Genomic DNA, 94,915 nt, shown 5'->3' with positions numbered 1-94,915 from the left:
CTATGCCAGCAACAGACACATACGATAAGCAAGATGCTGCTTACCGTGAATCAGTATTACCGTCTGATGTGACTGCACGTATTGCAGTTGAAGCGGGTATTGCTGACTTCTGGTACAAGTTCGTTGGCTTAGATGGTCGCATCATCGGTATGACAACATTTGGTGAGTCAGCACCTGCAGGCGAGCTATTCAAGATGTTTGGCTTTACGGTTGAAAACGTTGTTGATACAGCAAAAGAGCTTCTTGCTTAATTGTTGATGATCCCTTGAGTGGTATTTCTCCATTTTAAGGTGATTTATTTCGCAGTGTAAAAAAAAGGCTTCCGATGGGAGCCTTTTTTATTGATAAATGTGAACTAAAACGACTGTTTTTCAGTATTTTCGTCTTTATTATTAGCCTTTATTGTACTTACCTAGTTGATTTTATTGTTTTATCTTCGTGTTGAGTGAGAGCTGTCACAATTATCGTGATTCCAAGCGGAGCTTGTTATACACTAGCGCTGTTGATTACTTTTGTAGCACGGATATGACACTAAAAGTCGCAATTAACGGATTTGGTCGCATCGGACGCAGTGTGCTTCGCGCATTGTATGAGAGCGGCAAACATCACCACATCAAAGTCGTGGCAGTCAATGAATTGGCTGAGCCTGAAGCTATGGCTCACTTATTACAATATGACTCTAGCCATGGACGTTTCTTTAAGCCTGTCTCACATGATCAGGAGCATTTGTTTGTTGCTCATGAAAATGGAGAACGGGATGATATTCGTATCTTGCATCAAAGCGATATAAACCTCCTTCCTTGGCATGATTTAGATGTCGATATAGTGCTTGATTGTACTGGAGTATATGGTTCTCGCGAAGATGGTCTTGCCCATATCAAAGCAGGTGCCAAGAAGGTTTTATTCTCTCACCCTGCCGCGAATGATATCGACAATACCATTATCTATGGTGTTAACCACAAAACACTCACATCAGAACACCGCATTGTTTCTAATGGTTCATGTACGACGAATTGTATAGTACCTGTCATTAAGATTATTGATGACGCTTTTGGCATTGAATCTGGCACCATCACAACCATTCACTCAGCGATGAATGATCAACAAGTAATTGATGGTTATCATTCAGATCTACGCCGAACGCGTGCCGCGAGTCAGTCTATTATTCCTGTTGATACAAAACTGCATCTTGGAATTGGACGTATATTTCCGAAATTTGCTGACAAATTTGAAGCGATTTCGGTCAGAGTTCCTACAATTAACGTCACCGCAATGGATTTAAGTGTCACAGTTAAGACAAATGTGAAAGTTAATGACGTAAATCAAGCATTGTCTGACGTGTCTCGTTGTACATTAGAAAGCATAGTGGATTACACCGAAGCACCTTTGGTCTCTATTGACTTTAATCACGATCCCCATAGCGCGATAGTCGATGGCACACAAACCCGTGTCAGTAATAAGCATTTAATCAAGTTGCTTGTGTGGTGTGATAACGAATGGGGATTCGCGAATCGTATGTTAGATACGGCGTTGGCAATGCATGCTTCTGATGCTGCACAACATAGCGAAGCAAAACCGCAATAAAGAATTATTAGGGCTTAGCACCAAGCGTGCTGGGTTCGTACAAACTTTAATTTTTATTTTTAACACTGTTGAGAGGACGAACAATGTCTGTAATCAAGATGACTGACCTGGAACTTGCTGGTAAGCGCGTATTTATTCGTGCAGATCTAAACGTACCAGTTAAAGAAGGTAAAGTAACTTCTGATGCACGTATCCTTGCATCTCTACCAACGATTAAGCTTTGCTTAGAAGCTGGCGCGAAAGTAATGGTTACTTCTCACCTTGGTCGTCCAACGGAAGGCGAATACAACGAAGAGTTCTCTCTAGCGCCTGTAGTTAACTACTTAAATGACGCACTAGATTGTGACGTTAAACTAGCGAAAGATTACCTAGATGGTCTTGAATTAAACGCTGGTGAGCTAGTTGTTCTTGAAAACGTTCGCTTTAACAAAGGCGAAAAGAAGAACGAAGAAGAGCTTTCTAAGAAATACGCTGCATTATGTGACATCTTCGTGATGGACGCATTCGGTACAGCTCACCGTGCACAAGCATCGACTCACGGTGTTGGCATGAACGCACCTATCGCGTGTGCTGGTCCTCTACTAGCTGCTGAACTTGAAGCACTTGGTAAAGCAATGGACAATCCTGCTCGTCCACTTGTTGCAATCGTTGGTGGTTCTAAAGTATCAACTAAGCTAACGGTTCTAGAGTCGCTATCTAAAATTGCTGACCAACTTGTTGTTGGTGGTGGTATCGCGAACACATTCATCGCAGCTGAAGGCCATAATGTAGGTAAGTCTCTATACGAAGCAGATTTAGTAGAAACGGCTAAAAAATTGATGGTTGAGTGTGCAATTCCTGTTGCGACTGATGTTGCGTGTGCAAAAGCATTTGACGAGAACGCAGAAGCGGTAATTAAGCACGTTTCTGAAGTTCAAGATGACGACATGATCTTCGATCTTGGTCCTGATTCAACAGCCGTTCTTGCTGAAATCATCAAGAATGCAAAAACAATTCTTTGGAATGGCCCTGTTGGCGTATTTGAATTCAAAAACTTTGAAGCGGGTACTGCTGGTATTTCTAAAGCAATCGCCGATTCTGAAGGTTTCTCTGTTGCTGGCGGCGGTGACACATTAGCGGCTATCGACAAGTTCGGTATCAAGGCTGACGTTTCTTACATCTCTACTGGCGGCGGCGCGTTCCTTGAGTTCGTTGAAGGTAAAGTATTACCTGCAGTAGCTATGCTAGAAGAACGTGCAAAAGCATAATTAAATAGGAAGGGAGTGAATGCTCCCTTCTTTTAATGTTTGTGAATCTGATCAACTTTTTATAGAATGCTGACCAGAAGCAAACGTTTGCAAAATTTCGTTTAATATTTAACACCGACTACGTAAGTTAATAGGACTAATTGTTATGTCTAAGATCTTCGATTTTGTAAAACCTGGCGTAATTTCTGGCGATGACGTTCAGAAAGTATTTGCAGTAGCAAAAGAAAACAAATTTGCTCTTCCAGCTGTTAACGTTGTTAACACTGACACTATCAATGGTGTTCTAGAAGCAGCTTCTAAAGTTAAAGCGCCTGTTGTTGTTCAGTTCTCTAACGGCGGTGCTGGTTTCTTCGCTGGTAAAGGCGTTAAACTTGAAGGTCAAGGTGCACAAATCCTTGGTGCTGTAGCGGGTGCAAAATACGTTCACGCTGTAGCGGCATCTTACGGTGTTCCAGTTATTCTTCATACTGACCACGCAGCTAAGAAACTTCTTCCATGGATCGACGGTCTACTAGACGCTGGTGAAGAGTTCTTCGCACAAACTGGTAAGCCTTTATTCTCTTCTCACATGATCGATCTTTCTGAAGAAACACTAGAAGAAAATATCGAAATCTGTGGTCAGTACCTAGAGCGTATGGCTAAGATGGGTATGACTCTAGAAATCGAACTAGGTTGTACTGGTGGCGAAGAAGACGGCGTTGATAACTCTGATATGGACGCTTCTGAGCTTTACACTTCACCTGAAGATGTAGCTTACGCATACGAGAAACTAAACGCTATTAGCCCACGTTTCACTATCGCTGCTTCTTTCGGTAACGTACACGGTGTATACCAAGCGGGTAACGTTGTTCTTACTCCAACTATCCTACGTGATTCTCAAGCATACTGTGCAGAGAAGTTCGGTATTGCGTCTGACGCACTAAACTTCGTATTCCACGGTGGTTCTGGTTCTTCTGAAGCAGAAATCCAAGAGTCTATCGGTTACGGTGTTATCAAAATGAACATCGATACTGATACACAGTGGGCATCATGGGATGGCGTTCGTGCATACGAAGCTGAAAACCGTGATTTCCTACAAGGTCAAATCGGTAACCCAACTGGCGAATCTGCGCCAAACAAGAAATACTATGATCCACGCGTTTGGTTACGCGCTGGTCAAGCGTCAATGGTTACGCGTCTAGAGAAAGCATTCTCTGACCTTAACGCAATCGACGTACTGTAATTTATTACAGAATAATCCACGCTTAGGCGTTGGACATTGAGATTATTAAAGCCCGCATTTAGCGGGCTTTTTTTGTTCTGTAACAAGGTATTAGATCTTTAGATATTCTTTATTCGGTTTTATTTATGATTATTTATTTTTGTTAGGTATTTTTTTATTACCCTAATAGCAATAAATTGCTTAATAATTCTGACTTTAGTTAATCTTTGGCAGTAAATTATAAAAACGCTGTTATATTAATAGGTAAGTTTAACCCTAGATTATGCCTCTTCTACGCATCTTGTATGATAATACATTGCGTAAAAATAATAGTTGGTGGTTACGGGACTAATAATTAGAGATACTTATAATGACAGAGAGCGTTACTGATAAAGTTGTTGATACAATTACAGATAATGAATTAACAGCGACAGTGTTAAGTGCTGGTAATTGGGTGGCAGATAACCAAGAATTATTACTGCAATATGCCGTGAATCTTGTTTCGGCAGTATTGATTTTATTTATTGGTAATATCATTGTAAAAACCATTGCCAATGGCGTTGCGAAAGTGCTGCGTAAAAAAGACATGGATGAAGCCGTTGTTGAGTTCTTACACTCGTTGGTTCGTTACTTGTTATTCGTCATTGTTCTTATTGCCGCTTTAGGTCGTTTAGGTATTCAAACGGCTTCTGTGGTTGCGGTAATTGGTGCCGCCGGTTTAGCGATTGGTTTAGCGCTGCAAGGCTCGTTATCTAACTTTGCTGCTGGCGTATTGATCGTTGCCTTCCGTCCATTTAAGTCTGGTGACTATGTAGAAATTGGTGGTGTGGCAGGTTCGGTTGAATCAATCCAGATTTTCCAAACTATCTTAACAACACCTGACAATAAAATGGTTGTTGTACCAAACGGTGCCGTTATTAGTAGTGCAATTACTAACTACTCTCGTCATGATACTCGTCGTATTGATTACGTGATTGGTGTTTCTTATAACGCTGATTTGAAGAAAACGAAAGAAGTGTTAACGCGTGTTGTTGAAGCAGATCCCCGTGTATTAAAAGATCCAGCTCCGACTATTGGTGTTGTCGCATTAGCTGATTCATCAGTGAACTTTGTGGTTCGCCCATGGGTTGAAACAGGTGATTACTGGGCGGTATATTTTGATCTTCTTCAAGCAATTAAAGAAGAGCTTGATAAAGAAGACATCGGTATTCCATTCCCACAAATGGATGTACATTTAAATAAGCTGGAGAGCTAATCTAGTTTAGAATAAAGAAAAATGGAGCCGAATGGCTCCATTTTTTATGTCTGTCTTCTCTTCATTGATAATTATTGCTGCACCGGTAAATGAATGATTTGATTGGTTAGCCGTGCTAATAAACTGTCCAGTTGATTGCTGGCAAAGGCAAAGGTCACTTCCGGTTTACCGGGTGTAAACATTAGCTCTGGGTAACTATAAATAACGGGATCAATTAATAAAGTTACATGGTTAGGTAATCCAAATGGACATACCGCACCGGGTTCACAGCCAATCGCGGCAATCATTTCTTCATTGCTACATATTGATACGCGCTTGCCCACTAATGATTTCACCAGTTTACTGTCAAGACGGTTGTCGCGATGGGTCAACAACAAACAATGACCACCGCCTTTTAGTTTCATGAATAAACTTTTTGTGGGGGCGGCGGTGATACCTAGTTCATCACTGATACGCTGATCGGTATCGAAGTCCAGAATCGGTTCGTGTTGCCATGCTTGATAGTGCACACCAGCTTGCGTGAACAAATCGATATTTATTTGATAAATTTGATCTATTTTATTTGGTGAACTAGCTTCTACTAGCTCATTACTTAATGACATAGTTACTCCATAATTCTGTAATCAAGTGCCCTGCGATGAAAAACATCATGGCTGCAACTGCAACATCAATACCTGCTTTTACCTTTGGTTTTGACAGTGTCGGGGCTAATTTTGCAGCACCCACGGATAAGCTATAAAACCATACGAAAGACGCTAATATAGTACCAACTGCAAACGCGATACGATCACTGCCTTCGAACTGCCCGCCAATAGAACCCAGAATAACAACAGTATCTAAATATAAATGTGGGTTTAATACCGTAACGGCTAATGCGCCAAGAATAACGGCACGGCGACCATGGGGAATTGTTTGCGTGTGTTGTTGTTCTGGTTGTGTATTTTGTCGTGCACTTTTTAAAGACATGCAGCCATAAAAGAGTAAAAACAAAATACCGCCAATGGTTACAGTAAAAAGTAATATTTCATTACTTGCTAACAGTGCACCACCGCCAAATATCCCTAAGCTAATAAATAGCACATCACACACACTGCAAATTGTCGCTGTTGTTAAATGATGATTACGCTTAATACCTTGATTTAGTACATAGGCATTCTGTGCGCCGATTGGAATGATCATGCTTGCGCCTAACCCAAAGCCTTGTAATAAAACCCAAATACTCATATTAGGTTGCCTTTAAATTGTATTGTTGAGCAATATTTGATGGTGAAAGTTTACTCTCTCGCTTTATGTTAAGTACAGCTAATAAAACTTATGGATTATTAGAATTTCTAATATAATAGTTTTGATGTGAGTTATGATATTAAAAAAGGAGCGATGGCTATGCGAGGAATCGATTATCGTTGGGTAGCTGCATTGGATGCCGTGATCGCCCAGCGTGGCTTTGAACGAGCAGCAGAGAAGTTATGTATTACCCAATCGGCAGTGTCTCAGCGGATTAAGCAACTTGAGAAGCTGATGGCACAACCTTTGTTAGTCAGAGAGCAACCACCAAGACCGACGGCGGCAGGGCAGAAGCTATTGGGATTATATCGTCGGGTTAGGTTATTAGAACAAGAAGTTTTGCCAGAAATCACGCCAGATGACATTAGCCAACCACTATCGGTCGCATTGGCGACAAATGCCGATAGTTTGGCAACATGGTTATTGCCGGCATTAAGCCCACTATTAAAATCGCGGTTTATCGAGCTGAACTTATTGGTCGAAGATGAAGCTCGCACCTTAGATAAATTGCGTAGTGGGGAGGTTGTAGGGGCGATCAGTATGGAGGCAGGGGTAATACCTGGATGTGTGGCTGATTATCTTGGACGAATGAATTACTTATGTGTCGCAAGCCCAGATTTTCAGCAAAAATATTTTTCGAATGGTGTTACCCAGACTAACTTAATATCAGCCCCAGGGGTTGTGTTTGATCATCATGATGATATGCATGAAGTGTTTGTGCAGCAATATTTTCATTTACCTATCGGTAGCGTGATGAAACACACGGTAAGATCCTCTGAAGCATTTGTGCGGATCGCCACTGAAGGGATCGCATATTGCTTGATCCCTGAAGTGCAGATCCAGAGAGAGCTTGATCGCGGAGATCTCGTTAATGTTACCCCTGAGCTTTCTTTGGTTCGTGACTTGTATTGGCATCATTGGGCATTAGAAAGCGGTGTGTTAACCGAGTTATCGGAACGTTTAATTCAGTATGCTCGACAAGTTTTACCGCAATAGTGGCTTATTAATCGAGAGGTATGGTGGGCTACTTAGCGATTAAAAGTCAGTCTATTAGTTATCTCTATTTTTAAGCGATTGTATTGACACTAATTTACAAATAAAACAATGTACATAAAATAGGATCTGTCGGGATTTTTTTAGCTATCTTGTTGTCGAATACACAAGAACAAATAATTGAAACGTAAATTAATCAATAGGAAATTAGAATGAAGAAGCATTTACTGGCAGTTGTTTTAGGCACGAGTTCATTGATTTCTGCAGGCGCGATGGCTGCTGATGTCAGTTTTCCACACCTTGAAACAACAGGCGTGGGCGAAGTGATTGCTCAACCTGATATGGCTGTGTTTTCTGTTGAAGTAACAGAAACTCGTCCAACCGCCAAAGAAGCTAAACAAGCGGTAGATAAAGCGGTAACAGCATTTAATGATCGCTTAAAGAAAGCGGGTGTAGAGCGTAGTGATATTGAAAGTGCTAACATTCGTCTTAACCCACAATATCATTACCCGAAAGATCAAAAGCCTGAATTAACGGGCTACCGTGCTAGCCGCCATGTAACTGTGACAGTGAAAAAGTTAGAAAGTCTTAATACTTATCTAGACGGTGCATTAGGTGATGGTATTAATGGGATCAATAATATTCAGCTTAAAGTGAGTAATGAAGCTGAATTTGCTGAACAAGCACGCCTTGCGGCAATTAAAGATGCGCAAGCAAAAGCAAAATCCTTAGCTGCGGGCTTTGGTGAAAAAATTGATGGGGTATGGAAAATTAGCTATCAGCCATCAATGGTACGCCCTGTGATGATGCGTGCAATGGCGATGGATTCTGGGGCGAATACTGAAGCATCTTATCAAGATTCTCAGATAACTATTCGAGATCGTGTTGAAGTGGTCTTTAGGCTAGAAGAGTAATATATAATACCAACCAAAATAAGTACCTGTTCATTCTTGCTAGTTAAAATCGATAATAACAGCGTAAGAAATTTTATAATTAGAACCACTAGTTACTGCAATTTCTGCCTTGTTCTTACCGATTTTTCTTGCGCAAATTTATGACCATTTACTTATCCAGATTGGTATAAATAAAAAGGAGAACTCGACGTTCTCCTTTTTAGTGTCTGATTATTCTGAAATTAGAATATCAGCAGATATCGATTTACTCAGAACCTAGTGCAAAATACGTGCACGAATAGTCCCTTCGATCGCTTTTAACTTTTCTAGTGCTTCTTCTGCTCGTTCAATTTCAACATCAATAACCACATAACCAACCTCAGCACCTGTTTGTAGGTATTGAGCTGCAATGTTGATTCCTTCAGATGCAAAAATAGTCGTTATTTGGTTCAAAATACCCGGACGGTTTTCGTGAATGTGTAATAAACGAGAACAATTACGGTGCTCAGGTAATGATACTTCAGGGAAGCCAACAGCAGACAAGGTAGAACCATTATCTGAGTACTTCACAATCTTACCTGCAACTTCAACACCAATATTTTCTTGTGCTTCTTGTGTTGAACCACCAATGTGCGGTGTAAGCAGAACATTATCGAATTGGGCTAGTGGCGAATAAAATGGATCGCTATTGGTTTTTGGCTCGGTCGGGAATACATCAATAGCCGCGCCTGCGAGGTGTTTACTTTCTAGTGCACCACATAAAGCATCAATATCAACAACCGTACCACGGGCAGCGTTAATGAAAATTGAACCTGGCTTCATACGTGCAAATTCTTCTGCGCCCATCATATCTTGTGTATCAGGTGTTTCAGGTACATGTAAGCTTATTACATCACACTTATTCAGTAGCTCAGACATGGTACCAATTTGGGTAGCATTTCCCAGTGATAGCTTGTTTTCAATATCGTAGTAGTACACCCGCATACCGAGGTTTTCAGCCAAAATACCCAACTGAGTACCAATATGACCATAACCCACGATACCTAGACGCTTGCCGCGTGCTTCGAAAGAGTTATCTGCTGATTTCTGCCATTCACCACGGTGTGCTTTGGCATTTTTCTCTGGAATACCACGCACAAGTAGAAGTATTTCACCAAGTACTAACTCAGCAACACTTCGTGTATTGGAGAAGGGGGCATTAAAGACAGGAATACCACGCTTACTGGCAGCAGTAAGGTCAACTTGGTTTGTACCAATACAGAAACAACCAACAGCAGTGAGTTTTTTGGCAGCGTTAAAGACTTCTTCAGTAAGCTGAGTACGGGAACGAATACCAACGAAATGTGCATCTTTGATTGCTTCAAGCAGTTCTTCACCTGCAAGTGAGCCTTTATGGTACTCAATATTGGTATAACCGGCTTGCTGTAAAATCTCTAAACTAGAAGGGTGTAGGCCTTCTAATAAAAGAACTTTAATCTTTTCTTTATCCAGTGAAACTTTAGCCATTGGTTCTCTTCCTTAAAAACATGAGTAAGGGATCAAAGCGTACTGATTAAGTGAAAGGGAGTTGTGGCTTATAGCGGTTGCGGATATCCCTTTCCTGCACACCAGTAGCTTGAGCTTACACTCAAAAAAGTGCTACATACTGTTTATTAAAGTATCAAAAAATAAGCAATAAGGGTAAGAATATTACGAAATAGATAATAAAAAACGGCATATATTATGCCGTTTTGTAAGGAAATAACGTTAGCGCTGAGTTATGCGCAATTATTTCTCGAATTTTCTTACACCTTCAGGTGCACCAACCAATAGAACGTCAGCGCCACGGGCAGCAAATAGCCCCACAGTTACAACGCCAGGTAGGGCATTGATTTTCTTTTCCATGTCTTTTGCATCAGTGATAGCCATGTTGTGCACATCAATGATGATATTGCCGTTATCAGTAACCACACCTTCACGGTATTCAGGATCACCGCCAAGCTTAACAAGTTCACGGCCGATGAAAGAACGTGCCATTGGGATGACTTCAATCGGTAATGGGAACTGACCTAAAACATCAACTTGTTTGGTGTCATCAACAATACAAATGAACTTGTCAGAAATAGCTGCTACGATTTTTTCACGCGTTAAAGCGGCACCGCCACCTTTGATCATGTCGTATTCAGCGTTGATTTCATCAGCGCCATCGACATAGATATCTAACCCAGCGACTTCGTTTGCTTCAAATACAGGAATGCCCAGTTTTTCTAGACGTTCAGTAGAAGCAACAGAACTTGAAACAGCACCTTTAATTTCTTCTTTACGTGTTTCTAGTGCATCGATGAAGTGATTAACAGTTGAGCCTGTACCCACACCCACAATGCTACCTTTAGTCACGTATTCCAGTGCAGCCCAGCCAGCAGCTTTCTTCATTTCATCTTGTGTCATGCCTTTCTCCTAGTAATGGCTAATACCAAACTGAACAGTTATCTGATCCAATCAGAGCGCTGATTATAGCGAAGAGTATATGGCTCGTCAGGAGATTTTTTTGACTGAGATCTTTGTTTTTAAAAACAAAAAGTATAAATCCATGAATAACAAATATTTAGAGCATCAGTTGTGGCACATAAAAAGCCAAACGTTTGCGTTGTGTTGGCTTTTTCCTCTGAGAGGAAAGGGGGGGAATTCTTGTTTGTGGTGATTTTTCCTACAGATTTGGAGGGAACGGTTACCAATTAAAATGACCCGATGGCGTAATGATGTCAGATAAGGGGACATCCCATGCTTCATGAGGCAGACTATTTACCTGTTGGCAATCGTGTGCCAAGCCTATAGGGCGAGGTCCCGTTTTGTGGCTATGCCAAGCAGAAAGTGTACGATCATAATATCCTCCGCCCATGCCAAGTCGTTGGCCTGTTTTATCGAATGCGACCAAAGGGGTAAAAATAATATCAAGTACAGGAACTGGCTTTACAAGGCGGACATCGAGCACGGGCTCTTTAATCTTGTATTTATTCGTCGTCATGCGGGTTTGAGCTGTGTAATGCAAAAACAATAAATGCCCTTGGCTGAAAGGGTGGAGTACCGGTAAGTAGACGGATTTTTGTTGTTGCCATAACCACTGTATTAACGGGAGCGTATCTATTTCGCCGTCGTTAGCTAGATATAAAGCGATGTGTTGTGCTGACGATACGTAAGGCAATTGTTTGAATTGCGACAAAAGCTGTTGGCTTGCAGTGTGCTGCTCATCTTTTGATAATGCACGGCGAGCTTGTCGAATTTGTTGGCGTATCTGCTGCCGGGGTGATGTTGGTTGCTGAACAAGTGAACTCATGGGTCATCCAATGACTGAGGTTGTTCGATGCTAGAGGGTAAATTCAGATAAGAGTGAAGACACTCAGATCGTAGCTCGTAGTAAAAGGCGGTATGCCCCAAGGTGCCGTTGCGCATCTAGGCCCTTGAACCAGATGTTCAAGGTGGTTCAGCAACATTAGCCGCAGGCTTCTCAGTCGAGCTGAGCTTGCACAATAGCTAATAAAAGCTGATCCGGGTTATTTGCTTATCGGCTCGGGGACGTTGACACACTGACGTACACCCTAGGGTCAATTTATTATCAACGCTTTGGTTGATTTTGCAAAGCTTTATCTAAAGTTTCTGTTAATAGGTTGATTCTATTTGAAAAATTAGAAGCATTGCCTTTATGTTCTTTTCGTTCTAAATGCATTTCATTGCACACATTTAACCCAGCAAACATTAAGAGTTGCTCGGGATTTGTCACTTTAGTGCGCTCAGACATATCTTTTAGACGTTGATCAAAATCCGTAGCTGCTTCACGCAATGCATCTTCCTGACCAGCTGGACAGTTAACCTTTAAGGTTCTGCCCAAAACTTCAATTTCAACTGCCTGAGTACTCATAAAATTCTAATCTGCTCCGTGCCAAAATGCTGTAACGTCAACATTTTGCTTGCGATAGGTGGTCAATATAAAAAAAGCCCTTTCAACATGCAAGCTTGTTAATCACGCTTTATGATGAATACTGGCCAACTATTCAGATATTAACCAGTTTGTTGCAAACTAATGCAATAACAAACATGTCGACGGTTTACAGAAAGGGTATTAGCCTGTTTTAAGGCTAAGTGGTAGCATACCATATTATAGATGACGCCAATGAACATAAGGTAAAAAGCCGCATGAACGAAGTGAAGTTACCCAGCTTTGAAGCGATTGAAAGTGAATTAAAAACGCACGGTTTTTCTGTGTCACCATCAGAACTTCATGGTTTGCTGACGGGAATGATTTCTGGCGGTCTAAACGTAGAAGACGATAACTGGTTAGGCCCTGTTGCGGATTATGCCAATGAAGGTAAGCCTTTACTTGATGGCGCTAAAGGCGTTGTACGCACTGTATTTAATGCTGCGACAGTTGAACTGAGCGGTATGGCACACACGGTATTTACCTCTACAGCATCTGAATTAACGAACAGCATTTTCAACTTCACTTTATTGATCCCTGATGAGAATTCTGATCTGGTTGATCGCGCTGAAGCCCTAACAGAATGGGTTAGCAGTTTTATTTCTGGTTTAGGTTTAATGGGGTTAGATAAAACGCAGTTCTCAGCTGAAGTGAATGAAGTACTGGCAGAGTTACAAGAAATTGCTTTGTTAGGCATTGATGAAGATGAAGAGTTAGCTGAGCAAGCCGAATTTTTCGAGCAAGTACTTGAACATGTACCTATGTGTGTTTTGACCTGTTTAGTTGAGTTAGGTGAACGCCCAAGCTCTGTTGAACTGCCAACGGTTGCTGGTACACCTGAAGATATCGCTCAAAAAGAACAAGATGACAAACCGACAGTACATTAATAGCTAGCTTCATAAATAATTAGGTTCATAAATAGTGAAGATTCATCAATAGCGAAGAGCCATAGCGTGAATTAAGGGAGTGAATGTGAAGCAGTATGATGTAGTGATTGCTGGTGGGGCAATGGCGGGGGCGACACTTGCTATTGCACTGAACAAGCTTAGTAGCGAACGAGACATTAAACGTCAATTACGTGTTGCTGTAGTCGAAGCTGTTACACCGAATATAGACCAACACCCAGGTTATGATGCGCGTAGTATTGCGGTGTCATTCGGCTCGAGCCGTTTACTGAGTAAAATTGGTGTATGGTCTACGCTATCGTCGGTTGCTACGTCTATCGCTCACATTCATGTTTCTGATCGTGGTCATGCTGGTATTGTACGATTAGATGCAGAAGAGCAAGCGATTGATGCGCTTGGCTATGTTATTGAATTAGCGGATGCTGGGGAGTTATTTCACCAGCAGTTAAATGATTTAGATAACATAGCGTTATATTGCCCTGATTCGATTGTTGATATTTCACGTACTCAGCAAAATGTTACGCTTTGTCTGGATTCCGGCGAGCAGATCCAAACGCAATTGTTAGTGACTGCTGACGGTGCACTCTCGAGTTGCTGTGATCTTTTAGGGATTGGGCGGCATGAGCATGACTTTGAACAAGTCGCAATTATTGCCAACATTACCACAGCACAAGCACACCAAGGTCGAGCTTTTGAGCGTTTTACGCCCTATGGCCCAGTGGCGTTATTGCCAATGTCGGAAGGGCGGAGCTCATTGGTGTGGTGCATTAAACCTGAATACCAATCAATGGTGATGAGCTGGGATGACGCTCGCTTTTTAGCAGAATTACAAAGTACGTTTGGTTGGCGTTTGGGTGAACTCGTTAAAACAGGTAAGCGTGCTGCATACCCGTTATTACTTCGCCAGTCTGAAGTGTTAACGTCTCACCGTGTGGCTGTGGTGGGTAATGCCGCACAGACATTACATCCGATTGCAGGGCAAGGCTTTAATTTAGGCTTGCGTGATGTTATGACATTAGCCGAAGAAGTGGTTAATAGTTTTGAGCAAGACGAAGATGTTGGTGATGCGGCGGTGTTGAGCCGTTATCGACAACGTCGACTACCTGATCGTCAAGCAACCGTGTTGATGACGGCAGGATTAGTGAGTGTATTTGCGAATGATAGTTTTCCTCTTGTTGCTGGTCGAAACACGGGGCTTATGGCTATGAATCTTTTTGATACGTTAAAAGCACCGCTGTTAAGGCGTGCAATGGGACAGGTAGAACGATAATCATGATGCAGAGTGTTGATGTTGCCATTATTGGTGGCGGTATGGTGGGTTTAACTCTGGCAGCTGCATTAGCTGAAACGGAATTGCGTGTTGCTGTTATTGAAGGACAATTACCTGATCCTGAATTGGCTTTATTGCCGGATGTACGTGTGTCAGCCTTAAGCCGCGCGAGTGAACGTATTTTACGTAGAGTAGGCGCTTGGCAAGGTATAGAGTCTCGCCGATTCAGCCCGTACAACCGAATGGAAGTATGGGAGCAAGATAGCTTTGCCAAGATTCAATTCGATGCAGAAAGGTTATCACAACCTGATTTAGGCCATATCGTTGAAAACCGCGTTATTCAGCTAGCATTACTCGATCGTATCAAACAGCTTAGTAACGTCACCTTAATGGCCCCAGAGCGATGCCAAAACATTGCTTTTGGTGAAAGCGAAGCATGGTTAACGATGGAGTCGGGTAAGAGCTTAACGGCAAAATTAGTGGTGGGTGCTGATGGCGCTAACTCATGGGTACGTCGTCAATTAGATATCCCATTAACGCATTGGGATTATGGGCACAGTGCCATTGTTGCCAATATTCGCTGTGCTGAAGCTCATGATAAAACAGCTCGCCAGGTTTTTCGTCCACAAGGACCGTTAGCTTTCTTGCCGCTGGCTGAAAGCGATTTGTGTTCTATCGTATGGTCGGTAGCACCAGAAGAAGCAGAACAGCTGTGTGGGTTGTCTGATAGCGAATTTAATAAATCACTGACAGCGGCATTTGATAACCGTTTAGGCTTATGTAAAGTTGAAGGGCAGCGTCAAGCATTTCCATTAAAGATGCGATATGCCCGTGATTTTGTGCGTGAACGTGTTGCATTAGTCGGCGATGCTGCTCATACGATCCATCCCTTAGCGGGTCAGGGCGTTAACCTCGGTTTGTTAGATGCCGCGAGCCTAGCGCAAGAGCTAAAAGCGTTATGGCAGAAAGAACAAGATATTGGTCAGAAGAGCAATCTGCGTCATTATGAGCGTTGGCGTAAAGCAGAAGCTGCGAAGATGATCACTACCATGCAGGGCTTCCGTGATTTATTCGATGGCAGTAATCCGGCTAAAAAACTGGTTCGTGACTTAGGCATGTTATTTGCCGATAAAGCACCGGGTGTGAAAGATGAATTTATGCGCCGTGCTTTAGGGTTATCGGGTGAATTACCGGATCTAGCTAAACGCTAAGTATTACTGTTTTTCGTCATACAGACCTGATGTGATTATAAAAAGGCTACCTTAATAGAGGTGGTCTTTTTTTGTTTTTGATAATTTAAAACATAAAGTGATCACAAAATTGTTTTTTTCTCCTACAGTAAATACAAGAAATCAATGTCGTGTGCGCTAGCGCTAAAACGGTAACCTGTATTTCATGCAAGCTATCTGATTTGGCATTGTTTTATGTGTTTTCATCATCTGCTTCAATCGAACCTAACACGAGTAAAGCAGCCATTTCATAAGGAAGTTACACCATGAGTTATGTTCCCTCTGAATTGAGATTCTCTAACACCCACGAATGGGTACGTTCTGAAGGTGACGGTATCTATACTGTCGGTATTACTGACCATGCACAGGCACTGTTAGGTGATATGGTTTTTATTGATGTTCCAGACGTTGATTCTGATACCGAAGTGGGTGAAGACTGTGCTGTTGCCGAATCGGTGAAAGCAGCATCTGATATTTATGCTCCGCTTACAGGGGTCGTGGTTGCTGTGAATGAAGAACTGAGTGATTCCCCAGAACTGGTAAACAGTGATCCATATGGTGATGGCTGGTTATTTCAAATTAAAGCGGAAGATGACGGCGAATTTGATGATTTGCTTGATCCTGAAGGTTATCAAAGCCTCATCGATGAGACTGAATAATTGAGTCGATAAGAGTCATAATGATTCTGCGCTAAAAAGTAAAAAAGCCCACCAAAGTACCTTATTACTCATAAGTACTCGGTGGGCTTTTTAGAATAAGATAATGAACAGTGTCATTAATAGACTTCTTTTAAGCGTTTAATCTCGAAATTAACCTCGTTCACGGTTTTATAATGTCGCTCTTGGGCTTTTACTGGCACAAGTAACATTCCTTTGTCGAACTGATAGCCTCCTCGGCCATCAATATATATTCTTCCACTAAATAAACGGCTTACATGCTTAGCGATAAGCTTAGGCAGGTAGCGTTTGAACATGCGCATATAAAATTCAACCTTGAATTCGTTTTTCAACGGTGCGTATTATAAAACTATTTGCATTACAAAGATGTGACTCTATCAGCATAATAATAATGTTAAATTAAAGTGAGCAGTCTAATTTTAGTGACTGATATTTACTCTTAGCATAATATGCTGTTTGTTGTTGTCAGATATGCCTTGTTGGATTGAATTTAAATACTCTTTAATCGAGTGTTGAAGTACTGTTTAGTGGTTGTATTGTATGGTTTTATGCGCTTTTCACTGCATATTATTACGTTAGCTTGATTTGTTCTATTTCCTCTGTATGTTTCTTTATTAGTCGATTCAACAGCCCATCCACCATGATTAATAGCATTTTCTTCTGAAACCCAATTTTTAAATAATCGTTGATTATTTTTAGTATTTAGCTGTGTTGGATCAATATATGGTTTCTGGCATACGCCAATAATGGGTGTCGGTATATTTCAAATTAAAGTGAGGGGCTTATGGGTAGACCAAAGATCCAGCGAAAAATTAATTGCCGCCCAGCATATTCATGTTTTAAGCCTAACGGCATTCCAATGACTGAACTGACCTCAATAGTTTTGGCAGATGATGAATTGGAAGCGCTGCGTTTGGTGGATATGAATGGGATGCAGCAATTGGCGGCAGCTCACGAGTTAGGGGTATCTCGCCAGACGTTGGGGAGTATTGTGTCTCGTGCTCGTCAAAAAGTGGCACAGGCTTTAGTGACGGGGCAGGCGCTCGATTTGCAAAGTACGCACTTACCTCACACGCAACGTCAGGCAAAAAAGGTTTTGTCATCATCTATTACTCAGCCTAAAAACGTAGAAATCGTTGAGACTGAAACAGAGGAACACTGATATGTGTATCGCAATAGCAATCACTCTTCGCTCTCAAGTTGCAGGGCACTTTGGTAAAGCAGCTGCCTTTATGGTTTATGACTCGAAAGGACAATTTATAGAGCGCATTGAAAATACAGGCAGTAAAGAGTTAGGTTGTAAGCATAAGAAAGTTATTCAACGTCAACTGAGTGAATTAGGCGTTAAAGAAATTGTGCTAGGCAATGTTGGTCAACGCTCTTTAGGACGCTTACTGAATGCGGGTTTTAGTGTCACAAAAGTGCCTCAGCGTAGCTCTATTGATGCAGTAATGACGGGGAATGTAGAAAAAGAAGCCCTGATAACCGCTGAACAAGGTCGCCCATGCAAGCGAGATAAAGGCGATTGTGGGTGTGGATGTGCTGGCAAGAAGAAACCCGTACCGATAAAAATTGGCACCACTATGAATAGAAAATCAACAATCCAAGGTCTAACTAAGATAGGAGGGTTTACGTTATGACATTTGTATTAACTATGGCTATTTTCTTGTTAGTGATTGCCGCGATGGCTATTGGCTGGGTTGTGAAAAAGAAAACGATCAGTGGAAGCTGTGGTGGTTTAGCAAACGTGGGTGTAGATAAAGAATGTGATTGTGATGAGCCTTGCGACACACATAAGCTTTATCAAATCCAAGAACCGAGTGTTAAATAGTAATTAGCATGTCTGCTTAAGTACATGTTGTTTCTTAAGCACATACAAGCAGAAGAGAGGCACTGTTGATATCGCCTCTCTGGCTGTTAAATTTATTCAATACTGAGTTTGTGCCAAGTTGCCCAATCTATATTGTATTTACCTCACCGCGTCATCTTGCTTCACTTTTTCCTCGCAGGGACGCGACGCGTTCAGTCACGGTTTCACTCACAATCTGGCGTAACCATTCCATTCTTTGATGGGTGCTATTTCGACGTAACCACAGCATGTTGATATGAAAATCAGGAATATCAACAGGGGGTTTGCATTGGGTTAGGTTGTCATTAAAAATATCAATTTTGGCCATTAATCGTGATACCACACACAGTAGGTTACGATCTTTTAAAAGGTGTCTAATCGTCAGAAAATTACTCGATCCTAATGCGATATGACGTTTAAAGCCTTGTTCTTGTAATTGGTTATCAATAGGGCTTGCGAGCTTTCCATCTGGTGATACCAATGCTTGGGGGGTAATGATGTAGCGTGCCAAGCTGACAGGCACTGTTAAGCCAGTAGCCGATTGATCGAATAAGCACACATGATCTTCGGTGTATAAGTATTGGCTTTCAAGTTCTTTGGGCAAATCAGTCATGGAGCCAATCACCACATCGAGGTTGTTATCGTTGAAGCTATTGATGTAGTTATGTCTATCGACATTGCAAAAGCTGAGTTGGCATTTAGGTGCCAGTCGTGAAATGGCGTCAAATAGTGCAGGAGCAAACAGTAATTCAGCGTAGTCGGTTAAGCCGATACGAAACGTGCCTTGATAATGCTGCGAATTAAAGTCATCCGGTCGTAAAACCTGTGTCATTACAAGATTGAGGATATTTTCAATGGTTGATGACAGCTCAATCGCGCGTTGAGTCGCGATCATTTGATGCCCTTGGCGTTCAAACAATGGGTCGTTCAACAATAAACGAAGCCGAGATAAGTTGTGACTCATTGCTGATTGACCTATCGATAATTTGGTCGCTGCTTTTGTCACGCTACGTGTTTCCATTAGCGCTGAAAAAGCAACAAGTAGATTGAGATCGACGCCTCGCCAGTTAATATCTTTGCTTTTATTTTCCATTGTTTATCTCGTATAGCCAGCTTCGTTAGTTGTTATACACTGCTGTTGGAGTAGGGGAAAGGGAAGTGATAAAGGAAAGGGAATTGGGTAACCAAAATGCCGAATTTTGGCTACGCCTTAGTATGTATTTATTCGTTTAATGATTTAATTTAATTCACCTTGTTGGCACTTTGGACATTGTTCACCACCGATCATTTGCACAATACTTTGAGACCAGCAGTGTGGGCAAGCATGGTTGTCTTTTTGAGGATTGAGCGAAAATTGGTTTGCACACTGTTGGCAGTTATGGCGATAGAGCTTTCCACTGAGCGTCAGTACCATTTGATGTAACGCTTTGGCATTATCATCTTCATTTTCCCCTGTCATTACGGCTTCAACAACCTGCTGATTAATACCATATAAAGCAGTCATACTTTGGCTAATAGAGTCAGTGCTAATTCGCTTACCATTTGGGTCAATAACATAAGTTTGAGGTTGTATATTCGTGACATGATAGTCACAGTGATTGCATGAGATCGCGTGGTGGGAATGTAATGACGCTATCTGTGTTTGGGCGTGTGGCATTGTAAAACTCTCTCTCAATAAACAATATTTATTGAAAAGCTATTCTACATTGATGAAAAACTATGCAAAAGCAGTTAACTAAAAATTTTTTAAACACGCCACATCTTTCATGTAACGAGATGTATATTTAAGGCTTATTAAGTCCATAAAATAAAAGCGACTTAATAAGCCGCTTTTATTGGTGATCTTTTATGATGAATATTAATTCTTGATAGTGGTTATATTTTTATTCCAGCATTAGCGACAAATGTCGGCAAACATAGGATCGCAAAGCAGTAAAAGATCATCGGTTTCTAATTCGATACCGGCCATTCGATCACCACTGCTAATATTGACTCTTTCATGCGCTTTGATGGAATGATCAAAGATCAGGGGCAATGGTTGCTTTAATCCAATAGGAGCAACTGTGCCAATGACTAATCCGGTGATCTTTTCGACATCGGCAGCGTTTGCACAGGTCATACGACGGCACCCAAACATAGCGCGTACCTTGGTGGGATCGACTTGTGCAGGCCCAGGAACACATGCTAAAACATGAAAGCCACTCATATCGCGTAGCAAGACCGATTTCACCATTTGTTCTGGTGCAACGCCTCGCTCTTTGGCGGCTTCTTCTATTGTTTTTGCTGGTTTTGAGTGAGGGAGCAGACGGTAATCGACCCCTTCATTATCCAGAAAATGTATAACAGAGGTTTGCATGTTATTCATCGTCTAACGAGTAAGGTAAATCAAGTTGTGTCCAGATCGCTTCCGGTTGTTCAGCTAGGCGGAACTCTGTGCCTTCATCAAGATTGTTAGGCAATACAACCAATGCAATAGCTTGATCATCGGCATACAGGTAGCTCGCTAATAAGGTGCCACCTTTACGCCAGTTATCACCCACGCTACGTTCTAATGCATCACCAGTAAGGGGGCATTGTGTCGCTTCACCAGTAACGATGTACATAGCACGCTTGTTGATACCACGGTACTTAGCACGTGCTACTGTTTCTTGTCCTGTATAACAGCCTTTTTTAAAGCTGATTCCGTCTACTGCTTGTAGATTGACAGCTTGAGGAATGAACTCTAGTGCGGTTACTGCATCTATGCGGGGAATGGCATGCAGTGCATCGTAGAGATCCCACAATGTGCTATCAGATAGCTGCACATTATTGTGTGTTTCTACAAGGGTATTAATGAGTTGTTCAGCTTGCTCTGGTGCAATGGCAAACAACCAACGATCATCGTCAACTTTAATGGCGGTGCCTGCAGTAATGGCACGTACATCACCGTCGCCCGGAAAGTATTGATCAACAACAGCTTGTGCTTGTTTACCAGAAAGGCCCAGTAAAACATCACTGCTTGCTTCGATATCGACTTTTGAAAATACTGCGTACTTTTTCAATTCAGGTAATTGTGTTTCCATCACACTTTTACGCTGTAAAAATCCATAGCCTTCATTGTGATTAAATAAGCGAAAAATGGTGCGCATTTTACCTTTGGCATCACAATGAGCACCTAAGGTCGATGAGTTGATTGGCAGCGATACCACATCACAGGTTACTTGACCTTGTAGGTAAGATTTCTTGTCGTCACCAATTAGAGTGATTAATCCCCAATCATCGAGGTTGATGAGTGCCAATTCAGGCAGTTTATCTTGTGCTGTTAATGCGACTTTTTTGAAATTCAGTGCGTTAAACTCGATGCTCATTGGATATTCCATAGTTAACATTGTAACCACGACTCAAAATACGATACTGCGATTGTTTAATGAACCGCGTTATGTGAGTCATTACAAATAAATGGTAAGTTTAGCCACTATGTTAAATTGCTTATTACCATTTGTCAGCTTTACGAGTTGATTATCGTGTTGCACTTATTGTTAGAATCCAGCCTTGAGTAAAACAGCAGGCTATTATTGATCATATGTCTCATCTTCAGTGTTTGCTTGTTTTTGCGCATGGTAGAGGTAATAAGTGGCTGTTAATATTGGTGGCAAATTTTAGGGTAGTACAATATTGCTTTGCTACCGCTAAGAATATTCAGATTAGATAACGAGGTTGTATATGTTGAGTTCAGATGAAAGAGCACGCCTAAAATGGGCATGTCGACGTGGTATGCTTGAACTGGATGTACTCATCATGCCTTTTTTTGAAGAGTGCTTAGACGACTTACCCGATCAAGAACAACGTGATTTCGTGTCGTTATTGACCAGCGATGATCCAGATTTGTTTACTTGGATGATGGGCCACGGTCGCAGTGAAAACCCTGCTCATGCTGCAATGGTAGACAAAATTGTTGCCCACAATAACAGCAAGCTTCGTTAATCTTCGTCTACACCCTTCGCAAAAAATCCTAGCTGCACTAAGTGCTTTATATCTTGGTGTAGCAATTGCTCTCTTCGTTTCACTTTTGACGTCATGGCTACCGCTTATCATTGTTACATTTCTTTTGGAATGTTTATGGATTGAGTGGCTTGAACGCTACCAACATTATTATCGTCAGCAAGGGAACCTTAGTATTACGGTTTCTGGTGCGGCTAATTGGCAACAGCAGAAGTGGCAAATTAATAAAATAAAAGTCGTTACCCGTTGGTTTATCTTATTTCGAATGCAACATGCACAAGAGGTAAGTTGGGTATGCGTTAGTCATGATGCCTGCAAGGATGAAGAGTACCGAGCATTGGCAATGCTGTGTCACATAGCGAGATTGTAGAGTGATGCAGGATAGCGATTAAAAAAATCCCAACCGACGTTGGGATTTTAAGAAAGACACTTAGATTAAAATAACATTGCTAACAACGTTGGAAGCTTAACAAGGCTGATCCGGCGTTTGAATGGTTGGTCCTGAGTTTTCTTTCAGCTCTGGATAGTCTAAGGTGAAGTGTAAACCTCGGCTTTCTTTTCGCTCTAGCGCACATCGAACAATTAGCTCTGCGACTTGGACTAAATTACGTAGTTCAAGCAGGTTGTTAGACACGCGGAAGTTACCGTAGTATTCATCAATTTCTTGTTTAAGCAGCTGAATTCGACGCATTGCGCGTTCTAAACGTTTGGTTGAACGTACAATTCCGACGTAATCCCACATAAACAGACGTAGTTCATGCCAGTTGTGTTGGATAACTACTTCTTCATCTGAACAGTTAACTTGGCTTTCATCCCAATGGGGAAGAGAGGCAGGCATGCTGACATTATCTAGCTTAGAACTGATGCTTTCAGCGGCTGAAGTAGCATATACGACACACTCTAATAATGAGTTAGAAGCCATACGGTTTGCACCGTGTAAGCCTGTGTAACTGACTTCGCCAATCGCATATAAACCGTCTAAATCTGTTCGACCTTCGGTATCGACCATTACACCACCACAGGTATAGTGTGCGGCCGGCACGATTGGGATTGGCTCTTGGGTGATATCAATGTTGAACGTTAATAGTTTTTCATAAATCGTTGGGAAATGTTTCGTAATAAAATCATCAGATTTATGGCTGATATCCAGAAACATACAATCAGCACCCAAGCGCTTCATCTCGAAGTCGATTGCGCGGGCGACGACATCGCGTGGTGCAAGCTCACCACGTTCATCGAAATCGCTCATGAAACGGCTACCGTCAGGGCGACGTAAATATGCCCCTTCACCACGTAGTGCTTCGGTTAATAAGTAGTTTCTTGCGTCAGGATGAAATAAGCAGGTTGGGTGAAACTGGTTAAATTCAAGATTCGCTACTCGACACCCTGCACGCCATGCCATGGCAATACCATCGCCAGAAGATACATCTGGGTTTGATGTGTACTGGTATACCTTTGAAGCGCCACCTGTTGCGAGTACAACAAATTTGGCATGTACTGTTTCAACCACTTCTTTATTACGGTTCCAGACATAAGCACCTAATACGCGGTTTGGCGTATCGTCGTTCCCTAGCTTCTGGTGAGTAATAAGATCAAGCGCATTATGACGCTCTAATACTTCGATATTGGGGTGGTTATGAACGTTATCTTGTAGTGAGTTTTGCATTGCCATGCCTGTGGCATCGGCGGCATGCAATATACGTCGGTGACTATGACCACCTTCACGCGTTAAATGATAACGAGGGGTTTCATCATCATTATCTTGTTCTTCACGATCAAAGGGTACACCGCCATCAATCAGCCATTGAACCGATTCTTTGGCATTTTCCGCAATGAAGCGCACCACATTATCATCACATAAATGCGCACCTGCAATTTGTGTGTCTTCTATATGTGATTCAATACTGTCTGATTCATCAAAAACAGCGGCAATACCACCTTGTGCGTAGTATGTTGCCCCTTCATTGCGTGTACCTTTACTGACGACAACGACTTTACTTAAAGGCGCTAAACGAAGTGCAAGTGTTAAACCGGCAGCACCGCTACCAATGACTAAAACATCGCAATGATGTTCACGATTCTTGTTCATATCAATATCATATCCCTGTGGCAATCCGCCATATATTACCAAAATCCATCCTGAATGGTCATTGTGACCATCAAATCCTTATTGCTCGTCATCGAGTATGTACATCAGCAAAAGTTAAATAATTACTTTAGCAAAGTGAAGTATCCACATTATTGTTTTATATCGTGTTCGTGTGGTTTACTTATTAAAGTTAAAAGCGAAGACCCCATCAAATAAATGCATTTTTTTGACATTGATTTGTCTCGCTAGCAAGCATAGTTGGTGTAACATATGAAGCACCTATCGTCGTATAATGCGCCATAGTGATAAAAAGATCGCGCACTATTACTAAGAAATTATTTCTTTCGGCTAGGAACTTTGCCGTTTTTCTCGAGTCATACATAGTGCTCACGCTCATAAATGTTTTCATACTACTGTGTTTTAGCTGAGTGTTTACAGACGTTTATTTAGCAATCTTAGTCTGCATAAAACACTTGAACAGGTAAGTGGTTAATACGACATAAATTAGTTATTAACGTAACATTGACCTGTAATAGTACGAATCCGAGTGCAAGACAGATATAGGAGTACACGCTCGAATGAGCGAGCAGCAAACTGATCAGGTATTAATAGAGCGAGTCCAACGAGGAGATAAGCAAGCGTTTAATCTTTTGGTAATAAAATATCAAAATAAAGTTTGTAATCTCGTTGCGCGGTATGTCAGTAACTCAGGCGATGTCCCTGATGTTGCACAAGAAGCCTTTATTAAGGCGTATAGAGCTTTGCCTACATTTCGTGGTGAAAGTGCTTTCTATACATGGCTATACCGTATTGCTGTTAATACTGCGAAGAATTATTTAGTGGCTCAGGGACGTCGTCCACCCGCCTCCGATGTTGATGCAGAAGATGCAGAATATTACGAAACTGGTGGTGCATTGAAAGAAATTTCGAACCCTGAGAACCAAATGTTGTCTGAAGAATTAAAGCGGGTTGTCTTTGGTACCATAGAATCATTGCCGGAAGATCTTAAAACTGCGATCTCATTGCGCGAACTAGATGGTTTAAGCTATGAAGATATTGCAGTAATAATGGATTGCCCTGTAGGTACTGTAAGATCACGCATATTCCGTGCTCGAGAGGCAGTTGAAAAACGTATACGTCCTCTTATGCAGCGATAATGTTAAGCCAAACGGTGAAGAGAAATGGCTGATAAAGAAAAGATTTCGGCGCTAGTTGATGGCGAAGAGCTCGATCAGAGTATTATTAATGCGCTGACCGTAGACAAAGAAAGCGAACAATCTTGGCATGACTTCAACCTTATTGGTGATGTTATCCGAGGTGACGCCCCGCAATGCAAAGAATGGAATATTGCTGGAAGCGTAGCGTTAGCATTGGATAATGAACCTGCTCATGTAGGGCTAACCGATTTTAGTGCAGAACCTGATGTAATTGTTCCTGTTGTTGATACCCCTGTTATTGACATCAGAACTGCACAAAAAACTGAATCTCAACCTACACCGCGTCAGGCTAAGCGTACTTTACCTGCTTGGTTGACTCAGTTTGGTCAAGTGGCGATTGCTGCGTCAGTATCATTAGCTGTTATTGTTGGTGTTCAACAATACAATGGCGGTGATGATGCATTAGTTGCAGATGCAACGAATTCACAATTACCAGTACTTCAAACTATTCCGTTTGGAGGAAAAGCTGAACCTGTCAGCTTAACGCGTGATTCTGTCCGTACTGGTGCGCACAATAGTGCACCAAGTGAAGCGCAATTAATGGAGCAGCGTCGCCGTATTAACGCGATGCTGCAAGATTATGAATTGCAACTTCGCTTTAATGCTGAAGATGGCAGTATCGATAGAACATTATTAGAAGCAAATTCATCTGTGGCGGATTAATGATTAAAATTCTGGTCGGTGCCGTGACACTGGTCAGCCTATTGATGCCAATACAAGCCTCTGCTGAAGAAGAACCTAAAGCTTCAGCTGAGGCTTTGTTGCATCAAATGGATGAGGCTAGTAGAGACCTCAGTTATGAGCTCTCTTACATACTAATTAAGAAAAATAGTATTGAACCGCTGCGTTATCGCCATGCTGTTGAAGATGGAAAAACGTACGCACATCTTATTTACCTTAGTGGCCCACCACGTGAGGTGATTCAGCGTGGCCGTGAAGTCAGTTATTTTGAACCGGGGTTAGATCCGTTCACAATCGACAGCAATAAAATGGTGGCACCGTTGCCTCCTGTCATGAAAACAAATATTCATGAATTGTCGGATTTCTATGATTTCATTTCGATGGGGCGTGCGCGTGAAGCCGGTGTGGCTTGTGATGTTATACGTGTTGCTCCCAAAGATGGGACGCGTTACTCCTACTTATTGTGGGTAGATACACGTAGCCATTTAGTGATGCGTGCTGATTTGCTGGATCGTGACGGTGAACCCTTAGAGCAGTATCGTGCTGTTTCTTATGTGGTTAATCCTAAAGTCGGTGAAGTACTTAAAAATTTAAGTACGGTTGATTTGCCGGCTGTTGTACAACTACCACCACAGCCTCAAGCAGATCTTGGTTGGTCGGTGAATTGGTTGCCTCAAGGTTTTGAGTCTGTTTCGCGTAATCGCCATCGCTTGGTGCTAACAGAGCGTCCTGTTGAAAGTAAAATGTACAGTGATGGGCTATTTAGCCTTTCTATCTACGTTTCTGATGCTGACAACTATACTGTACGTGAGCAGCTTGTAAGGCAAGGTCGTCGTACTTTGCATAGCAATGTAGTCGGAGATAAAGAAGTGACTGTCGTTGGTGATATTCCGCCAGCCACTGCACGACGTATTGCTGAGTCGATTACGTTCGCTAAAGCCCCAGTTGTAAGTCCGACTGCTGAGGGTACAAAACCATGATGCGTACGCTGGCAACGGTTATTGCCGTTGAACAAGGCAGTGTAACTGTCAGTTGTCAGCAACAAACCAGTTGTGGCCATTGTGCTTCACGTGATAGTTGTGGAACAGGTATTGTGACTAAAGCAATACCAGGGCGAGCACACCAAGTCACGTTAGCGACAGACAAGTCGCTAACGATTGGTGAAATTGTTGAAATTGGATTATCAGAAAAAAGTATGCTGAGTTCTGCATTGCTAGTGTACATTGTGCCGTTACTGTTCCTAGTGTTGGGTGCAGTTGTAGGGCAGTGGTGGTTTGTTGACTTAGCAGGCACCAGTGAACTCGGTGTTATCATTACATCTATGGTCAGTGCAGCTATTGGGCTGCTACTTGCGCGGCAATATGCTAAGCGTTTAGACGGCAATTCGGACTATGAGCCGAGCCTGATTCGGGTATTGGGGCAACCACTATCATCAGATAAGATGATAAATGCTGCATCGAAAGATAGCGAGTAGCCCTGAAATTCGGTAGAATCCGTCAACTTGATCAAAAGATCCCATTCATTTAAATCACGAGCTAGTCACGCCATTCATGAAGCACATTCGTAACTTTTCGATTATTGCACATATCGACCATGGTAAGTCGACCTTATCCGACCGTCTAATTCAAGTCTGTGGTGGCCTTTCCAATCGTGAAATGTCTGCGCAGGTTTTAGATTCCATGGATCTTGAACGCGAACGCGGTATCACTATCAAAGCCCAGAGTGTAACACTCGACTATACGGCTAAAGATGGTGAAACTTATCAGCTTAATTTCATCGATACACCAGGACACGTTGACTTCTCATACGAAGTATCGCGTTCATTAGCAGCCTGTGAAGGGGCTTTGCTGGTGGTTGATGCCGGTCAGGGCGTTGAAGCTCAGACATTAGCTAACTGTTATACAGCAATGGAAATGGACCTAGAAGTGGTGCCGATTTTGAATAAAATCGACTTACCAGCTGCTGATCCAGAGCGTGTAGCAGAAGAAATAGAAGACATCGTAGGTATCGATGCGATAGATGCAACGCGCTGTTCTGCGAAAACAGGCTTAGGCGTTGAAGATGTTCTTGAAAACATCGTTGCAGCTATTCCACCACCAGAAGGTGATCCTGAAGGTCCGTTACAAGCCTTGATCATTGACTCATGGTTCGATAATTATTTAGGCATTGTATCTTTGGTTCGAGTTAAAAACGGCTCACTAAAGAAAAATGCAAAAATTAAGATGATGAGTACTGGTCAGGTTTGGAATATTGACCGTCTGGGTATCTTTACACCAAAGCAAATCGACACGACAGAACTGAACACCGGTGAAGTTGGTTGGGTTGTTTGTGGTATTAAAGACATCTTAGGTGCACCAGTTGGTGATACGATCACTACAGCTAAAGATGGCTGTGAAAAACCATTACCTGGTTTTAAGAAAGTGAAACCTCAGGTTTATGCGGGTCTATTCCCTATATCTTCTGATGATTATGAGAATTTCCGTGATGCACTGGGTAAATTAAGCCTAAACGATGCATCTTTGTTCTATGAACCAGAAAGTTCTACTGCACTTGGTTTTGGTTTCCGTTGTGGTTTCCTTGGCATGTTGCACATGGAAATCATTCAAGAACGCCTAGAACGTGAATACGATCTTGATCTTATTACAACGGCACCAACGGTTGTTTATGAAGTAGAAACGACACGCAACGGCACCGTTTATGTTGATAGCCCATCAAAGCTACCAGCAGTCAATGATATTGAAGTCATTGGTGAGCCAATTGCACGTTGTAATATATTGGTACCATCAGAATACCTAGGTAATGTGATTACCTTGTGTATTGAAAAACGTGGTATGCAAGTCGATATGATTTATCATGGAAACCAAGTTGCGCTGACATACGATATTCCGATGTCAGAAGTAGTATTGGATTTCTTCGACCGTTTGAAATCGACATCACGTGGTTATGCATCGCTAGATTACAACTTCCAGCGTTACGAACCATCAAACATGGTACGTGTTGATGTAATGATCAACGGCGAACGTGTAGATGCACTTGCTATTATTACGCACAAAGACAATGCGAATGGTCGCGGTCGTGATTTAGTCGATAAAATGAAGGAATTCATTCCTCGTCAGATGTTTGATATCGCAATTCAAGCGGCGATTGGCGGTATGATTATTGCCCGTGCAACCGTTAAGCAGTTACGTAAAAACGTTATTGCTAAGTGTTACGGTGGCGATATCAGTCGTAAGAAGAAACTGCTACAGAAGCAGAAAGCTGGTAAGAAACGTATGAAGCAGATCGGTAATGTCGAGCTACCTCAAGAAGCGTTCTTAGCTATTTTACATGTAGGTAAAAAATAAGTAGATAGCTTATCTCATTACCTGTGTGTTTATATTAATACTTTAAATGCTGATTTATAATAATTAAATCAGCATTTTCATTTAATGCGTAAACACATTTTTGAGTAGATCAGCGATATAAAACTGAACTGTTACATTGATTAGGGAATACAATGGCTAATACTTTTTCGTTAATTTTGGTACTTGCGACATTATTTACCGGGCTCATTTGGGCTCTTGATAGGTTTGTCTGGGCGCCAAAGCGTCAATTGAAAATTGATGCGGCAGCTGAAAATGCTGGCGATCAAGTAGATGTTAAAACCCTAGAAACCGTAGCACCGCAACCGAGCTGGATAGAATCAACTAGCTCTATGTTTCCGGTGATTGCGCTTATAATGGTATTTCGCTCATTTGTTTATGAGCCGTTCCAGATCCCATCCGGCTCGATGATGCCAACGCTACTTATTGGCGATTTCATCTTGGTTGAGAAATTCGCATACGGTTTGCGCGATCCTGTTTTCCGTCATAAGTTGATTGAAACAAGTGAACCTGAACGTGGCGATGTTGTGGTCTTTAAATACCCACCTCAACCGAATATTGATTACATTAAACGTGTAGTCGGTATGCCTGGTGATACTGTTCGTTACAGCGCAGATAAGCAAATTTGTATTGCGCCGAAAGGCACTGCAGATTGTACCTTTGTGCCGTTAACCAATATGGCTGACAGTGAGTTCACTCAAAATATGACGCGTTTAGTGCAATTTAATGAAAAGTTGGGTGATGCAGATCATCAAATTTTAGTGAATCCATTAAAACGTGATCGTACGTTGGCTTACCAGCCTCGTCCGGGAATCACTGAGTGGGTTGTGCCTGAAGGACACTACTTTATGATGGGTGATAATCGCGATAATAGTGCAGACAGTCGTTACTGGGGCTTTGTGCCAGAAGCGAACTTAGTCGGAAAGGCGGTCGCGATCTGGATCAGCTTTGAGTTTGAACGAGGTGCTGATAGTGCACTACCATCTTGGATTCCTACTGATGTGCGTTTTAACCGCATCGGTAGCATAAACTGATTGAGATAAAATGACATCTCCTGCGAATAGGCTCCAGCGTAAGCTGGGGTATCAATTTAATAGTAGCGAATTGATGACATTATCACTGACACACCGCAGTGCTAATGGAAAGCATAATGAACGCTTAGAATTTTTAGGCGATTCGATCTTAAGCTTTGTTATTGCCGATGACTTATATCACCGTTTTCCTCATGTGGATGAAGGTGATATGAGCCGTATGCGAGCAACGCTGGTTCGTGGTAAAACGCTCGCTGAGTTGGGCCGTGAATTTGAACTTGGTGATTATTTATTACTGGGTCCAGGTGAGCTGAAAAGTGGCGGATTCCGTCGTGATTCAATTCTAGCAGATTGCGTAGAAGCGATTATCGGTGCAATTTATCTGGACAGTGATACGGAACAGGTACGTAAGGTTATTCTAGCTTGGTATCAGTCTCGTCTTGAAACGATTCAACCTGGTATTAACCAGAAAGATCCTAAAACACGTCTGCAAGAGTGTTTACAAGGACGTCGTTTAGCACTTCCAGCGTATACTGTAACTAAGGTGCATGGTGAAGCTCATAATCAAGAGTTCACGGTGCAATGTGAAGTGACGGGCTTGGATAAGCCTGTTATTGGTAAAGGCAGCAGTCGGCGCAAGGCAGAGCAGGCAGCAGCAGAACTTGCGCTTAAGCAGTTGGAATCATGACAGAGAAACAACATTGCGGCTTTATAGCCATCGTAGGCCGACCTAACGTTGGTAAATCGACTCTACTTAACCGTTTGGTTGGGCAGAAGCTTTCGATCACTTCACGTAAACCACAAACTACACGTCACCGTATTATGGGTGTAGATACCCGTGATGGTTACCAAGCGGTGTTTATTGATACTCCTGGTCTTCACATTGAAGAAAAGCGTACGATTAACCGTTTGATGAACCGTGCAGCAAGCAGCTCATTGACCGATGTTGAGTTAGTATTGTTCTTAGTTGACGGTACTATGTGGACTAATGATGACGAAATGGTGCTGAATAAGCTTAAGAAAAGTGAGCTTCCTACAGTACTGTTGATCAACAAAGTTGATAACGTTAAAGAAAAAGGCGATTTATTCCCGCATTTAGATGCGCTATCTAAGAAGATGGACTTTGTGGATATGGTGCCAATTTCTGCGAAAAGCGGTACTAACGTTGATACAGTAGAAAAAATTGTGCGTGCACACATTCCTGAAGGTGAATATTACTTCCCTGAAGATTATGTGACTGACCGTTCACAGCGCTTTATGGCATCTGAAATCATTCGTGAAAAACTAATGCGTTTCTTGGGTGAAGAACTTCCTTATTCTGTTACGGTTGAAATCGAGCGTTTTGATTACAATCCTAAGATGGATGGTTTTGATATCAACGGATTGATTTTTGTTGAGCGTAAAGGCCAAAAGAAAATGGTTATCGGTAAAAACGGCGAGAAGATGAAAGTCATCGGTCGTGAAGCCCGTATTGATATGGAAGATTTATTCGGACGTAAAGTGTACCTAGAACTATGGGTTAAAGTGAAATCCGGATGGGCAGATGACGAACGTGCATTGCGCAGCCTAGGTTACACCGACGATCTATAAGGAACACAATGGAGGGGCTACAGCGTTGTTTTGTCCTTCACTCTCGTCCATATAGTGAGACGAGTCTGATCCTTGATGTTTTTAGCGAGGATTATGGCCGTCTTACTATTTTGTCGAAAGGTGCACGACGAAAGCGTTCCAGTTTAAAAGGCACCCTTCAGCCTTTTACCCCTCTGTTTATGAAATGGACCGGTCGTGGCTCAATGAAAACATTGACCCACGCCGAGCCTATCAGTATTAGTCTGCCTATGCGCGGCTACATTCTCTATTCGGCATTTTACCTTAACGAGGTATTGGCCCGAGTGCTTGAAAACGACACCCCTTATCCTGTGCTGTTTATGGATTATTTGAATGCCTTACGTGAGTTAGCGCAAGCGGATAACCCAGAGCCTGCATTGCGACGTTTCGAATTAGCCTTATTGCATCACCTTGGTTACGGCATTGATTTTCTTCATTGTGCTGGTAGTGGTTTACCGGTTGATGATCTTATGACGTATCACTATCGAGAGCAAAAAGGTTTCATTGCTTCAATGATGACCGGGCACTTCACTTTTACTGGTAATCAATTACTGGCAATTGCTGCTCGACGCTTTGAAACCCCAGATCAGCTCAAGGCCGCAAAACGCTTTACACGGATAGCCTTAAAGCCGTATCTTGGCGGGAAACCATTAAAAAGTAGGGAGTTGTTTATCCCTCGAACAAGGAATATCGGAAAATGAACAACATACTTCTTGGTGTCAATATCGATCATATTGCAACGTTACGTAATGCTCGTGGTACGCGTTACCCAGATCCTGTACATGCCGCTGAAGTTGCAGAGCGTGCAGGCGCAGATGGTATTACGGTTCACCTACGTGAAGACCGTCGTCATATTAATGATCGTGATGTTCGTATCCTGAAAGAAACCATTCAAACACGTATGAATTTAGAAATGGCAGTGACTGATGAGATGGTAAGCATCGCACTAGACACTAAACCTGAATTCGTATGTTTAGTACCAGAGAAACGTGAAGAGTTGACCACTGAAGGCGGTTTAGACGTTGCAGGCCAGCTAGAAAAAATTAAAGCCGCGACGCAAAAGCTAACAGACGCGGGTATTAAAGTATCGTTGTTCATCGATGCAGATCGCGCGCAAATTGACGCGACCTTGGCGTGTGGCGCCCCATTTGTTGAGCTGCACACGGGTCACTATGCCGATGCTGAAACAGAAGAAGCTCAGCAAGCTGAGCTAGAGAAAATTGCTTCAGCAGCGACTTACGCACATGGTTTAGGTATCAAAGTGAACGCGGGCCATGGCCTGACGTACCACAACGTGAAGCCAATAGCGGCACTGCCTGAACTGTATGAATTGAACATTGGTCACTCTATCATTGGCCGTGCAGCCTTCGATGGCTTGAACAAAGCTGTCGCTGACATGAAAGTAGAAATGCTGGACGCGCGTCGTTAATGGCGATTATCGGATTGGGCACAGACATTGCTGATATTGAACGGGTAGAGAAAGTTTTTGCCCGTTCTGGTGATGCTTTTGCTGAACGTATTCTTGCGCCCTCCGAGTTGGTGATTTACCACAGCCTCAAGTTGAAAGCCCGTTACTTAGCCAAGCGATTTGCGGTCAAAGAAGCGGCGTCGAAAGCCTTGGGCACTGGCATTGCGTGCGGGGTATCGTTTCAAAATTTTACCGTCAGTAACGATGAACGCGGTAAGCCTTTACTCTCCTTATCGGGCAAGGCTGCAGAGCTGGCAGAGAGCATGGGTGTGAAACATGTGCACCTGACTTTAGCCGATGAAAAGCGGTATGCCGTTGCAACGGTTATTCTTGAAAGTTAGTTATGTTGCATACCAGCTTTCTGATTTACGTGAGTAAAAAATTAGAATAAAAAAGCGCCGAAGGTTTACACTACCTTCGGCGCTTTTTACTATCAGTTAAGTAGCAACCAATGAACCTCGTTTAGGTAAGCCTCTTACCTGTTTCTAAATGCTTTAGAGGCTTTTACAACGTGGTTCATTTCATCCATTAACTCAAAGAGCTCTGGTTCGATATCTGCGACCGTTGCATTGGCTTTAAGCTGGGTTTCAATGGTGTAGCATAAATTCTTCAAGCGAGGTACACCACTGTATGCACAGCTACCATGCAGTTTGTGAATCGGTGGCCATAACTCAATCTCTTTCCCATCAAGTGCTTCATTGACCAGCATTTCAACCTCAGGCATGAAATCAAGCAGCATTTGCAGCATGTCTTTGGCAAGATCTTCTTTTCCTGCTGCTTGCTTCAGTGCTAAATCCCAATCCCAGCTGATATCTTTGCTGTCTTGAGCCAGCTGTTGCTGCGTTGAAATTACGTCAGGTTCTATATTAATAATCGTATTTTGGTTGTGTTCATTTTCTGGATGTTGATTCCACTTCGCCAGAATTTGCTGAAGAATATGCTCTTCGATAGGTTTGGTTAAGTAATCATCCATACCGGCATTAATTAAGCGCTCACGCTCGCCAGGCATAGCATGTGCTGTTACCGCTATGACGGGCGTTGAATGGTTTAACTCCGTTTTGTGAATCGCTTCACATGCCGTTACACCGTCCATCTCGGGCATTTGAATATCCATAAAGATCAGATCAAATGCTTTTTGATGCGCGTATTCAACCGCTTTTCTACCACCTGTTGCGGTAATAACCGTTTCGACACGTTCACTTAATAATGCCGAGATTAGCTTCAAGTTCGCAGGGTTATCATCAACGGCCATTACAGTGAGAGGCTCAATTTTTTGGGCTGGTTCTGGTAATGATAATAACTCCGGTTCTAAGATGTCATCAGGCTCATTATTCAGCACTTCAAACAGTTTACGATGTGAAAGAGGCTTGCCTAAACAAGCTGATACCCCTGCATTTATCAGGCGTTCAGATAAGGCCAATTCAGTGGTTGGTAGGCTAATGATAACCTTGTCAGTAACTTGTTCTGCTTTGAATACGCGATCCAAGAGTATCGCGATAGGTGGCTGTTGACCGGGAGGTAAACAAATTAAGGCAAAGTGATGATGCTCTACCTCTTCAGGCATGGTGGAACGATAAGTGACAAACATGCCCGCTTTAATAAGGCGTTGTTGTACTACCGATGCCGCTTGCATGTTTGGTTCGATCAATAAAATTTTCTTACCTTCTAACAAGGTAGTATCGATTGGTTGAGAGACCGGAAGATCGGTTTTGAGCATTTTTAACGAGAACCAGAATGTTGAGCCTTGATGTAAGCGACTGGTTAGGCTGATTTCTCCGCCCATCTGCGTGACTAACTTCTGGGTAATAACAAGTCCTAAACCTGTACCGCCATAGCGACGGGATATACTGGCATCTGCTTGGCTAAAGGCTTGGAATAATTGGGCTTGTTGACGCTCAGAAATACCAATACCGGTATCGCGAACAGTAAATTGTAGATCGATGTTTTCATCTTTACTGCTCTTTAATTCAACCGAAACATCAATGTTGCCTCGTTCGGTAAATTTCACGGCATTACCGATCAAATTGGTAATAACTTGCTGAATACGCAGTGGATCACCAATTAAGCCTGCAGGGATACGATGGTCAACTTTTAGTGTTAACTCTAGCCCTTTTTCATGCGCGCTTGGTGCCAGTAAACGCATTACCTCATCAAGTGATTCCGTAAAATCGAATGGAATGTTTTCCAGTAATAATTTCCCCGCTTCCAGTTTAGAAAAGTCGAGAATGTCATTAATGATGGTTAAGAGGTTATTGGCCGATTTTTCAATGGTGAGCAAATAGTCGTGCTGGCTTGAACTCAATCGTGTTTTTAGCATTTGACGGGTAAAGCCAATAACACCGTTGAGTGGTGTTCGCAATTCGTGCGACATATTGGCTAAAAATTCCGATTTTACACGTGCTGCTTCTTGAGCGCGTTTTTTTGCAATATCCAGTTCAACGTTTTGAATTTCCAGCTGTTCAAGCGTTTCTCGTAAATCAGAAGTGGCCTGATCGATGCTTTGTTGCATTTCGATATGGTATTCAGACAGCGAGATAGCCATCGCATTGATACCATTTTTAAGCGTATCCAGCTCACCAAGCAGTTGCCCTTCAATTCGAATGTCGAGGTGCCCTCGTCGAATTCTATCGACTACACTCACCATATGTGAAATAGGGCGGGTCACATCTTGCATCAAGCGGTACGCAAATAATGAAGAGAGCGTAAGTCCAAACAGTAATACCATTAAAGCCGTAAAGACTTCTTGATACTGTTGCAGGCGTAAGGCGCTAAGGTCTAATTCTAGGGCGATATAGCCCAATGCTTTACCTTGATAGCTGATCGAGTTGTTACTGCCAAACTGCCCTTCGGCTAATATCGGGGCTCTTAATATCAGTGAGTTATCACTTAATCGTGTTTCAAGTAATAATGGAATAGGTTGACCCGTGGGGTACATCAAGGTTTCAAAATTACGATGAAAATTAGAGGTCACAAATAACTGATTATCTGCATCAAAAACCGCAATGCTTCGAATGATTTGAGAGTTCTTTCTATGGGTGTAGCTGATCAGACGGCGCACTGCTTCACGGTTCTTGTCTGTCATCCCATATTCAGATGAAATAGCTAAAGGTTCGATGATACTAGAACCTGTAGAAATCAGCTGGTGCTCAAGATCTCGATAGCGGCTCATCGTGAAGAAGGCACTCAATAATAGGCCTATAATTAGTGTTGGTGCTAATGTCAGGGTGAAGACCCTGGCACGAAGTCCGTATCTGCTCATTGTTCTCTTAATTACAAGAATGCGATTCTGTGGGAGAATTGTGGTCCATTTGTGGCCCTAGCTTAAAGAAACTAGGGCTATTCGACAATAAACCAATGTCTTTTCGTGAGTCAAAACACTATGGCACGCTTTTTTAAGCCTCAAAAACGTAAAATCACTGATACTAAGCACAAAGAAATCGTTATTAATCGATTAGATCATCTGGGTGCTGGTATTGGTCATCTAAACAATAAATCTATTTTCGTTGACGGTTTGTTGCCGGGTGAAAAAGCATTGGTTCAAATCACTGATGATAAAAAGCAGTATGCGCGTGCTAAAGTCATCAAGCGTCTTATTGACAGTCCAGCACGTATTAAACCGCATTGTCCGATCTATGACCAGTGTGGTGGTTGTAACTTGCAACATTTATCGCATCAAGGTCAGGTTTTTGCTAAACAGCAGGCGTTAAGCGATTTGATGGTAAAATTTGCTGGTGACCAACAAGTTGCTGTTGATAAACAAAGAGCTGGTGATCAACAAAGAGCAGCAATCGAACAAGTTACTCCTATTATAGCGGCTGAACATCATTATCGTCGCTGCGCTCGATTTAGTGTTCTGCTAGGTAAAGATGGACAGTTACAGTTTGGCTTTCGTAAAAAACAGAGCAAAGACATTGTTAATGTGAAGCAGTGCCCAGTGCTTGCCGAGTCATTGAATGAACTTTTACCCCCTTTACGTAGTCTGTTATCTACATTGAAAGGACAAAGGCATCTTGGTCATATTGAGCTTATTGAAGCCGATAATGGTCGTGTTGTATTGATTCGACATCTAAAGCCTTTTTCTGACAAAGACATGACGCTGATTCTTAATTTTGCCCAAGAGCAAAATGTTATCCTATTCTTAGCGCCAACCTCAGATGACATCGAGTTGATTCACGGCGAAACCCCGTACTATCGCTTAGATGATTTAACATTACATTTTTCACCGAAAGACTTTATTCAAGTCAATCGTGATGTGAATAAGAAAATGGTAGAACAAGCGACAGATTGGTTAGATCTTCAGCCTAACGACCGTGTGTTGGATTTATTTTGTGGGCTAGGTAATTTCAGTTTGCCGCTCGCAAAACATGCAAAAGCAGTGGTTGGAGTTGAAGGTATCGATGAAATGGTTCATCGTGCAACAGAGAACGCAATGTGCAACAAGCAGAATAACGCTACGTTTTATCAAGCTAATTTAGATGACGACGTGACAAAGCTTGCATGGGCACGAGAACCTTTCAATAAAATATTATTGGATCCCGCACGTGCAGGTGCTGCAGGTGTGATGGAGCACGTAGTGAAGCTTAAGCCTGAAAGGGTAGTATATGTATCATGTAATCCGGCTACACTCGCACGAGATAGTCAGGTATTACTGAAAAAAGGTTATCAGTTGGAACGTCTTGGCATGTTAGATATGTTTCCACAGACGGGGCATTTAGAGTCGATGGCATTGTTTGTTAAAGCCAAGGCTGTTAAAAAAAAGAGAGTGGTTACCAAACTTTGATTTGGTAGTTATCACCAATACAGAGAATACAGGACAGAAAAATGGTCGCAGTTCGCGGTGCGCATTTAAAGGAAAATGATACATTTGAGCTTTCATCATGGGTTGATAGCCTGCAGCAAGATGCCAAGGTGTCTAAACGCTTAAAAAAGACCTATCAACGATGTATCGAAATAACGACTAAGGAAGAGTCTACGTCATTATTATTATGGCGTGGCCGCGAAATGGTAGAAATTCTAGTTACCCTGAGTATGGATGCAGATACTCTGGTCGCTGCGTTAGTAGTCCCGCTGGTTGAAGCAGGGATTTATCAACATGAACAAGTTAAAGAAGATTACAACACCACTATCATGCAGTTGGTAAAAGGTGTTGAGCAAATGGCCGCGATTGGCCAGTTGAATGCGACCACCGAAGGTGCCGAGCAATCGGCACAGGTCGATAATATTCGCCGCATGTTGTTATCTATGGTTGATGACTTCCGTTGTGTTGTCATTAAGCTTGCAGAGCGTATTTGTAATCTGCGTGAAGTGAAAGATGAGCCGGATGAGATACGCCGAACAGCAGCACGTGAATGTGCCAATATTTATGCGCCATTAGCAAACCGCTTAGGCATTGGTCAGCTTAAGTGGGAAATCGAAGATTATGCTTTCCGCTATCAGCACCCTGATGTGTACAAGCAAATTGCTAAGCAACTATCAGAACGTCGTATCGACCGTGAATATTATATTGATCATTTTGTCTCTGATTTAGATGAATCAATGAAAGCGTCACACATCAAAGCCGAAGTGCATGGTCGTCCTAAGCATATCTATAGTATCTGGCGAAAGATGCAAAAGAAAAGCTTAGAATTTGATGAGCTATTTGATGTACGTGCGGTACGTATTATTGCCGACCAGCTACAAGATTGTTATGCCGCATTAGGCGTAGTACATACTAAATACCGTCATCTTCCGAAAGAATTTGATGATTATGTTGCGAATCCAAAACCGAATGGTTACCAATCGATTCACACCGTCGTATTAGGACCTGAAGGGCGCACGATTGAAATTCAGATTCGTACTAAGCAAATGCATGAAGAGTCTGAATTAGGTGTGGCAGCACACTGGAAATACAAAGAAGGATCATCATCTGGCGCTGCGAAGTCATCTTATGATGAGAAAATTAATTGGCTTCGTAAGCTACTTATGTGGCAAGAAGAAATGTCAGATTCTGGCGAAATGCTGGATGAGTTACGTAGCCAAGTCTTTGATGATCGTGTTTATGCTTTTACCCCCAAAGGTGATGTGGTTGATTTGCCGTTAAATGCAACCCCACTTGATTTTGCTTACCATATTCACTCTGAAGTTGGGCACCGCTGTATTGGTGCCAAAGTAGAAGGGCGTATTGTGCCATTCACTTATCACTTACAGATGGGTGAGCAGGTTGAAATTATTACCCAGAAAGAAGCGAATCCGTCACGGGATTGGTTAAACCCTAATTTAGGCTTTGTGACCTCAGGTCGAGCAAGAGCCAAAGTGCATGCGTGGTTCCGTAGGCAAGCCCATGATAAAAACATGGTAGCGGGGCGTGAAATCTTAGAGCTTGAACTGAATAAAATCGGCGCCAAGCTTAAAGATGCAGAAGTGTATGCATTAAAGCGTTTCAATGCTAAAAACGTAGATGAATTGTTTGTTGGTATTGGTAGTGGTGATTTGCGTATTAACCAAGTGGTTAATCACATCAGCATGATTATTAATAAGCCAACGGCAGAAGAGGAAGACCAACAGTTAGTGGATAAGCTGACTGAAGCGAGTACCAAAATCAGTACCAGTGCGAAAAAGCCTCAGCGTGATGCTGTTGTTGTTGAAGGCGTCGATAATTTAATGACCCATTTAGCACGCTGTTGTCAGCCGATTCCTGGTGATGAAATTGTCGGTTTTGTCACCCAAGGTCGTGGTATTTCTGTGCACCGTAATGACTGTGAGCAACTTGCAGAACTTCGTCATCATGTACCAGAACGTATCATTCATACGGTGTGGGGTGGTGGTTTCGTGGGTAATTATAATATTACAGTGCGAGTAACTGCCTCAGAGCGAAATGGCTTGATTAAAGAGCTGACCAATACTTTAGCTAATGAAAAAGCAAAAGTGGCGGGAATGAAAAGTCGCATTGACTACAAAAAGCAGATGTCGATTATGGACTTTGATTTAGAACTCACCGATTTAGAAGTACTGAGTAAAGTGCTGAAGCGTATCGAACAAGTTAAAGACGTTGCTGAAGCTAAGCGTTTGTATTAACAAGGCTTGATTGAGGCATCAATACGGCAGATTTAGCCAATAGTTTGTACCATAACGTAAAAACGGGAAGCATTGTGCTTCCCGTTTTTGTTTCTGGTAATCTGAAATCAAACGGCATGCGTGACATAGCCATATTTATCACTGCAAAAGACCAATAGCGATCCATTATGAGCGAACATAAATCAGCACCAATCCAACAGCTACTCGACATTATGACGACACTGCGTGATCCTCAAAAAGGATGCCCGTGGGATCTTAAACAAGACTTTTCTTCGATTATTCCGCACACGATTGAAGAAGCTTACGAGGTTGCTGATGCTATCGAGAAAAAAAATTGGAGCAATGTACGTGAAGAATTAGGCGATTTATTATTTCAAATAATTTTTTATAGCCAGCTTGGCAAAGAGCAAGGCTTGTTTGATTTTAATGATGTGGTTGCTGGGTTAAATGAAAAATTAACGCGCCGTCACCCTCATGTTTTTAGTGATGCTCAATTTTCTGACGACGAAGCAATTAACGCCAATTGGGAAGCTGAAAAAGCGAAAGAGCGAGATGAAAAAGGGCTCGATGAAAGTGTATTAGCCGATATTCCCCTCGCATTACCCGCCTTGATCCGTGCCGACAAAATTCAAAAACGTTGTTCAAAACATGGTTTTGATTGGGATACGATTGCCCCTGTGGTTGATAAAGTAAAAGAAGAGCTGGATGAAGTCATGGATGAAGTTATTCAAGTGTCACCTAATCAAGCTAATATCGAAGAAGAAATGGGTGATTTGCTATTTTCTGTAGTGAATTTAAGCCGCCATTTAAAGGTAAAGCCAGAGCTTGCTTTACAACGTGCAAACAAAAAATTTGAAAAGCGATTTCGCCAAGTTGAAAAAAGTGTGCTAGAAAAAGGGATGCGCTTAGAAAGTTGTTCATTGGATATGTTGGATAACGAATGGGACAAAGTGAAACGTACTGAGCGCCAAGAATCGTCGTCATAAATTTAATTCATTGATTATTCGATTTATATTTACTGGTCTTTTTTGCTAAAAAGAGTAACATTTATCGGTTGATTTTTGACCAGTTGACCTATGCAGTCGGTATAATTGATTTGAGACAAAAAAAAACGATGAATGCTGTGATAGTTTTCACGTTGTGGCAATAAAGTGGGTCTGGTATACTAATTTCCCGTCCAGATACACTTTTTCCTCTACACCAATCTTCCAGGTTAATCATGACAACGAATTATATTTTTGTTACGGGCGGGGTCGTATCCTCACTAGGTAAAGGCATTGCAGCAGCATCATTAGCGGCAATTTTAGAAGCACGTGGTCTTAAAGTGACCATGATGAAACTAGACCCTTACATCAACGTTGACCCAGGCACAATGAGCCCAACTCAACACGGCGAAGTATTCGTTACGGAAGACGGTGCAGAGACCGACCTTGATTTAGGTCACTATGAGCGTTTTATCCGTACTAAAATGACTAAGCGTAATAACTTTACAGCTGGTCGTGTTTACGAAGAAGTACTTCGTAAAGAGCGTCGCGGAGACTACCTTGGTGCAACTATTCAGGTAATTCCTCACATCACGAACGAAATTAAAGAACGTGTGATTGCAGGTGCTGAAGGCCACGATATTGCTATCGTTGAAGTTGGTGGCACTGTTGGTGATATCGAATCGTTACCGTTTATGGAAGCAATTCGTCAGTTAGCAGTACAAAAAGGTCGTGAACGTACTATGTTTATGCACCTAACGTTAGTTCCTTACCTGGCTGCGGCTGGTGAAGTGAAAACGAAGCCAACGCAACACTCGGTAAAAGAATTACGTTCTATCGGTATTCAGCCTGACATTTTGATCTGTCGTTCTGACCGTGTTATTCCTGCGAACGAACGTGCAAAAATTGCACTGTTCTGTAATGTGCAGGAAAAAGCAGTAATCTCAATGAAAGATGTAGATTCAATCTACAAAATCCCTCAGTTAATCAAAGCGCAAGGTCTTGATGATTTTGTTTGTAAGCGCTTTGGTATTACAGCACCAGAAGCTAACTTGGCTGAGTGGGAACAAGTTATCTACGAAGAAGCAAACCCAACCGATGAAGTAACCATCGGTATGGTAGGCAAGTATATTGAGCTGCCTGATGCTTACAAGTCAGTTAACGAAGCATTAAAACACGCTGGCCTGAAAAATCGTCTCTCAGTGAAGATCAAATACATTGACTCACAAGATGTTGAGGCTAAAGGTTTTGAAATGCTTGAAGGTCTAGATGCAATTCTAGTTCCTGGTGGCTTCGGCGGTCGTGGTATTGAAGGTAAAATCCGTACCGCACAATATGCTCGTGAAAACAAAATTCCGTACTTAGGCATTTGTCTGGGTATGCAAGTTGCGTTGATTGAATTTGCCCGTAATGTTGCAGGTTTGGCTGATGCACACTCAACTGAATTTAATGCTGAAACTAAAAACCCAGTGGTGGGTCTAATCACTGAATGGATTGACAGTAAAGGCAAGGTGGAAGAGCGTACAGAGGATTCAAACCTTGGTGGTACAATGCGCCTTGGTGCTCAGTTATGCCACCTGAAAAACGGTTCTAAAGCGCGTGAGCTTTATGGTAACGCAAGCATTCATGAGCGTCACCGTCACCGTTATGAAGTGAATAACAATTTGCTTCCGCAACTAGAAAAAGCTGGATTGAAAGTTTCAGGTCTGTCAGCAGACAAGAAATTAGTGGAAATTATTGAACTACCTAACCACCCATGGTTTGTGGCTGCTCAATTCCACCCTGAGTTCACATCAACTCCTCGCGATGGTCACCCTCTATTTGAAGGTTTCGTGAAGGCAGCAGGTCAACAACTGCGTGGTGAACTTAAATAAGTAAGGATTACGGATAGCTGTAGAGATAACTCGCTATGGCTATTTTTTAGCTTTTAAATTGAAGATAAGCAAGAGGAAACACAATGTCTAAGATCGTTAAAGTTCTAGGTCGTGAAATCATCGATTCACGTGGTAACCCAACAGTAGAAGCTGAAGTTCACCTAGAAGGCGGTTTCGTCGGTATGGCTGCTGCTCCATCTGGCGCATCGACTGGTTCTCGTGAAGCTCTTGAACTACGTGACGGCGACAAATCTCGCTTCCTAGGTAAAGGCGTACTTAAAGCTCTTGAAGCTGTAAACGGCCCTATCGCTGAAGCACTACTTGGTAAAGATGCAACAGACCAAGCTGCAATCGATCAGGTAATGATCGACCTAGACGGTACTGAAAATAAGTCTAAGTTTGGTGCTAACGCAATCCTTGCTGTTTCTCTAGCAAACGCTAAAGCAGGCGCTGCAGCTAAAGGCATGCCTTTATACGAGCACATTGCAGAACTAAACGGTACTGCTGGCGTATTCTCTATGCCTCTACCAATGATGAACATCATCAATGGTGGCGAGCACGCTGATAACAACGTTGATATCCAAGAGTTCATGATTCAGCCTGTTGGCGCAAAGACTCTTAAAGAAGCACTACGTATTGGCGCTGAAGTATTCCACAACCTTGCTAAAGTACTTAAGTCTAAAGGCCTAAGCACTGCAGTTGGTGATGAAGGTGGTTTCGCTCCTAACCTAGAATCTAACGCTGCTGCACTAGCTGCAATCAAAGAAGCTGTTGAAGCTGCTGGTTACGAGCTAGGTAAAGACGTTACGCTAGCAATGGACTGTGCTGCATCTGAGTTTTACGACAAAGAAGCTGGCAACTACAACATGAAAGGCGAAGGCAAAATCTTCACTTCTGAAGAGTTTAACTTCTACCTACAAGACCTTGCTAACCAATACCCAATCGTATCTATCGAAGACGGTCTTGACGAATCAGATTGGGCTGGCTTCAAGCACCAAACTGAACTTCTAGGCGACAAGATTCAAATCGTTGGTGACGATCTATTCGTTACAAACACGAAGATTCTTGCTGAAGGTATCGAGAAAGGCGTTGCTAACTCTATCCTTATCAAGTTCAACCAAATCGGTTCTCTAACAGAGACTCTAGCTGCAATCAAGATGGCTAAAGATGCTGGTTACACAGCAGTTATCTCTCACCGTTCTGGCGAAACTGAAGATGCAACTATCGCTGATCTAGCGGTAGGTACAGCTGCAGGCCAAATCAAGACTGGTTCTATGAGCCGTTCTGACCGTGTTGCTAAATACAACCAGCTAATTCGTATCGAAGAAGCTCTAGGCGCGAAAGCACCTTTCAACGGTCTTAAAGAAGTTAAAGGTCAAGCTTAATTATTAAGCAATGACTTTGGGTTCTTAACCCTGATTCTTCTGAAACCGCCTCTTTTGAGGCGGTTTTTTTATATCTCGTGTCTTTTTATCTCAGAACAAGCCAGAGTAAAAGCCTAGTGCTAGTCACAAAGTGCGCTTTATGGGATTATTACAGCGAATATTCATTTCACTGCTTAGCTTATCGTTAACCAATGTAATGGCTATTTATCCTCATATGATGAGTATTAAATAATTAACAAGAAAAGTGGGGAAGTGCATGCGTCTGTTATCTGTGCTGCTACTGGCTACTTTGTGTTGGCTACAATATGATTTTTGGTTGGGTAAAAATGGCTTGATGGATTATTTAGCCGTTGAAGCTAATGTTGGTATTCAGCAAAAAGCCAATGCGGAACTCGTTCAACGTAATCAACAAATGTACGCTGAAATTGATGATTTGCATCGTGGTCAAGAGTCGGTAGAAGAACGGGCAAGAAGTGAGCTTGGTATGATTAAGCCAAATGAAACTTTCTTCCGGATCATCGGCGAGAACTAATCACCTTAATTTTAACTCAGAATGAATTTTGCTATGACTCAACAGCTTACCGCAGTTGTTCCTGCTGCTGGTATTGGTAGCCGTATGGCTGCTGATCGCCCTAAGCAATATTTACATATCGCGGGTAAAACAATTTTAGAACACACGATTGATCGTTTGTTTAGTCACCCCGCCATTACACGGGTGATTATTGCGATTAGCCAAACAGATCCCTATTTTGCTTCACTGCCACTGGCTAACGACCCACGTATAACCGTGGTTGATGGTGGTGCCGAGCGTGCAGATTCTGTGTTTGCTGGTTTAGCCGCGATTGATGATGAAAATACTTGGGTGTTGGTTCATGATGCTGCTCGTCCTTGTGTGCGGCTTAATGATTTAGAACGGCTTGTTGAGGCGGCGATACGCAGTGACAGTGGAGCGATCCTTGCGGCTCCGGTTCGCGATACAATGAAGCGAGGTTGCCAGCAAATTAATGGGCTGCAGGGCATTGTATCAACGGTTGATCGCAATAATCTTTGGCATGCCCTTACACCGCAAATGTTTAAAGTGAAGCAACTAAAAGATTCATTACAGCACGCACTCAAAGAAGGTGCGGTTATTACCGACGAGGCGTCGGCTCTGGAGTATTGTGGGTATATCCCACAGCTAGTAAAAGGGCGTTCAGATAACCTTAAGGTGACCCAACCTGAAGATTTAGCCTTGGCTGGTTTCTACTTAGAACAATTAATGAAGGAATAAATCGGATGCGAATTGGACACGGGTTTGATGTACATAAGTTTGGTGGTGAAGGTCCCGTCATTATTGGTGGTGTTGCTATCCCTTATGAGCAAGGTCTTATTGCCCACTCAGATGGCGACGTTGCACTTCATGCCGTTTGTGATGCCTTGTTAGGCGCTATTGGCGCGGGTGATATTGGACGTCACTTTCCAGATACAGACGCAGAGTGGAAAGGTGCTGATAGCCGTTTTTTATTGCGAGATGTCTACAGTAAAGTAAAAGATAAAGGGTATCGACTTGGTAATCTTGATGTAACGATCATTGCCCAAGCCCCTAAAATGGCCCCGTATATTGATGCGATGTGCCAAGCGATTGCCGAAGATTTAGAAACAGATATCGGCAATGTTAATGTTAAAGCGACAACTTCAGAACGTCTCGGTTTTACTGGGCGCAAAGAAGGCATAGCTTGCGAAGCGGTAGTACTAATTAATGCTCAATAATGACGGTGTTGTAATGTCTGATAATATGCTGAATGTAATGGATAAATTTTGTTGGCTATATGAAAAACCAACATGTCAGGGGCAAATTAAAGCACTGCCAGAGCATTTCATCGTAAAAGAAAATTTAGGCTTTGAGTTCGCAGGCAAAGGCGAGCACTTCATGGTAAAGATCCGCAAAGTGGGTGAAAATACCAAATATGTAGTGAATGAACTTGCGAAGGCTTGCGGTGTTAAATCTCGAGATGTGAGCTGGGCCGGCCTTAAAGATCGCCATGCTGTGACTGAGCAATGGATCAGTGTTCACTTGCCGGGTAAGGCAGATCCTGATTTAACGGATTTTGTTGCTGAGCATCCAGGTATTGAAGTACTAGAAACAACACGTCATGACAAAAAATTACGACCGGGTGATCTTGTTGGTAACTGGTTTCAGATTCGTTTACTCGATCTAACAAACCCTGAAGAATTAGCCCTAAAACTAGAACAAGTAAAAATGCACGGTGTGCCAAATTACTTTGGTCAGCAACGTTTTGGTCACGGTGGTAATAATGTGATTAAAGCACGCAGCTGGGGCAATGACGAGTTCCGCTTACGTGATAAAAGCAAGCGCAGTTTTTACTTGTCAGCCGCTCGTTCATGGCTATTTAATATGGTGTTATCAACCCGTATTGAACAAGGCAGCGTGAATTCGCTAATGGTTGGTGATTGCCTTCAAAATGCCGGCGAAGACAATTGCTTCCTTGCAGAATCTATTACCGAAGAATTGCAAGCTAGTATTGATAAGGGGCTTGTTAACATTACTGCACCGTTAGTGGGCGATAATGCATTACCGACAGCTGCAGATGCAGAGGCTTTTGAGTTAGCCATTATTGCTAATGAACCTTCATTACTGAAGTTGATCTGTGATAATCGAATGCGCCATGAACGTCGTACTTTATTACTGAAACCGCAAGAGATGGAATGGCAGTTTGATGGCAATGATGTTGTATTATCATTTGCGTTACCTGCTGGCTGTTTTGCGACGTCAGTAGTCAGAGAATTACTTGTCGAACAAGAAGGTAGTACGCATGCGAATATTGATCAGTAATGATGATGGCATTTTTGCCGAGGGCATTAACACGCTAGCGACAGTGTTAAGTGAACTGGGAGAAGTGACTATTGTTGCTCCTGATCGAAACCGCTCTGGCGCATCGAATTCGTTGACTCTCGATTACCCTCTTCGTATTCGCGAAGAGGGAGATAGGCGTATTTCTGTCGATGGCACTCCGACAGATTGCGTGCATTTTGCCTTGAATGAATGGCTAGATTATCGACCCGATATCGTGGTGGCAGGCATTAACCACGGTGCTAATTTGGGCGATGATGTGCTGTATTCCGGTACGGTTGCAGCTGCTACAGAAGGGCACTTCTTAGGAGTACCTGCTATTGCGATTTCATTGGTAGGTTCAACGCATTTTGATACCGCAGCACAAGTGGTAAAAAGTATTGTTGTGAACTTGCTAGAGAAGCCATTACCTAAAAATAAAATATTGAATATCAATGTACCTGACATTCCTTTTTCTGAGTTAAAGGGGTGGAAAGTGACGCGTTTAGGTGCCCGCCATCGTGCAGAACAGATGGTTAAAGATGTGGATCCTAGAGGGAAAGTATTATATTGGTTAGGTCCTCCAGGGGCATGCCAAGATGCTGGGCCGGGCACTGATTTTCATGCTGTAGAGCAAAACTTGGTGTCGATTACTCCGTTGCAGGTTGATTTAACGGCGCATGATGCTCTTGAGGGTGTTGAGTTATGGATGAATGAAGTGGGGAAAAAATAGGGATGCGCTACGCGAAAGAACGACATAACTTGATGGTTATTTTACAACGTCATGGTATTCGAAATGAGAAAGTACTCAATGCAATAACCAGCGTTCCAAGAGAACTGTTTATTGATGAGGCTTTTTCTCACCAAGCGTATGAGAATAATGCATTACCCATCGGCAGCGGACAGACCATTTCTCAACCTTATATCGTCGGTAAGATGACAGAGTTACTCGAATTAACGGCACAATCACACGTGTTGGAAGTTGGCACTGGATCGGGTTACCAAACCGCGGTACTCGCCCAATTAGTTGATCATGTATATTCAGTTGAGCGTATTAAAGCACTACAATGGCAAGCTAAACGCCGTCTAAAACAATTAAATCTCCATAATATATCGACTAAACATGGGGATGGATGGAAAGGTTGGCATAATAAAGGCCCATTTGATGCCATTATTGTTACCGCAGCCGCAGAAGAAATGCCTATGGAATTATTGGCGCAGCTTACTGACGGTGGGCGGTTAGTTATTCCTGTTGGCGATGACTTACAAGTATTAAAAAAGATCACTCGTAATGGCGAACAGTTTGTTTCTCAAGATATTGAAGCCGTTAGGTTTGTTCCTTTGGTTGCCGGAGATTTAGCATAAAGTGATGGGGCTGCGTGTGAAGGGAAACATATGGTGTATAGCCTCAGTTGCAGCTTGTCTGCTGCTGTTGTCTGCCTGTAGCAGTCACACGCCTGCACCTGTTTCTAGCCTTAATAAAGATTACTCACAAGTTGATCGTGGTAGTTTTCGCGGCAGTTACTATCGAGTTCAAAAAGGCGATACGCTTTATTTTATTTCTTATGTAACAGGTAAAGAAGTTAAAGAAATAATTGCTCAGAATAAATTGTCATACCCTTATACGATTTATCCGGGACAAAAACTTGAGCTTTGGAATTCGAAATACGTTGCACCTAAATACGGCACTGCTGCTGTCGTTGTTGTTAAACCCCCAGTAAAAACAACAGCTAATGCTGCTAAGCCAAAATCACCTGCGCAGCAAAAAAAAACGAAGCCCAAACCTCCAGTGCAACAAAAGAAAGTTGAGCAAAAAACAGTCAATAAAAAAGTTGATCAAGATCGCACAAAGGAGTACTCTCGAAAAGTAACAAAAAGCAACAATTTGGCAACAAAAAAACCAACGACCAGTAACAAGGTCGCTAGTTGGAACTGGCCAAATAATGGGCGCGTTATAGCAAAGTTTTCCAATTCAGAAAATGGAAATAAAGGCATAGACATTGCCGGTCAGCGTGGTGCAACGATTGCTGCATCAGCAAATGGTCGAGTGGTTTATGCTGGTAACGCACTTCGTGGCTACGGTAATCTCATTATTATTAAGCATAGCGATGATTACCTTAGTGCTTACGCCCATAACGATAAAATGCTTGTGAAAGAGCAGCAAACAGTAAAAGCCGGGCAGAAGATTGCTTCAATGGGAAGCTCGGGTACAAGCAGCGTTCGTTTACATTTTGAAATTCGTTATAAAGGTAAATCCGTTGATCCAATGCGGTATTTGCCCAAAAAATAGAATGACATAGAGAAGTTGTAATGTCTTGCTAACTCGCCATCTGGGAGGCGCTATGAGTAGAAGCAGCACAGCAAAAAAAACTGACACATTAAACCTTGATGAAGATATTGATATCGAGGCAATAGCTGATGCGGCAGCAGCGAGTACTAAAGCTGAGTCGGAAGAAAGCTCGAATGATGTTGATGTTTCTAAATATGGAACCACGCAAAAAGCGCTTGATGCAACACAACTTTACCTTGGTGAAATTGGTTTTTCACCACTGCTAACGGCAGAAGAAGAAGTATTGTATGCGCGCCGGGCATTACGTGGTGATGAAATTGCACGTAAGCGTATGATTGAGAGCAACTTACGTTTAGTGGTTAAAATTTCCCGTCGATACAGCAATCGTGGTCTTGCTTTGCTTGATCTGGTGGAAGAGGGGAACCTCGGGCTTATTCGAGCAGTTGAAAAGTTTGATCCAGAACGAGGCTTTCGATTTTCGACTTATGCAACGTGGTGGATCCGCCAAACAATAGAACGCGCGATCATGAACCAAACCCGCACCATCCGCTTACCAATCCATGTCGTAAAAGAACTGAATGTTTACCTAAGAACTGCACGTGAACTTGCTCAAAAGCTTGATCACGAACCTACTGCAGAAGATATCGCACTGAAATTAGAGAAACCCGTTGATGATGTTAATCGCATGCTACGTTTGAATGAACGTGTTAGCTCGGTCGACAATCCGATTGGTGGTGATTCTGAAAAAGCGTTACTTGATATTATTCCTGATGAAAAAGGGGGAAGTCCTGAATCATCAACGCAAGATGACGACATCAAAAACTCCATCGTTCATTGGCTACAAGAGCTGAACCCTAAGCAACGCGAAGTACTTGCTCGTCGTTTCGGTTTACTTGGCTATGAAGCATCAACCTTGGAAGATGTTGGTCGTGAAATCGGTTTGACCCGTGAACGTGTTCGTCAAATTCAAGTTGAAGGCTTACGTCGTTTACGTGATATGTTGACCCATCAAGGACTGAACATTGAGTCGTTGTTTAATCAAGGTGCGCAATAATTTGATTATATTTTGTTGAAATAAATGAGCCCATTTTGCTACACATTTTTTCATTTATTCTAGAAATATAAGAAACAAAAAGGACGCTAATGCGTCCTTTTTGTTATCTGAATTTTAACGGTTTAACGGTTAAACGGATTACATCAATGCCTTTAATCGGTATAGCTCGTTTAATGCTTGGCGTGGTGTCATCTCGTCAGGATTGACTTTGGCTAATGCCTCTTCAACGTCACTCGGTTCAGGAAGCAACGTCAGCTGCTGCTCTTCTCTCGGTGCTTTCGAAGGGTTTTTTATCGCTTGTTGGTGACCCGTTGTTTCTAGTTGGGTTAGCTTAGCCTTCGCGCGTTTGATAACTGCTTTAGGTACACCCGCTAAGCTGGCAACGGCTAATCCATAAGATTTACTTGCCGCACCTTCTTGCACGGCGTGCATGAAAGCAATTTCATCACCGTGTTCAACCGCATCTAAATGGACATTAGCTAAACCATCCATCATGGAGGGTAACTCTGTTAATTCGAAGTAATGGGTCGCAAATAAAGTCATCGCTGAGATTTTTTCAGCTAACCATTCAGCACTTGCCCATGCCAATGACAGGCCATCATAGGTACTGGTACCACGGCCTATCTCATCCATCAGGACTAAACTTTTACTTGTTGCATTATGAAGAATATTGGCTGTTTCAGTCATCTCGACCATGAAGGTGGAACGACCTGAAGCTAAATCATCAGAGGCACCAATTCGAGTAAAAATACGATCCAGAGAGCCTATTTTAACGGCTTCTGCTGGCACAAACGAACCAACGTGGGCCATAAGAGCAATAAGGGCTGTTTGACGCATGTAGGTCGACTTACCACCCATGTTTGGGCCGGTAATAATTAACATACGACGATCATGGTGAAGAGAAATTGGGTTAGCAATAAACGGTTCACTCAGTACTTGTTCGACAACCGGATGACGACCAGCGGTTATCTCAATTCCCGTTTGGTCGGTTAACTCTGGTCGGCAATAGTTCAGGGTGTCAGCACGTTCTGCAAGATTGGCTAATACGTCTAATTCACTTAAGGCACTCGCTGCATTTTGTAGTAGCTCTAAGTGAGGCAATAACTGATCAAACAGTTCTTCCCACAATTTCTTTTCTAAACCTAGGGCTTTAGATTTAGAGTTAAGTACCTTGTCTTCGTGTTCTTTTAGCTCAGGAATAATATAACGTTCAGCATTCTTTAGGGTTTGGCGGCGAACATAGTGCTCAGGTGCTAAATGGCTTTGTCCTCGGCTAATTTGGATAAAGAAACCGTGAACCTGGTTAAAGCCTACTTTTAAACTATCAATACCATGCTGCTCTCGTTCTCGAGTTTCGAGATCATCAAGGAATTTTTTCGCCCCATCGGCAAGATCACGCCATTCATCCAGTTCAGCGTTATAGCCTGGTGCTAATACACCACCATCACGAATAATAACGGGTGGGTTCTCTATAATCGCTCGTTCAAGCAGTTCACAGAGATCGTCCATTGGCGCAGAAGACTGTGCAAGCTCGCCGATACGGGGTTGCTCAATATCAGCCAATAAATCGGCTAGCTGAGGCAGAGATTGTAATGCGCTACGCATACGGGCTAAATCACGAGGGCGCGCAGAACGCAGTGCTAATCGCGCTAAAATACGTTCTAGATCGCCCATATGATGTAATACTTCAGCAACCTCAATAAACATGCCCGTATCTTTAAATGCGGCGATAGCATCTAAGCGATGATTGAGTTGCTTGGTATCTCGAATGGGTTGATGCAACCAGCGTTTTAATAAGCGGCTGCCCATCGGGGTAGCTGTATGGTCAAGTACCGATGCTAAGGTATTATCAAAGCCACCAGATAAGTTTTGGGTCAGTTCTAAATTACGGCGTGTCGCAGCATCTAAAATAACCGAATGATCTTTGCTATCTAAGGTAATGGCCCGAATATGGGGTAAGGCCGTTCGTTGAGTATCTTTCACATATTGCAGTAAACACCCAGCAGCCGATAACCCACGTTCCGCTTTTTCGACACCAAAGCCAATTAAATCACGGGTACCAAATTGCATGGTTAATTGCTGACGTGCAGTATCTAGATCAAACTCCCAAATAGGGCGACGACGTGTCCCTTTAATCGCTTCAATTATGTGCATCTGTGTGAAGTCTTCAGGGTACAGCAGCTCTGCTGGACTGGTGCGTTGCAATTCTGCTTGCATTGCTTCTTCAGTTTCAGGTTCTGAGAGCATGAAACGACCAGAGGTAATATCCAGTGTGGCGTAGCCAAAGCCTTTGCTATTTTGATAAATAGCAGCCACTAAGTTATCTCGACGTTCGCTTAATAATGCCTCATCACTGACCGTTCCCGGTGTCACAATACGTACAACTTGACGATCTACGGGACCTTTACTTGTTGCTGGATCGCCAATTTGCTCACAAATAGCGACAGACACACCTTGTTGAACTAGCTTTGCTAAATACCCTTCCACAGCATGATAGGGTAAGCCCGCCATAGGAATGGGTTGACCATTTGATGAACCACGCTTAGTCAGCGTAATATCCAGTAGTTGAGATGCTCTTTTAGCATCATCAAAAAAGAGTTCGTAGAAATCACCCATGCGATAGAACAGTAGAGTGTCAGGGTTTTCAGCTTTAATGCGTAAAAATTGCTGCATCATGGGAGTGTGTGTTTCTAAACCTTTTACTGTCACGATATTGCCTACTGTTACTGCTGGATTAAATTCTGGTACTAAGGATACGTGAATCAGACTAGTCGGCAAAGTCTCAATACAGGGAATTTACTTTCAAGTGAGTAAGTTGATAACCGTAGCGGTTATTTAGATATCCTGATAGAGGTGCTTGCGGTAAATAGGTTTAAGGTGATTTCCAATAATACAGTGTTGCTGACCGAATAAGGATTGAGAGATGAATAGGGTAGTGGAACTGGCTGAACAGTTGGGCGCGGCGTTATCACAGCAGAGTTGGATCGCAACAACGGCTGAATCATGCACTGGTGGTGGTGTATCTATGGCGATTACTGAAATAGCAGGCAGTTCTGCGTGGTTTGACCGCGCGTTTGTGACTTACAGTAACGAAGCCAAGCAACAAATGATTAATGTACAAGCTGAGACACTAGTTAAACATGGTGCTGTCAGTGAACCTGTTGTTATAGAAATGGCAAAAGGTGCGTTAGATAATTCTAATGCCAATATCAGTGTTGCTATCAGTGGGATCGCTGGCCCCGGTGGTGGTACAGCATTAAAACCTGTTGGTACGGTATGCCTTGCTTGGGCAGATAAAACGGGGTGGCTGTATACTGAAACCTGTTTGTTTGATGGTGATCGCAACGCTGTAAGAGAGCAAGCGATTGAAAAGTCGTTATCTGGCATGCTGCAGCGCTTACAGACTTTAGTTTGATTAAATTGTCTGAACAAATTACCCAATAAAATTTGCACACAGTGCTAGACACTGTATGAATAGACAGTATACTAATCAGCATAAAGTTCACCAGTATTTAATTTAAGCATCCGTTGGAGAGTCGAATGGACGATAATAAGCAGAAGGCTCTTGCCGCAGCGTTAGGCCAGATTGAAAAGCAGTTTGGTAAAGGCTCAATTATGAGATTGGGCGATAATAAGACAATGGATATCGAAACGGTATCGACAGGTTCTTTAGCTCTGGATATTGCTCTAGGTGCTGGCGGTTTGCCAATGGGGCGTATTGTCGAGATTTACGGTCCTGAATCATCAGGTAAAACAACCTTAACGCTTGAGACAATTGCAGCGGCACAACGCGCAAATAAAACATGTGCTTTTATTGATGCTGAACACGCTCTTGATCCTGTCTATGCACAGAAGCTGGGTGTCGATATTGACCAACTACTGTGTTCTCAGCCTGATACTGGTGAGCAAGCGCTAGAAATTGTGGATGCACTCGCACGGTCTGGAGCCGTTGATCTGATTGTTGTCGATTCTGTAGCTGCATTGACCCCGAAAGCCGAAATTGAAGGTGAAATGGGCGACAGCCATATGGGATTGCAAGCTAGGATGTTGTCGCAGGCCATGCGAAAACTGACTGGTAATTTAAAAAATTCAAATTGCATGTGTATCTTCATTAACCAAATTCGAATGAAGATTGGTGTAATGTTTGGCAATCCAGAAACGACTACGGGTGGTAATGCCCTTAAATTCTACGCCTCTGTTCGTCTTGATATTCGCCGTACTGGTGCAATTAAAGATGGTGATGAAGTTGTTGGTAACGAAACACGCATCAAGGTTGTTAAAAATAAAATTGCCGCGCCGTTTAAGCAGGCTGAAACGCAAATTCTTTATGGTCAAGGTTTTAACCGTAACGGTGAGCTCATTGATCTAGGTGTTAAGAATAAGCTGGTAGAAAAAGCGGGTGCTTGGTACAGCTATAAAGGTAATAAGATTGGTCAAGGTAAGGCTAATTCTTGTAAACACCTAGTCGAAAATCCAGCAATAGCTGAAGAGATTGAAAAACTACTGCGTGACATGCTGTTATCACCAGCAGTGGAAGAAGCAGAAGAAACTGATGAAAAAAAATCAGGTTCAAAAAAAGATACAGCTGAAGCTCTAAAATAAGAGTGCTGAAGCAGCTGTAACATGAAGATATATCTCTTCTGGAACAGTTTTCATAAATGAATAAGAAAGCGGGCTTTGTAGCGTATACAAAGCCCGCTTTTTGTTTAATGGAATTTAATATGACAAAGAATAGCCCCCATAAAACATCAGCGAAATAAGCAGCGATGAAGAGTGGGATGTTGATTGGTATGCATATTCGTGATGATGGGTAACCTGAAATCAATTATAACTATTGGGTCTAACAACAGTCACACAACCTCCTTCCCGTAATTAACCGCATATTTAACGGTTAAGATGTCATTATTTACGCCAATTTTTAACATAATATTTCCCGTATCCACAGTGGTTGTTTTACAATGACCGCCAAAAATTTTATCTTAGTCCGATACTATCGCTTAAAGGCGATAATTCTGGTTTCTATAAAGCATCTATTCAGGATTTCCCAATGTACATGAGCACTGATGAGATTCGCCGTGCGTTTCTAGCGTTTTTTGAGAGCAAAGGCCACCAAATAGTGGAGAGCTCTTCTCTTGTACCTGCCAACGACCCAACGTTGTTGTTTACCAATGCAGGTATGAACCAATTTAAAGATACTTTTCTAGGTATTGAAAAGCGCAGCTACACTCGAGCGACAACTGCTCAACGCTGTGTACGTGCCGGTGGTAAGCACAATGATCTAGAAAATGTTGGCTTTACTGCCCGTCACCATACTTTCTTTGAAATGCTGGGTAACTTCAGCTTCGGTGATTATTTCAAGCAAGATGCGATTAAGTATGCTTGGGAATTTTTAACGGATGTATTGGGATTACCACAAGATCGCCTATTGGTAACGATTTATGAAACAGATGACGAAGCATTCGACATCTGGAATAAAGAAATGGGTATCCCTGCCGATCGCATCGTACGCATCGGCGACAACAAGGGTGCACCTTACGCGTCAGACAACTTCTGGCAGATGGGTGACACAGGTCCTTGTGGCCCTTGTACTGAAATTTTCTATGATCACGGTGAGCACATTTGGGGCGGTCGTCCTGGTACACCAGAAGAAGATGGTGACCGTTTCATCGAGATCTGGAACAACGTATTCATGCAATTTAACCGTCAAGCTGACGGTACAATGGAGCCGTTACCTAAGCCTTCTGTTGATACAGGCATGGGTATTGAACGTATTGCTGCAATTATGCAAGGCGTTCACTCTAACTATGAAATTGATATCTTCCAGACATTAATTAAAAAGTCTGCAGAAGTGATTGGTTACGAAGATTTGTCTAATCAATCATTACGCGTTGTGGCTGACCATATCCGTTCATGTGCATTCTTGATCGTTGATGGTGTAATGCCTTCAAACGAAGGTCGTGGTTATGTGCTTCGCCGTATTATTCGTCGTGCAGTGCGCCACGGTAATAAATTAGGCGCAAGCGGTGCGTTCTTCTACAAGCTAGCGGGTCCTTTAGCTGAAATCATGGGCACTGCTGGTGATGAGCTGAAGAAACAACAAGCGCTTGTTGAAAAAGTATTGAAGATTGAAGAAGACAATTTTGGTCGTACACTTGACCGTGGTTTGACAATCTTGAATGACGCTTTAGATAACTTAAGCGGCAAAGAGCTTGATGGCGAAACGGTATTTAAACTGTATGACACATACGGTTTCCCAGCAGATTTAACCAACGATGTTGCACGTGAGCGTGATTTCACCATTGATGAAGAAGGCTTCAACAATGCAATGGAAGCACAACGTCAACGTGCGCGCGAAGCGGGTAAATTTGGTGTTGATTACAATGAATCAATCAAAGTAGACGCGAGTACTGAATTTTGTGGCTACACAGGCACAGCAGCACAAAGCAGCATTATTGCGCTTTACCGTGATGGTGAAGCGGTTGATAGCATTCTTGCAGGTGAAGATGCATTAATCATCCTTGATAACACGCCGTTCTATGCAGAGTCTGGCGGTCAGTGTGGTGATGCTGGTGTTCTAACAGCAGAAAATACAGTGTTTAATGTGTCTGATACGCAAAAGTTCGGCGCTGCAATCGGTCATCAAGGGTCACTAGTACAAGGTGCTCTTAACGTTGGCGATAAACTTGAAGCTCAAGTTGATGTAGCCCGTCGCACGGCGATTACATTGAACCACTCAGCAACACACTTATTGCACTCTGCATTGCGTAACTTGCTTGGTGAGCACGTTGCTCAGAAAGGCTCATTAGTGAAGCCTGACGCACTGCGTTTTGACTTCTCTAACCTTGAAGCCGTTAAGCCTGAGCAATTGCGTGAAATCGAACGTGTTGTTAATGAACAAATTCGTTTAAACCACAATATCGATACCAATATTATGGATATTGAATCTGCTAAGCAAAAAGGTGCAATGGCACTGTTTGGCGAAAAATACGATGATGAAGTACGCGTACTTAGCATGGGTGAGTTTTCAACTGAGCTATGTGGTGGTATTCACGCGAAAAATACTGGTGATATTGGTTTGTTTAAAATCACCTCTGAAGGTGGTATTGCAGCAGGTATTCGTCGTATTGAAGCGGTAACGGGTGCTGCGGCTATTGATGCATTACATGCACAAGAAGCATTGCTATCTGAAACGGCAAGTATTGTTAAATCTGATGCTGCTTCTGTTGCGACAAAAGTGAGTGCGTTACTGGCACACAGCAAGCAATTAGAAAAAGATATTCAGCAGCTTCAAGATAAGCTTGCCGCACAAGAAAGTGCTGGTTTGCTTGATCAAGCGAAAGAAATCAATGGTGTGAAAGTATTGATAACTCAGCTTGATGGCGCTGACAATAAAGCACTGCGTGGCATGCTCGATGAAATAAAGAATAAGTTAGGCAGCGGTATCGTCGTGCTTGGTAACGTGAGTGGCGATAAAGTTGGCTTGATCGTTGGTGTAACGAAAGATCTCACTGGCAAAGTAAAAGCGGGTGAGCTTGTTAACATGGTTGCTCAGCAAGTTGGTGGTAAAGGTGGCGGTCGTCCTGACATGGCTCAAGCTGGCGGCACCGATGCCGCTGCATTACCAGCGGCTCTTGAATCAGTTACTCCTTGGTTAACTGAAAAACTGTAAATATTGGAGAGGTGAAGTGACATTATTAGTGCAGAAGTTTGGTGGTACGTCGGTAGGTAGTATTGACCGAATTGAAGCTGTAGCTGATCGTGTAATGAAAACATATCAGCAAGGTCATCAGATAGTTGTTGTATTGTCAGCCATGGCCGGTGAGACAAATCGCTTGTTAGGGTTGGCAAAACAAATTGATGAGATTCCAACGGCGAGAGAGTTGGATGTCTTATTATCAGCGGGTGAGCAAGTGTCTATTGCTTTACTTGCGATGGCTTTGAATAGGCGAGGCATTAAGGCGCAATCCTTAACTGCTGATCAAGTGACTATTCGAACGGATAATGTATTTAATAATGCCAGTATCACAGACGTTGAGACAAAGCGTTTAACAACGTTACTTGAACAAGGTAACGTTGTTGTTGTGGCAGGCTTTCAAGGGCGTGATAGTGATAACAATATCACGACCTTAGGGCGAGGCGGTTCAGATATGACCGCCGTTGCGATTGCGAGCGCTTTGAATGCAACTGAATGCCAAATATTTACAGATGTAGACGGGGTCTATTCGACAGACCCTCGTTTAGTGCCTGATGCCAAACGTTTAGATGTGGTTCATTTTGAACATATGAGAACAATGGCGGGTAAAGGTGCTAAAGTGCTACAGTTACAGTCAGTTGAGTATGCTCTTCAGCACAATGTTCCTTTACGGGTACTTTCGTCGTTTGATGAAGGGGCGGGCACACTTGTAACTTTTGATATAGCGTCAACATCTTCTATTGTTGGTATTGCCATTTTAGGTAACCAGGTATTGTTAGATGTTGAGCTCTCGAAAGAAGAACTGCAAAGACAATTAAGTTTATTTGGGGTAGACGTTTGGAGTGTGACTGCAAAAGCAGATTCCACACAAATTGTTGCTTCAAATGACGATTTAGCACGGCTTAGGCTAGTGTTAGATGAAAAAATGCGCCATATTGGTGATGTTTCGACTCTATCTATGATAGGGAATGATATATTGGAGTATGCGGATGAAATTCGTGTATTCTTATCAGAAGCTGGCATTATTGTGCACAATAAACAGCAACAAACCGATTGTCTTTCTTTTTTGATAGATAAAGATAATCATAAGTTGGCTGTTGATATCATCCACAAAAGGTTTGTGGTAGACCAGCAAAGGCTGGATAATCCACCACTTCTCGCTATTTATTGAGCTGAGACCATTTACGCTATCGTAAATTTTGTTGGATAATAACTATTAATTCTTATAAAACTGAGATAACTCAAGGAGCACACGAATGCTAATTTTGACTCGTCGCGTTGGTGAAACGCTAATGATTGGTGATGAAGTAACAGTTACTGTACTTGGTGTTAAGGGTAACCAAGTTCGCATTGGTGTTAACGCACCTAAAGAAGTATCTGTTCACCGTGAAGAAATCTACATGCGAATTCAAGCAGAAAAAGAAAACGGAACTCAAGGTACTGGTAACTTCTAATTCAAATAGGTCGGCTATATTATGCTGGCCTTTTTTGTCTCAAGCTTGATCTAGATACAAATTATATTTTTGTTAGCTTTGACGGAAATATGCCAAACATTTCGATAGTTACGTTGGTTTAGTTGCCTTGTTGGCTATTAAATGTGCATGCGTGCTGCGATTGCTGTTTTTTGGCAATAAAGTGTTTGACTTATTTTTGGCTGGCAGTAATATGAGCCCCCGAAACACGGTGAGGTGGCCGAGAGGCTGAAGGCGCTCCCCTGCTAAGGGAGTATATGGTTTATCCCGTATCGAGGGTTCGAATCCCTCCTTCACCGCCATTATCTTTTTAATGGCATTGTGGAAAAGCAACATCAGTGCACGCGTAGCTCAGCTGGATAGAGTACTTGGCTACGAACCAGGCGGTCGGAGGTTCGAATCCTCCCGCGTGCACCATTATTTATAAGCAATGACATTCTTCAGTTGTCGTTGTAGTAAAACAGAATTAGTGCACGCGTAGCTCAGCTGGATAGAGTACTTGGCTACGAACCAGGCGGTCGGAGGTTCGAATCCTCCCGCGTGCACCATCTAATTCGTGTGGTGAGGTGGCCGAGAGGCTGAAGGCGCTCCCCTGCTAAGGGAGTATATGGTTTATCCCGTATCGAGGGTTCGAATCCCTCCTTCACCGCCATTCTTTCGTTAACGCTAGTGTACTACTTAGTAGTCGACTCGTTTTAATAAGTATCTTTCTTAGCCGGAAGATAAGTAAAGCAACATCAGTGCACGCGTAGCTCAGCTGGATAGAGTACTTGGCTACGAACCAGGCGGTCGGAGGTTCGAATCCTCCCGCGTGCACCATCATTTAAACGCAATGACAATGTTTCGTGATTGTCTTTGTAGTAAAGCAGAATTAGTGCACGCGTAGCTCAGCTGGATAGAGTACTTGGCTACGAACCAGGCGGTCGGAGGTTCGAATCCTCCCGCGTGCACCATCATTTAAACGCAGTGACAATGTTTCATGATTGTCTTTGTAGTAAAACAAAATTAGTGCACGCGTAGCTCAGCTGGATAGAGTACTTGGCTACGAACCAGGCGGTCGGAGGTTCGAATCCTCCCGCGTGCACCATCTAATTCGTGTGGTGAGGTGGCCGAGAGGCTGAAGGCGCTCCCCTGCTAAGGGAGTATATGGTTTATCCCGTATCGAGGGTTCGAATCCCTCCTTCACCGCCATTCTTTCGTTAACGCTAGTGTGCTACTTAGTAGCGACTCGTTTTAATAAGTATCTTTCTTAGCAGGAAGATAAGTAAAGCAACATCAGTGCACGCGTAGCTCAGCTGGATAGAGTACTTGGCTACGAACCAGGCGGTCGGAGGTTCGAATCCTCCCGCGTGCACCATCATTTAAACGCAATGACAGTATTTCGTGATTGTCATTGTAGTAAAACAGAATTAGTGCACGCGTAGCTCAGCTGGATAGAGTACTTGGCTACGAACCAGGCGGTCGGAGGTTCGAATCCTCCCGCGTGCACCATCATTTAAACGCAGTGACAATGTTTCGTGATTGTCTTTGTAGTAAAACAGAATTAGTGCACGCGTAGCTCAGCTGGATAGAGTACTTGGCTACGAACCAGGCGGTCGGAGGTTCGAATCCTCCCGCGTGCACCATCATTTAAAAGCAATGACAGTATTTCGTAATTGTCGTTGTGGTAAAACAGAATTAGTGCACGCGTAGCTCAGCTGGATAGAGTACTTGGCTACGAACCAGGCGGTCGGAGGTTCGAATCCTCCCGCGTGCACCATCATTTAAAAGCAGTGACAGTATTTCGTGATTGTCGTTGTAAAACAGAATTAGTGCACGCGTAGCTCAGCTGGATAGAGTACTTGGCTACGAACCAGGCGGTCGGAGGTTCGAATCCTCCCGCGTGCACCATCATTTAAAAGCAATGACAGTATTTCGTGATTGTCGTTGTGCTAAAACAGAATTAGTGCACGCGTAGCTCAGCTGGATAGAGTACTTGGCTACGAACCAGGCGGTCGGAGGTTCGAATCCTCCCGCGTGCACCATCATTTAAAGCTCAGCTTCGGCTGGGCTTTTTTGTATCTAAATTTTGATATTCTATCTCCAATACCACCTACCTTTATAACACTGCATTTTTAATACGTATCTTTAAGCGTTACTTTTAGCCTTGTTTTACCATGATATTTTACTGGGTACTTTATTTAATTATCCGTTGGAGTCGAGCCAATAAAAGGTCGTCAAATTGATTTTGTTATATTAAATAACAATAAGTTTTGTGAATGCAATAGCACTCTTTATCTGTTATTTGTAATTGTTTGATTTAACATTATTTCCAATGTAAAAAATCCAATTTATTCCATTATCATTACGTTAACGTAAGCGTAAGTTGTGGCGTTTTATATGTTGTTTTATATAGCTTGTTGTTGATTTATTTAATGATAGTGGGCACTGTTAGTGACTTATTTTTCTACGATTTATGAGAAATAGGCTGTTTTATCACTATTTTCTTATTGGATAGGTAAAAGTGAGTACAATCTTCAACTATATGAAGTGATATTGTTAATAAATTTGACTTATTTTTCCATGTCGTGATAATCCTTAACGCACCAGTCACAAAATAATGAAAGGAATCTATGATGGCTGATTTAGGAAGTTTGCTACAGGAAGCAGCAACAATAATGTTAACTGGCATGTTTGTGGTTTTTGGATTTCTGAGCGCCTTAATCTATTTAGTTCAACTTTTGTCAAAACTGGCACCTGCAGATGCAGTATCAATTCCAAAGCCTATGACAAATGTTGAGTCAAATCACGCAGGGGTTCAACCTGACGTTGTGGCAGCAATATCTGCCGCGGTACATCTGTATCGTCAACGTAATGCCTAAAAATGATTTATAGGCTAATTACACTTACAAGGAGTTTTTGATCATGTCTAAGCCTTTAGCTATCACTGACGTTGTATTACGTGATGCACACCAGTCACTGTTTGCCACCCGCATGCGTATTGAAGATATGCTGCCAATCGCAGAGCAGTTAGACAACGTGGGGTATTGGTCCCTTGAAACATGGGGGGGAGCAACATTTGATTCATGCATTCGATTTTTGGGTGAAGACCCATGGGAACGCTTACGGGCTTTAAAACAAGCGATGCCTAAAACACCAATGCAAATGTTGCTACGTGGGCAAAATCTATTGGGGTATCGTCACTATGGCGATGACGTGGTCGAGAAGTTTGTTGAACGTGCCCATGCAAATGGTATGGATGTATTCCGTATTTTTGATGCAATGAATGATGTACGTAACTTTGAAAAAGCAGTGAAATCAACAATCGATGTTGGTGCTCATGCTCAAGGTACTATTTCATACACAACAAGCCCTGTGCACAATTTAGATACATGGACTGATTTAGCTAAGCGCTTAGAAGATCTTGGTTGTCATTCTATTTGTATTAAAGACATGTCTGGTCTGCTTAAGCCTTATGAAGCAGAAGAGTTAGTTAAACGCATTAAAGCATCATGTGATGTACCGCTTGCCCTTCATTGCCATGCAACAACGGGATTGTCTGCAGCAACTGCAGTAAAAGCGGTAGAAGCTGGTTTAGATATTCTTGATACGGCTATTTCTTCAATGAGCCAAACGTATGGCCATACACCTACCGAAACTGTCATTGCGATGCTGGAAGGCACAGAGCGTGATACCAACTTAGATCTGCAGCAGATTGAACCTATTGCGACTTACTTCCGTGAAGTTCGTAAAAAATATGCGAAATTTGAAGGTAGCTTGAAAGGGGTTGATGCTCGAATTCTTCTTGCGCAAGTGCCTGGTGGCATGTTGACTAACATGGAAGGCCAGTTAAAAGAGCAAGGTGCTGCTGATCGTTTTGATGAAGTATTAGCAGAGATCCCTCGAGTTCGTAAAGATCTTGGCTTTATTCCTTTGGTAACACCGACATCGCAGATTGTTGGTACTCAAGCGGTATTGAATGTGCTTACGGGTGAGCGCTACAAGAACATTGCGAAAGAAACGGCTGGCATACTGAAAGGTGAATATGGTAAAGCTCCTGCACCAGTGAATGCAGAGCTTCAGGCTCGAGTGCTTGAAGGCGCTGAACCTATCACATGTCGCCCTGCTGATCTTATTGCTGATGAACTCTCAATCCTAACGGACGACCTACTGGCTAAAGCAGAAGCTGACAATATCAAGTTAGCTGAAGACTCTGTGGATGATGTATTAACGTATGCGTTATTCCCACAAGTTGGTTTGAAGTTCCTTAAAAACCGTAATAACCCAGAAGCATTTGAACCAGCACCTGAAGCAGAATCTGCTGTTACTGCACCAGTTGCCAAACCCGCCGCCTCTACCGGCGGCATTGAAGCGTACAGTGTGAAAGTTAACGGGCAGGTTTATAACGTAGAAGTCGGTCCAAGTGGTGAGCTATCAAGTGTTGTATCTGCAACATCAGCCTCCGCACCCGTCGCTGCAGCGAGTAATGCGGAAGATATTTCAGCGCCTTTAGCGGGAAGTATCTTTAGAATCAATGTTAAGCCGGGTAATCAAGTGTCTGAAGGTGATGTCTTGATTGTGCTTGAAGCGATGAAGATGGAAACAGAAATCCGTGCAGCACGTAATGGTGTCATTCAAGAATTGCATGTTAAAGAGGGTGATTCTGTTTCGGTTGGTTCGCCAATATTAAGTTTGGCGTAAGAGGGTACCATGGACGGTTTATTAAAACTTTGGGCAGAGACTGGGATAGCTAATTTTGAGTTCGGTCAAATCATCATGATTTTGGTTGGCAGTGGATTACTGTTTCTTGCTATTCGTAAAGGCTTTGAACCATTACTGTTATTGCCAATGGGCTTTGGCGCTATTCTTGCGAATATTCCTAACTCGGGATTTACCGAGCCGGGCGGATTATTGTATTACATCTACCATGTGGGTATTGAAACGGGTGTTTTCCCGTTATTGATCTTCATGGGCGTGGGGGCAATGACAGATTTCGGGGCATTGATCGCTAACCCTAAAACATTGTTATTAGGTGCAGCCGCTCAATTTGGTATTTTCTTTACTTTATTTGGTGCAATTTTACTGAATCTTGTTCCTGGAATGGAATTTACACTTGCAGATGCATCATCCATTGCGATTATTGGTGGTGCAGATGGGCCAACGGCAATATTTCTTGCCAGTCGTTTGGCGCCTGATCTCTTAGGGGCGATTGCCGTAGCAGCTTATAGCTATATGGCTCTTGTGCCGATTATTCAGCCTCCGATCATGAAAGCGTTAACCTCGCCGGAAGAACGACAGATTAAGATGCAGCAATTGCGTCATGTCAGTAAGGCTGAGAAAGTACTCTTCCCGTTGGCTGTATTGTTGATGACTATTCTGTTTTTACCATCAGCAACACCATTAATCGGTATGTTCTGTTTAGGTAACTTGATGCGTGAATCTGGCGTGGTCGATCGTTTATCTAATACGGTTCAAAATGAACTGATTAATATCGTAACGATCATGTTGGGTTTAGGCGTGGGTTCAAAGCTTGAAGCGAATACGTTCTTACAATTTGAAACCTTGGGTATTTTGCTATTAGGCGCAGTGGCATTCAGTGTGGGTACTGGTGGTGGTGTGTTGATGGCTAAATTACTTAATCGTTTCAGTAAGGAAGACATCAACCCATTGATTGGTGCTGCGGGCGTTTCTGCTGTACCTATGGCTGCACGTGTAGTGAATAAGGTCGGCTTAGAAGCTAACCCACAAAATTTCCTACTAATGCATGCAATGGGGCCGAATGTTGCAGGGGTATTAGGTTCAGCGGTTGCTGCTGGTATTTTATTAGCCCTTGTCGGCTAATGAAACACAGCCATAACGACTATTTAACGTCAGGCGTTAATTCGTTGGGTTAATTGATAGGGCTCGTCCTGTTAGTGATATCTATAAGTACACATTTTGAAACGGGTAGTTTGACGCTATCCGTTTTTTTTATGTCTGTAGCTTGGTATAAGGGGAACTCATTATTAAGGCTAATGACGTAACTTTCAGTTAGCCGGTAAAATTAACCCACTAAAAAGGAAGCAATATTACGACTTGTAAACAGCGAGCGATAACTAAATTAAACCATTAAGAGTACATATTGACGCTTAATATGCCTAACCTGAAGGTGTTTGTGCGTATAAGCAGATCGAAACAGGTCGTACTCGTGGCAAAATTGTTTTAGCGACAAGCATTTAATATGCAGTGTTTTTTTTCGATTAGCTTGATGTAAGTAAATAAGATGTTAGATTTATTAAATGGCGATTCAGCATTATGGGTATTGTTCACCACTGGTTTTCTAAGTGCCACGTTGTTACCGGGCGGCTCTGAAGCCAACCTTATAGCAACGATTAAGCTGGGTGATAATGCCCTATGGCTTGTGGTATTAGTGGCGACGATAGGTAATACACTTGGTGGAATGACGAATTACTGGTTAGGGCGTTTACTACCGGATAAAACTTCTAAAGAAAAACATGGTCATAAAGCATTACAGTGGTTGAAAAAATATGGCTACTGGAGCTTATTCTTTAGTTGGTTACCCGTTATTGGTGACCCTTTATGTTTAGCTGCGGGCTGGTTGCGAATGCACCATTGGCTGAGCTTTATCATTATTATGATCGGTAAAGCTATGCGCTACATTGTGTTGGCTCTGGTAGTGCAAGGTTTTTTATAAGGAATGCTATAGTGCAAAAGTGGGTTTTAAGTGTCACGTTGCTATCAATTGCAGGGTGTAGTAATCAAATAGGGCAAGAGACATCAACATTGCCTGAAGGTGTTACATTCGTCGAGCAAGTTGCAGGTGTGAAAGGGCAACCTGTTATCCCTTACAGTAAATATACGCTTGAGAACGGTTTAACAGTTGTTCTTCATGAAGATAAATCAGACCCATTAGTGCATGTCGATATGACCTACCATGTTGGTTCAGCCCGTGAACAAGAAGGTAAATCAGGTTTTGCACACTTCTTTGAACATATGATGTTTCAGGGATCAGAGCACGTCGGCGATCAAGAACATTTTCGTTTGATCACCGAGGCTGGTGGTACGTTAAATGGGACTACCAATCGAGATCGTACCAACTATTTCGAAACGGTACCTGCGAATCAATTAGAAAAAATGTTATGGCTAGAGTCAGACCGCATGGGCTTTTTACTCGGTGCTGTCTCTCAACGTAAATTCGAAATTCAACGCTCAACGGTTAAAAATGAACGCGCCCAGCGTTATGAAAACCGCCCTTATGGTTTAGTGTATGAGCGCCTTGGCGAAGCCCTTTATCCGCGTACTCACCCTTACTCATGGCAAACTATTGGTTATGTTGAAGATCTTGAACGTGTTGATGTTAATGATCTAAAAGCATTCTTCCTGCGTTGGTATGGTCCGAATAATGCCACGCTAACGATCGGTGGTGACTTAGACAAAGGACAAACATTAGCATGGGTTAATAAATACTTTGGCTCTGTTCCTCGTGGCCCTGAAGTAAAAGACATGCCTAAGCAGCCCGTTACGCTGGATGCTGACCGCTATATAACCTTAGAAGATAAAGTACAGCAACCTATGCTGATGATGGCATGGCCGACGTCGTTTAACGGTTCAGAAGATGAAGCATCGCTTGATATGCTGGCCAAAGTGATTGGCGGTGGTAAAAACAGTCTGCTTTATCAAAACTTAGTGAAAACTGGTGATGTTGTTGATGCGGGTGCCTACCATGATTGTGCAGAACTTGCGTGTACCATGTATGTGTATGCGATTGGACAAAGTGGTGAGAAAGGCAATTTAAAAGAGCTGCGTAGTAAAGTGGTATCGACCCTTGATGATTTAGAAGAACGAGGGGTCAGTGAAAAAGAGCTGAACGAACTAAAAGGCATGGTCGAAGCGAACGCTATTTTTGGCTTACAAAGTGTGAGTGGAAAAGTGTCTCAATTGGCTGCCTATCAGACGTTTTACGGCAACCCTAATCATTTAAGTGTAGAGCTACAACAATTACGTGATGTTTCGACAGATAGCATTGAGTCTGCATATATGCAGTACGTAAACGGAAACCCCAATGTGACTTTAAGTGTAGTGCCTAAAGGTAAAACTAACTTGGTTGCCGCTAAGTCAAATTACACGCCAATGCCTCGTATTATTCCTGAGCATAAAAAGCTGACAGAGGAACAATTAGCTTTACGTGAACCGGTTGATAACTTTGATCGTAATGTAATGCCACAGCCTTCACAGCCTGTAGAAGCTGTAATGCCAACCTTGTACCAATTTGAGCTAGCCAACGGTATTAAAGTACTTGGTACCAAATACCAAGAAACCCCAACGGTAGAATTACAAATGGTTATTCCTGCAGGGCGTCGTTTTGAGCCAATGGGGAAAACCGGGTTATCTAAGCTTGTTGCAGCCATGATGAATGAAGCAAGTACTCAATCAACTGCTGAAGAATTGTCATCACGATTAGATTCGTTGGGCAGTACTGTTAGTTTTAATGCTGGCTTGTACGGTACAACCGTCTCGGTAACATCGTTGGATAAGAACATAGTACAAACGCTGGCTATCTTGGAAGAGCGTTTATTCAAACCTGCTTTCAATGAAGTTGATTTTGACCGTTTAAAAGCACAAGCGATTGAAGGTGCGGTATACGAACATCAACGTCCTGATTGGCTAGCAAGCCAAGCTACGCGTGAAATTTTGTATAAAGGCACCCCGTTTAGCTTACCGCCAGAAGGCACGAAGGTATCTTTAAAGAGTATTACCTTGAAAGATGTAACAGACTTTTATGATACTTATTACACACCGAATGGCGCCGACATTGTTGTTGTGGGTGATGTTACCGAGCAGCAATTAATCCGGAAAATTGATTTTCTATCAAAGTGGCAAGGGGCGACCAAGCCAGTACCTAGCTCTCTTGTATTACCTACCATAGAAAAACAAGCGATTTGGATGGTGGATAAGCCGGGTGCGCCACAGACGATCATTCGTCTTGTTCGTCAAGGTCTACCTTATGATGCAACGGGGGAGTTATACGAAACGCAATTGGCTAACTTCAATTTAGCGGGTAACTTCAATAGCCGTTTAAACTTAAATCTGCGTGAAGATAAAGGCTATACCTATGGCGCGGGTGGTTATCAAACCGGCGGGAAAGAGGTGGGTTTATCTGTGTATTACGCTCAAGTGCGTGCTGATGCTAGCTTAGCCTCGGCGAAAGAGTTCTTGGCTGAGCTTGAAAAAATGAGCCGTGAAGGCGTAACAGATAAAGAAGTCGACTTTATGCGTTTAGCGGTTGGGCAGAAAGATGCGCTAAGTTATGAAACACCAAGTAAAAAAGCACAACTGCTAGGTCAGATCCTAACGTATTCGCTACCTGACAACTTTGTTGAAGAGCGTAATGAAATTGTTGCGAAGATCAGTAAAGAGCGACTAAATGAATTAGCGGCTAAGTGGTTTAATCCAGATGATTACCAAATCATTGTAGTGGGGGATGCTAAGGCATTGACGCCACAATTTGAAACACTGGGTATTCCGATGAAAACAATTCAGCCTAATCTTTAAGGGTTAGCCTGAATTATTTAATAAAAAACCGGCGTGTTAGAGCGTCGGTTTTTTCTATATAGTAAAAGTGTTTCTCTATAAAACTAATGGTAATCAGTAACAATAATGATTACTCTACTTTTTCAATTATGATAATAAACGAGAATGGCCTTCATGGATTTTTCACAAAGGTTGCAGCAGATTTCCGCTAATTCTGATGCCTTAACACAACTCGGTCGTGGTCTTGAGCGTGAAGCGCTGCGAATTACATCGGAAGGTAACTTATCAGATCAACCACATCCAGTTGGGTTAGGATCAGCATTAACCAATAAGTGGGTCACCACCGATTTTGCAGAATCACTGTTAGAGTTTATTACTCCAGTATCGCAAGATGTTGACCATTTATTGACGCAATTAAGTGATATTCACCAGTTTACGTATCGCCAAATGGGTGACGAACGTTTATGGCCAATGTCGATGCCGTGTTTTGTCGGTAAAGAGAATGACATCACGTTAGCGCAATACGGTAGTTCAAATACCGGGCGCATGAAAACCTTGTACCGTGAAGGGTTGAAGCATCGTTATGGCAGCGTTATGCAGGTTATTTCTGGTGTGCATTTTAACTTTTCTTTCCCTGAATCATTTTGGCAAGAATTGTTTGGTGATCAAAGTGAGCAAGATCGCCAAGACTCTATTTCAGATGCGTATTTCGGCTTGATCCGAAACTACTATCGTTTTGGTTGGCTAATCCCATATTTATTTGGTGCATCACCAGCGTTATGTGGCTCATTCCTTAACAAACATAATTCATCAGTCGATTTTAAGCAGTTAGGTTGTGGTACTTATTACCTACCGAATGCGACAGCTTTACGCCTAAGTGATTTGGGTTATACCAATAATGCACAAAGCTCGTTGAAAATTGGCTTTAATAGCCTAGACCAGTACCTTGATGGTTTGAATGAAGCTATCCGTACTCCGTCGGATGATTTTGCAGATATTGGTGTAAAAGTGGATGGTGAATACCGTCAGTTAAATAGCAATGTACTGCAAATTGAAAATGAATTGTATGCACCTATTCGCCCTAAGCGTGTCGCCAAAGATGGCGAGAAGCCTTCAGAAGCACTGGGTCGGGCTGGTGTTGAATATATTGAAGTACGCTCATTAGATGTGAACCCTTTCAGTCCTATTGGTATAACGGAAGATCAGGTTCGATTCCTTGACCTATTCCTTACATGGGCCGTGCTTACACCGTCAGATGATATGGATGACTCTGAATTAGCATGTTGGCGTGATAACTGGAATCGCGTTGTGCTCGATGGTCGTAATCCTGATTTAATGCTGAAAATTGGCTGTAATGGTGAGCGCTTATCACTGCAAGATTGGGGTGTGCGAGTATTCAAAGAGCTGCAAGATGTTGCGGTTGTGATGGATAAAGCCGCGGGTAACAATAAATACCAGGAAACCTGTGAACGATTGAAAGGTTGGATTCTTAATCCCGATCTAACGCTATCTGCACAGTTGCTTGAAAAAGTGAAACAAAACGAAGGTATCGGTTCCGTTGGGCATCAGCTCGCAGCAGAACACAGCCAAACGTTGGCTGAGCGGTCTTATGGCTTTTATTCTCAATCAGAATTTGACGTTGAAGCCCAAACATCAGTAGAGAAACAACATAAAATTGAGCAAGGTGATACGGTATCATTTGAACAATTTTTAAAAGATTATTTTGCTGATTTGAAGTGATTTTCAATCTTAGAACAATAAGATGAAAAATTGGGCGGCTATATATATAGCCGCCCATAAATAATTTCGCAGGGATGACGACAGCTTTACTGCCTGTCATTAATTCAGACCATGATAAATGCACTTGGTTCAAACCGATTTTTGCATTGCATTAACTTAAGTTAGGTTTGTTCACACACTGTTTGGTGAATAAAAATATGCTGTCTGCTGTACGCTTACTGATGCTGTCTGGTGTTTTACTGGCAGTCACGGGTTGTGCGACTCCTCCACCGAAAAACCAATCAAATATCTGCAGTATCTTCAGAGAAAATCCGAGTTGGTACGATGATGCTGTTGATATGCAAAAAGAATGGGGTACTCCCATTAATGTTGCGATGGCGTTTATTAAACAAGAAAGTAGCTTTCGCCATGATGCCCGTCCTCCGAAAGATTACATTTTAGGCTTTATTCCTTGGGGCAGAGTGAGTAGTGCGTATGGTTACGCACAAGCGCAAGATCCAGCCTGGGAAGATTATCAAAAAGCGACAAGCAATGGTGGGTCACGAACAAATTTTGATGATGCACTGCACTTTATTGGTTGGTACACCCATGAAACTCAGCGTCAGTTAGGTATCTCTAAATGGGATGCTTATAGTCAATACTTGGCGTACCATGAGGGGCGAGGTGGCTTCAAGCGTGGTTCATATAAAAGTAAACCTACCTTGATTAAGATTGCACGTAAAGTTGAGAAACAATCAAAAGATTATGGCTGGCAGTTGAAGCAATGCCGCAAAGAATTAGACGATAACCGCAGCTGGTGGCCGTTCTAATTGAACGACAGCGCGGTTATGTTTTCCTCAATATAGAGAACTAAACGCTAGGCAAAGGAGAAGGATGTTATGCCGTTATTAGATAGTTTTACTGTTGATCATACGCGAATGAATGCCCCTGCGGTACGTGTGGCAAAAACCATGCAAACGCCAAAAGGTGACACAATCACGGTATTTGATCTTCGTTTCTGTCGTCCTAATATGGATATTTTAAGTGAGCGTGGAATTCATACACTTGAGCACCTATACGCAGGCTTTATGCGTAACCACTTGAATTCAGATCGTGTAGAAATTATTGATATCTCACCAATGGGGTGTCGTACGGGTTTTTACATGAGTTTAATTGGCACACCTAGCGAGCAAGATGTTGCAGCTGGTTGGACTGCAGCCATGGAAGATGTACTAAACGTCGAATCGCAAGATAAAATCCCAGAGTTGAATGAATACCAGTGTGGTACATACAGTATGCATTCATTAGAAGAAGCAAAAGATATTGCTAAAACAATTCTTGCTGAAGGGATTAATGTTAATAAGAACGACGAATTAGCCTTGCCTGAAAGCATGTTGAAAGAGCTCGATGTAAAGTAGATATACACTGCTTATTAGAATCAAAAAAGCCAGCAAAATACATTGCTGGCTTTTTTCTTAGTTAAGGTGCGCTACAGGAGATTAGCCTGTTTGCTTTAACGTCGTTGGTAAGATCTTAACCAACTTAATCATGTTGTCAGATACGTCCATAATGACCATTTGATGCCCTGCGACTTCGATACTTAATTGGCTATCTGGAATATCTTCTAACTGCTCTAAAATCAAACCGTTCAGCGTGCGCGGACCATCGGTCGGTAAACTCCAATTCAGACTTTTATTAAGGTCTCGAATATTGGCACTGCCTTCGATCAGCAAGCTACCATCGGCTTGAGATGTGACCTCTTCCGCTAATGTCGGTGCAATCGATGTCGTAAATTCACCCACAATTTCTTCAAGAATATCTTCCAGTGTAATCAAGCCCTGAATATCACCGTATTCATCCACAATTAAACCAATACGTTCTTTATTACGTTGGAATTTTAAGAGTTGAGTATTGAGTGGGGTAGCTTCTGGAATGAAATACACTTCATCGGCGGCACGCAACAGGTTTGCTTTACTGAAGTCATTTTTTTCCATCATCAAACGGTATGCTTCACGCACACGTAACATGCCAACGACTTCATCAATCGTATCCCGATATAGCACGATACGACCGTGTGCCGAGTGGATGAGTTGACGCGTGATGGATTTCCAATCGTCATTAATGTTGATAGCGGCAATGTCACTGCGTGGGACCATTAAGTCTTCGACGGTCACATTTTCTAAATCTAGAATAGATAAAAGCATATCTTGGTGACGGCGAGGAATTAAGCCGCCAGCTTCATCAACAATCGTACGTAATTCAGCTGAATTGAGCTTTGAGCTATTCATGTTATCGACTTTTAGCCCGAGAAGAAGCAAAAAGCCATTGGTAATACCGTTTACAAACCAGACCAGCGGATACAGCACTTTCATGAGCACATTAAGCACAATACTACTGAGGTAAGAAACGCGTTCAGGGTAAATCGTTGCCAGTGTTTTTGGAGTGACTTCAGAGAAAACTAATACCACTAAGGTGAGGGCACCCGTTGCAATAGCAACACCGAGATCACCGTATAAGCGCATTCCGATTATGGTCGCAATGGCTGAAGCTAGAATATTGACGAGATTGTTGCCAATTAGAATCAGACCGATAAGGCGATCTGGGCGGGCAAGCAGTTTTTCAACACGTTTTGCCCCACGGTGCCCTTGATTCGCTAAATGCCGCAACTTGTAACGGTTGAGTGACATCATGCCGGTTTCAGAGCCGGAGAAATATCCGGAAATAATGAGTAGCAATATCAGTAGGGAGAATAATGCTCCCGTGGATATGTCGTCCAAAAATCTAGTTCCTTAACGTTTTGTTCACAAGTACAGTTGTACTTATTTGATTACAAGTGTCAATAGTACTTCATTATTAGACGGTTTTAGCCCCCAATTATGATTTCTTTCACAAAACGGCTACCAAAGTAAGCAAGTGTTAGAAGAAATGCACCGACTAAACTAAACCAGATCACCCTACGACCGCGCCATCCTTTTTGGTAATGTCCCCAAAGTAATACGCTATAAACCCCCCACGCAAGTAGAGAAAGCACCGCTTTATGGGTTTTGCCTTGTGCCAACATATCTTGAATAAAAAAGATGCCAGAAATCAGGGTAACGGTTAAAAGTGAATTACCGACCAAAATGATCTTGAAAAGCTGACGTTCCACCATCATTAAAGGAGGAATGTTAGGGTTAATCTTCAAGCTCTTCTTATTTTTTAATTTGTGATCCAACCATGCCAATTGAATAGCATACAAGGTCGCAATCATAAGTGTTGAATAAGAAAACAATGCAAGAGAGATATGAAATAAGACTTGAGGATGACTTTCTAAATGGGTAATAAAGGCACCGGGTAATAATGTTGCGGCTGATAAATTAATGGCAGCAAAGCTATATATTACAGGAAGCAAAAACCACACTCGCATGCGTAACATGGCGAATGTTGTTAATGTTGCAATGATCAAACTGATCAAAGAAGCAACATTCAATATACTGAGGTTTTGCCCTGAGCCACCCAAAATTAAGTCTTTCAACAGCAATACATGTAACGTTATTGCTACTAAAGCCGCAATAAATACCGGCTTAGTTTTAATACCATTACTATTGGTTAAGCCTGGAACAACAAGCCCCAGAGCGAGAAAATAAAAGCAAGCGGCCACTAAGGCTATTAACGTATCCATAGTAAACTGTTAACTAGTTAAGATGGTTAGAGATCGCAATTATACCCTGCTCAAACAATAGTCGCTATCTATAACATGAAAGCGAATGCAGGATTGCGGTATACTAACTGTAATTATATAGATTTTATTGCGTAACGAGCGAGTAGCACATGTTCGAAAATTTAACGGAGCGTTTATCGCGAACGCTTAAAAATGTCAGTGGCCGTGGTCGCCTGACGGACGACAACATCAAAGATACGCTACGTGAAGTACGTATGGCGTTACTCGAAGCTGATGTTGCGCTGCCAGTTGTTCGCGAATTCGTCAAGCGCGTAAAAGAGCGTGCTGTAGGTAGTGAAGTATCTAAAAGCCTTACACCGGGTCAAGAATTCATCAAAATTGTTCAAGCTGAGCTTGAGTCGGTTATGGGTGAGTCAAATGAAGCACTGGATTTAGCTTGTCAGCCTCCTGCGGTCATTTTGATGGCGGGTCTGCAAGGTGCGGGTAAAACCACCAGTGTTGCTAAATTAGGTAAAGTTCTTAAAGAACGCGAGAAGAAAAATGTTCTTGTTGTTTCTGCTGATGTTTACCGCCCAGCGGCGATCAAACAGCTAGAAACGCTAGCGAGCGATGTTGGGATTGATTTCTTCCCGTCATCAGCGGAACAAAAGCCGGTTGATATCGTAAGCAGTGCAGTTGCTCATGGTAAATTGAAGTTTTATGACGTCGTTATTGTCGATACAGCAGGTCGTCTGCATGTTGATGACGTGATGATGGATGAAATTAAAGACATTCATAAAGCGGCTAATCCGGTTGAAACCTTGTTCGTGGTCGACGCCATGACAGGTCAGGATGCGGCAAATACGGCGAAAGCCTTCAATGATGCACTGCCGTTAACTGGTGTCATTCTGACGAAAGTCGATGGTGATGCTCGTGGTGGTGCTGCTTTATCTGTGCGTCATATTACCGGTAAACCGATTAAATTCTTGGGTGTGGGTGAAAAGACCGACGCACTAGAACCGTTCCACCCCAATCGTGTGGCTTCACGTATTCTTGGTATGGGTGATGTACTGTCACTGATCGAAGACCTAGAGCGTAATGTAGATAAAAGCCAAGCAGAAGAATTAGCGAAGAAGTTTAAAGAAAAGAAAGGTTTTGACCTTGAAGACTTCCGTAGCCAGCTTCAACAAATGAAGAACATGGGCGGCATGGGCGGCATGATGGATAAACTGCCAGGCATGTCTCAGCTACCCGATAATGTAAAAGATCAAGTTGACGACCGTATGTTTTTACAAATGGAAGCTATTATTAATTCCATGACTAAAGGTGAACGTTCACGTCCAGAGATTATTAAAGGGTCGCGTAAAAAGCGTATCGCAAAGGGTTCTGGTACACAGGTACAAGATGTTAACCGCCTACTTAAGCAATTCATTCAGATGCAAAAGATGATGAAAAAAATGCAAAAAGGTGGAATGAAGAACATGATGCGCAATATGAAGGGCATGATGCCTGGCGGCGGCATGTTCCCTGGGCGTTAATTCGTTCATATTTATCGGTTTTTTATTTTTTGTTTTATCTGATTGGTGAAAAAGTAGCTAAATAAGTTGCATTCATCGGCTCAAAGAGTAAAATTCCGAGGCTTCAAAATATGGCACTGGCCCCGTTTTATTAGACGGGGCCAATTTATTTACAGTAATGCAAAACTAAAGAGGACGATATGGTTACCATTCGTTTGGCACGTCACGGCGCTAAGAAGCGTCCATTTTACCAAATCGTTGTTGCTGATTCTCGTTGCGCACGCGACGGTCGTAACATCGAAAAAATCGGTTTCTTCAACCCGCTAGCTAAGGGTCAGGAAGAGCGTTTACGTCTAGATCTTGACCGTGTTAATCACTGGGTTGGTCTTGGCGCAACTGTGTCTGACCGCACAGCTAAGCTAATCAAAGACGCTGCTAAAGCAGCTGCTTAATTTAGCAAATCAGGTAGAGATATAGAACTATGAGCTCACAAAACCAAGACTTAGTTGTTGTCGGTAAACTGGGTGCCACCTACGGTATCAAGGGTTGGCTCAAGGTTTTTTCCTACACTGAACAGTCTGAAAGTATTTTCGCCTATCAACCTTGGCTTATTAAAGTTAAGGGTGAATGGAAGCCAATCCAGATTGAATCCTGGAAGAAGCATGGTCAGGGCATAGTGGCTAAGTTAGAGGGCCTGGACATCCGTGAGGATGCACAGATTTTCACTAACGCTGAGGTCGCTGTACATGCCGATCAACTACCCGCACTGTCAGGAGAAGAATTCTACTGGCGTGAATTGTATGGCATGTCTGTTGTTACTACCGAAGGTTACGACCTAGGTAAAGTAACAGATATCCTGGAAACAGGGTCAAACGATGTATTAGTTGTGAAAGCTAACCTGAAAGATGCTTTTGGACAGAAGGAACGCTTAATACCGTTCCTCGATGAGCAGGTCATCAAGTCAATTGATCGCACTGCTCAGCGGATCGAAGTTGACTGGGATCCTGGATTTTAACCTCTGGTAACTAAGCGAGCGAACACATGTGGGTTGGTGTTATAAGCCTTTTTCCTGAAATGTTCACTTCTATTACCAATTTTGGGGTAACAGGCCAGGCGGTAAAAAAAGGCCTTTTGTCTATCGATACGTGGAATCCTCGTGATTTTACGGAAGATAAACACCGTACGGTTGATGATCGACCATACGGCGGTGGACCAGGTATGTTAATGATGGTGCAGCCTTTGCGCGATGCCATTCATACCGCTAAAAAGTCTGCTAAAGGCAAGGCTAAAGTGATTTACCTCTCCCCTCAGGGCCGTAAGCTTGATCAAGCTGGTGTTGAGGAGTTAGCACAGAATGAGAGCCTGATTCTTATCTGTGGTCGATATGAAGGGGTAGATGAGCGCATTATCCAACAGGAAGTAGACGAAGAATGGTCTATTGGGGATTTTGTACTGACTGGGGGTGAACTTCCAGCCATGACCTTAGTTGACGCAGTGGTTCGGTTTGTACCGGGTGTGCTGGGTGACTTTGCGTCAGCAGAAGAAGATTCTTTTGCAAATGGTCTGTTAGATTGTCCACATTACACGCGTCCTGATGTGTTAGATGGGCATGCAGTACCAAAAGTACTGATGTCAGGAAACCATAAGGATATTAGTCGCTGGCGATTAAAACAATCGTTGGGCCGCACTTGGCTAAGAAGACCAGAGCTCCTGGAAAATCTAGCTCTGACTGACGATCAGGAATTCTTGCTCGCGGAATTTATTCGCGAATATAAAGCAAGCATTATTTAATTTAGTATCAGTTTATTCTAGGATATAGCAATGAGTAACATCATCAAGCAGATCGAAGACGCGCAACTAAAACAAGATCTACCTACTTTTGCACCGGGCGACACAGTTGTTGTTCAGGTTAAAGTAAAAGAAGGCGACCGTGAGCGTCTACAGGCGTTCGAAGGCGTGGTTATCGCTAAGCGTAACCGTGGTCTACATTCTGCATTTACTGTTCGTAAAATCTCGAACGGTGAAGGCGTTGAGCGTGCGTTCCAAACTCACTCTCCAGTAGTTGATAGCATTACTGTTAAGCGTCGTGGTTTAGTACGTCGTGCCAAACTGTACTACCTACGTGAGCGTTCTGGTAAAGCAGCACGTATCAAAGAGAAGCTTGTTCGCAAGTCATCTTAAACGTATGACGTTTATTGAAAAAGCCCACCTTACGGTGGGCTTTTTTTTTGTCTTATTATGTCCCGTCCTGAGATAAACAAATACTCAACGATAATTAAGCAGAATAATAATACCAATCTAGACAAGTATCTGATCATCTTTGCTGGTTTAAATTGCTTATAACTACGTTAGAAATTTTATTATTAGAATAACTAGTTACTTCAATTTCTGCCTTGTTATTATCAATTTTTCCGGCGCAATTATCTGACCATTTACTTATCCAGAATGGTATAAGTCGATGGAAAAAGAGTGACGGGTAAACGATAACTCAATATGACCTACCCAAGAGTAAACAATGTATTTCTCATTACCATAAAAAAACCAGCCTAGTGGCTGGTTTTTGTGTTTTAGGGGGGAACTAAAACTTATACAGTTTCTAACTTACCGTCTTCTTCATTGGCAAGGTCAGTTTCGCCTTTACCTTTCGATTTCTTAATGACGTAGCCTGTAATAGCTAGCATTGCGACAAGACCCGTAATCGTTGATGTCATCATCGATAAACCAAAGCCGAGTTGGCTGTTGTTTAAGATGAAGGTAATACAAACCGTTGTCATGAACATTGCTGGTACAGTCGCTACCCAGTGCAGTTTATTGTGACGCAGTAGGTAAGCAGAGGCTGTCCACAGCATCATTACGGCTGTTGTTTGGTTTGCAAAGCCGAAGTAGCGCCAGATAATACCGAAGTCGACTTGCGTTAGAATGCCACCAAGAACAAACAATGGTAATGCCATTAGTAGGCGGTTACGCAGGGCTTTCTGATCCATATTGAAATATTCAGCAAGAATTAGACGGCTTGAACGGAATGCAGTGTCACCTGAGGTAATAGGTAAAATAACCACACCTAAGAAAGCAATAATACCGCCAAACACACCCAGTAGACCGATAGATGAGTTGTATACCACACTACCAGGGCCGCCAGTAGATATTGCTTCTGATAGCGCTTCAACAGAGCCGAAGAAAGACAATGCGAGAGCACACCAAATTAATGCGATAATACCTTCACCAATCATTGCGCCGTAAAATACGAAGCGACCGTTCTTTTCATTTTGAAGACAGCGAGCCATCAGTGGCGACTGGGTTGCGTGGAAACCAGAGATAGCACCACAGGCGATAGTGATAAACAGTGCAGGCCAAAGAGGTAAGTCATTCGGGTTCATGTTGGTGAACATCTGGCTCATCTCGTAATCACCCAGTAGCGTGTGCTCACTAGAGAATGCGATAGCGGTAATAAGCCCCACAGACATAAAGATAAGTAACGCGCCAAATAATGGGTAGAAACGACCGATGATTTTATCAACAGGAACAATGGTCGCGATGATGTAATAAGCAAAAATAATCACAACCATTGTCGTCATTGACATATCAATGCCAGTTTGTTCGTTCACAAGGTTAGTGATCATGCCAGCAGGTGCTGATACGAATACCACACCCACTAATAGCAACAGTACGATAGCAAAGATATTCATAAAATGTTTTGCACCGTTGCCTAGGTAGCGTCCCGTAATCGTAGGTACTGATGCACCATTATTACGAATCGACAGCATACCCGAGAAGTAATCATGTACTGCGCCGGCGAAGATACACCCTAATACAATCCATAACATGGCTGCTGGACCATATAGCGCGCCCATAATCGGACCAAAAATCGGACCCACACCCGCGATATTTAATAATTGAACAAGGTAAACCTTCTTGTTCGACATTGGCACATAATCTACGCCATCTTGTTTACTATATGCCGGTGTTTGGCGATTTTCATTTACGCCAAATATTTTTTCAATAAAGGCACCGTAGATGAAGTAACCACCGACTAGTGCAGCAACGCAGAGTAAGAACCAAGTCATTTTGTTTTCTCGCTGTGATGTTGGGAATTTGATAACGCTTACAATAGTAAAGTGATGGACGATAGATGCACGCAGTAAAAGAGTGAGCGGTTGTATAGCGAGGTAAGTGGTCGGTATTCGTATTAAGTGGTTTTGTTATTCAGCTAACATTCAGGCTACTCAAAACTAAAGAAAGTGAAACCTTATGAGGCATGATTAATAAGCTATTTAAAAGCAATTACTTAGTCTATTTGTGAGCTATTTGGTCGAAGACCAGCTCTTTGGGGATATGTATTTTAAAAAGTGCGAACCAAGGCTCAGGGTTGTGCCTTGGTGGGGGATGCTAAGTATTAACTTAGGTTGTAGCGGTCTTTTAATTCTTTAAGATAGCGGCGGCTGACCGGTACTTGATATAAACTTTGAGTTGTTATTTCGGCAAGACCATTATCCAATAACTTAATTTCCCGGATAGCTTGTGGGTGAACTAAGTATTGACGATGGCAGCGAATAAGAGGGGTTTTTTCTTCCAGAATTTTAAGGGTTAGCTGAGTACTGGCTTTTGTTTCTGTACTTAAAATATGCACCCCCGATAAATCCGAGTAAGCCACTTCGATGTCTTCAGGGCGTAACAGTAAAATGCGGTTGTGACCCGAACAGGGAATCAATTCCAACATGTCTGACATGAGTGGTGAATAATCTTTTGCTTCATACTCACGCTTAAGGCGTTTGATTGTTTTATCGAGTCGATATGTTTCAACGGGCTTTAATAGGTAATCGAAAGCATTATCTTCAAATGCTTTAAGGGCATATTCATCATAGGCCGTAACAAACACAACTTTAGGCATGGTATCAGGGTCCAACATACTCAGCATTTCGATCCCGGTTATTCGCGGCATTTGAATATCTAAAAAAATCACATCAGGCTTTAGGGCATTTATTTTTTTTAGCCCTTCAATGGCATTATTGCAGCTATCGATAACATTTATTTCACCGCTATCAAGTAAAAGATCGATCAGTTCTTCACGGGCATATAGTTCATCATCAATCACGATGGCTTTAATCATGCTGCGTTTTCTCCATTACTGCGATCTTGCTTGTTTTCTGCGGTGTATATTTTGTTTATATCATTGTGCTGCAAGGTTTTATCTTCTGGTAGTGTAATTGTAGCCCGCGTCCATACATTAGGCTGACTACTCATTTTTAAACCGTATTGTTGCCCAAACATGTTTTTTAACCGCTTATCGACAATTTTCATGCCTAGCCCACTTTCTTCGCTGACTGGTTGGTAGGTGCCTGCATTATCTTCTACTTCCAAAACCAAATGATTGTCAAAAACGTACCCCCGAATAATGATTTGACCATTCTCGAGCAATGATGAAGTACCGTGCTTAATGGCATTTTCAACTAAGGGTTGTAAGGTAAACGTCGGTAAATTAACGTTCATTAGCTCATCGGGCACAATGATTTCAACATTCAGGCGATCAGAAAAACGAGCGAGCTCAATTTCCAAGTAAGAACGAACATGTTGTAGTTCTTCGCTTATGGTAACGGTTTCGATGTTTTGCTTTAAATTACGACGGAAGAATTGTGATAGATGTTGGATCAACTGGCGTGCTTTATCGGGGTCTCGACGAATTATTGCACTAATCGTATTGAGGGCATTGAATAGGAAGTGAGGATTAACTTGGGCTTGTAGTAAACGCAGCTCTGCTTGAGTCAGTAAGATTTGTTGTTGTTCATAGCGTCCGGTTAAAATTTGATTTGAAAGCAACTTAGCAATGCCTTCACCTAATGTTAGGTTTACTGTAGAGAATAGTTTACGCTTTGGTTCGTACAGTTTAATTGTTCCTAGCACATCGTTATTTCCTCCCACTAAAGGAATAACAAGTGCAGAGCCTAATTTACAGCGATTGCTTAGCGAACAACAGTAAGGCATATCATGGCCATCTGCGTAAACCAATTCGCAGTTATCTATCGATCGACGAGTATAGCCAGACGATATTGGTGTACCGGGTAAATGGTGATCATCACCGATACCAATAAACGCTAATATTTTATCTCTATCAGTAATCGCAACAGCGCCAACGCCCGTTTCTTCATAAACGATTTTGGCTATTTTTTTTGTGCTTTCTTCATTAAATCCTTGGCTTAAAATGCCGACAGAGCGTTGGGCTATTTTTAATGCTCGACTGGAAAATGCAGCTGAATATTTTTCATAAATCGTTTTTCTATCTTGAATGATACTCATGAATAAAGCTGCGCCTAACGAGTTAGCAATGACCATTGGTAAAGCTATGGCGCTGACAAGGTGTAAGGCTTTATCGTAGGGTTCAGCCACGATTAAAATGATAAACATTTGAATGATTTCAGCGACTAATGTAATAGTGAAAACGATGAAAGGCCTGTATAGCTGGTCGACTTGCCCGCGGCGTACGTAGTAGCTGTGTAAGAGCCCACCAAGCAACCCTTCAGTTGTGGTAGAGATAGCGCAAGCGACATCAGTAAAGCCTCCCATGCTGTAACGGTGCATGCCGCCAGTTAAGCCCACAGCAAACCCCACAATGGGCCCACCGAGTAACCCTCCCATTACAGCACCTATCGCGCGCGTATTCGCGATAGCATCTTCAATGTTGAGGCCAAAGTAGGTGCCTAAAATACAAAAAAGAGAGAATAAGACATAACATGAAAAACGTTGGGATAATCGGCCAGATACCGTAGTGAGTGGCATAAACAACGGGGTTTTACTTAGTAGATAAGCAATAACTAAATAAACACTGAGTTGTTGGAGTAATGAAAAAATCAGTTCCATGATAATAGTGTTGAACGAGTGGGCTCTTTAGATAGGTTACCTGTGTTTGTTCAGATAGCCAAAAACCATTTAATGTAAACTTAAGTTTACGAGTGGTAATTATTCTTTACAGGGTATTGCCAAGGAGGGAAATCACTTGTTATGGTGTTAACCAGAGAGCAGGAGATACCTGTTAAATATTGAATATAGTTAGTGAGAACGGCTTTGCCTTCTACTACCCAGAATAGATTGAGGAAAGCCACCATGCAAAAAGACCAACTGAATAATGTACATATTCAAGATGAATGCGTCTTGATCACTCCTCAGCAACTAAAAGCCAAGTTGCCACTCAGTGAAACAGCACTGAACTTCATTCGCGAATCTCGTCAAACCATTGCAGATATTACCCACAAGCGTGACCACCGTTTGCTAGTGGTATGCGGACCATGCTCAATTCACGATATTGACGCAGCGAAAGCGTACGCCCAAAAATTGAAGCAGCTTTCTGAAGAGCTAGGTGATCAACTGTACATTGTAATGCGCGTTTATTTTGAAAAGCCACGTACAACAGTTGGTTGGAAAGGTCTTATCAATGACCCGCATCTTGATGGTTCTTTTGAAGTGGAAGATGGTTTACATATTGGTCGTCAGCTACTCATTGACTTGGTTGAAATGGGGATTCCTTTAGCAACAGAAGCGCTTGATCCTATTAGTCCTCAATACTTAGGTGATTTATTCAGTTGGGCTGCTATTGGTGCTCGTACTACAGAATCACAAACACACCGTGAAATGGCAAGTGGCCTTTCAATGCCAGTTGGATTTAAAAATGGTACGGATGGAAGTTTGGCGACGGCTATCAATGCCATGCAAGCTGCAGCCTCTGGACACCGTTTCATGGGAATTAACCCGGAAGGGCAGGTAGCATTGTTGAACACCCAAGGGAACCCTGATGGCCATGTAATTTTACGTGGTGGTAAGCAAACGAATTATGATTCAGTCTCGGTCACTGAGTGTGAAAATGAGATGCATCAGTCAGGTCTTGTACCATCCTTGATGGTAGACTGTAGCCATGCAAATTCACGTAAAGATTATCGTCGTCAGCCGTTGGTTGCTGAAGATGTACTTCATCAAATCCGTGAAGGTAATAAATCAATTATTGGTTTGATGATTGAAAGCCATTTAAATGAAGGTAGCCAAAGCGCTGATTTACCGCGTGAAGAAATGGCTTACGGGGTATCGATTACCGATGCATGTATCAGCTGGGAAGATACAGAAACGCTATTGCGTCGTACGCGTAAAGAATTAACGCCTTTCTTAAAGGATCGTTGCGAAGGGTAATACGTCGTACCACCTAAATGCAATACTGGTTTAGCCCCAAAAAAAGCGCCCATTTATACTCATAAATCTGCGCTTTTTCTTTGCATTGAATAAACAGCACTACGTTAAACAGTAATATTAAATTCATCATATACTTAGCAGATAAATACGGACAGTGAGATCATGGTTGCTGAACTGAGTAAATTAAGAGATCAAATCGATGATGTTGATCAGCAAATGGTAGAGCTTTTAGCTCGCCGTTTATCATTAGTAGAAGAAGTGGGTCATGTGAAAAGCCTGCATGGTTTACCTATTTATGCGCCAGACCGTGAAGCCGCAATGTTAGCCTCACGCCGTCATGAAGCTGAGCAAAAAGGTGTGCCGCCTGATCTGATTGAAGACATTTTGCGCCGTACCATGCGTGAATCTTATTCGAGTGAAAATGATTCAGGGTTTAAATGCTTAAAGCCTGAACTTCGCCCTATTGTTGTTGTGGGTGGGCATGGTCAGCTAGGTGGATTGTTCTGCCGTTTATTTGAACTTTCAGGTTACCAAGTACGTCAACTAGGCAGCCAAGATTGGGATCGTGCGGATGAGATCCTTGCAGATGCGGGTATGGTTGTCGTCTCTGTACCGATTAATATCACTGAGCAAATCATTGGTAAACTGTCCAACTTACCAGATGACTGTATTCTTGCTGATTTAACCTCGATCAAGAGTGGCCCATTACAGGCAATGCTAGAAGTACATAGCGGCCCTGTGATTGGTTTACATCCAATGTTTGGTCCCGATATTTCTAGCTTGGCAAAGCAAGTTATTGTGTATTGTGATGGGCGAAACCCTGAAAATTACCAATGGTTACTTGAGCAATTTCAGATTTGGGGTGCAACCTTAAATCGTATTAGTGCGATTGAACACGATCAAGGCATGACGCTGATCCAAGCTTTACGCCATTTTACGTCATTTGTTTATGGTGTGCATTTGGCAGAGGAAGATCCGAAGATCGAGCAACTCATGTCGCTAAGCTCACCGATTTATCGCCTTGAACTTGCGATGGTCGGTCGCTTGTTTGCTCAAGATGCACAATTGTATGCCGACATTATTATGTCTGCGCCGCAAAACATTGCGATGATTAAACGCTTCCACCAACGTTTTGGGGAGGCTATCAAGATGCTCGAGACGCAAGATAAAGAGGCGTTCAAACAAGCATTTAATCAGGTCGAGCATTGGTTTGGTGATTATGCGGGACACTTCCTTGCTGAAAGCCAAGGTTTGTTAAGGCAAGCGAACGATTCAACCCACCGTTCGTAGCATCAATCAATAAAGAAAGAATTAAAAAAGCGAGTATCTAGATAAGATACTCGCGTTTATATGAGGACTATTCTTCGATCTCAACTTCTGTAGGTTTTACATTCTCACTTGGGTAACAACCTAGCACTTTAATGAAGCGCGTCAGACGTGTTAACTCTTCTAATGCTTGCTGCATCACATCAGATTTTAAATTCTCTTCAACATCTAAATAGAACATTTCTTCCCATGGATTACCAATCACTGGGCGAGACTCTAGTTTAGTCATATTGATATTTAAATTACGCAATACCACTAAACATTCAACCAATGAACCCGCTTTCTGGGCCGTAGACATAATCAAGGTGCTTTTTGCAGGGATCAGTGACGTGACATCAACAGGTTTACGGGCAACAACAATGAAGCGAGTGAAATTTTCTTGTTGATTGGCAATATTCCCTTTTACAGGGGTAAGACCGTAAAGCTTACCACTTGATGCATTACCAATTGCAGCCACATTCGGTAGGTTCAATTCTGCCACTTTTTGCATCGCTTCGGCGGTACTAGAGCAGTACTCTTGTGTGATGTCGCCCATTGAATGTAAGTATTCACTGCACTGTTGGTGAGGCTGAGGGTGGGAATATAAGGTGTTAATACCTTTGACATCGGCATCCCCAACAGTGAGCAGGCAATGTTCAATCGGTTGAGTTATTTCACCCACAATAGATAAGCTAGTGTGTTGCAGTAAGTCATACACTTCATTGATTGAACCAGAGCTGGTATTTTCAATTGGCAACACACCATAATCAGCATTACCTGTTTCAACAATGTTCAACACATCACGGAATGTAGAACAACTCATCTCGACGAGTTTGGTTTGCTTACGGCTAAAGTAGTTACGACTTGCAAGGTGAGAGTATGAACCTTTCGCTCCAAGGAAAGACACACGAGCCACAGGCTGTAAGCTATCAGGGTTCGCTAATTTTTGCAGATACGCTTGTTGAAATAATACCGAGTCTTCAATAATGGTATGAAAAATTTGCGTTACATATAAAGCATCGAGCTGCTGCGACTTGCCTGTTTCAATCAAACGAAGCAAGAGTTCTTGTTCTCGTGCTTGATCGCGTACTGGTTTCGCAGTACCAATTTTACTTTTAGCGACTTCTAAGCTCAGTAAGCGTCGTTCAGATAGTAGTTTAAGTATCTCGTTATCAATGCGGCTAACATTTTTACGAATATCATCAAGTGAGTAGTGTTGTTCGGTCATTGTATTCCCTGCTTGCGTATCGGCTTTTCTGATACAAAAAAGCCTCCTTGGTCAGAGGAGGCTGTCTATTCGTCTTTAGCTTGTTTCTTGCGTAACGAATCGCCTCCACTAGGGTGACATAAAAAATAAGCTAAAGAAAAACAGGCGTATTGGCATTATGAGTAAAAACTTTGTTGTGAATATGACTCAACATTATTAATCCTACGTGATCTTGTCAAGGTCAATATAAGGCTTTCTTCAGACTCTATTAGATATTTGAAGCGGGGGTCATTGAAAGTAAACAGCCCCGCTATAGTAGCAGGGCTGTTTGGAATCCTCTTTTATTTACTATGCATCTACTGCTTCGACTTCATCTTCTTCAATGACTGGTTTGTCACTGTGACTAGCACGGCGTGCTGCAGGTTTGTGTGCTTGTTTATTAATTTGACGTTCTAGTTTTTGATAAAGTTCGGTGATAGCACCGAATAGGTCATTGTGCTCCGCTGAGGCGACAATCTTTCCTCCAGGAATAGCGGCGGATGCTTCAATTTTAAATATCTTACTTGGCTCTTTACTAATCATCACATGCTTATTGACTAGTGGTAGCTGAAACTTCTCTAACTTCTTGAATTTAAACTCAAGACGTTCACGGATAGCAGGAGTAATATCAATGTTTTTACCAGTAATTTCTAATGTCATAATTATCTTTCCTCTTGTGCTACCCCTTGTTGGGTTAACTTCAGATTACTAAAATGCCGGGTTTATAATGTGACATGCATCACACTTTGATCTTTAAAAGATAAATAGAAAAAATTCTGTGACCAAGTTTTATTTTTTAATAAAAACTATCAATAAAGTGCTTGTCGAGGACTAGATATTTAAGGCAGTATGAAGGAACTAGAGATGCTGGTGGCTTGTGCTAACTAGGGAAGTTTTTCGATTTAAAACATGGGTTTGAATGAATTTTAACCATGTGCCTATTTAGGCGTTAATCGCAATATCATGTATTTCTCTCACTTTTATGACTTGAACTGAATATTCATTTTTCACGAATACAAAAACGGCAGCCACTTGGCTGCCGTTTGCATATTTGCCTTATACCACAAGGGCATTTAGTTGACTGGGTTTAACGCAATCAGCTTTTTCGTGTTTTCTATCGGCTCTTGTAGACCTAATTTTTCGTAGGCTGTTAGCATCATTGGGAGCGATTTACGTGCTGCTTGTGTATCAGGGTATAAACGTTGAATTTGTTGGCTACGATTTATCGCTGCGATCCATGCTTCACGGCGAATATAAAAATCAACTGTTGCTAGATCGTAATCAGCAAGACGATTCTTAATAAAAATCATTCGAGCTTTAGCATCTGCAGCATATTGACTATTCGGATAGCGCTCTAGCAGGCGTTTAAAGTCTCGGAAGGCTTTTCGTGCTGGTTCAGGATCTCGGTCATGGCGATCGATACTAAAAATATCGTGCATGAAGCTGCGATCTTGTGCCATTTGCGTTAACCCACGCATATAAAGCACCCAGTCAGACTTCTCGTGAGCTGGGTTTAGACGGTTGAAACGTGCAATTGTCGCTTCACCTAAAGCCAAATCATCATTTTTGTAGTAAGCATAAATGAGGTCTAATTGGACTTGTTCAGAGTACGCTCCAAAAGGATAACGCGAGTCCAAAGTCTCTAAACGTTCGATAGCTGTTGTCCAGCTACCACTCTGTAATGCTTGTTGAGCAGTAACATAGAGCTCTGCTGGCGGAACATCGGGTACAACTTCTTCAGTACTTGAACAGCCTGAAAGAATGGCTACGGCAAGAAGAGTCGTGATTGTCAGGCGTTTCATTACGGCGTCAGCTTCCTTGAAAAAAATTTTATTTCTGCGGATCCATTACGGTAAGAGCCGTTAACAGATACAATGAGACTATTAGGTTATACCACGGTTAGTTTTTAGCTTGGTATATTTTACGCAGCGTATGGCAATTAGTCCCACGCTTTTTAAAAAAGTTCGCTATGGCCCAGCAAATAGAGTTAACAAATACAGTAAATGATAGCCAACTGGGCATGCGCCTAGATCAGGTTATCGCTGAATTATATCCAGACTACTCACGTTCACGTGTTAAAGAATGGATTTTGAAGAACATGGTTTCAGTGAATGGTGAAATCGTCAATAAACCTCGTCTAAAAATGATGGGTGGCGAAGAACTGTTTATAAAAGCTGAGATCGAAGATGAAGTCCGTTGGGTGGCACAAGACATCCCGCTTAATATTATTTACGAAGATGAGCACATCCTTGTAATCAATAAGCCGCGTGATTTCGTTGTTCACCCTGGTGCAGGTACGCCTGACCGCACAGTACTTAATGCCTTGTTATTTCATTGCCCTGCATTGGCTGAAGTACCACGTGCCGGTATTGTGCACCGCCTTGACAAAGATACAACGGGTTTGATGGTGGTTGCTAAAACCATTCAAGCACAAACACGTTTAGTGCGTGCGTTACAAAAACGTAAGATCACTCGTGAATACGAAGCTATCGCGATGGGTAAAATGACGGGAGGCGGCACAGTTGAAAAGCCGATCGGTCGTCATGCTACTAAGCGTATTTGTATGGCTGTACACGAATTAGGTAAGCCTGCGATTACACACTATCGTGTGGCTGAACACTTCCGTGAGCACACACGTTTAGTACTTCGTCTCGAAACAGGTCGTACACACCAGATCCGTGTTCATATGTCGTATATGAGTCATCCGCTAGTCGGTGATGCAATATATGGTGGTCGTCCTCGTCCACCACGTCATGCATCTGATGAGCTGATCTTAGCATTGCGTTCATTCGACCGTCAGGCGTTGCACGCACGTATGCTACGTTTATCTCACCCAATTACAGGTGAGCTAATGGAATGGCGCGCTCCGTTGCCAAACGATATTCTTGCGATGATCGATATTCTTCGTAAAGATAAAATCGAAAACGACGAAGACGACTTCTAAGATGTTGATAACCCCCGATTGGCCAGCACCTAAGCGTGTTAAAGCAGTCAGCACTACCCGTAAAGGGGGCGTTAGTCTTGCACCTTATGATGGCTTAAACCTTGGTTTACATGTCGGGGATGACACAGAACGTGTTCAACAGAATCGAAGCTTATTGCAACGTGAATTGGGTTTAGTTCAGGTTCCTGCTTGGCTTAATCAAATTCACAGTAGCAAAGTGATCGATCTGAAGAAGCCTCTTACAGCGTTAATTGATGCGGATGGCAGTTATAGCCGTGAACCTGGTTTAGCATGTGTCATTATGACTGCTGATTGCTTACCTGTGCTGTTGTGTGACAAAGACGGAACACAAGTGGCGGCTGTACATGCAGGGTGGCGAGGCCTAGCTGGTGGGATTATTGAAGCCGCATTGGATAAATTTTCAGTGCCGGCCAATGAGATAATGGCATGGCTTGGACCTGCTATTGGACCAACAGCATTTGAAGTCGGTGGTGAAGTTCGCCAGCAATTTATGGCTGTTGATCCACAAGCGAAATTAGCATTTACACCACAGACTAAAGTGGTTGATGGTCAAAGCGGTAACGATAAATGGTTGGCGAATATTTATTTGTTAGCCACGCAGCGTTTACAACAGTACGGCATCACGCAGGTATATGGTGGTGATCACTGTACAGTGAATGAACCTGAACTGTTTTATTCATACCGTCGTGAACCAATCACTGGCCGGCAAGCGTCGTTAATTTGGTTAGATTAATGCTGATAAAGTTGTTTTGAAAAAGGCTCTGTTGAGTAATAGAATAAGTGCAACAGAGCCTTTTTTATTCGCAGCAAATGAATCTGAGTTCGTCAATCAGGTTCTGCAAATAAGAATATTAGTGGATCAACGTTATATTGGTCGGGTTTGCCATTGATAGCTCAATCACTTTAGCGCCATAAGGAACGGTATAAATTTCATAACCGTTATTCTTTGCGCGGTAGAAACGTTGGTTGATTGTGTCATGCAATAATACGATGCCGTTATAGCTTACAGTGCGAACCATTGCCCCTTGAATCATAACAACGGTATTCACTGTAGCCACTGTCGTTGGGTTACGACGATTATCAATTCTATCTTCTGTTCGATTTTCAATGCGCGCCTCTTGGCGTACATCTTGTCTTTTTTCTTGAATATCTCGTTGTGCCATTGCGCCAGTAGATGAAGCCAATACTGTTAATGCCACCGCGACTGTTATTAGACTCTTCTTGAACATATGATTTCTCTCTGTACCGAATGACGTTTTATTTATGGTACGCCGTCCCATAAAGAGTTGTCAATATAGGGTTTGCCATTCTGTTTATTTTTTAAGGTTAAATAGTCTATCTTTCTCATAGAAGAGACACTGTAGGGATAACACTTGTTATCGATACAGAAACCATAACGATGGTGTTGGGTTATTTTATAGTTAGTTGCGAATCCTTGTGATGAATGCTTGAAAAAAATGTTCAGGGCATCCATATACTTTATAGGTAAGTAGTTAATCAAATATTGGGAGAACTCATGCGTCTTGACCGATTTACAAGCAAATTTCAAATGGCGATATCTGATGGACAGTCGTTGGCTTTAGGGCGAGATCATCAGTACATCGAACCAGCACACCTGATGGTGGCGTTACTTAATCAGGATGGAAGTACTATTCGTCCGTTGCTAACAATGCTGAATGTCGATATCTCTCAGTTACGTTCGCGCTTAGGCGAGTTACTCGATCATTTACCTAAAGTAACGGGTATTGGCGGTGAAGTGCAGTTATCAAACGATATGGGCTTATTGCTGAATATGTGTGATAAGTTGGCTCAGAAACGTAAAGACAAATTCATTTCATCAGAATTATTTATTTTGGCGGCTGTCGATGACAAAGGTTCGTTAGGTAAACTGCTTAAAGAACTCGGCTTGACAGCGGCTAAAATTGAACAAGCTATTAATCAGGTACGTGGTGGACAAAAAGTAGATGATCAAAATGCGGAAGAAAATCGTCAAGCATTAGAAAAATTCACCATTGATTTAACGGAACGGGCAGAGCAAGGCAAGCTCGATCCTGTTATTGGGCGTGATGATGAAATACGCCGCACCATCCAAGTGCTTCAGCGCAGAACTAAAAATAACCCCGTTATTATTGGTCAACCTGGTGTAGGTAAAACAGCCATTGTTGAAGGGCTAGCCCAGCGAATTGTGAATGGTGAAGTACCTGAGGGGCTACGTCATAAACGGGTACTTTCTCTAGATATGGGCTCTTTGATTGCTGGTGCTAAATATCGAGGAGAGTTTGAAGAGCGTTTAAAATCAGTCTTAAACGAACTTTCTCAAGAAGAAGGCAGTGTGATTTTATTCATTGATGAATTACACACCATGGTTGGAGCGGGTAAAGGCGAAGGCTCAATGGATGCTGGTAATATGCTAAAACCGGCATTAGCACGGGGTGAATTACATTGTGTAGGCGCCACAACCCTTGATGAATATCGACAATATATAGAGAAAGATGCAGCGCTAGAGCGTCGTTTCCAAAAAGTGCTGGTGGATGAACCGACAGTAGAAGACACGATAGCTATTCTACGAGGCCTGAAAGAGCGCTATGAATTGCATCACCATGTCGAAATTACCGATCCTGCCATCGTTGCGGCGGCGCGTTTATCACATCGCTATGTCTCAGATCGACAGTTACCCGATAAAGCGATCGATTTGATTGATGAAGCTGCGTCGAGTATTCGCATGCAAATTGATTCAAAGCCTGAATCGCTCGATCGTTTAGAGCGTCGAATTATTCAATTAAAAATTGAACAACAAGCACTCAGTAAAGAGAGTGATGCGGCAAGTCAAAAACGCCTTAATGATATTTGTGAAGAACTTGATGTTAAAGAACGTGAATATGCAGAACTAGAAGAAGTGTGGAATGCTGAAAAAGCCGCCCTTTCTGGTACTCAACATATTAAATCTGAACTTGAGCAAGCACGTATGAATATGGAGGTTGCGCGACGAGCTGGTGATCTGAACCGTATGTCAGAATTGCAGTATGGCAAAATACCGGAACTCGAAAAGCAACTGGATCTAGCAGCTCAAGCTGAAATGCAAGAAATGAGCTTATTGAAGAACAAGGTTACGGACGCTGAAATAGCAGAAGTACTCTCTAAGCAAACGGGTATTCCTGTCGCCAAAATGCTGGAAGGCGAACGTGATAAGTTATTGCGTATGGAAGATGAATTACATCAACGTGTAATCGGACAAAATGAAGCGGTCGAGGCTGTGGCTAATGCCATTAGACGAAGTCGTGCTGGTTTGTCAGATCCGAACCGTCCGATTGGATCGTTCTTATTCTTAGGTCCAACTGGTGTGGGTAAAACGGAACTGTGTAAAACACTGGCAAACTTCATGTTTGATAGTGAAGACAACATGGTGCGTATCGACATGTCAGAATTTATGGAAAAGCATTCTGTTGCACGGTTAGTCGGGGCACCTCCTGGTTATGTCGGTTATGAAGAAGGCGGCTATTTAACTGAAGCGGTTCGTCGTCGTCCTTATTCTGTCATTTTGTTGGATGAAGTCGAGAAAGCACATCCTGATGTTTTCAATATTTTACTGCAAGTACTGGATGATGGTCGATTGACTGATGGGCAGGGGCGTACGGTTGATTTTCGAAACACCGTTATTATCATGACCTCTAATCTTGGCTCAGATCGGATTCAGGAAAATTTTGGTAACTTAAACTACGAAGGTATCAAGAATATGGTACTTGAGGTTGTTAGCCAGTATTTCCGACCTGAATTTATTAACCGAGTCGATGAGACTGTTGTTTTCCATCCGTTAGGGCAAGAAAATATTAAACACATTGCTAGCATTCAAATTGAGCGTTTAGTTAATCGTTTAAAAGAAAAAGACTACGAACTGACGGTTCAAGAAAGTGCTTTAGACTTTATTGCGAAAGCTGGTTTTGACCCTGTATACGGTGCGCGACCATTAAAGCGTGCCATACAACAGTATATAGAGAACCCACTCGCTCAAGAGATCCTCTCTGGTAAGTTGGAGACAGGTAAGCCAATCGACTTACTGATTGAAGATGAGCATCTGGTAACTAAGCAATAAAACTATAAGGCTATAAGTTAAAAAGAGCAGAAAGAGCAAAAGATAAAAGAAATATGATTGAAGTAGCGTCTTGTTGCCTTTGCAGCAAGGCGTTTTTTAATTTAGAAGGAGGAATATTGTTAGTGATGCTCGTTTTATTTCCAATTTTAAAGCTGATTGTTTAACAATTGTTCAAACGGTTAATAAAGCGAATTTAAGTGTTGTCACTCTCATAAAACTCCCTATAATGCGACCTCACTGACACGGAGCACGGCGCTTAGCCAGCAACCTAGTCAGTATGTTCTTTAACAATTTGACCATGCAATCTGTGTGGGCACTCGTGAAATTTTAAGTCGAAAGATTTA

General features: G+C 42.5%; 86 protein-coding genes, 14 tRNA genes, 1 other RNA gene and 1 other annotated feature. Of the genes, 77 read left to right on the top strand and 24 right to left on the bottom strand.

The genetic code is table 11. The features are described 5' to 3' along the window. The 5 genes from C9J12_RS20510 to mscS form a co-directional block, all read left to right on the top strand. Positions 1 to 251 (top strand): transketolase-like TK C-terminal-containing protein (locus C9J12_RS20510; RefSeq protein WP_322348885.1); only part of this gene is annotated, 251 nt, incomplete at its 5' end. Between the two features lie 274 nt (positions 252 to 525). After that, positions 526 to 1,584 carry an erythrose-4-phosphate dehydrogenase gene (gene epd / locus C9J12_RS20505; protein ID WP_107244388.1) on the top strand — a complete coding sequence of 353 codons (1,059 nt, stop codon included), beginning with the start codon at positions 526 to 528 and terminating at the stop codon, positions 1,582 to 1,584. Between the two features lie 83 nt (positions 1,585 to 1,667). Then, positions 1,668 to 2,831 (top strand): phosphoglycerate kinase, encoded by a 1,164-nt coding sequence (locus tag C9J12_RS20500; RefSeq protein ID WP_107244387.1) that lies wholly within the window; start codon positions 1,668 to 1,670, stop codon positions 2,829 to 2,831. 145 nt (positions 2,832 to 2,976) lie between these two features. After that, positions 2,977 to 4,053, top strand: a complete 1,077-nt coding sequence (gene fbaA / locus C9J12_RS20495; RefSeq protein ID WP_107244386.1) for a class II fructose-bisphosphate aldolase — start codon at positions 2,977 to 2,979, stop codon at positions 4,051 to 4,053. Between the two features lie 349 nt (positions 4,054 to 4,402). Next, entirely contained in the window at positions 4,403 to 5,287 is an 885-nt protein-coding gene (gene mscS, locus C9J12_RS20490) for a small-conductance mechanosensitive channel MscS (RefSeq protein ID WP_170111832.1), read from the top strand. Positions 5,288 to 5,358: 71 nt separating this feature from the next. Here the strand turns inward: mscS and C9J12_RS20485 are convergent, their stop codons facing one another. Both C9J12_RS20485 and C9J12_RS20480 read right to left on the bottom strand, forming a co-directional pair. Continuing rightward, a complete protein-coding gene (locus C9J12_RS20485) occupies positions 5,359 to 5,889 on the bottom strand; it encodes a YbaK/EbsC family protein (RefSeq protein ID WP_107244385.1) in 531 nt (176 codons plus the stop codon). Beyond that, on the bottom strand, positions 5,876 to 6,511 hold the full coding sequence (locus tag C9J12_RS20480; RefSeq protein WP_107244384.1) for a LysE/ArgO family amino acid transporter: 636 nt from the start codon (positions 6,509 to 6,511) through the stop codon (positions 5,876 to 5,878). Before C9J12_RS20480 ends, C9J12_RS20485 begins: the two co-directional genes overlap by 14 nt. Before the next feature lie 159 nt (positions 6,512 to 6,670). Between C9J12_RS20480 and C9J12_RS20475 the strand changes: the two genes are divergently transcribed. Both C9J12_RS20475 and C9J12_RS20470 read left to right on the top strand, forming a co-directional pair. After that, positions 6,671 to 7,567: a LysR family transcriptional regulator ArgP gene (locus C9J12_RS20475; protein WP_107244383.1), complete on the top strand. Its 897-nt coding sequence runs from the start codon at positions 6,671 to 6,673 to the stop codon at positions 7,565 to 7,567. A gap of 209 nt (positions 7,568 to 7,776) precedes the next feature. After that, the gene (locus tag C9J12_RS20470) at positions 7,777 to 8,478 is read left to right on the top strand and encodes an oxidative stress defense protein (RefSeq protein ID WP_107244382.1); all 702 of its coding nucleotides are present in this window, start codon (positions 7,777 to 7,779) and stop codon (positions 8,476 to 8,478) included. Positions 8,479 to 8,733: 255 nt separating this feature from the next. Here the strand turns inward: C9J12_RS20470 and serA are convergent, their stop codons facing one another. From serA to zapA, 5 genes are all read right to left on the bottom strand, one after another. Further along, complete coding sequence (gene serA, locus C9J12_RS20465; RefSeq protein WP_107244381.1) at positions 8,734 to 9,963, bottom strand: phosphoglycerate dehydrogenase; 1,230 nt, start codon at positions 9,961 to 9,963, stop codon at positions 8,734 to 8,736. A 261-nt stretch (positions 9,964 to 10,224) separates the two neighbouring features. Continuing rightward, positions 10,225 to 10,884: a ribose-5-phosphate isomerase RpiA gene (gene rpiA, locus C9J12_RS20460; protein ID WP_107244380.1), complete on the bottom strand. Its 660-nt coding sequence runs from the start codon at positions 10,882 to 10,884 to the stop codon at positions 10,225 to 10,227. Between the two features lie 280 nt (positions 10,885 to 11,164). Continuing rightward, positions 11,165 to 11,770, bottom strand: coding sequence for a 5-formyltetrahydrofolate cyclo-ligase (locus C9J12_RS20455; RefSeq protein WP_107244379.1), 606 nt, complete (start codon positions 11,768 to 11,770; stop codon positions 11,165 to 11,167). A 90-nt stretch (positions 11,771 to 11,860) separates the two neighbouring features. Then, positions 11,861 to 12,042, bottom strand: a non-coding RNA gene (gene ssrS / locus C9J12_RS20450) — 6S RNA. Between the two features lie 7 nt (positions 12,043 to 12,049). Further along, positions 12,050 to 12,352 carry a cell division protein ZapA gene (zapA, locus tag C9J12_RS20445; RefSeq protein WP_107244378.1) on the bottom strand — a complete coding sequence of 101 codons (303 nt, stop codon included), beginning with the start codon at positions 12,350 to 12,352 and terminating at the stop codon, positions 12,050 to 12,052. Between the two features lie 275 nt (positions 12,353 to 12,627). Here zapA and C9J12_RS20440 point away from each other — a divergent pair, with 275 nt between their 5' ends. The 4 genes from C9J12_RS20440 (at position 12,628) to gcvH (ending at position 16,472) form a co-directional block, all read left to right on the top strand. Then, positions 12,628 to 13,296, top strand: coding sequence for a YecA/YgfB family protein (locus C9J12_RS20440; protein ID WP_107244377.1), 669 nt, complete (start codon positions 12,628 to 12,630; stop codon positions 13,294 to 13,296). Between the two features lie 85 nt (positions 13,297 to 13,381). Beyond that, positions 13,382 to 14,584: a 2-octaprenyl-6-methoxyphenyl hydroxylase gene (gene ubiH / locus C9J12_RS20435; RefSeq protein WP_107244376.1), complete on the top strand. Its 1,203-nt coding sequence runs from the start codon at positions 13,382 to 13,384 to the stop codon at positions 14,582 to 14,584. Positions 14,585 to 14,586: 2 nt separating this feature from the next. Beyond that, positions 14,587 to 15,795, top strand: a complete 1,209-nt coding sequence (locus C9J12_RS20430) for an FAD-dependent 2-octaprenylphenol hydroxylase (RefSeq protein WP_170111831.1) — start codon at positions 14,587 to 14,589, stop codon at positions 15,793 to 15,795. A 284-nt stretch (positions 15,796 to 16,079) separates the two neighbouring features. Further along, positions 16,080 to 16,472, top strand: a complete 393-nt coding sequence (gcvH, locus tag C9J12_RS20425) for a glycine cleavage system protein GcvH (RefSeq protein WP_006232550.1) — start codon at positions 16,080 to 16,082, stop codon at positions 16,470 to 16,472. A gap of 116 nt (positions 16,473 to 16,588) precedes the next feature. Here gcvH and C9J12_RS20420 read toward each other — a convergent pair whose 3' ends face one another. After that, positions 16,589 to 16,792, bottom strand: a complete 204-nt coding sequence (locus C9J12_RS20420) for a DUF1107 domain-containing protein (RefSeq protein WP_011219685.1) — start codon at positions 16,790 to 16,792, stop codon at positions 16,589 to 16,591. Positions 16,793 to 17,274: 482 nt separating this feature from the next. Here C9J12_RS20420 and C9J12_RS20415 point away from each other — a divergent pair, with 482 nt between their 5' ends. The 3 genes from C9J12_RS20415 to nqrM are packed head-to-tail and all read left to right on the top strand — an operon-like array spanning position 17,275 to position 18,321. Continuing rightward, positions 17,275 to 17,652, top strand: coding sequence for a DUF134 domain-containing protein (locus C9J12_RS20415; RefSeq protein WP_107244375.1), 378 nt, complete (start codon positions 17,275 to 17,277; stop codon positions 17,650 to 17,652). Position 17,653: 1 nt separating this feature from the next. Further along, positions 17,654 to 18,130 (top strand): NifB/NifX family molybdenum-iron cluster-binding protein, encoded by a 477-nt coding sequence (locus tag C9J12_RS20410; RefSeq protein ID WP_107244374.1) that lies wholly within the window; start codon positions 17,654 to 17,656, stop codon positions 18,128 to 18,130. Beyond that, on the top strand, positions 18,127 to 18,321 hold the full coding sequence (nqrM, locus tag C9J12_RS20405) for a (Na+)-NQR maturation NqrM (RefSeq protein ID WP_107244373.1): 195 nt from the start codon (positions 18,127 to 18,129) through the stop codon (positions 18,319 to 18,321). Before C9J12_RS20410 ends, nqrM begins: the two co-directional genes overlap by 4 nt. A 151-nt stretch (positions 18,322 to 18,472) precedes the next feature. Here nqrM and C9J12_RS20400 read toward each other — a convergent pair whose 3' ends face one another. The 4 genes from C9J12_RS20400 to ygfZ form a co-directional block, all read right to left on the bottom strand. Beyond that, positions 18,473 to 19,432: a LysR substrate-binding domain-containing protein gene (locus C9J12_RS20400; protein WP_107244372.1), complete on the bottom strand. Its 960-nt coding sequence runs from the start codon at positions 19,430 to 19,432 to the stop codon at positions 18,473 to 18,475. 144 nt (positions 19,433 to 19,576) lie between these two features. After that, on the bottom strand, positions 19,577 to 19,996 hold the full coding sequence (locus C9J12_RS20395) for a hypothetical protein (protein ID WP_107244371.1): 420 nt from the start codon (positions 19,994 to 19,996) through the stop codon (positions 19,577 to 19,579). Positions 19,997 to 20,233: 237 nt separating this feature from the next. Beyond that, on the bottom strand, positions 20,234 to 20,695 hold the full coding sequence (locus C9J12_RS20390; protein WP_107244370.1) for an aminoacyl-tRNA deacylase: 462 nt from the start codon (positions 20,693 to 20,695) through the stop codon (positions 20,234 to 20,236). 1 nt (position 20,696) lies between these two features. Further along, positions 20,697 to 21,686 (bottom strand): tRNA-modifying protein YgfZ, encoded by a 990-nt coding sequence (gene ygfZ, locus C9J12_RS20385; protein WP_107244369.1) that lies wholly within the window; start codon positions 21,684 to 21,686, stop codon positions 20,697 to 20,699. A 355-nt stretch (positions 21,687 to 22,041) separates the two neighbouring features. Here ygfZ and C9J12_RS20380 point away from each other — a divergent pair, with 355 nt between their 5' ends. Both C9J12_RS20380 and C9J12_RS20375 read left to right on the top strand, forming a co-directional pair. Next, positions 22,042 to 22,302, top strand: coding sequence for an FAD assembly factor SdhE (locus tag C9J12_RS20380; protein WP_107244368.1), 261 nt, complete (start codon positions 22,042 to 22,044; stop codon positions 22,300 to 22,302). Beyond that, positions 22,271 to 22,690 (top strand): protein YgfX, encoded by a 420-nt coding sequence (locus tag C9J12_RS20375; RefSeq protein ID WP_107244367.1) that lies wholly within the window; start codon positions 22,271 to 22,273, stop codon positions 22,688 to 22,690. The genes C9J12_RS20380 and C9J12_RS20375 overlap by 32 nt, the downstream gene beginning before the upstream one ends. Before the next feature lie 96 nt (positions 22,691 to 22,786). Here C9J12_RS20375 and nadB read toward each other — a convergent pair whose 3' ends face one another. After that, positions 22,787 to 24,409 carry an L-aspartate oxidase gene (gene nadB / locus C9J12_RS20370; protein ID WP_107244366.1) on the bottom strand — a complete coding sequence of 541 codons (1,623 nt, stop codon included), beginning with the start codon at positions 24,407 to 24,409 and terminating at the stop codon, positions 22,787 to 22,789. A gap of 578 nt (positions 24,410 to 24,987) precedes the next feature. Between nadB and rpoE the strand changes: the two genes are divergently transcribed. The 11 genes from rpoE (at position 24,988) to acpS (ending at position 34,117) form a co-directional block, all read left to right on the top strand. After that, positions 24,988 to 25,566, top strand: a complete 579-nt coding sequence (gene rpoE, locus C9J12_RS20360) for an RNA polymerase sigma factor RpoE (protein ID WP_107244364.1) — start codon at positions 24,988 to 24,990, stop codon at positions 25,564 to 25,566. 24 nt (positions 25,567 to 25,590) lie between these two features. Continuing rightward, positions 25,591 to 26,289, top strand: coding sequence for an RseA family anti-sigma factor (locus C9J12_RS20355; protein ID WP_107244363.1), 699 nt, complete (start codon positions 25,591 to 25,593; stop codon positions 26,287 to 26,289). Further along, positions 26,289 to 27,287: a sigma-E factor regulatory protein RseB gene (rseB, locus tag C9J12_RS20350; protein ID WP_107244362.1), complete on the top strand. Its 999-nt coding sequence runs from the start codon at positions 26,289 to 26,291 to the stop codon at positions 27,285 to 27,287. Before C9J12_RS20355 ends, rseB begins: the two co-directional genes overlap by 1 nt. Further along, positions 27,284 to 27,781 (top strand): SoxR reducing system RseC family protein, encoded by a 498-nt coding sequence (locus tag C9J12_RS20345; protein ID WP_107244361.1) that lies wholly within the window; start codon positions 27,284 to 27,286, stop codon positions 27,779 to 27,781. Before rseB ends, C9J12_RS20345 begins: the two co-directional genes overlap by 4 nt. A gap of 76 nt (positions 27,782 to 27,857) precedes the next feature. Next, positions 27,858 to 29,651 (top strand): translation elongation factor 4, encoded by a 1,794-nt coding sequence (gene lepA / locus C9J12_RS20340; RefSeq protein ID WP_107244360.1) that lies wholly within the window; start codon positions 27,858 to 27,860, stop codon positions 29,649 to 29,651. A gap of 152 nt (positions 29,652 to 29,803) precedes the next feature. Then, a complete protein-coding gene (gene lepB, locus C9J12_RS20335) occupies positions 29,804 to 30,703 on the top strand; it encodes a signal peptidase I (protein ID WP_107244359.1) in 900 nt (299 codons plus the stop codon). A 10-nt stretch (positions 30,704 to 30,713) separates the two neighbouring features. Further along, positions 30,714 to 31,388, top strand: coding sequence for a ribonuclease III (gene rnc, locus C9J12_RS20330; RefSeq protein ID WP_107244358.1), 675 nt, complete (start codon positions 30,714 to 30,716; stop codon positions 31,386 to 31,388). Then, a complete protein-coding gene (era, locus tag C9J12_RS20325) occupies positions 31,385 to 32,290 on the top strand; it encodes a GTPase Era (RefSeq protein ID WP_107244357.1) in 906 nt (301 codons plus the stop codon). Before rnc ends, era begins: the two co-directional genes overlap by 4 nt. 8 nt (positions 32,291 to 32,298) lie before the next feature. Continuing rightward, on the top strand, positions 32,299 to 33,009 hold the full coding sequence (gene recO / locus C9J12_RS20320) for a DNA repair protein RecO (RefSeq protein ID WP_107244356.1): 711 nt from the start codon (positions 32,299 to 32,301) through the stop codon (positions 33,007 to 33,009). Beyond that, the gene (gene pdxJ, locus C9J12_RS20315) at positions 33,006 to 33,737 is read left to right on the top strand and encodes a pyridoxine 5'-phosphate synthase (RefSeq protein WP_107244355.1); all 732 of its coding nucleotides are present in this window, start codon (positions 33,006 to 33,008) and stop codon (positions 33,735 to 33,737) included. Before recO ends, pdxJ begins: the two co-directional genes overlap by 4 nt. Next, complete coding sequence (gene acpS, locus C9J12_RS20310; RefSeq protein WP_107244354.1) at positions 33,737 to 34,117, top strand: holo-ACP synthase; 381 nt, start codon at positions 33,737 to 33,739, stop codon at positions 34,115 to 34,117. Before pdxJ ends, acpS begins: the two co-directional genes overlap by 1 nt. A gap of 134 nt (positions 34,118 to 34,251) precedes the next feature. Here the strand turns inward: acpS and barA are convergent, their stop codons facing one another. Further along, positions 34,252 to 37,035 carry a two-component sensor histidine kinase BarA gene (gene barA / locus C9J12_RS20305; protein ID WP_107244353.1) on the bottom strand — a complete coding sequence of 928 codons (2,784 nt, stop codon included), beginning with the start codon at positions 37,033 to 37,035 and terminating at the stop codon, positions 34,252 to 34,254. 120 nt (positions 37,036 to 37,155) lie between these two features. Between barA and rlmD the strand changes: the two genes are divergently transcribed. From rlmD to rpoS, 13 genes are all read left to right on the top strand, one after another. Further along, positions 37,156 to 38,556, top strand: a complete 1,401-nt coding sequence (gene rlmD / locus C9J12_RS20300) for a 23S rRNA (uracil(1939)-C(5))-methyltransferase RlmD (protein ID WP_107244352.1) — start codon at positions 37,156 to 37,158, stop codon at positions 38,554 to 38,556. 41 nt (positions 38,557 to 38,597) lie between these two features. After that, on the top strand, positions 38,598 to 40,829 hold the full coding sequence (gene relA / locus C9J12_RS20295; protein WP_107244351.1) for a GTP diphosphokinase: 2,232 nt from the start codon (positions 38,598 to 38,600) through the stop codon (positions 40,827 to 40,829). A 167-nt stretch (positions 40,830 to 40,996) separates the two neighbouring features. Beyond that, positions 40,997 to 41,815, top strand: a complete 819-nt coding sequence (mazG, locus tag C9J12_RS20285; RefSeq protein ID WP_107244349.1) for a nucleoside triphosphate pyrophosphohydrolase — start codon at positions 40,997 to 40,999, stop codon at positions 41,813 to 41,815. A 233-nt stretch (positions 41,816 to 42,048) separates the two neighbouring features. Further along, a complete protein-coding gene (locus C9J12_RS20280) occupies positions 42,049 to 43,686 on the top strand; it encodes a CTP synthase (RefSeq protein ID WP_107244348.1) in 1,638 nt (545 codons plus the stop codon). An 83-nt stretch (positions 43,687 to 43,769) separates the two neighbouring features. Further along, complete coding sequence (eno, locus tag C9J12_RS20275; RefSeq protein WP_107244347.1) at positions 43,770 to 45,071, top strand: phosphopyruvate hydratase; 1,302 nt, start codon at positions 43,770 to 43,772, stop codon at positions 45,069 to 45,071. Between the two features lie 256 nt (positions 45,072 to 45,327). Further along, complete coding sequence (ftsB, locus tag C9J12_RS20270; protein WP_041394515.1) at positions 45,328 to 45,603, top strand: cell division protein FtsB; 276 nt, start codon at positions 45,328 to 45,330, stop codon at positions 45,601 to 45,603. Positions 45,604 to 45,636: 33 nt separating this feature from the next. Beyond that, positions 45,637 to 46,341: a 2-C-methyl-D-erythritol 4-phosphate cytidylyltransferase gene (gene ispD, locus C9J12_RS20265; RefSeq protein ID WP_011219652.1), complete on the top strand. Its 705-nt coding sequence runs from the start codon at positions 45,637 to 45,639 to the stop codon at positions 46,339 to 46,341. A gap of 5 nt (positions 46,342 to 46,346) precedes the next feature. Continuing rightward, entirely contained in the window at positions 46,347 to 46,820 is a 474-nt protein-coding gene (gene ispF / locus C9J12_RS20260) for a 2-C-methyl-D-erythritol 2,4-cyclodiphosphate synthase (RefSeq protein WP_006232582.1), read from the top strand. Between the two features lie 25 nt (positions 46,821 to 46,845). Next, the gene (truD, locus tag C9J12_RS20255) at positions 46,846 to 47,904 is read left to right on the top strand and encodes a tRNA pseudouridine(13) synthase TruD (RefSeq protein WP_041394817.1); all 1,059 of its coding nucleotides are present in this window, start codon (positions 46,846 to 46,848) and stop codon (positions 47,902 to 47,904) included. Then, positions 47,885 to 48,634: a 5'/3'-nucleotidase SurE gene (gene surE / locus C9J12_RS20250; RefSeq protein WP_107244346.1), complete on the top strand. Its 750-nt coding sequence runs from the start codon at positions 47,885 to 47,887 to the stop codon at positions 48,632 to 48,634. The genes truD and surE overlap by 20 nt, the downstream gene beginning before the upstream one ends. Positions 48,635 to 48,636: 2 nt before the next feature. Continuing rightward, complete coding sequence (locus tag C9J12_RS20245) at positions 48,637 to 49,266, top strand: protein-L-isoaspartate(D-aspartate) O-methyltransferase (protein ID WP_107244345.1); 630 nt, start codon at positions 48,637 to 48,639, stop codon at positions 49,264 to 49,266. A 4-nt stretch (positions 49,267 to 49,270) separates the two neighbouring features. Next, a complete protein-coding gene (gene nlpD / locus C9J12_RS20240; RefSeq protein WP_193944692.1) occupies positions 49,271 to 50,191 on the top strand; it encodes a murein hydrolase activator NlpD in 921 nt (306 codons plus the stop codon). Positions 50,192 to 50,243: 52 nt separating this feature from the next. After that, a complete protein-coding gene (gene rpoS, locus C9J12_RS20235) occupies positions 50,244 to 51,245 on the top strand; it encodes an RNA polymerase sigma factor RpoS (RefSeq protein WP_107244344.1) in 1,002 nt (333 codons plus the stop codon). 138 nt (positions 51,246 to 51,383) lie between these two features. Here the strand turns inward: rpoS and mutS are convergent, their stop codons facing one another. Continuing rightward, positions 51,384 to 53,921, bottom strand: a complete 2,538-nt coding sequence (gene mutS, locus C9J12_RS20230) for a DNA mismatch repair protein MutS (protein WP_407675694.1) — start codon at positions 53,919 to 53,921, stop codon at positions 51,384 to 51,386. 247 nt (positions 53,922 to 54,168) lie between these two features. Here mutS and C9J12_RS20225 point away from each other — a divergent pair, with 247 nt between their 5' ends. The 27 genes from C9J12_RS20225 to luxS all read left to right on the top strand — a co-directional run bounded on the left by C9J12_RS20225 (position 54,169) and on the right by luxS (position 73,057). Further along, on the top strand, positions 54,169 to 54,660 hold the full coding sequence (locus C9J12_RS20225) for a CinA family protein (protein WP_107244342.1): 492 nt from the start codon (positions 54,169 to 54,171) through the stop codon (positions 54,658 to 54,660). A gap of 125 nt (positions 54,661 to 54,785) precedes the next feature. After that, the gene (gene recA, locus C9J12_RS20220; RefSeq protein ID WP_107244341.1) at positions 54,786 to 55,847 is read left to right on the top strand and encodes a recombinase RecA; all 1,062 of its coding nucleotides are present in this window, start codon (positions 54,786 to 54,788) and stop codon (positions 55,845 to 55,847) included. Between the two features lie 445 nt (positions 55,848 to 56,292). Then, positions 56,293 to 58,914: an alanine--tRNA ligase gene (gene alaS, locus C9J12_RS20215; RefSeq protein ID WP_107244340.1), complete on the top strand. Its 2,622-nt coding sequence runs from the start codon at positions 56,293 to 56,295 to the stop codon at positions 58,912 to 58,914. Between the two features lie 16 nt (positions 58,915 to 58,930). Further along, positions 58,931 to 60,109, top strand: coding sequence for an aspartate kinase (locus tag C9J12_RS20210; protein WP_107244339.1), 1,179 nt, complete (start codon positions 58,931 to 58,933; stop codon positions 60,107 to 60,109). 85 nt (positions 60,110 to 60,194) lie between these two features. Further along, entirely contained in the window at positions 60,195 to 60,392 is a 198-nt protein-coding gene (gene csrA / locus C9J12_RS20205; protein ID WP_011219641.1) for a carbon storage regulator CsrA, read from the top strand. A 228-nt stretch (positions 60,393 to 60,620) separates the two neighbouring features. Continuing rightward, positions 60,621 to 60,712 (top strand) — tRNA-Ser (locus tag C9J12_RS20200). 38 nt (positions 60,713 to 60,750) lie between these two features. Beyond that, positions 60,751 to 60,827, top strand: a tRNA-Arg gene (locus C9J12_RS20195). A 54-nt stretch (positions 60,828 to 60,881) separates the two neighbouring features. Then, positions 60,882 to 60,958 (top strand) — tRNA-Arg (locus C9J12_RS20190). Between the two features lie 12 nt (positions 60,959 to 60,970). Beyond that, positions 60,971 to 61,062: transfer RNA gene (locus tag C9J12_RS20185), tRNA-Ser, on the top strand. A gap of 90 nt (positions 61,063 to 61,152) precedes the next feature. Beyond that, positions 61,153 to 61,229 (top strand) — tRNA-Arg (locus tag C9J12_RS20180). A gap of 57 nt (positions 61,230 to 61,286) precedes the next feature. Beyond that, positions 61,287 to 61,363: transfer RNA gene (locus tag C9J12_RS20175), tRNA-Arg, on the top strand. 57 nt (positions 61,364 to 61,420) lie between these two features. After that, positions 61,421 to 61,497 (top strand) — tRNA-Arg (locus C9J12_RS20170). A gap of 12 nt (positions 61,498 to 61,509) precedes the next feature. Beyond that, positions 61,510 to 61,601: transfer RNA gene (locus C9J12_RS20165), tRNA-Ser, on the top strand. 89 nt (positions 61,602 to 61,690) lie between these two features. Continuing rightward, a tRNA-Arg gene (locus C9J12_RS20160) sits at positions 61,691 to 61,767 on the top strand. Between the two features lie 57 nt (positions 61,768 to 61,824). Continuing rightward, positions 61,825 to 61,901, top strand: a tRNA-Arg gene (locus C9J12_RS20155). 57 nt (positions 61,902 to 61,958) lie between these two features. Further along, positions 61,959 to 62,035: transfer RNA gene (locus tag C9J12_RS20150), tRNA-Arg, on the top strand. Between the two features lie 57 nt (positions 62,036 to 62,092). Then, positions 62,093 to 62,169 (top strand) — tRNA-Arg (locus tag C9J12_RS20145). Positions 62,170 to 62,223: 54 nt separating this feature from the next. After that, positions 62,224 to 62,300, top strand: a tRNA-Arg gene (locus tag C9J12_RS20140). A gap of 57 nt (positions 62,301 to 62,357) precedes the next feature. Next, positions 62,358 to 62,434, top strand: a tRNA-Arg gene (locus tag C9J12_RS20135). A 591-nt stretch (positions 62,435 to 63,025) separates the two neighbouring features. Beyond that, positions 63,026 to 63,271: an oxaloacetate decarboxylase subunit gamma gene (locus C9J12_RS20130; protein ID WP_107244338.1), complete on the top strand. Its 246-nt coding sequence runs from the start codon at positions 63,026 to 63,028 to the stop codon at positions 63,269 to 63,271. A gap of 43 nt (positions 63,272 to 63,314) precedes the next feature. Beyond that, on the top strand, positions 63,315 to 65,090 hold the full coding sequence (gene oadA, locus C9J12_RS20125) for a sodium-extruding oxaloacetate decarboxylase subunit alpha (protein WP_107244337.1): 1,776 nt from the start codon (positions 63,315 to 63,317) through the stop codon (positions 65,088 to 65,090). 9 nt (positions 65,091 to 65,099) lie between these two features. After that, the gene (locus C9J12_RS20120) at positions 65,100 to 66,230 is read left to right on the top strand and encodes a sodium ion-translocating decarboxylase subunit beta (protein ID WP_006232619.1); all 1,131 of its coding nucleotides are present in this window, start codon (positions 65,100 to 65,102) and stop codon (positions 66,228 to 66,230) included. 421 nt (positions 66,231 to 66,651) lie between these two features. Beyond that, positions 66,652 to 67,083 (top strand): YqaA family protein, encoded by a 432-nt coding sequence (locus C9J12_RS20115; RefSeq protein ID WP_011219637.1) that lies wholly within the window; start codon positions 66,652 to 66,654, stop codon positions 67,081 to 67,083. Between the two features lie 11 nt (positions 67,084 to 67,094). Further along, positions 67,095 to 69,941: a M16 family metallopeptidase gene (locus C9J12_RS20110; RefSeq protein ID WP_107244336.1), complete on the top strand. Its 2,847-nt coding sequence runs from the start codon at positions 67,095 to 67,097 to the stop codon at positions 69,939 to 69,941. 153 nt (positions 69,942 to 70,094) lie between these two features. After that, positions 70,095 to 71,660, top strand: a complete 1,566-nt coding sequence (gene gshA / locus C9J12_RS20105) for a glutamate--cysteine ligase (protein ID WP_107244335.1) — start codon at positions 70,095 to 70,097, stop codon at positions 71,658 to 71,660. Positions 71,661 to 71,857: 197 nt separating this feature from the next. Continuing rightward, complete coding sequence (locus C9J12_RS20100) at positions 71,858 to 72,469, top strand: transglycosylase SLT domain-containing protein (RefSeq protein WP_107244334.1); 612 nt, start codon at positions 71,858 to 71,860, stop codon at positions 72,467 to 72,469. 69 nt (positions 72,470 to 72,538) lie between these two features. Next, the gene (luxS, locus tag C9J12_RS20095) at positions 72,539 to 73,057 is read left to right on the top strand and encodes an S-ribosylhomocysteine lyase (RefSeq protein WP_107244333.1); all 519 of its coding nucleotides are present in this window, start codon (positions 72,539 to 72,541) and stop codon (positions 73,055 to 73,057) included. Positions 73,058 to 73,138: 81 nt separating this feature from the next. On the opposite strand, the gene C9J12_RS20090 is transcribed toward luxS, so the two are convergent. Together C9J12_RS20090 and C9J12_RS20085 are read right to left on the bottom strand one after the other, a co-directional pair. Beyond that, positions 73,139 to 74,416 carry an HlyC/CorC family transporter gene (locus C9J12_RS20090; RefSeq protein WP_107244332.1) on the bottom strand — a complete coding sequence of 426 codons (1,278 nt, stop codon included), beginning with the start codon at positions 74,414 to 74,416 and terminating at the stop codon, positions 73,139 to 73,141. Positions 74,417 to 74,502: 86 nt separating this feature from the next. Continuing rightward, complete coding sequence (locus tag C9J12_RS20085; protein ID WP_107244331.1) at positions 74,503 to 75,300, bottom strand: cytochrome C assembly family protein; 798 nt, start codon at positions 75,298 to 75,300, stop codon at positions 74,503 to 74,505. Between the two features lie 149 nt (positions 75,301 to 75,449). Between C9J12_RS20085 and ffh the strand changes: the two genes are divergently transcribed. From ffh to rplS, 5 genes are all read left to right on the top strand, one after another. After that, positions 75,450 to 76,817, top strand: a complete 1,368-nt coding sequence (gene ffh / locus C9J12_RS20080; protein WP_107244330.1) for a signal recognition particle protein — start codon at positions 75,450 to 75,452, stop codon at positions 76,815 to 76,817. 179 nt (positions 76,818 to 76,996) lie between these two features. Continuing rightward, positions 76,997 to 77,248: a 30S ribosomal protein S16 gene (gene rpsP / locus C9J12_RS20075; RefSeq protein ID WP_006232610.1), complete on the top strand. Its 252-nt coding sequence runs from the start codon at positions 76,997 to 76,999 to the stop codon at positions 77,246 to 77,248. 29 nt (positions 77,249 to 77,277) lie between these two features. Continuing rightward, positions 77,278 to 77,811: a ribosome maturation factor RimM gene (gene rimM, locus C9J12_RS20070; RefSeq protein ID WP_006232609.1), complete on the top strand. Its 534-nt coding sequence runs from the start codon at positions 77,278 to 77,280 to the stop codon at positions 77,809 to 77,811. A gap of 26 nt (positions 77,812 to 77,837) precedes the next feature. Continuing rightward, the gene (gene trmD / locus C9J12_RS20065) at positions 77,838 to 78,587 is read left to right on the top strand and encodes a tRNA (guanosine(37)-N1)-methyltransferase TrmD (RefSeq protein ID WP_107244329.1); all 750 of its coding nucleotides are present in this window, start codon (positions 77,838 to 77,840) and stop codon (positions 78,585 to 78,587) included. Positions 78,588 to 78,617: 30 nt separating this feature from the next. Further along, complete coding sequence (rplS, locus tag C9J12_RS20060; protein WP_107244328.1) at positions 78,618 to 78,977, top strand: 50S ribosomal protein L19; 360 nt, start codon at positions 78,618 to 78,620, stop codon at positions 78,975 to 78,977. 404 nt (positions 78,978 to 79,381) lie between these two features. Here rplS and C9J12_RS20055 read toward each other — a convergent pair whose 3' ends face one another. The 3 genes from C9J12_RS20055 to C9J12_RS20045 form a co-directional block, all read right to left on the bottom strand. Further along, a complete protein-coding gene (locus C9J12_RS20055) occupies positions 79,382 to 80,860 on the bottom strand; it encodes a carbon starvation CstA family protein (RefSeq protein ID WP_107244327.1) in 1,479 nt (492 codons plus the stop codon). A gap of 329 nt (positions 80,861 to 81,189) precedes the next feature. Next, positions 81,190 to 81,903: a two-component system response regulator BtsR gene (btsR, locus tag C9J12_RS20050; RefSeq protein WP_107244326.1), complete on the bottom strand. Its 714-nt coding sequence runs from the start codon at positions 81,901 to 81,903 to the stop codon at positions 81,190 to 81,192. Continuing rightward, on the bottom strand, positions 81,900 to 83,648 hold the full coding sequence (locus tag C9J12_RS20045) for a sensor histidine kinase (protein WP_107244325.1): 1,749 nt from the start codon (positions 83,646 to 83,648) through the stop codon (positions 81,900 to 81,902). Before C9J12_RS20045 ends, btsR begins: the two co-directional genes overlap by 4 nt. A gap of 243 nt (positions 83,649 to 83,891) precedes the next feature. Between C9J12_RS20045 and C9J12_RS20040 the strand changes: the two genes are divergently transcribed. Then, on the top strand, positions 83,892 to 84,965 hold the full coding sequence (locus tag C9J12_RS20040) for a 3-deoxy-7-phosphoheptulonate synthase (RefSeq protein WP_107244324.1): 1,074 nt from the start codon (positions 83,892 to 83,894) through the stop codon (positions 84,963 to 84,965). Positions 84,966 to 85,127: 162 nt separating this feature from the next. Beyond that, the gene (gene tyrA / locus C9J12_RS20035) at positions 85,128 to 86,255 is read left to right on the top strand and encodes a bifunctional chorismate mutase/prephenate dehydrogenase (RefSeq protein WP_107244323.1); all 1,128 of its coding nucleotides are present in this window, start codon (positions 85,128 to 85,130) and stop codon (positions 86,253 to 86,255) included. A gap of 67 nt (positions 86,256 to 86,322) precedes the next feature. On the opposite strand, the gene pheA is transcribed toward tyrA, so the two are convergent. From pheA to bamD, 3 genes are all read right to left on the bottom strand, one after another. Continuing rightward, positions 86,323 to 87,498, bottom strand: coding sequence for a prephenate dehydratase (gene pheA / locus C9J12_RS20030; RefSeq protein ID WP_107244322.1), 1,176 nt, complete (start codon positions 87,496 to 87,498; stop codon positions 86,323 to 86,325). A gap of 33 nt (positions 87,499 to 87,531) precedes the next feature. Continuing rightward, positions 87,532 to 87,655: a sequence feature (Phe leader region), on the bottom strand. Between the two features lie 170 nt (positions 87,656 to 87,825). Next, the gene (hpf, locus tag C9J12_RS20025) at positions 87,826 to 88,176 is read right to left on the bottom strand and encodes a ribosome hibernation-promoting factor, HPF/YfiA family (RefSeq protein ID WP_107244321.1); all 351 of its coding nucleotides are present in this window, start codon (positions 88,174 to 88,176) and stop codon (positions 87,826 to 87,828) included. 413 nt (positions 88,177 to 88,589) lie between these two features. Next, positions 88,590 to 89,318: an outer membrane protein assembly factor BamD gene (gene bamD, locus C9J12_RS20020; protein ID WP_107244320.1), complete on the bottom strand. Its 729-nt coding sequence runs from the start codon at positions 89,316 to 89,318 to the stop codon at positions 88,590 to 88,592. A gap of 167 nt (positions 89,319 to 89,485) precedes the next feature. On the opposite strand from bamD, the gene rluD reads away from it, so the two are divergent. Then, positions 89,486 to 90,460: a 23S rRNA pseudouridine(1911/1915/1917) synthase RluD gene (gene rluD / locus C9J12_RS20015; RefSeq protein WP_107244319.1), complete on the top strand. Its 975-nt coding sequence runs from the start codon at positions 89,486 to 89,488 to the stop codon at positions 90,458 to 90,460. 1 nt (position 90,461) lies between these two features. After that, positions 90,462 to 91,214 carry a peptidoglycan editing factor PgeF gene (pgeF, locus tag C9J12_RS20010; RefSeq protein ID WP_107244318.1) on the top strand — a complete coding sequence of 251 codons (753 nt, stop codon included), beginning with the start codon at positions 90,462 to 90,464 and terminating at the stop codon, positions 91,212 to 91,214. Between the two features lie 118 nt (positions 91,215 to 91,332). On the opposite strand, the gene C9J12_RS20005 is transcribed toward pgeF, so the two are convergent. Continuing rightward, on the bottom strand, positions 91,333 to 91,710 hold the full coding sequence (locus C9J12_RS20005) for a hypothetical protein (RefSeq protein ID WP_107244317.1): 378 nt from the start codon (positions 91,708 to 91,710) through the stop codon (positions 91,333 to 91,335). A gap of 287 nt (positions 91,711 to 91,997) precedes the next feature. On the opposite strand from C9J12_RS20005, the gene clpB reads away from it, so the two are divergent. Beyond that, positions 91,998 to 94,571 (top strand): ATP-dependent chaperone ClpB, encoded by a 2,574-nt coding sequence (clpB, locus tag C9J12_RS20000; RefSeq protein ID WP_107244316.1) that lies wholly within the window; start codon positions 91,998 to 92,000, stop codon positions 94,569 to 94,571. The last annotated feature ends 344 nt before the right edge of the window (positions 94,572 to 94,915 follow it).

Source organism: Photobacterium frigidiphilum (assembly GCF_003025615.1).
GTDB lineage: Bacteria > Pseudomonadota > Gammaproteobacteria > Enterobacterales > Vibrionaceae > Photobacterium > Photobacterium frigidiphilum.
This window is presented reverse-complemented; position numbering and strand designations above follow the sequence as displayed.

Bases quoted from the DNA above. Each gene is read 5' to 3' on its own strand.
- rpoE (WP_107244364.1), top strand. From the start codon at position 24,988: ATGAGCGAGCAGCAAACTGATCAGGTATTAATAGAGCGAGTCCAACGA.
- mutS (WP_407675694.1), bottom strand. From the start codon at position 53,921: ATGATGCAGCAATTTTTACGCATTAAAGCTGAAAACCCTGACACTCTA.
- nqrM (WP_107244373.1), top strand. From the start codon at position 18,127: ATGACATTTGTATTAACTATGGCTATTTTCTTGTTAGTGATTGCCGCG.
- pdxJ (WP_107244355.1), top strand. From the start codon at position 33,006: ATGAACAACATACTTCTTGGTGTCAATATCGATCATATTGCAACGTTA.
- ispD (WP_011219652.1), top strand. From the start codon at position 45,637: ATGACTCAACAGCTTACCGCAGTTGTTCCTGCTGCTGGTATTGGTAGC.
- serA (WP_107244381.1), bottom strand. From the start codon at position 9,963: ATGGCTAAAGTTTCACTGGATAAAGAAAAGATTAAAGTTCTTTTATTA.
- C9J12_RS20005 (WP_107244317.1), bottom strand. From the start codon at position 91,710: ATGTTCAAGAAGAGTCTAATAACAGTCGCGGTGGCATTAACAGTATTG.
- rpsP (WP_006232610.1), top strand. From the start codon at position 76,997: ATGGTTACCATTCGTTTGGCACGTCACGGCGCTAAGAAGCGTCCATTT.
- mscS (WP_170111832.1), top strand. From the start codon at position 4,403: ATGACAGAGAGCGTTACTGATAAAGTTGTTGATACAATTACAGATAAT.
- C9J12_RS20480 (WP_107244384.1), bottom strand. From the start codon at position 6,511: ATGAGTATTTGGGTTTTATTACAAGGCTTTGGGTTAGGCGCAAGCATG.
- C9J12_RS20485 (WP_107244385.1), bottom strand. From the start codon at position 5,889: ATGTCATTAAGTAATGAGCTAGTAGAAGCTAGTTCACCAAATAAAATA.
- C9J12_RS20390 (WP_107244370.1), bottom strand. From the start codon at position 20,695: ATGCAAACCTCTGTTATACATTTTCTGGATAATGAAGGGGTCGATTAC.
- ftsB (WP_041394515.1), top strand. From the start codon at position 45,328: ATGCGTCTGTTATCTGTGCTGCTACTGGCTACTTTGTGTTGGCTACAA.
- tyrA (WP_107244323.1), top strand. From the start codon at position 85,128: ATGGTTGCTGAACTGAGTAAATTAAGAGATCAAATCGATGATGTTGAT.
- eno (WP_107244347.1), top strand. From the start codon at position 43,770: ATGTCTAAGATCGTTAAAGTTCTAGGTCGTGAAATCATCGATTCACGT.
- acpS (WP_107244354.1), top strand. From the start codon at position 33,737: ATGGCGATTATCGGATTGGGCACAGACATTGCTGATATTGAACGGGTA.
- C9J12_RS20455 (WP_107244379.1), bottom strand. From the start codon at position 11,770: ATGAGTTCACTTGTTCAGCAACCAACATCACCCCGGCAGCAGATACGC.
- nadB (WP_107244366.1), bottom strand. From the start codon at position 24,409: ATGAACAAGAATCGTGAACATCATTGCGATGTTTTAGTCATTGGTAGC.
- rseB (WP_107244362.1), top strand. From the start codon at position 26,289: ATGATTAAAATTCTGGTCGGTGCCGTGACACTGGTCAGCCTATTGATG.
- alaS (WP_107244340.1), top strand. From the start codon at position 56,293: ATGTACATGAGCACTGATGAGATTCGCCGTGCGTTTCTAGCGTTTTTT.
- C9J12_RS20395 (WP_107244371.1), bottom strand. From the start codon at position 19,996: ATGCCACACGCCCAAACACAGATAGCGTCATTACATTCCCACCACGCG.
- ygfZ (WP_107244369.1), bottom strand. From the start codon at position 21,686: ATGAGCATCGAGTTTAACGCACTGAATTTCAAAAAAGTCGCATTAACA.
- C9J12_RS20245 (WP_107244345.1), top strand. From the start codon at position 48,637: ATGCGCTACGCGAAAGAACGACATAACTTGATGGTTATTTTACAACGT.
- C9J12_RS20040 (WP_107244324.1), top strand. From the start codon at position 83,892: ATGCAAAAAGACCAACTGAATAATGTACATATTCAAGATGAATGCGTC.
- C9J12_RS20470 (WP_107244382.1), top strand. From the start codon at position 7,777: ATGAAGAAGCATTTACTGGCAGTTGTTTTAGGCACGAGTTCATTGATT.
- recO (WP_107244356.1), top strand. From the start codon at position 32,299: ATGGAGGGGCTACAGCGTTGTTTTGTCCTTCACTCTCGTCCATATAGT.
- C9J12_RS20055 (WP_107244327.1), bottom strand. From the start codon at position 80,860: ATGACTTGGTTCTTACTCTGCGTTGCTGCACTAGTCGGTGGTTACTTC.
- rimM (WP_006232609.1), top strand. From the start codon at position 77,278: ATGAGCTCACAAAACCAAGACTTAGTTGTTGTCGGTAAACTGGGTGCC.
- nlpD (WP_193944692.1), top strand. From the start codon at position 49,271: ATGGGGCTGCGTGTGAAGGGAAACATATGGTGTATAGCCTCAGTTGCA.
- rlmD (WP_107244352.1), top strand. From the start codon at position 37,156: ATGGCACGCTTTTTTAAGCCTCAAAAACGTAAAATCACTGATACTAAG.
- fbaA (WP_107244386.1), top strand. From the start codon at position 2,977: ATGTCTAAGATCTTCGATTTTGTAAAACCTGGCGTAATTTCTGGCGAT.
- C9J12_RS20500 (WP_107244387.1), top strand. From the start codon at position 1,668: ATGTCTGTAATCAAGATGACTGACCTGGAACTTGCTGGTAAGCGCGTA.
- pgeF (WP_107244318.1), top strand. From the start codon at position 90,462: ATGTTGATAACCCCCGATTGGCCAGCACCTAAGCGTGTTAAAGCAGTC.
- ffh (WP_107244330.1), top strand. From the start codon at position 75,450: ATGTTCGAAAATTTAACGGAGCGTTTATCGCGAACGCTTAAAAATGTC.
- mazG (WP_107244349.1), top strand. From the start codon at position 40,997: ATGAGCGAACATAAATCAGCACCAATCCAACAGCTACTCGACATTATG.
- surE (WP_107244346.1), top strand. From the start codon at position 47,885: ATGCGAATATTGATCAGTAATGATGATGGCATTTTTGCCGAGGGCATT.
- C9J12_RS20440 (WP_107244377.1), top strand. From the start codon at position 12,628: ATGAACGAAGTGAAGTTACCCAGCTTTGAAGCGATTGAAAGTGAATTA.
- C9J12_RS20045 (WP_107244325.1), bottom strand. From the start codon at position 83,648: ATGGAACTGATTTTTTCATTACTCCAACAACTCAGTGTTTATTTAGTT.
- epd (WP_107244388.1), top strand. From the start codon at position 526: ATGACACTAAAAGTCGCAATTAACGGATTTGGTCGCATCGGACGCAGT.
- C9J12_RS20420 (WP_011219685.1), bottom strand. From the start codon at position 16,792: ATGCGCATGTTCAAACGCTACCTGCCTAAGCTTATCGCTAAGCATGTA.
- barA (WP_107244353.1), bottom strand. From the start codon at position 37,035: ATGAGCAGATACGGACTTCGTGCCAGGGTCTTCACCCTGACATTAGCA.
- C9J12_RS20475 (WP_107244383.1), top strand. From the start codon at position 6,671: ATGCGAGGAATCGATTATCGTTGGGTAGCTGCATTGGATGCCGTGATC.
- rpiA (WP_107244380.1), bottom strand. From the start codon at position 10,884: ATGACACAAGATGAAATGAAGAAAGCTGCTGGCTGGGCTGCACTGGAA.
- C9J12_RS20225 (WP_107244342.1), top strand. From the start codon at position 54,169: ATGAATAGGGTAGTGGAACTGGCTGAACAGTTGGGCGCGGCGTTATCA.
- hpf (WP_107244321.1), bottom strand. From the start codon at position 88,176: ATGACATTAGAAATTACTGGTAAAAACATTGATATTACTCCTGCTATC.
- pheA (WP_107244322.1), bottom strand. From the start codon at position 87,498: ATGACCGAACAACACTACTCACTTGATGATATTCGTAAAAATGTTAGC.
- era (WP_107244357.1), top strand. From the start codon at position 31,385: ATGACAGAGAAACAACATTGCGGCTTTATAGCCATCGTAGGCCGACCT.
- gshA (WP_107244335.1), top strand. From the start codon at position 70,095: ATGGATTTTTCACAAAGGTTGCAGCAGATTTCCGCTAATTCTGATGCC.
- C9J12_RS20280 (WP_107244348.1), top strand. From the start codon at position 42,049: ATGACAACGAATTATATTTTTGTTACGGGCGGGGTCGTATCCTCACTA.
- rnc (WP_107244358.1), top strand. From the start codon at position 30,714: ATGACATCTCCTGCGAATAGGCTCCAGCGTAAGCTGGGGTATCAATTT.
- relA (WP_107244351.1), top strand. From the start codon at position 38,598: ATGGTCGCAGTTCGCGGTGCGCATTTAAAGGAAAATGATACATTTGAG.
- zapA (WP_107244378.1), bottom strand. From the start codon at position 12,352: ATGAGTACTCAGGCAGTTGAAATTGAAGTTTTGGGCAGAACCTTAAAG.
- C9J12_RS20410 (WP_107244374.1), top strand. From the start codon at position 17,654: ATGTGTATCGCAATAGCAATCACTCTTCGCTCTCAAGTTGCAGGGCAC.
- luxS (WP_107244333.1), top strand. From the start codon at position 72,539: ATGCCGTTATTAGATAGTTTTACTGTTGATCATACGCGAATGAATGCC.
- C9J12_RS20380 (WP_107244368.1), top strand. From the start codon at position 22,042: ATGTTGAGTTCAGATGAAAGAGCACGCCTAAAATGGGCATGTCGACGT.
- ispF (WP_006232582.1), top strand. From the start codon at position 46,347: ATGCGAATTGGACACGGGTTTGATGTACATAAGTTTGGTGGTGAAGGT.
- C9J12_RS20115 (WP_011219637.1), top strand. From the start codon at position 66,652: ATGTTAGATTTATTAAATGGCGATTCAGCATTATGGGTATTGTTCACC.
- C9J12_RS20415 (WP_107244375.1), top strand. From the start codon at position 17,275: ATGGGTAGACCAAAGATCCAGCGAAAAATTAATTGCCGCCCAGCATAT.
- trmD (WP_107244329.1), top strand. From the start codon at position 77,838: ATGTGGGTTGGTGTTATAAGCCTTTTTCCTGAAATGTTCACTTCTATT.
- bamD (WP_107244320.1), bottom strand. From the start codon at position 89,318: ATGAAACGCCTGACAATCACGACTCTTCTTGCCGTAGCCATTCTTTCA.
- C9J12_RS20130 (WP_107244338.1), top strand. From the start codon at position 63,026: ATGGCTGATTTAGGAAGTTTGCTACAGGAAGCAGCAACAATAATGTTA.
- C9J12_RS20430 (WP_170111831.1), top strand. From the start codon at position 14,587: ATGATGCAGAGTGTTGATGTTGCCATTATTGGTGGCGGTATGGTGGGT.
- C9J12_RS20085 (WP_107244331.1), bottom strand. From the start codon at position 75,300: ATGGATACGTTAATAGCCTTAGTGGCCGCTTGCTTTTATTTTCTCGCT.
- C9J12_RS20400 (WP_107244372.1), bottom strand. From the start codon at position 19,432: ATGGAAAATAAAAGCAAAGATATTAACTGGCGAGGCGTCGATCTCAAT.
- recA (WP_107244341.1), top strand. From the start codon at position 54,786: ATGGACGATAATAAGCAGAAGGCTCTTGCCGCAGCGTTAGGCCAGATT.
- lepA (WP_107244360.1), top strand. From the start codon at position 27,858: ATGAAGCACATTCGTAACTTTTCGATTATTGCACATATCGACCATGGT.
- truD (WP_041394817.1), top strand. From the start codon at position 46,846: ATGCTGAATGTAATGGATAAATTTTGTTGGCTATATGAAAAACCAACA.
- btsR (WP_107244326.1), bottom strand. From the start codon at position 81,903: ATGATTAAAGCCATCGTGATTGATGATGAACTATATGCCCGTGAAGAA.
- gcvH (WP_006232550.1), top strand. From the start codon at position 16,080: ATGAGTTATGTTCCCTCTGAATTGAGATTCTCTAACACCCACGAATGG.
- C9J12_RS20100 (WP_107244334.1), top strand. From the start codon at position 71,858: ATGCTGTCTGCTGTACGCTTACTGATGCTGTCTGGTGTTTTACTGGCA.
- rplS (WP_107244328.1), top strand. From the start codon at position 78,618: ATGAGTAACATCATCAAGCAGATCGAAGACGCGCAACTAAAACAAGAT.
- rpoS (WP_107244344.1), top strand. From the start codon at position 50,244: ATGAGTAGAAGCAGCACAGCAAAAAAAACTGACACATTAAACCTTGAT.
- csrA (WP_011219641.1), top strand. From the start codon at position 60,195: ATGCTAATTTTGACTCGTCGCGTTGGTGAAACGCTAATGATTGGTGAT.
- lepB (WP_107244359.1), top strand. From the start codon at position 29,804: ATGGCTAATACTTTTTCGTTAATTTTGGTACTTGCGACATTATTTACC.
- C9J12_RS20355 (WP_107244363.1), top strand. From the start codon at position 25,591: ATGGCTGATAAAGAAAAGATTTCGGCGCTAGTTGATGGCGAAGAGCTC.
- rluD (WP_107244319.1), top strand. From the start codon at position 89,486: ATGGCCCAGCAAATAGAGTTAACAAATACAGTAAATGATAGCCAACTG.
- clpB (WP_107244316.1), top strand. From the start codon at position 91,998: ATGCGTCTTGACCGATTTACAAGCAAATTTCAAATGGCGATATCTGAT.
- C9J12_RS20120 (WP_006232619.1), top strand. From the start codon at position 65,100: ATGGACGGTTTATTAAAACTTTGGGCAGAGACTGGGATAGCTAATTTT.
- C9J12_RS20345 (WP_107244361.1), top strand. From the start codon at position 27,284: ATGATGCGTACGCTGGCAACGGTTATTGCCGTTGAACAAGGCAGTGTA.
- oadA (WP_107244337.1), top strand. From the start codon at position 63,315: ATGTCTAAGCCTTTAGCTATCACTGACGTTGTATTACGTGATGCACAC.